The organism is Streptomyces sp. CA-106110 (assembly GCF_050936285.1).
Taxonomy (GTDB): Bacteria; Actinomycetota; Actinomycetes; order Streptomycetales; family Streptomycetaceae; genus Streptomyces.
This window is the reverse complement of record NZ_JBNJNB010000001.1, coordinates 1,937,096-2,049,967: the sequence shown is the minus strand read 5'-3', so window position 1 is coordinate 2,049,967 and position 112,872 is coordinate 1,937,096. Positions and strand designations below refer to the sequence as shown.

Sequence of the window (112,872 nt, the reverse complement as noted above, 5' to 3'; positions counted from 1 at the left end):
CATGCTCGGACTGCCGTCCGAGGAGTTCCCCGTGGACTGGGCCCGGATCGTCACCTCCATGATCACCATCAAGGGGATCTACGGCCGTGAGATGTTCGAGACCTGGTACGCGATGTCGGTGCTGCTTGAGGGCGGACTCGACCTCGCCCCGGTGATCACCGGCCGGTACGACTACCGCGACCACGAGGCCGCGTTCGCCGACGCGGCGAGCGGCAAGGGCGGCAAGGTCATCCTGGACTGGGCTGCGTAACTCTCTTCCGGCGTAAGCACTTTAGGAGCTTTCTGATGTTCGACTCCGTGCGCGACGACCTGCGCGCCACCCTCGAGGAGATCCGTGCCGCCGGGCTGCACAAGCCCGAGCGTGTGATCGGCACCCCGCAGTCCGCGACCGTGCAGGTCACCGCGGGCGGCCGCCCCGGCGAGGTGCTCAACTTCTGCGCCAACAACTACCTCGGCCTCGCCGACCACCCCGACGTGATCGCCGCCGCCCACGAGGCGCTGGACCGCTGGGGCTACGGCATGGCGTCCGTGCGCTTCATCTGCGGCACGCAGGAGGTCCACAAGGAGCTGGAGGCGCGGCTGTCGGCGTTCCTCGGCCAGGAGGACACGATCCTGTACTCCTCCTGCTTCGACGCCAACGGCGGCGTCTTCGAGACCCTCCTTGAGGCCGAGGACGCGGTCATCTCCGACGCCCTCAACCACGCCTCGATCATCGACGGCATCCGCCTGTCCAAGGCCCGCCGCTTCCGCTACGCCAACCGCGACATGGCGGACCTCGAGCGGCAGCTGAAGGAGGCGTCCCAAGGCGGTGCGCGCCGCAAGCTGATCGTCACCGACGGCGTCTTCTCGATGGACGGTTACGTGGCCCCGCTGCGCGAGATCTGCGACCTCGCCGACCGCTACGACGCCATGGTGATGGTCGACGACTCGCACGCCGTCGGCTTCGTCGGCCCCGGCGGCCGCGGCACCCCCGAGCTGCACGGCGTCATGGACCGCGTCGACATCATCACGGGCACCCTGGGCAAGGCGCTCGGCGGCGCCTCCGGCGGTTACGTCGCCGCCCGGGCGGAGATCGTCGCCCTGCTGCGCCAGCGCTCCCGGCCGTACCTCTTCTCGAACACGCTCGCCCCGGTGATCGCGGCGGCCTCGCTCAAGGTGCTCGACCTCCTGGAGTCGGCGGGCGACCTGCGCGAGACGCTGGCCGAGAACACCGCGCTCTTCCGGCGCCGTATGACCGAGGAGGGCTTCGACATCCTGCCCGGCGAGCACGCCATCGCCCCGGTCATGATCGGCGACGCGGCGAAGGCCGGACGCATGGCCGAGCTGCTCCTCGAGCGCGGCGTGTACGTCATCGGCTTCTCCTACCCGGTGGTGCCGCAGGGCAAGGCGCGTATCCGGGTGCAGCTGTCCGCCGCGCACTCGACGGACGACGTCAACCGCGCGGTCGACGCGTTCGTGGCCGCGCGTGCGGAGCTGGAGGGCTGAAAGCCCCGAGGTTCTTGCGATAATCGTCCGCATGATCGAAGCGCGGCGGCTGCACATCCTCCGTGCGGTGGCCGACCACCGCACGGTGACGGCCGCCGCCGCCGCGCTCTACCTCACCCCGTCCGCGGTGTCCCAGCAGCTCGCCGCGCTGGAGCAGGAGACCGGTCACCGGCTGGTCGAGCGCGGCGCCAGGGGCGTCCGGCTCACCCCGGCGGGTGAGATCCTGCTCAGCCACACGAACGCGGTCCTCGCCCAGCTCGAGCGCGCCGAGGCCGAGCTGGCGGCCTACGGCGCCGGTTCGGCGGGGACGGTCACACTCGCCTCCTTCGCCACCGGCATCGGCCTGGTCGTCGCCCCCGCGCTGGCCCGCCTCGCCCGCACGGCGCCCGGCATCCGGGTGCGTGTCCAGGACGCCGAGGGCGATGCGAGCCTGCCGATGGTCCTGGACCGGCAGGTCGATGTCGCGGTCGCCGTCGAGTACCGGGGCGCCCCGGACGCGGACGACCCGAGGCTCACGCACATCCCGCTGTACGCCGAGCCCTTCGATGCCGTGGTGCCGGTCGGCCACCGTCTCGCCGACGCGAGCGAGGTCCCGCTCGCCGAGCTGGCCAAGGACTCCTGGATCGGCCCCTACCCCGGCAACCCCTGCCACGAGGTGGTCGTCCTCGCCTGTGAGCACGCCGGATTCCAGCCCCGCCTCGAACACTCCTCGGACGACTTCCGCGCGGTGGTCGCCCTTGCCTCCGCCGCCGCGGGCGTCGCCCTGGTGCCCCGCTCCGCCCTGCGGGGCATGGACCTGACCGGCGTGGTCGTCCGCCCGGTCGACGGGGTCGCGCCCACCCGCCGGGTCTTCGCCGCCGTGCGCCGGGGCGCGGAGGAGCACCCTTTGATCCGGCCGGTGCTGGACGCGCTCGCGGAGGCCGCGACCGGCGACTGACGGCCGCCCTTTTTCGTTTCCGGGAAATCTCTCTCACATCCGGGACACGACGTCCCAGATATGGGATACTGTCTCGGGCATGAGAAGTGAGATGGCGGATGCCGTCGACGCCCGGCTCGCCGCGCGCCTCGCCGAACTGCGGGCCGAACGCGGCTGGTCCCTGGGCGACCTGGCCGACCGCAGCGGGGTGAGCCGCTCCACCCTCTCCCGGGCGGAACGGGCCGAGATCAGCCCCACAGCCTCGATGCTGAACCGGCTTTGCGGCGTCTACGGCCGCACGATGTCCCAGCTCCTCAGCGAGGTCGAGGCAGAGCCGGCGCAGGTGGTGCGTACCGCCGACCAGACCGTGTGGGAGGACGCGGACTCCGGCTTCGTACGCCGGTCCGTGTCCCCTCCGCACTCCGGACTGCGCGGCGAACTGGTCGAGGGACGGCTCGCGCCAGGCGCTGACATCGCCTACGACCGCCCGCCCGTGCCCGGACTCGAACAGCACATCTGGATCCTCGAGGGCGCACTGGAGGTGACCGCACAGGATGTGCGACACCGGCTCGCCACCGGTGACTGCCTGCGGCTTCGCGTCTGGGGACCGACGCGCTTCCGGTGCCCCGGGCCCGACGCCGCGCGGTACGCGCTGGTGGTGGTGCTGCCGTGACCGTGATCGTCAGACTGGGCGCGACCGACGTGCTCGCCCGGGCAGAGACGCTGGCGGAGCTGCTGACCGACACCGTGAACGGCGGAGCCTCGATCGGATTCCTCGCGCCGCTCGACCGGGCGGAGGCTCTCGCCTGGTGGAGGGCGCGGGCCGCCGTGGTCGACGCGGGCGCCTGCGCGGTGTGGGTGGCGCGGGCCGGGGAGGGGGTGACGGGCACGGTGAGCCTCGCCTTCCCGGACAAGGCGAACAGCCGTCACCGGGCCGAGCTGGTCAAACTCATGGTGCACCGGGCCGCGCGCGGCCGGGGTCTTGGGCGAGAACTGCTGGCCACCGCCGAACGGGCGGCCGCCGAGGCCGGCATCACCCTGCTCCACCTGGACACGGAGACCGGCAGCCCGGCCGAGACGCTCTACCGCTCCGCGGGCTGGACGCGGGTCGGCGCGATACCGGACTACGCGGCGACACCGGCCGGCGATCTGCACCCCACGACCATCTACTACAAGCGCGTGGGAGTTCTCACTCGCTGAGCGGGCGGCGGCTGTCAGTGGCATTGGCTACGGTGCGGACATGCCGGACGCCGAAGACGTACGCCGTATCGCCCTGTCCCTGCCGGACACCACGGAGAAGACCGCCTGGAGCATGCCCACGTTCCGGGTGGCGGGCAAGATGTTCGCCACGCTGCCCGAGGACGAGACGTCCATGGCGGTGCGCTGCCCCAAGGAGGAGCGGGACGAGCTGGTCCTCGCCGAACCGGGCAAGTTCTGGGTCGCCGCCCACGAGGCGCAGTTCGCCTGGATCCGGGTCCGCCTCACCGCTCTGGAGGACGAGGGCGAACTGCACGACATCCTTGCCGACTCCTGGCGCCAGGCGGCCCCGACCCGCCTCCTGGACCACCACCCTGAGCTGGGACTCGTGACCGGCGACTGACGAGACGGGCGAACGGCACGTTAACGGGTGCGCGACCACCGTCCCGAGTGCGGTATTGTTTCTGTGCACGTTCGGCCGGGGGAAACCCCAGGTCAGGCGGGCAACGGGACGTGGCGCAGCTTGGTAGCGCACTTGACTGGGGGTCAAGGGGTCGCAGGTTCAAATCCTGTCGTCCCGACCAGCTTCACGCAGGTCGGAGGCCGTTTTCTCAGGAATGGGAAAGCGGCCTTTCTCGTGTCCGCGAGCCGGCCCTGGGGGCTTTCGGATTGATCGCATTGTCAGTCCCCACTGCCATCATCCCGCCATGCTCTACGACGCCTTGGTGGCCGCATCCCGTAGGAACGACGCGCTCGACGACGTCAGGACCGCCGCGCTCGACCGCGCCCGCTGGCTCGTCGACCTCCTGGAACGTCAGCGGACGGAGACCCGGTCGGGCGCCACCATGTGGCGGGGGCCCGAGGAGTACGAGCGATACGAGGCGATGCGCGCGGCGACCCGGGCCGAGATCGGCGGGCGGCTGACGGCCTGCGCGGACGAGGAGGGCAGGGCCGCGGTCCTGAGCCTCCTGCTGGCCGCCTGCTTCGACGACACCGGCTTGTGGCAGTACGACGCCGAGATGAAGCCCCTGATCTCGCGCGTGCACGGCTGGACGCCCGACGAGGTCGCGGTGATGCTGCTGCGCGTCACCGAGTACGACATGGGCTATTGGTTCGCCGATTCACTGGCGGTGGTGCTGGGCGCCGCCGAGCGGCTCGGTGCCGACGGCCTCCGCGCGGTCGCGCCGCAGCTGCGATACGTCCACGCGGAGCTGATGGACACCGAGGTCGAGGCACGCCGGCGCGCATCGCTCGCCAAGCGCCTCCGTGCCCTGCTCGCCGGTGTGGACGAGGCGCACATCCCCGAGGGCCTGATCCCCGCCTACGCCCCCTGGGCCGCCGCCCTGCGCGACCGAGCGAACACATCGCCGACGCCGGAACTGGCCCACTTCGTCCGGCACCTGACGAGCCTGTCGGGGCCGCGTCCGGCCCAGCGGTGGCGCCGGACCTGCATCGAGCTCGCCGACGCGGCGACCGCGCGCGAGCTCATGGCCTCCGTCCTGCGGGAACTGGCCGAGGGCGATCCGCACTGCAGCAGAAGACACGGTTCGGGCATCAGCTGGATCCAGAGCGACGCGTACCACCACCACTACGTGGTTCACCAGAACGACGGTGACCTGGCGCGCGGCGCCGTCTGGGCGGCCGCGCTGGCCGAGGGTCCGGCCGCGGTGCCGCACCTCGCCGCGCTCGCCCTGCGCACCGGCGGCCCCGGGACCGGCGTGATGGAGGACCTCAAGCTCGCGGGTGCGGCGATCAACGCGCTGGCCGAGATCGGTGATCCAGCCGCCCTGGAGGCCCTGTGGCGTCTGCAGTCCCAGGTCAAACACCGGGGACTGCGCAAGCAGCTGGACACCGCGCTGGTGACGGCCGCAGGGAAACAGGGCATCACGGCGGGGCAGCTCATCGAGCGCAGCGTGCCCGCCCATGGCCTGACACCGGACGCCTCGCTCGAACGCGACCTGGGCGGATACCGGGCGCGGGTGGCGATCGAGGACGCGGCGACGGTGCGGCTCACCTTCACCGGCCCCGACGGACGGACGTCCCGTACTGCCCCGGCGGCGGTGAAGGACGGCTTCGCGGGCGAGCTCAAGGAGCTGAAAGCGCTGGCCAAGGAGGTGCGCGGCACCTTGTCGGGCGAGCGGGCCCGTATCGAGGCGCTGATGTCGGCCGGGCGCAGCTGGCCCTACGACGAATGGCGCCGGTATTACCGCGACCATCCGCTCACCGGCGTCCTCGTCCGTGGCCTGATCTGGGAGTTCCAGGGCGCGGACGGTCTGTGGCACGCGGTGGCGCCGATGAGCGAACCGCCCGGCGAGCCCGAGCGCGTCCGGCTGTGGCATCCGATCCGGGCGTCGGCGGACGAGATCAGGGAGTGGCGGGCGCGGATCGTCGCCGAGCGGCTGCGGCAGCCGTTCAAGCAGGCGTTCAGGGAGATCTACCTGCTCACACCGGCGGAGGAGGAGACCGGCGTCTACTCCAACCGGTTCGCGGCCCATGTCGTCCACTACCGGCGGCTCTACGCGCTGTTCAAGGAACGCGGATGGCAGGCCAACTTCCTCGGCCGGTACGACGGAGGCTACGAGGGACAGGCACGGGCCGAGTTCGGCGACGGCGAGTGGCGCGCGTGCTTCTACCACGAGCCCGCAACGGAGGACTACGGCGACTATGCGCCCGACCACGCCGCGACGGACCAGGTCCGCTTCGAGCGGCGGGACGACCGACGCTGGCAGGAGATACCGCTCGTCGAGGTACCGCCGTTGGTGTTCAGTGAGGCGATGCGGGATGTGGATCTCTTTGTCGGGGTCACTTCGATCGCGGCGGATCCGGACTGGAGCGATCGGGGTGAGGATCGTTATGCCGCGTACTGGCGGACGGCGACGTTCGGTGAGTTGACGGCCAGTGCGGAGGCGCGGCGTGACGCCCTGGAGCGGATTCTGCCGCGTCTGAGGATCGCGGACCGGTGCTCGCTGGACGGCCGGTATCTGCAGGTCCGGGGTGACCTGGGCAGCTACCGGATCCATCTGGGGTCGTCCAACATCTTGATGGAGCCGGACGACGCCTACCTGTGTATCGTCCCGTCGCGCCGTTCGGCCGGTGACGGAAAGGTGTTCCTGCCGTTCGAGGACGAGCGGCTCTCGCTGATCCTGAGCAAGGCGTTCCTTCTCGCAGCCGACACGAAGATCACCGACGAGACCATCCTCCACCAGATCAAGCGAGGTGCCTGATGGACCTCGCCGCCCGACTGCTGTGCGCGCTGACCGACCCCGCCTTCCGGCTCGAGACCTGGCGCCCGGATCTGTCGCAGATCTCCGACGAGGAACTCGGCGGGCTTCTCCCGGCGGCATACGGTGTGGGACGTTCGGCAACGCCCGAGATGACGTCGGTCCGCTTCGCGGTCGAGGACGCAGGCAGGGGACGGCAGCCGCGCTACACACCCGACGCATGCCGCCGGATGTTCGAGGCGCTCGTCGCGGGCACGGAGGCTCGCAACTGGGCGGACCTCACGCTGGGGGTGGGCGCGCTGGCGCGCTGCACGGGCCCGTGGCCCGATCTCTCCGAACACTCGTACACGCTGGCCGAGTTCCTCCTTGAGCAGGACGACGTGCGCCAGCCCTACGCACTTCTCGTCGTGGCGGGGCTGGTGGGCAGCAGGACGCTGCGCGCGGCCGTGGAGCGCCTCGGCCGGAACGAAGGACCCATCGCTGTGGAAGAAATCGACGTCATCAACAGCCTGGCCCCCATCGAACGGGCGCTGCTGTCCGAGACCGCCCGGGACTACTCGTTCGGCTCTCCACCGCTCCTCCCGGACGCGTGGCGGAGACTGGCGGACAGCCCTGGCTACACCGAGTTCGCCCGTCGCGCCCTGGAAACGGCGGCCGACCGGGCCGACGCCATCCAGGCAGGCACGATCCCGTACCAGGCGGACCGGGCGTTCACGGCCCGCGAGATCGTCGCGCTCGGGCACGCGGCGCGGGTGGCGCTGTTGCGTGACGAGCCGTGGCTGCCGAAGTTGATCGACCGGCTGCTGCTCGGCATCGCCGTCGCCCCGACGACCGCCAATACCCTGCCGTCACAGGCGCTGCTGTACGAGATGGTCCGCGCCGGGCAGGACTTCCCGACTCCCGAGCTCGTGACCACGATACGAACGGTGCGGACGACCGTCCGCCACGCGGGAGTGCCCAAGCAACTCGACAAGATGCTCAAGAAGGTCGACGCGGCCCTGGCCGAGCGGACCGATGTGGCACTGCGTCTACCGAGGCTCGGATTCGCCGACGACGGCGTCCTGCGCAGGCAGGCGGGTGACTACGCGGCCGTCGTCACGGTCACCGAGTCGGCAGGTCTCACCTGGGAGAAGGACGGCCGCCCCTTGCGCAGCGTGCCCGCGCCCGTGCGCCGCGACCACGGCGACCTGGTCAAGGAGCTGCGCGCGCTGGTGAAACGGGTGGACATGCAGCTCGGCACCCTCGCCCGGGCGTTGGAGGGCGGCTTCACCGTCGACGCCGTCCACGCGTACGGATGGTGGCGCGCCGAGCTGGCCGGCCATCCGCTCGGCCGGGCCGTCGTGCGGCGGCTGATCTGGGAGATCGAGGTCACGCCCGGCGCGTGGAAGGCCGTGCTGCCCGCGGCCGAGGAACTTCCCGACGCACCCGACGACGCCTGCGTACGGCTCTGGCATCCCATTCGCTCCGACGCCGGCACCGTAAGGGCCTGGCGGGACCTGCTCACCGAACGGCGGATCCGGCAGCCGTTCAAGCAGGCGTTCAGGGAGATCTACCTGCTCACACCGGCGGAGGAGGAGACCGGCGTCTACTCCAACCGGTTCGCGGCCCATGTCGTCCACTACCGCCGGATGTTCGCGCTGTTCCGGGCCCGGGGGTGGGCGAGCAGCCTGCTCGGCCCCTGGGACGGCGGAGACGAGGACCAGGCCGTGCGGACCCTGGCGGCGGGGGAGTGGCAGGCCCGCTTCTTCCACGCCCTGGCGGACTGGGCTGGCGACCACGAGTTGGCCGCCACCGATCAGGTGCGCTTCGCCCGCCGGGTGGAGGGCGCATGGCGAGAGGTCCCCCTCGTCGTGGTACCGCCGTTGGTGTTCAGTGAGGCGATGCGGGATGTGGATCTCTTTGTCGGGGTCACTTCGATCGCGGCGGATCCGGACTGGAGCGATCGGGGTGAGGATCGTTATGCCGCGTACTGGCGGACGGCGACGTTCGGTGAGTTGACGGCCAGTGCGGAGGCGCGGCGTGACGCCCTGGAGCGGATTCTGCCGCGTCTGAGGATCGCGGACCGGTGCTCGCTGGACGGCCGGTATCTGCAGGTCCGGGGTGACCTGGGCAGCTACCGGATCCATCTGGGGTCGTCCAACATCTTGATGGAGCCGGACGACGCCTACCTGTGTATCGTCCCGTCGCGCCGTTCGGCCGGTGACGGAAAGGTGTTCCTGCCGTTCGAGGACGAGCGGCTCTCGCTGATCCTGAGCAAGGCGTTCCTTCTCGCAGCCGACACGAAGATCACCGACGAGACCATCCTCCACCAGATCAAGCGAGGTGCCTGATGGCCAGCGTGACATTCCGGGACGAGACCGCAACGGGCAAGCCGGTCGCCGAGTTCGAGGTCGCCGGGCTCCCGGAACGGATGACCGTACGGGAGCTGATCAGGCTCCGGGTCCGCGAGGAGGTCGCCCGGTACAACGCCCGCCCGAGTGACCGCTTCCACGGTCTCGTCCGTCCCGACGACGCCGAGACGGAGCTGAACGGCTACCGGCTCCGCGAGCCTCGCCGCATCGACTGGGAGCACCAGGCAGAGATCGCCGAGCGCGCCTTCCTGTCCAACGGCTTCTTCGTGCTGGCCGGGGACCGCCAGGTCGAGGACCTCGACGACGTCGTGGATCTCACCGTCGATCCCGGCCTGGTCTTCATCAAGCTCGTCGCCCTCGTCGGAGGCTGAGAGACGGCGCGGCGGGACCACCCGTGCGGCCAGGGTCGTACCTGTGTGCGACGTGTCGTGGCTGAGAAAAACGCTTGGACTCCATGGGGGCCGTCGCGGGACAATTCGACCTCTGACCTGCCCGTACTGGCACGTCGGCGTCACCGCGAGCTGCGCGGGACGCCGTCGGCGTGCCCCGTCTGTCGGAGGACGGCCCGAACGCGGGCGCTCCCTCGAACCGAAGCTCCACACGCCATGGACGCAACGGCATCTTCCCGCAGAAGCACGTGGCGACTGCCACACGACACCACAGGGTTGAGATGGGTACGCCTGAATCGCGCGAGGTTCCGCCGCGCAGGGGCTCGGTGCTCCTCGCACTCCGTTACTACGCACGGGAGTTAGCCCGCTTACGGCGCCTCACGGTGCCCGCGATGCTGCTGCCGGCGCTGGGCAACATCGGTATCAACTACATCGCGCCGCTGGTCGTCGCGAAGCTCGTCGGCCGCATCGCCGACGGCGCGGGTACCACCATCGGCTCGACGCTGCCCTACGTCCTCGGCTTCGCCTGCGCCCTGCTGCTCGCGGAGGTCCTGTGGCGTATCGGCCTGCACTGCCTGAACCGCCTCGACGCCCGCGGCATCGAGCACCTGTATGTGATCGGCCTGGACGAGCTGTTCGCCAAGGACGCCGCGTTCTTCCACGACAACTTCGCGGGATCGCTGACCAAACGGGTCCTCAGCTTCGCCTCCCGCTTCGAGGAGTTCGTCGACACGCTGACCTTCCAGGTGGCGGGCAGCTTCGTGCCGCTGCTGTTCGGCTCGGTGGTGCTGTGGCGCTACGAACCGCTGCTCGTCGTGGGGCTCTTGGCGATGATCGCACTGACGGCACTGTGCGTGGTGCCCCTCATCCGCCGCCGCCAGAAGCTCGTCGACCAGCGTGAGGAGGCGATCGCCCGGGTGTCGGGGCACGTGGCCGACGTCCTGATGAACATGGACACGGTCCGGGCGTTCGCCGCCGAGGACCGCGAGGCGGCCGAGCACCGGTCCCGCGTCGCGGCTTCGCGTCGGCTCACGCTGAGGTCGTGGGACTACGGCAACCTGCGCATCGACACCCTGGTCGCGCCGATGTCCGTGCTGACCAACGCGCTGGGCCTGCTGCTCGCGGTCGCGCTCGGCGGCGGGCACGGTGTGGAGGCGGTCGTGGTGGCCTTCACGTACTACAGCAACGCGACGCGCATCATGTTCGAGTTCAACCAGATCTACCGCCGTCTGGAGAGCTCGATGACGGAGGCGGCGCAGTTCACCGAACTGCTGCTGAAGCCGCCGACCGTGCTGGACCCGGCGTCGCCGGAGCCGCTGCTGCCCGGGGACGCCGACGTCCGCTTCGAGCAGGTCACCTTCGCCCATACGGCCGGGAAGCCGCTCTTCGAGGGGCTTGAGCTGGCTGTGCCGAGCGGGACGAAGATCGGTCTCGTCGGCCGGTCCGGCGGGGGCAAGACCACCCTCACGCGGCTGCTGCTGCGGATGACGGACATCGACGCCGGCCGGATCCTGATCGGGGGTCAGGACATCAGCAGGCTGCGTCAGGCCGACCTGCGCAGCCTGATCGCCTATGTGCCGCAGGATCCGGCGATGTTCCACCGCACGCTGCGGGACAACATCGCGTTCGCCCGGCCGGAGGCCACCGACGCCGAGATCCGCCGTGCGGCCGAGGCGGCGCACGTCGCGGAGTTCGCCGACGCGTTGCCGCACGGCTTCGACACCATGGTGGGCGAGCGCGGTGTCAAGTTGTCCGGTGGACAGCGGCAGCGGGTCGCTCTTGCCAGAGCCATCCTCCGTGACGCGCCGATCCTGCTGCTCGACGAGGCGACCAGCGCCCTGGACTCCGAGAGCGAGATCCTGGTCCAGGAGGCGCTGTGGCGGCTCATGCAGGGGCGGACGGCGCTCGTGGTGGCGCACCGGCTGAGCACGGTCGCCACCATGGACCAGCTCGTCGTCCTCGACCGCGGGCGGATCGTCGAGCAGGGCACGCACCAGGAGCTGCTCGCGTCGGAGGGTGCCTACGCGAAGCTGTGGCAGCACCAGTCGGGCGGCTTCCTCGACGACAGCCCGGCACGGGCCGAACTGCACTGAATCCGCGCACGGGTGGCGTGGTCCCGCGCCACCCGCGCGCGGGTCTCGACGACATCACCACCCGGAAGACGCCCGCCCCGAAACAAGGACCCGTACCGATAACCCATCCGTCCGAGCAGTCGCTGTCCGCCGGCCGAGCCTGTGAACGTGGCCGGCGGCAGCAGCCTTCGACGTGCCCGGGGTCAGCCCATGATGTTCACCGCACGTGCCACGACCAGTACCACCGTCATGATGGAGACGGCCGACTGCATGAGCATCAGCAGCTTGGCCCACCGCGACAGAGGCATCGTGTCGGTGGGACTGAAGGCGGTCGCGTTGGTGTAGGAGACGTACAGGTAGTCGAAGAAGGCCGGTTCCCAGTCCCCGCTGACCAGCTCCTGCGCCTGCATCTGGGGGAAGAGGAAGTCGGGATGGACGTGGTGGGCGTGGGCCCGCGCCACGGGTCCGCCGCGGTCGAACTCCCAGTACCACAGGGCGAAGACCACGACGTTGGTGCCCCAGATGCCGGCCGCGACGAGGAGCAGCGGGCCTGCGGCGCTCCGTTCGTGTCCCCCGAGCAGAGAGGCGACGAGCAGGGCCAGCGACCAGGCGTTGGCCAGGCTGGCGACCGCCGCGAGGAACAGGGACGCGGCACGGAGCGCGACGGACTCCCGGTTGATCCTGCCCGGGTTGCTGAACAGCAGGACCGCGAGGAAGGCGCCCTCCACGGCGGGCAGCAGCCAGTGAGGTCGGAGCGTGAACCGGCTGGGCTCCGCGAGCTGCGCGGCGATGATGAGCACGATGACCGCGGCGACCTGCCCGCGGTGCTCACCGTCGGTCGGCCGCCGCCATGCGGGGAGCTGTGGCGAGTCAGTCATGGGGGTAAGTGTTTCTCGCCACCAACGCCGGACGAACGCCACCTCCCCCATCGAGCGGGTCCGCGCACCCACCGACCGCCGTACCGGCGGCAGCGCCGCCACGCCGGGCTCCCACAGCAGGAGCCCGGCGCGGGCACTCAGGCCTCGGTCTCGACGAGGTCGGCCGTGCCCCAGAGCGTGTGGAAGCTGCCGTCCCGGTCGACGCGGCGATAGGTGTGCGCGCCGAAGTAGTCGCGCTGACCCTGGGTGAGCGCGGCCGGCAGACGATCGGCGCGCAGGGAGTCGTAGTACGACAGCGCGGCGGAGAACGCGGGCACCGGCACGCCCCGGCGGGCCGCGATGGCGATCACCTCGCGCCACGGCACCTGGGCGTCCGTGATCTCCCCCGCGAAGCCCGCGTCGGACAGCAGGCTGACCAGGCCCGGATCCGTGGCGTAGGCGGCCCGGATCCGGTCGAGGAAGGCCGCCCGGATGATGCACCCGCCACGCCAGATCTTCGCGACCGCCCCGAGATCGATCTTCCAGGCGAACTCGTCGGCGGCGTCCAGAATCATCTTCCAGCCCTGGTCGTAGGCGATCACCTTCGACGCGTACAGGGCCTGCTCCACCTGCACGGTGAACCGCTCCGCCTCGTACGGGGTCAGGTCCGTGCCGGAGCCGCCGGGAAGGCCGCGGTAGGCGGCGCGCAGCGCGGACTGGCCCGAGGCGGCACGGGCGAACGTGGCCTGGGCGATGGCGGTCACCGGGGAGCCGAGCTCCAGTGCGGTCTGCACGGTCCAGCGCCCGGTGCCCTTCTGCCCCGCGGCGTCGGCCACGACGTCCACGAACGGCTCACCGGTCGCGGCGTCCACATGCGACAGCACCTCGGCCGTGATCTCGATCAGATACGAGTCGAGGCGCCCCTTGTTCCACTCGCGGAAGATCTCGGCGATCGCCGCGGGGGAGAACCCGGCCACCTGGCGCAGCAGGTCGTACGCCTCACCGATCAGCTGCATGTCGGCGTACTCGATGCCGTTGTGGACCATCTTCACGAAGTGCCCGGCGCCGTCGGTGCCGATGTGCGTGGTGCAGGGCTCGCCGTCGACCTTCGCGCTGATCTTCTCGAACATCGGGCCGAGTGAGGCGTACGACTCGGCCGAACCGCCGGGCATGATGCTGGGGCCGTGCAGCGCGCCCTCCTCGCCGCCGGAGACGCCCGCGCCGACGAAGTGGATACCGCGCTCGCGCAGCGACCGCTCACGGCGGCGGGTGTCGGCGAAGTGCGCGTTGCCGCCGTCGATGATCATGTCGCCGGGCTCCAGGAGCGGGGCGAACTCCTCGATCACGGCGTCCGTCGCGGCGCCCGCCTGCACCATGATCATCAGACGGCGGGGCCGCTCCAGCGCCGCCACGAACTCCTCGGCCGTCCCGGCGGCCACGAACGCGCCCTCGTGCCCGAACTCCTCGACCAGTGCCTTGGTTCTGGCCGGGGTGCGGTTGTGCACGGCGACGGTGTACCCGTGCCGCGCGAAGTTCCGGGCCAGGTTGCGGCCCATCACCGCGAGCCCGGTGACGCCGATCTGCGCGGTCGCCTGCATGCTGTGCTCCTTGGGTCCTGATCCACTGCGCCCGGGTGTCCGCCGGGCGAAGCGGATGTCGCTCGGTGCGTCTCGTACCGCTGTCCCGCTCAGGTACGGACGGCGGGGCGGGAGTTGCTCAGCGCGCGGCCGCGTTCCGTGCCGTTCGCGGGGCCCGGTCCGCCAGGCGCCATGAGCGGCTCAGGCGCCGATGACGTGGAGGGAGACCCACAGCGCCGCCACAGCGCCCAGCAGAGCGGTGGGTACGGCGATCGCCCCGAGCCGGGTGAACTCCTTGAGGTCGACCGTGTGCTCGTGCTGGTGGACGATGCGGCGCCACAGCAGGGTGGCCAGGGAGCCGGCATAGGTGAGATTGGGCCCGATGTTCACGCCGAGCAGCACGGCGAGCACCGCGCCGGGGCCCGACGGGACGGCCAGCGGCAGCAGAACCAGGACCGCGGGCAGGTTGTTGATCAGGTTGGCCAGCAGGGCCGCCAGAGCCGCCACGCCCAGCAGCGCCGGCAGACCGGTCCCGTCCGGGATGACCCGCCCGAGGGCGTCCGCGAGCCCGTTGTCGACCACCGCCCGCACCACGACGCCCAGCGCCAGGACGAACGCAAGGAAGGACGGCGCCGCCGCGCGCACCACCGTGAGCGGGGTGGCGCGGCGCCTGACGAGCGCACGCCCGGCCAGGACCAGCGCCCCGGCCAGCGCCGACCATGCGGGGTCGACGCCGAAGGCGGAAGCGATCACGAACCCGGCGAGCGTGCAGGCCACCGTCACCAGGGCGAACAGTGGCAGCCGCGGCGGCTCCCCCCGGTCCTGGGCCGTGGCTCCGGCGTCCAGGTCGCGGCGGAAGAAGCGCCGGAAGACGACGTACTCGGCGGTGACGGCCACCAGCCAGGGCAGGGCCATCAGGGCGGCGAAGCGCGTGAAGCTCAGCCCGGCCGCGCCGAAGGCGAGCAGATTGGTGAGATTGGAGACCGGCAGCAGCAGTGAGGCCGTGTTCGACAGATGCGTGCACGCGTAGAGGTGGGGTCTGGGTCGGGCCCCCATCCGGGCCGCCGTCGCGAACACCACGGGCGTCAGCAGTACGACCGTGGCGTCCAGGCTGAGCACGGCGGTGATCACCGAGGCGAGGGCGAACACCGCGGTCAGCAGCCGCCCGGGACGTCCCGCGGCCCAGCGCGCCATCCACGCGCCGCACGCGCGGAAGAGCCCCTCCAGGTCGCAGAAGTGCGCGAGCACCAGGACGGCCGCGAGGAAACCGACCACCGGACCGAGACGCTCCGCCTCGGCCTGGGCGTGGGCGGGGGTGATGGCACCGGTCGCGATCGCGATCCCGGCCGCGGGAACCGCGACGACCGCCTCCGGCAGCCCGAAGGGACGCACCACCGCGCCGGCCAGTACGGCGGCGAGGAGGACGACGGAGAGGACCTCGGCGAGCGCGGTGTTCAGGGATCGATCCTTCCGGAAGGGGCTCGGCGCAGCCCTTCCATCACATCAGGCCGGTCCGTAATACCTCGAATCGGTGCGTGCCGGACGGGACGCGGGAGCGCGGTCAGACCCGCCCCTTCAGGTGTTCCCGCGCAGCATCCATCCGTGGTCCACCGGCCCGATGCCGGAGCCCAGTGCGAAGCCCTGGGCGATCGCCTCCGTGACGTAGTCCTTGGCCTGCCGCACCGCCTCCGGCACCGCGAGGCCCTGGGCGAGCCCCACCGCGACCGCCGAGGCGAGCGTGCAGCCCGTGCCATGGGTGTGGCGGTTGTCGTGGCGCGGGGCGCGCAGCCAGTGCTCCTCGTGGCCGTCGGTCAGCAGATCCACCGCCTCACCCTCCAGGTGCCCGCCCTTCACGAGCACCCACCGGGTCCCGTACGACAGCAGGCGCCGGGCCGCCTCACGCATGCCCGGCTCGTCCTTCACCGTGACGCCGGTCAGCTCGGCCACCTCGTCCAGGTTCGGCGTGGTCACCGTCGCACACGGCAGCAGCCGGGTCCGTACGGCGTCCAGCGCGTCGTCGGCGAGCAGCCGGTCGCCGTGCTTGGAGACGCTCACCGGGTCCACCACGACCGGGGCCGCCTGGTCCGCGAGCAGTTCGGCCACCGTGGTGACCAGCGCGGGCGAGGCGAGCATGCCGGTCTTGACCGCCTGGACGCCGATGTCGTCGACGACGCTGCGGTACTGGGCCCGCACCGCTTCCACGGGAAGCTCCCAGGCTCCCTGCACACCGACGGAGTTCTGCGCCGTGACCGCCGTGACCACGCTCATCCCATGGGCGCCGAGCGCCAGCATGGTCTTCAGGTCGGCCTGGATGCCGGCGCCGCCCCCCGAGTCGGACCCGGCGATCGTCAGAACACGCGGCGGCGTCATGCGCGCCCCTCCTCACGGACGCGTAGCGGGGCGTACACGGCGAGAGCCACCAGGAACGCCACGTAGTACGAGATGTCTGCGCCGTGCAACGCGTCGGCGACGGGGCCCACGTACAGGCCGGTGTCCATGAACGGCACCGCCGCGGCGAACGCACCGGCGAAGGCCAGCAGCGGCGGCCACATGGACCGCGGCCGGGCCGACTCGGCGACGAGATCGGTGACCGAACCGCGCCGTACCAGCCAGTCGACGACCACGATCGCCACGAATCCCGGGATCCAGTACCCGACGAACAGCAGCACGTTCTGGAACCGTGCGGTGGTGTCGGCCGCGTGCATCCACAGCACCAGCGGGAAGCCGAGCGCCGCGGCGAGCGCGGCCGCCACGGGACGCGGCACGCGCACACCCACGGTCTGCAGCGCCAGGGAACCGCTGTAGTCGTTCATGGCGTTGCTGCACAGTGCGGCCAGTCCCACGGCCAGCAGCCCGAACGCGCCCGGTGCGCCCCCGCCCAGCAGCTTGTCCACCCCGGCGGCCGTCTGGTCGGTCAGCGCCGAGGCGCCCCACAGGCCGAGGACCTGCACGGCCAGGAAGGACACCACGAGGCCGAGCAGCGTGCACCAGAACATCCGGGACCGGGAGGTGGTGCTCGGCAGATAGCGGCTGAAGTCGCTGGCGTAGGGGGCCCAGGACAGGGTCAGGCTGAGCGCGATGGTGCTGGTCAGCACGAAGGCGCCCGCCCGGTCGGCACCGTGCGCGCTGCCGCTCGTGGCGAGGTGGACGCCGGCCGGCATGCGCACGGCGATCAGGGCGAAGGCGGCCGCGAGCACAAAGGTCATGACGATCTGGAGCCGGTGGATCGCCTCGTAGCCAAGGACCCCGAGCGCTCCCTGCCCCAGCATCATGACCAGGACGCCGAGCCAGAACGGCCAGCCGCACAGCCGTGCCAGCGCGTCTCCGCCGAACAGCCCGATCAGCGCGTCCCAGGCGACCGACGACAGCCACTGCAGCACCCCGGGCAGGACGACCGCACGCCCGAAGGCCAGCCGGGCCAGGGGGAGCTGGGCGGCGCCGGTGCGGCTGCCCCAGGTGCCGAGGTAGGCGGTGGGCACCGCGCCGAGCACGGTGCCGAGGACGACGGCGGCGAGCGCGGTGGTGAAGTCGAGCCCGAGGGTGATGCCGATGGTCCCGGTGAACACACCGGTCATCGTCAGATTGGGGGCGAACCACACGGTGAACAGCCGCCCCGCGCCGCCGTAGCGGTTGCTCTCGGGGACAGGCTCGATGCCGTGGCCCTCGACCCTGAGGTCGCCGGGAGCGGTGGGCATCCGCCCGTCGAAGACGGCCCGTCGGCCGTCGGCGGGCAGCCCGCCGGAAACATGCGCCAATGGCATGAAAGACATCCCTCCGCCAGTACGAACTGGTTCAGGTTCAACGGGTGTGATCTCAGCCCGCAGATGGGGCACCCCGTGTCCGGTACGGCGGCAAGAGTAACCCGAGGCTTGCGATGTGCCATACGGAAGGGCCGCCGTTCGCTGCGCGGCGGCCCTTCCGAAGGGGTACGTCAGTGGCTGCGGCGGAGCCCGACGGCTCCGGTGAACGCAAGCGGGGCCAGGCCACGGGCCCGCCGCGCGGATGGCTGGCTGCCGCTACCCGGCGTGCCGCTGGACTTCCTGTGCCATCTCCTTGTCGAGTGCCGCGCGCACCAACGCGGCGGCCAGCACGGCCGGTTCGGTGTCCTCGGCGAGCGCCGCCAGCTTCTCCGGGTCCTTGGGCAGTCCGAGGCGCTCCGCTCCGGACAGGGCCTTGTCGTCCAGGTAGGGAGCCACCTCCGGCCAGACCCGTTGTACTTCGCGCAGGAAGATGTCCGCGCCGGCCGGACCGATCCCCGGTATCTCCTGCAGCAGCCGGCGCAGGGCGGAGACGTCGCCGTCGGCCTCCTCCCGCAGGTGCCGCAGATCGCCTCCCCAACGCTCCAGCAGCAGTTCCGCCCCGTCGCCCAGCTGGGTCGCCGTCCGCTCGTCGTAGCGCCGGTAGCCGCCTCGTCCCAGCGCGTCGACCCGCTCCTGCCAGTCGGCCCCGGCCATGCGCCGCGGATCCCGCAGGCCCGCCTCGTGCAGCGCCCGCACCGTGGCCAGTGCGATCGACCCACGGATGCGGGCGCTCAGAAGGACGGCCATGAGCAGCAGCCGGTAGAGCGGCTGAGGGGCGTCCTTGAGCTGGATGCCCGCCTCTTCGGCGTAGGTGCGGCCGTGTTCCGAGATGAGTTCCCCCATGACGTGGGCCGCGTTGTCGCCCCGGTTCACGGCGGCCTCACCCCGACGGTTTGAGCGGGTCGTGGCCGATGGCCATCAGGCGATGACGGCGGTCGCCCTCCATGGCCTCCGGCTCGTCGTACCGGTCCTGCTCTGCGGTCACCGTGTCCACGACCTCGTACATCACCCTGACGTCGTCGTCGGTGAGATCCATGCGCCGCTTCTGCAGGATGGCCAGGACATGCTGCCCGGTGGGGTCTCCCGCCTGGTCGGGTAGCGGTTCCGTGTCCTCGCCGGCGTCCTGGACCCGCAGCCAGGCCGCGAGTTCCTGGGACGTCATGTTCACCACGCTGTGGAACTCGTCCCACAGCGCGTCCAGTTCCAGGGCGTCGGTCATGGCGTACTCCTCTCGCCCCCGGCGGTTCCGTCTGCTCTCCGCATGCCGCGGTCCTGGCGCGCCTCAGTCCTCGCGCGGCCAGTTCTCGGCCTCGAACATCCAGCGCTGCTTCTCCAGTTCGGCCGTGAGCCCGATCAGCAGGTCCTGAGTGACCGGATCCGCCTTCTCGGTGGCCTCGATCCGCTCGCGCAGCCGCCCGATCGCGGCTTCCAGCGACTCCACCATCAGCCCCACGACCTCGGTGTCCCGCAGCCAGCCCGCCTTCGTCACGGGCAGGCCGAAGGCGGAGGCGACGGTCTCCGGGCGGCCGTCCGGAGTGACCCCGAGCGCGGCCGCTCGCTCGGCCACGGTGTCCGCATACGAGCGGGCCGTGTCGACCACCTCGTCGAGCTGGAGGTGGATCGACCGGAACCTCGGCCCGACGATGTTCCAGTGGGCCTGCTTCCCGACGAGGGAGGGCCCGAGCAGGATCCACCAGGGTGTCCTGCAGCGCCTGGCCGGTGACGCGCCGGGCGGGCTCGGGCAGAGTGCTGTGCACCACGGTCATCGTGTGCTTCTCCTTGTCGTCGATCGGTGCTTCGTGGTCCGCAGCAGCCGGGCACGTTCCTTCTCGTCGGTGCCGCCCCACACGCCCGCCGTCTGCCCGGTGCGCAGCGCCCAGTCCAGACACTCGGCCATCACCGGACAGCGGCGGCACACTCGTTTGGCGGCGGCGGTCTCCACCAGATACGGGCCCGTCGATCCGACGGGGAAGAACAACTCGGGGTCCTCACCCACGCACGCCGCGTGCCGCAACCACTCCATGGGCGCCCGGGTGCCCGGGACGGATGGGGCGAAACCCGGCTGCGGCAGCTCCTGCGCAGGATGGCCGGGATCTTCCCAGTGAGCGGTCGGCGGTCTATTATCAAAAACTAGCAGTGCTAATTAACCGTCGAGGGCAGCCGGGAGTTCCGTCGTGCGTACCGTCCACTTCGCGGCAGCCCGCCGCACCCCCATCGGCAAGCTGCGCGGCGCCCTGTCCTCCGTACGGCCCGACGACCTGGCCGCGACGGTGATCCGGGGCCTGGTCGCCGATGCGCCCGCGCTCGACCCGGCCCGCGTCGACGACGTCTACTGGGGCGCCGCCAATCAGGCCGGCGAGGACAACCGCAACGTCGCCCGGATGGCTGTCCTCCTCGCCGGCCTGCCCGAGTCCGTGCCCGGTGCCACGGTCAACCGGCTGTGCGCCTCCGGCCTGGAAGCGGTCACCATGGCCGCCCGTACCATCGCCGCGGGCGAGGCCGACATCGTGATCGCGGGCGGCTCCGAGTCCATGAGTCGCGCGCCCTTCGTGCTGCCCCGGCCGGACGAGGCCCTCCCGAACCGCATCGAGACGGCCGACACCCGGCTCGGCTGGCGCCTGGTGAACCCGGCGATGAAGGACCTCCACGGACTGCTGTCCATGGGCGAGACCGCCGAGGAGGTCGCCGAGCGGTACGGCGTTCCCCGCGAACGCCAGGACGACTTCGCGCTGCGCAGCCACCGGCGGGCCGCCGACGCCCGCAAGAACGGCTTCTTCGACGCCGAACTGCTGCCCGTGACCAGGCCGGACGGTGTCGTCGTCACCGCCGACGAGTGCGTGCGCGAGGACACGTCGTACGAGAAGCTCGCCCGGCTCAAGCCCGTCTTCCGCCAGGGCGGCACCGTCACCGCGGGCAACGCCTCGCCCATGAACGACGGCGCGGCCGCACTTCTGCTCGTCAGCGAGGAGGCCCTGGACGAGCTGGGCCTCGAGTCCCTCGGCCGGTACGTCGCCGGCGCCTCGGCCGGCGTCCACCCGGACATCATGGGCATCGGCCCGGTCCCCGCCACCGAGAAGGCTCTCGCCCGTGTCGGCTGGACGATCGGCGACATCCAGGAGGCCGAGTTCAACGAGGCGTTCGCGGCCCAGGCCCTCGCCTGCGTCGACCGCCTCGGCATCGACCCTGATCTCGTCAACCCGACCGGGGGCGCCATCGCCCTCGGCCACCCGCTCGGCTGTTCCGGCGCCCGTATCCTCACCACCCTCCTGCACCGCATGCGCCGCACGGGCACCGCCCGCGGGCTGGCCACGATGTGCGTGGGCGTGGGGCAGGGGAGCGCGGTGCTGGTCGAGAGGCACTGATTCGTACCTCAACGGGGGCTCCCCGCAAGGCAATTCGACAAAGCAGCGCCGCAAGGAAACGGAGCACCACCTCCATGGCCACCCTGTCCCTCGCCACGATCCTCGCCGAGAACGCCCGGCGCCGCCCCGACCGGACCGCCCTTGTCGAGGGCGACCTGCGCCTGACCTTCGCCCAGGTGTGGCAGCGGGCCCGCGCGCAGGCCGGGGCGCTGGTCGGGCTCGGTGTCCGGCCGGGGGACCGGGTCGCCCTGATGGCGCCGAACACCGCCGATTTCCCGCATGCGTACTACGCGATCGCGGCTGCCGGAGGAGTCATCGTCCCGGTCCACCTGCTGCTGTCGGCGGAGGAGGTCCAGCACGTCCTGAAGGACAGCGGCGCCACGCTCCTGCTGTGCCACCCGGCGCAGGCGGAGACGGGAACGGCCGCCGCACAGGCCGTCGGAGTCCAGGTGGTCACCCTGGGCGCCGAGTTGGAGAAGCTGGCGGCGGACGCCCAACCGCTGCCGTCGTACGTCACCTGCGCCGCCGACGACCCCGCCGTCGTCTTCTACACCAGCGGCACCACCGGCGTGCCCAAGGGCGCCGTGCTCAGCCACTTCAACCTGGTGATGAACGCGACCGTCAACGCCTTCGACGCCAACGACATCCACGCCGACGACATCGCACTGGGCGCGCTGCCGCTCTTCCACGCCTTCGGGCAGACCGTGTCGATGAACTCCACCTGGCGGGCCGGGGCCACGCTCGTCCTGCTGCCGCGCTTCGACGCGGCGCGGGCCATCGAGCTGATGGTCAAGGAGGGCGTCAACACCTTCCACGGCGTGCCGACCATGTTCGTGTCCCTGGCGGCCGCCGCGGCCGACGCCGACGTCCTGCCCGAGCTGCGCGTGTGCATCTCCGGCGGCGCCTCGCTGCCCGGCGCGGTGCTGGAACGCTTCGAGGAGGCGTACGGCGCGAGGATCTACGAGGGGTACGGGCTGTCGGAGACCTCGCCGACCGCGACCGTGAACCAGCCGTGGTTCGGCACCAAGCCGGGCACGATCGGCCATCCGCTGTGGGGCGTCGACGTGGAGATCGCCCGTGCGGAGGTCGAGGGCCGCATCGAACTCCTGCCGGCCGGTGAACTGGGCGAGGTCGTCATCCGCGGGCACAACGTCTTCTCCGGCTACCTCGGCCGCCCCGAGGCCACCGCGGAGGCACTCGTCGACGGCTGGCTGCGCACCGGCGACCTCGGCATCAAGGACGACGAGGGCTTCCTCAGGATCGTCGACCGCAAGAAGGACGTCATCATCCGCGGCGGATACAACGTGTACCCGCGTGAGGTCGAGGAGGTGCTCCTGCGCTGCCCCGGCATCGCCCAGGTCGCCGTCATCGGCCTGCCGGACGAACTCCACGGGGAGGAGGTCTGCGCCGTCGTGGTCCCCGCGCCCGGCGCGGCACTCGACGCGGCCGCCGTCACCGAGTGGTCCAAGGAGCACCTGGGGCGGCACAAGTATCCGCGCCGTGTGGAGTTCACGGACGCGCTGCCCCTGGGACCGAGCATGAAGGTCCTCAAGCGGGAACTGCGGGTGCGGTACACGCGCTAGCCACGCGCGTGCAGGGGCCACCAGGCGAGACGGTCCTTACGCCCGTCACTTGTCCGGACATAGCATCGGTCCCCGCATGAATACGATCACGCTCTGGGACATATCCCTGTGGGGCTTCGCCGCGCTGGCCACCGCAGCACTCCTCGTCGGCTTCTCCAAGACCGCCGTGAGCGGCGCCAACACGGTCAGCCTCGCCATCTTCGCCGCGGTGCTGCCGGCCCGCGCCTCGACCGGCGTTCTGCTGCCCATCCTGATCGTCGGCGATGTGCTCGCCGTCCTCACCTACCGAAGACACGCCCACTGGCCGACCCTGTGGCGTCTGTTCCCGGCGGTCGCCGCGGGTGTCGTCCTCGGCACGCTCTTCCTGGTGTGGGCCGACGACGGCATCGTGCGGACGTCGATCGGCGCCATCCTGCTGCTGATGGCGGCGATCACGGTGTGGCGGCGCCGCAGTGCCCGACGGGACGAGGAACCCGACGAGGTGACCACAGGCACCGGCCGGGTCAAGGCCCGTTCCTACGGCGTCCTCGGTGGTTTCACCACGATGGTGGCGAACGCGGGCGGCCCGGTCATGTCGATGTATCTCCTTTCCGCTGGATTCCGCAAACTCGGCTTCCTCGGCACCTCGGCCTTCTTCTTCCTGATCGTCAACGTCTCCAAGCTGCCCTTCAGCGCGGGACTCGGTCTGATCGACGGCCGCTCGCTGCTGCTGGACGCGGCCCTCGCCGTGTTTGTGGTGCCGGGCGCGCTCCTCGGCAAGTGGGCGGTGAACCGCATCGATCAGCGGCTGTTCGAACAGCTGGTGATCGCGGCGACGGTGCTGGGCGCCGTTCAGCTGCTGCTGCGCTGAGCGCGGCCGCCGGACCGCCCAAGCAGCGCGGGAAGGTCGGCGAAGGAGTCGATGACGTGGTCCGGCTCGCCGCTCGCGGCCCGAAGCGTCTGCGGCAGATACTTGCCCGTCCTGACGAGGACCCCGGTGATTCCGGCGCGCTGGGCCGCGAGGACATCGTTCTCGACGTCGTCGCCGACCATCAGCGCCCGGTCGGCGCCGACCCCTACGTGCGCCAGTGCCGCCTCGAAGAACGCGGGCGACGGCTTGCCGGTCACCTCGGCCTCCGTCCCCGCGGCCTTCTCCAGGCCCAGCAGGAACGCACCCGAGTCGAGCTGCAGACCACGCTCGGTGCGCCAGTACAGGTTGCGGTGCATCGCGACCAGCCGCGCACCCCGCTGCAGGTGGCCGAAGGCGCGGTTGAGCGCCGCGTAGTCGAACCCGGGACCCGCACCGCCGACGACCACCGCATCCGCGACCGCGTCCGGGCCCTCGACGTTCTCGTCGCCCTGGTCGTCCCCGTCGTCCTCGACGAAGCGGACACCGGCGAGGTCCTCCCGGATGTCGCCGCTGTTGAGCAGCGAGCAGCGGGCCCCGGGGCAGTGCTCGGCGAGATACGCGGCGGTGGCGGCGGGCGCGGTCAGGATGTCGTCGGCCGTCATGGGGAAGCCGGCCTCGGAAAGGGTCCCGGCGATCGACGCACGGGTGCGGGACGTGGTGTTGGTGAGCAAAGCGACGGCCAGACCCGAGTCGCGGATGTGCCGCAGCGCCTCGACCGCGCCCGGCAGCGGCCGCCACGAGACGGTGAGGACGCCGTCGATGTCGATGAGGACGGCACGCACTGCATCCATGACAGGACGATAACGAGACCATGGCCGGACCGCCGTACGCCGTGCGCGACACGGCACGGCCGGACCGCCTACGGCGGGGACCCGCTGGAGGGGCTCCGGCCTGCCCGTAACCTCGGACCCATGTCCACCCACGTGCTGATCCTCGGCGGTACCACCGAGGCGCGCGAACTCGCCGCCTCGCTCGCCGCCCGGCCCGGAGTCCGGGTCACCACGTCCCTGGCCGGCCGGGTGTCCCGGCCGGGCCCGCTCGACGGCGACGTACGGATCGGAGGCTTCGGCGGCGCGGACGGGCTGGCCGCCTGGCTCCGCGAACACCGGGTGGACGCGCTCGTCGACGCCACACACCCGTTCGCCGCCCGTATCACGGCGAACGCGGCTCGGGCCGCCGCGGCCACCGGTGTGCCCGCGGTGGTGCTGCGCCGGCCCGGCTGGAGCCCGGTCCCCGGCGAGCGCCGGCACGAGGTCGCCTCACTCGCGGACGCGGCGGCCCTGCTCACCACGCTCGGCCCGCGAGTGTTCCTCACCACCGGCCGGCTGGGTCTCGCGGCCTTCGCGCACCTGACGGACATGCACTTCGTCGTACGGTCGGTGGAGCCGCCCGAGCCTCCCCTGCCGCCGCACACGGTCGTGCTGCCGGCCCGAGGGCCGTTCACGGTCGAGGACGAAACCGCGTTGCTGCGCGAGCACCGCATCGATGTGCTTGTGACGAAGGACAGCGGGGCAGCGGCGACGGCGGCCAAACTCACGGCCGCGCGGGACCTCGGGCTCCCCGTGGTGCTCGTCCGCCGTCCACCCCTGCCGGACGGCGTGATCGCGGTCCCGGACGTGCCAGGAGTTCTCGCCCGGCTGGGGTTCGGCCCGTGAGGACGGACGCGGGGTGACGGCCGCCGGGTCCGGCACCCGTTTCTCGCGCGAGGACGCGCCCGCGCCGGCTAAGAGATATCCCGTAGTACGCTTCGGCGCGTGCCTCACCGGCCCAGCGGCGTCAGTTACCCGATGTCGAGCGTCAGGTTGTGGAGCGCCGCGACGCCGGCGACGGCATGGTTGACTGCCTCGCCGCGGCGACGGCACTGCCGGAGGATTGCTGGTCTTTGAGGCGGCCGTGATGTGTTCGGCTACGGCTCGCCGTTTCCGGAACCGTGTGTCGTTCCGGTCCTTGATGGTGCGGCCGTGGGTCCCTGGCGCGGTGTTCGGATCTGGTCGCAGCCGCGGTAGGCGCCGTCGCCGGAGACGCGTGGGTGAGCTGGAAGGGTCCGGCCGAGAGTTTCCCGGAAGACGACCACGTCATTACGGTTGCCGGGCCACGCTTCACCGACGGCGACGACGCGTCTGTCACGGGCCCGGCAGACCACTTGCACGTTGACGCTGCGCCGGTAGTTCTTGCTTTTCGCGGTGCGGGTGTGGTCGTGGACGGGGATGAGGGTGCCGTCGACGACCCACGACTCCCGCCTGTCCGTCGGCGGTGGCCCCAGAAGTTCCGCGAGGTGTGGTGCGGGGCGGGAAATCACCCGGTGCACGGTGAGTCGGTGGTTGCGAACAGTGACGCCAGCTGCTGCATGGTGAGGTTGGTCCGGTAGGCGAGGACAACAACGAGGTGACCCATCTGCGATCCGGTGAGCCTGGTCCAGGCACGAAGTTCAACGCTCGTGCGGCGGGCCAGACTCAGGCGCATGCGGGCATCGTAGAACGCAGACGCGGCCTTCCGTTGCCCGGGCGTTGTCAGTGGGCGCAGGTAGCTTTGGCCTTGCTTGGCGAAGCCGCCAAGTTCCGGACTGAATCTCGTCGTTGCCGTGGACAAAAGGAGGTGGGATGCCGTGGGTACCGACCTGCTTGCTGCGGTACCTGCCCCTGACGCGTCTTCCCGCAGATTTCGTGGGAAGAACAAGGGCAAGAGGTGGACGCGTGGCGTCGACACCGAGCTCGCGGTGATCCGGCTGCCGCTCGATGTGAGCCGGCTCGACAGTCAGTTGCGAGTAGAGCGGCTGTTCTCGGCGATGTGGTCGGTGAAGCGTGCGCTTCAGCGCGATGCCCGGGACGTGGTCGACGCGTACTGGGCCGGCGATGTCCGCCGCGAGGACGACGCGAATGCGTGGCGGGTCGAGTTGGGCCTGTCCCGTGCGGGCATGGAACGCCGCGGATACCGTCATATGGAACGCTCTCGGCACCTCGGCCAGCACGTCACCAAAGCTCTGGTGATGCACCAGGCCGACGAGGTGTGGGAAGGAGTGAGCCGTCATCTGTTCCCGGATGCGTCCGGGCGCCGGTTCGGACGGCCGAAGCCGGGCACCTGGTGGGACTACACCCGCATCCCGGGTAGGGCTCGTTCCCACACCACCGCCCGTAAGTGGGAGACGTTTCGGCTGCACGGCACTCTTGCCGGGCACCTGGACGCCTACCGGCACTGGGACCTCGACCCGGCCGCGGCCTTGCCTGAGCAGGCGGCCGGGCTGCCGCCGCAGACGAGTGTTCTCGCGCAGCTGCGGCGCATGCCTGTGCCCGTGCGGCCCCGCCGCGTCGAAACCGGCGAGGTCACCGCGAAGGGACAGCCGAAGACACGTGCCGCGAATTGGTGGGACCACACCGGACCCCTGGTCGTGGTGTTCACCGGAGGTGTCGACTCCCGGCGCGGCGACCTCGTCCTCCCGGTCCGGCTGCCTTCCGGGGTCGGCCGCTGGCCGCGGCTGGTCCACTTCCTGAACAACCCGCAGACGTGGCACAAGGTCGACCTCGTCCGCCGCCGTGATGCCAGTGCGCCCGGTGGGTGGACGTACGAAGCGCACCTGATGGTCCTCACTGGCGGATACGCGTCTCCGGTAACGAAGGCCCGGCGGGCTGCCGCCGCCAAACTGGACAGAGTCGGTGGGATCGACGGCAACGTCTCCAACCTGTGCGTCGTCTCCGTCCCGGACACCTTCGACCCCGCCGATGGCCCTGTTGGCGCTACCCGGGTCGAGCTCACCGCCGCCGAGCTGGCCGCACTGGAAAAGTCCCGCCGCAAGGAGCGCGGCCGCAAACGTGCCCTCGACCGTTCCCGCCGCTCCACCAACCCCGCCCAGTACACGCCGTCAAAACGCCAGCAGGACCGCGCAGCCCGACGTGAAGCCGCCGACCTGCCCGAACGGCAGGTCCAGACCCCCGGCGGTGCGCGGGCGGCGAACAAGGCCGGAGTACCGAAACAGGCATACCGCCGGGACACCCTCTCGGCCGGCTACCGCTTCAACCGCGCCCGAATTGCCGAGGCCGCAGCCACCGCGGCCGCCGCGAAAGACCACCGGGCCCGGCGGATAGCCGAACGGATCGTCGCCGAACACGGCGCCAACCTGGTCGTCGAGGACTGCGATATCCGCACCTGGTTCCGGCTGTGGGGCAAGACTCTGCAGGCCACCACACCAGGGCGGCTCATCGCCGCGATCGGCACGGAGTGCGAGAAGACCGACGGCCGCCTGCTGCGCGCGTCGACCGTCAACACGAAGCTGTCGCAGACCTGCCTGTGCGGCGCTGAAGTGCGGAAAACCCTCGCCGACCGGGTCCACCGATGCACCTCCTGCGGCCTGATCGCCGACCGCGACATGGTCTCCGCCGCACTCGCCGCGCACGTCCGACTTGAAAACCCGGACAATCCCAGCACGGCGGGCCTGGACACCGTCCAAGCCCGCACCACACAGATCTTGTTCTCACCAGGGCTGCAAGAAGTCCTGTCGAGTCAACCGCAGCGAGGTGCCCGCCCCAGCAGGGACCGCACCCACGCGGCAGCCCACGGTCCGGGAATCCCCGGCCAGCAGGCCTCTGCTCGACGAAACACCCCCGACCGGTACCGGCCTACCCCGAATGAGACCCGACCCGCCCATCAGCGGCACAAGGACCACGTCGGAACAGCCGCCCACGCAGGAAACGCCGCAGCCCGCGGCGAAATCCCCACGCGGGAACTGATCGGGTGGCATCCCAATACGGGATGACTCTTAGTCCCGCCGGTGCCTGCGCCGCAGCAGATAGGTGTCCATGATCCAGCCCTTGCGCTCGCGGGCCTCAGCGCGCAGGCGCTCGATGCGGTCGGCCGCCTCCGCGAGGGGACCCGAGACGAGGATCTCGTCCGGGGTGCCGATATAGGCGCCCCAGTAGATGTCGATGTCCTGGTCCGCGTACTGCCGGAAGCCCTGGTGCGCGTCGAGCATCACGACGACGTCGTCGACGCCCTCCGGGAAGCCCTCCGCGAGGCGCCGTCCCGTGGTGATCTGGACGGGCCGGGCCACCCGGTTGAGCCCTGTGCGATGCCTCGCGACGAGCGCCGAGACGCTGCTGATGCCCGGTACGACGTCGTGCGAGAACGTCACCGCACCCCGGTCCAGCACCTCCTGCAGAATGCCGAGCGTGCTGTCGTAGAGCGCGGGGTCGCCCCACACCAGAAACGCACCGCTCTCGTCCTCGCCGAGTTCCTCCATGATGAGCCGCTCGTAGATCCCGGCCCGTGCCGACCGCCAGTCGCCGACGGCGGGGGAGTAGGCGGCGCCGCCCGCGGACCGGTCGCGCTCCGGGTCGCGCGCCTCGATCATGCGGTACGTCCCTTGCGGAACGTGTGCCTCGAGAATGTCTCGGCGCAGCTGGACCAGGTCTGACTTCATCTCGCCCTTGTCGAGGATGAAGAACACGTCGGTGGCCTTGAGCGCCTTGACCGCCTGGAGAGTCAGCTGGTCGGGGTCGCCCGCTCCGATGCCGATGACATGAATCTTTCGCACGCCCCGAGTCTGCCGTACGCGCTCGGCAGCCCGCGCACGCCCCTGTCGCAGGCCGGTCTAGGACCAATGCCGTGTAGATAGGCGGCTGGGCTGGGTGTCAAGGTCCTGGTGCGGTCAGGATGTCGATGCTGATGGTGGCCTTGTAGCTGGTCCGGTCGATGGTGCCTTTGGCGTTGTACTTGGAGATCGCGCGTTTGACGACGCGGGGCCGGGTGCGGATGCGTCGGTCGGGCATGAGGTCGGCCAGGACGCGGCGGCCGATGGCCCCGACGAGGTCGACGACCGTGTCGGCGATGACGCCCGCGGCCTGGATGACCAGGTCGCGGGCGGTGTTCAGGGCGGTGGTGAAGCTGGCCCGGTCGGGGTCGATGCCGGGCCGGGCGGCGGTGGCGTCGGCCATGGCCAGGCGCAGGGCCTGGTAGGTGACCAGCAGGGCGTAGAGCTCTTGGGAGACACCGTCCGGGGTGCGGGCGCGCAGGACACGGCCGCCCAGGGTGGTGGACTTGATCTCCAGATACGCGGTCTCGATCTCCCAGCGCTGGTGGTACAGGGTGATCAGTTCGGCGGCGGGGTGGGTCCTGTGGTCGGTCAGTGTGGTGACGAGGCGGTAGAGGCCGGTGCTGCGTCCCGTGGCCGTGGTGATGGTGATCTCGCAGTCGATGACCCGCACGGGGACGGCGCCGATTGCCGAAAGGTAGGAGCCGTCACCGCAGCGGCCCAGGACGGGCAGCCGACGGCCGTTCTTCACACGGGTCAGCACGTGCGCGCCGGTCCTGGCCATGGCGGTCACCAGCGCTTGGGCGGCGAAGTTCCGGTCCAGCAGCACGATCATGCCCTTGCGCAGGCTGCGGAGCAGGCGCGGCGCGTACGTCGTCTCGCCGTCAGTGGTTGGTCCGAACACCGCGTCGATGACCGTGCGGGTGCCGCAGGACACCAGCACCAGGAGTCGCAACGCTGGATATCCCGCACCACCGTTGTTGCAGCGGTGTTTGGTGTATTCGGTCAGATTCGCCGGGCTGTCGGGCACCGCCATGGTGGTGCCGTCGATCGCGCAGACCAGCAGCCCGCGCCACCACACGCCGGTGGTGGCGATGCCGGCGGCCGGTCCACGCAGCAGGTCGAACAGCCATCGCAGCGGCTCGGCCCCCACCCGCCTGCGGGCCTGTGCCAGCGCACCACCGGTCGGGTCCGCGACCGTCAGCCCTTCCAGTCCCGCCGTCAACCGCTGCCACACCTGCCGCCAGCCCAGCCCGGGGAACAGACACCCTGCCAGCAGCAGATACACCACCACCCGGGACGGCAGGTCCCGCACCCGCTCCTGCACCCTGCCCGTCTGCGTCAACGCCTCGTCGACCATCTCGAACGGGATGATCCGGGTCAACTCGCCCAGATGGCCGGGCGCGAACGCCCCGGCGGCAACAACAACTTCACGAGAAATGACAGACTGGGTACCCAACGGAGCTCCCGCCGAACAGTGATCTTGGTCGACACGGTTCTAGCAGGAGCTCCGTCCCGTTTCAGGCCACTTGGCACACAGGCCCCACGCGCTATCTACACGGGATTGGGTCTAGGACTGCTCGCCGCGCAGCCGTGGAGCCCATGCCCGGGCGTCGACCGGGGCCGCCTCCTGCTCCGCCATCGTGGCCAACTCCTCTGCCCAGACGAGCAGTTCTGCCACCGCCAGGCCATACGGCCGGTCCTGTCCGGTCTCCGCCGCCCACGCGTGGACGGCCCCGGCGCCGCGCCGCAGCAGCCGGGCGCCGCCGGTCGTATTGCCGCGGGCCGCGTGGGTGAGGCCGACCGCCAGCTGGGCCAGCCCCCGCCACAACGCGCGCTCCTCGTCGGGACCCGACTTCCAGGCGTCCTCGAAGACCTCGTGCGCGTGGAACGGCTTCCCTTCGTCCAGCAGGGCCTGGGCCTCCGCGACGCTGTCAAGGGGGGTGCGTACGACTCCCTCCGGCTGGCGCGCCACACCTTGCGCGCCGTACGGCAGGGGCCGCCCGAGACCGTCCCGCGGCCGCGCGTTGCGGGCCCGGCCCTCCGTGTCCCGGTCACGTCCCCGGTTTGCCCGAACTCCTGATGCCTCGCCCATACCCCGATTGTCCCGCGCCTCCGGCTCTTCGCGGGGCAGTCCCTGCCGTGGGGTAAGGTGTTGTTGCGCGATCACGCGGATCACCGCGGGAGCGCACCGGGACGTGGCGCAGCTTGGTAGCGCACTTGACTGGGGGTCAAGGGGTCGCAGGTTCAAATCCTGTCGTCCCGACGGTGCGGAGGGTCTTCGCAGGTGAGAGCCTGCGGGGGCCCTTTTTCGCGGATGGTGGCCCCCACAGCTCCCGCCGGCGGTCGCTCAGCCCGCGCTGAGCGGCTCGAAGGTCACCTCAGCCGTGTCCACGGTCTCGCCGCGGCGCCCCGGTGCGCTCTGCCACGTCCAGTAGAGATTGGTGTGCGCGATCACCTGTTCCGGGGACGGCGCGCCGTACTCGGTGAGGTCCTCCGTCGTGTGCGCGTCGCCGACCAGTGTCGCGTCGTACCCGCGGACCAGGGCGCCGTGGAGGGTGGAACGGATGCACATGTCGGTCTGGGCGCCTGTGACGACGACCCGGCCCACACGGTGCTCGGCGAGCACCGCCTCCAGCTCGGTGTCCTCGAACGAGTCGCCGTAGAGCTTGTGCACGAGGGGTTCCTCGTCTCGGCGGAGCAGTTCGGGCACGTACTGCCAGCTCTCGCTGTCCCGCTTGAGCTGGTCGTCGGAGTGCTGCACCCAGACCACCGGCACGTCCTGCGCGCGCGCCTTGTCGAGCAGGGAGTTGATGTTCGCGATCATGGTGTCGCAGTTGTGGGTGCCCGCCACCACCCCGTTCTGGACGTCGATGATGAGCAGGGCGGTGTGCGGCCGGTCGGGGAGGGTCGTCATGGGAACTCCGTTGTGGTCGCGGATTCTGTGCGCACCCCACAGTAGGCCGCACCACTGACAACGCGGCGGGTTCGTGCGGCCGTCAGCGCAGTAGCTCCGCAAGGCGCCGCCAGGCGGCCCGGGGGAGCGAGTCAGGCGGCCCGTCCTCGACCACCTGAAGGGCCACGTGGTCCGCGCCCGCCCGGTGGAAGGCCCCGACATGTTCCCGGATCCGGTCGTCGTCCCCCCAGGCGAACAGTGCGTCGACCAGGCGGTCGCTGCCGCCGTTGTCGAAGTCGTCCTCGCTGAAGCCGAACTGGAGAAGGGAGTTCGTGTAGTTCGGCAGGCCCAGGTAGAAGTCGAGGACACCGCGGGCCGTCGTCCTCGCGCGGTCGGGATCCGTGTCCAGGACCACCTTCGTCTCCGGCGCGAGGAGCGGCGCGGTGCCGAGGATCTCGCGGGCCGTGGCGGTGTGTTCGGGCGGCATCAGGTACGGGTGGGAGCCGGCGGCGCGGTCGCGGGAGAGCTCCAGCATCTTCGGGCCGAGCGCGGCCAGGACGCGGCGCCCGGCGGGCACACCGGCGGTGTCGAGTGCGTCCAGGTACTCGACCATGGCCTTGTAGGGGCGGCGGTACTGGTCCGTCAGTTTGGGGTGGCTGACGCCGAGTCCGAGCAGGAAGCGCCCGGGCCGGGTCCGCTCCAGCTCCTGGAAGCGCGCCGCGGTCTCGGCCGCCTCGTACTGCCAGATGCTCTGGATACCGGTCGCCACGACGAGGCGTGAGGTCGCCTGGATCAGTGGGACGGCGTGCTGGATGCCGCTGCTGCCGCCCAGCCAGACTGCGCCGAAGCCGAGTTCCTCGAGTTCCGCGGCGGTTTCGGTCAGTTCGCCGTGCCGTGCCGGGTCCTCCGAACGCAGGCCCATGCTCCAGATGCCGTACCGCCCGACGGTCTCCTTCAGGGAGTTGCCGCCGTCCGCGTTCGTGACCTCGCCCATCGCTTGCGTTCCCTCCGTACCCGGTGTCGCACGCTGCTCGTGAACCACTCGGTCACAGCAGAGCCCAACGGGTACCCGATGCGCGGTATTCCACGCCGGACATGCCTCCGTTGAGGCGGGTGCATCGCCGCACCGGACCCTCGCGGCCGGCCGGTGGAAGGGACGGAGGCGCAAAGCCGTCGCAAGGGACTCATATAGGCTGCTCGCTCGGGTTCCCCACAGTCCGCGAGTGCCCGGGAGAGTTTCAGTGACCGTAGCGATCGACCCGTCCGGGGCGGCGGGTTCGCCCGACGACGAGAAGCCCGCGCAGGAGACGCCGCCTGCCGCCAGGGTGGCCTCCGGCGACGACGGCTTCTGGGTCGAACCGGGAGCGGACGGAGAAGCCGGGGCGCCTGCCCCGGCGGAGTCCGAGGTGGCCGAGACCGTGGTGCGCGACGCCCGTGAGTTCGGCGTGTACGCGCGGACCGGCGGCTGGGCGTTCGCCCTGAAGGTCGCGCGCAGCGTCCGGCCCGGCGGGCAGCCTGCGGGGCAGAGCCCGAAGATCTCCGCCAAGCGCTTCGCCGAGCTGGCCGGGTGCTCGCCGGAGCGGGTCATGCGCTACTACAAGGCCTGGGACAAGGCGGCCGACGACGGCCTGGTCCCGCACTTCGAGATCCTGGTCCCGGGCCAGGAGATCGAACTGCCGGACTCCGACGTGTGGCACGACTACTACACCTCCCGCTCCGGCGCCGCCTCCGAGCGCGGCACCGCCATCGCGGCGGCGGCCGAGGCCGAGGGCATCCGGCCGACCAAGGCGCTGGAGGTCGCCGAGAACCCCACCGCGCTGCGTGCGGCGATCCTCGCCGACCCCGCGACGGCCGGCACGGCGCGCGCCGCGCTCCTCGACCGGCTGAAGGAAGACCCCGTCCTGCAGACCGAGCTGGCCCGTGACATCGCCCGTACGGACGAGCTGAAGAAGGCGGTGGCCACCGAGAGCCGGGCCGCAGACCGTATCGGCTACGTACGGCAGATCGCCGAGAAGGGCCAGGTCAGGACCCCGGCCGGACAGACGATCGACGCACCTCCCGAGCTCCGAGCGGAGGCCGAGCGCCATCTGTCCCTCATCGACGAGCTGGACGACGGCGAAGAGGCCGGGACGTGGGCCACCGAGGCGTACGACTCGGTCAGGGAACTCGTCGTGCAGGCCGTCGAGGCCGACCCCGAGCTGCGGCTGAAGGAACGCCGTACGAAGTTCTACAGCGGCCTGCAACGGGCGACGAAGGTCTTCGAGGAGCTCACCCTGGACGACGTGGACGACCTGGACGACCTCTACGAGGACGACATGCTCCAGCGCCTCGAGGAGCTCCAGGCGGCCATCGGCACCTGCATCGCGACCCTCCGCAAGGCGGTCCCGGCGCAACCGTGACCGTACGGCGCCCTGGGCAAGGCGCTACGCCGACCGTTCGGCGTCCGGAGCCTGACGGCTCCGGACGGTGTTCATCCGGCTGGGCCGGCGGCGGTGCGCAGGCCTGCGTCACCCTTTGCATGGCGCTGTCACCCCACGAGCACCTCCGCCCATCGGCTGGTGCTCCCGGAGTGCACCGCCACGCCGCACCGCGCCGACAGCGCGGTGACGATGTACAGGCCCCGGCCGTGCTCGTCGGGATCGATCGTCGAAACCGGCGGTCCGGCGGAGGCCGCGGGCCCCATGTCGGTGACTTCGACCCGGATGGCCCTGTGCCCGTCCACCAGGACCCTGGACAGCCGCAGCGTGGCGGGTGGCAGGGCGTGGACGACCGCATTGGTGAGCAGCTCCTGGATCACCAGGAGCGCGTTTTCGGCCGCGTCCGCGGACAGGTTCCAGTGGGTGAGGATCGCGTCCGCACGGTGGCGCACGGCCGAGACGGCCTTGGAGGCATGCGGGAGCGGAAGGACGTACTCCACTCCCTCGCCAGGCGCTGCATTGAGCTGCGCTACTGTCATGTGCCCTCCTCTTCCGGGCCGCGAAGCCGGTCGGATGCCGGGCGCTATGGCACGCTAAGGAGGGAAACGGGCCGGGTCAATGAACATGGGTCGGCATTACCGAATGCCGTCCTGAAGCGGAGCCCGATCCGCATTATGATCGCTTTATGGCCGGCCCGGTCCAGTCCATAGAGAGGGCGGCGGCGATCCTTCGTCTGCTCGCCGGCGGTCCGCGTCGGCTGGGCCTCGGCGAGGTGGCGTCGTCCCTGGGTCTGGCCAAGGGCACCGCGCACGGCATTCTGCGCACCCTGCAGCACGTGGACTTCGTGGAGCAGGACGCGACGACGGGGAAATACCAGCTGGGAGCCGCACTGCTGCATCTGGGCACCAGCTATCTGGACGTCAACGAGCTGCGGTCGCGCTCCATCAACTGGGCCGACGCCCTGGCCGCCCGGAGCGGGGAGGCCGTACGGCTGGGGACGCCGCTCGAGGGCCGGGTGCTCGTGGTGCACCACGTCTTCCGGCCGGACGACACCCTCCAGACCCTGGACGTGGGCACGCTGCTGCCGCTGCACGCCTCCTCGCTGGGCAAGGTCCTGCTCGCCTTCGGGGCCGAGCCCGTCGAGCCGCTGCTGGAGGCCGGACTGGAGGCCTACACCCGGCAGACCGTTGTGCTCCCGGAGGAGCTCAACCGGGCGCTCGCGGAGATCCGGGAGCTGGGCTGGGCCGCCGAGGTGCAGGAAATGACCATGGGTGAGGCCGGAGTCGCCGCGCCGATCCGCGGGCACGGCGGTCTCGTGGTGGGCGCGCTCGGCGTGTCCGGCCCGGTCGAGCGGATCTGCGACAGCCAGGGCCGGCCGCAACCGCCCCTGATCACCTTGCTGCGGGAGGCGGCGCGGGCGATCTCCAGAGACCTGGGCGCGGCTCGCTGGTAGGTCCCGGCGCCGCCGCGACGCATCGGAAGGCAGACCCGATCATGGTTGAACGGTATGTGATGTCCATCGACCAGGGGACCACCTCCACGCGATGCATCCTGTTCGACCATCGCGGCCGACTTGTGTCGGTGGTCCAGCGAGAGCATCAGCAGTACTTCCCCCGGCCCGGCTGGGTCGAGCACGATGCCCTGGAGATCTGGCGCAATCTGGAGCGCATCGTGCCGGAGACGGTGTCCAACGTCGGCGTTGACGTCGGGCAGATCGCCGCCATCGGCATCGCCAACCAGCGCGAGACGGCCGTGCTCTGGGACCGGCGGACCGGCGTCCCGCTCGGCAAGGCCGTCGTCTGGCAGGACATCCGCACGGCCCAGCTCATCGAGGAGCTGAGACACGAGCCGGGGGACGACTTCTTCCTCGAACGCTGCTGCCTTCCGCCTTCGACCTACTTCTCCGCGCCCCGCATCCGCTGGCTGTTCGACCACGTGGAAGGGCTGGAGCAGCGTGCCCATGACGGGGAGGTGCTGTTCGGCACCGTGGAGAGCTGGCTGATCTGGAACCTGACGGGCGGTCCGGAAGGGGGTCTGCACATCACCGACGCCACCAACGCGAGCCGCACCATGCTCATGAACATCCGCACCCTGGAGTGGGACGAGGAGCTGATGGAGTTCTTCGGGATCCCACGTGTGATGCTCCCGGAGATCCGGCCCTCGCTGGAGACCTACGGCGAGGCCCGTTCGGTGCTTCCGGGCGTCGGCATCACCGCGGCCCTCGGCGATCAGCAGGCCGCGCTGTTCGGACAGACCTGCTTCTCGCCCGGCGAGGCGAAGTGCACCTACGGGACCGGCAGCTTCCTGGTGATGAACACCGGCACCGATCTCGTACGGTCCCGGCACGGGCTGCTCACCACCGTCGCGTACAAGATCGCGAACCAGCCCACCGTGTACGCCCTGGAAGGCCCGATCGCCGTCACCGGCGCACTGGTCCAGTGGTTCCGTGACCGCCTTGGCCTGATCAGCAGCGCGCCCGAGATCGAGACCCTGGCGCGCACCGTGGAGGACAACGGCGGCTGCTACGTCGTGCCCGCGTTCTCCGGTCTGTTCGCACCCCACTGGCGCAGCGACGCACGCGGCGTCATCGTCGGGCTCACCTCGTACATCACCAAGGGCCACCTCGCCCGGGCCGTTCTCGAGGCCACCGGCTGGCAGACACGCGAGGTCGTCGACGCCATGAACGCCGACTCCGCGCTCGCGCTGAAGGAGCTCAAGGTGGACGGGGGCATGACGTCCGACAACCTGCTCATGCAGTTCCTCGCCGATGTGCTCGACGTCCCCGTGGTGCGGCCCCTGGTCGCCGAGACGGTCTCGCTCGGCGCGGGCTACGCCGCCGGCCTCGCGGCCGGGTACTGGCCGGACCTCGAGGTCCTGCGCGGCAACTGGCACCGGGCCGCGCAGTGGATACCGGACATGGACCCCGAGCGGCGGGAGTGGGAGTACGAATCCTGGAAGCGGGCCGTCGAGCGGTCCCTGGGGTGGGTCAGGCCTTCGAAGCGATCATGATGTCCGGCGCGTCCAGGACGCCGGCGTGCGTCACTCGAGGCGGGCCGGCGTTGGAGCCGCTTGCCGGGCGGTGGACTTCGATGCTGCCCGCCGTGTTGCCCGGAGTGGGCGGTTCAGCGCGGGTCCGCCCGGTCCAGGTCGGCCAGCAGCCTCTCCACGTCGGTCATCAGTGACCCGTAGACGTGCCATGCGCCCGGCTTGGTCAGGGTGCCCCGGCCGATCAGATCGGTCATGGTGTCGTGCCAGGCCAGCGCCCCGTCGATCGCTCCCCGCAGCCGCTCCCTGGGTGCCGTCTCGGGTGAGCCCGGCGCCGCGGCCGGTGCGACGAACCCCTGGACAGCCTTTCCCGCCAGTTGCAGGGTTTCGGCGTACCGGTCGAGGAACTGGTGCCCCAGGTGGTGGCCGGCGTGGTGGTCGTGCGCGTTGTCGGCCAGAGTGCGTGCGATGCCGCGCACCTGGAGCGACACTCCGCGCAAGGCGCTGAAGGCCTCGCTGTGGGTCGCATCCCGGCGGCGGGACTGGGCGGCGCAGCGTGTGTTCCAGCGCAGGCTCTCGTCGGCCTGCCGCACCCGTTCCTCCGCGTGGCTGAGGCGCTTGTCCAGGCTGCGCGCCCGGTGCAGCCACGTGTGGGCCTTGGTGGTGAGCTGCCGCCGGGCCAGGCCGGTTCCCATGTCGTGCAGCAGCGCCCCCATCGCGTGCGCGAGGTCGCGGACCGCGGAATCGGACTCGTCCAGGTACAGCGGCGGCAGGACGAGCGCGTTCACGGCGAGGCCGACGGCGGCGCCGGCGAGTGTCTGGAGCGCAGGCGAAAGCAGACTGCCCACGGGATCGGCCGCCGTGGCGGCCAGCGCGATCACCGCGGTGGAGGCGATCTGCAGCCGGTCGTCGGAGGTGCGGCGGGGGCCCGCCAGTACGGCGATGACGACGATGACGGCGACAGCGGCCGCGGTGGCTCCGAGCAGCCGGGCGGTCGCAAGGGCGAGGATCAGCCCGGCGACCCTGGCGACCACGCTCTGGACCGCCTTCGTCACGGATTGGTACACGGTGGAGGCGTTGACCAGGAGCAGCGCGGTGGCGACGGCCAGGTAAGGGCGCCCGCCCGGGGCCCAGGGTGCGACGACGCCCCAGGCGAGCAGCACGGCGATCAGGGTCTTGAGGCCGTGCACCACTTGGCCGGGCCGCCTCCCGCGAAGCCGGTCCCCGAGGCGCCGGCCCGCGCTCGTCGGCACCGTGGCGGTGGGCCGCCTACCCCGACGAATGGTTGAAACTTGCACGACATCGATAGTGGCGTCTTTTGCCGCGTTTATGACGTGACGTCCGTCACGACCTGGATGGGTGGAAGTGTTGGGGCATGGCCCTCGGTCGCCATTTCGGCGGTTGCTCCCGATTGTCATGTGATGCGCTTCACGGTGTTAGTTCATTGTTCAACTAAAGCTGAGCTCGTAATTTGGCTGATGCCGGAACAGAACGGCGAACACCACCGTTCGCACTCACCGAACGATGGGCTGTGCAAGGAGGAAAGACCATGAACAAGCTGGTGCGGCGTCTCACGACCGCGGGCGTCTCGGTTGTCGTCGGGAGCGCTCTCTTCGCCACCGGCGGCTCCGCGTTCGCAGCCACCCCTCAGACAGCCGGGCACACCCCCGCCCGCGTCACTGTCGTCGAGCACCCGACGGTCGCGACCGTCGACGCCCAACGCCCCACAGACCCCTGGATCGCGGACCAGCTGGCGATGGTCGACCCCTGGGTCGTGGACCAGCTGGAGCACTTCGTCCCCTCGGGCAGCGACGGTCACCAGTACGGCGTGAACGACTGGCACCGCAGCATCGACACCTACGTGGCCCACGTGGCCGACGGCCACCGCTCCTGATCCACTGATCGACCACTCCATCCGTGCCGACGCGGCGGCCGGTTGCCACGAGCAGACCTCCTGACACCGGCTCACCACGCAGGCGCTCCCGGCGAGTTGATGCCCGCCCTCCCGGCCCCTACGCGATGCGAGTGGCGGGTTGAGGCCGGACCATGGATGTGCATCCGCCCTCGGGGGCAGGTGCAGACGCCGCCGGAAACGCAACAGGAGCACGCGGTCGTGGACATGAGGCCGGAGTGGTCGTCGCGCCGGTCGCCGACGTCGACAGGACCAAGAGCTTCTACGAGGGCCTGGGATGGCGGCTGGACGCCGACTTCGCCCTCAGTGAGGACCTCCGTGTGGTCCAGCTGACCCCGCCCGTTCCCCCTGCTCGATCATCTCCGGCACCGGTGTCGGCGCGGCAGCGCCAGGCTCCGTCCAGGGCCTGGACCTCGTCGTGACGGACATCGAACGGGCCCGAGCCGAGCTCAGCGACCGCGGCGTCAGCGAGGTGTTCCATGACGAGGGCGGGGTGTTTCACCGTGCCGGGACCGACGGGCGGGTGACCGGTCCGGACCCCTGAACGAGGCAGCTACGCCTCCTTCGTCTCCTTCAGCGACCACGACGGCAACGGCTGGGTGCTGCAGGAGGTCACCACACGGCTATCGAGCCGCTGACCGCGGACCGGCCGCTCTACGTCGCCACCGGCCCGGGCAGGGTGAGCTTCTCCCGCAGTTGGCCCCGGGAGGTGATGCCCAGCTTCGGATAGATGCGGTACAGGTGGGCTCCGATGGTGCGCGGCGAGAGGTAGAGCTGCCGCCCTATCTCCCTGTTCGAGAGCCCGGACGCGGCCAGTTGCGCGATCTGCAGTTCCTGCGGGGTGAGCAGGTCCCAACTCGAGGGACTGCTCGGGGCACTTCCCTCGCCGGCGGAACGGAGCTCCTGGCACGCGCGCTCGTACCAGGGCTCGGCCCCCAGGGACGCGAAGGAGTCCTTGGCCATCCGCAAAGGCGTACGGGACTCCATCACCCGGCGCTTGCGCCGCAACCACGCGCCGTGGGCGAACAGCAGCCGGGCCCGCGTGATGGGATTCTGGGACAGATCCGGATCGTAGGCCGCCCGGAACCGCTCCTCTGCCTCCTCGTCGTCCGCCAGGAGTGCATGGGCGAAGGCCAGGTTGGTCCGCACCAGGCAGGTTCCGGTGGACGGTTGAAGTTGACCGGGTTGCCGAGCACCGCACGCGCCGCGCTCAGTGAGGAGATCGGCAGCGGGAGCACGCCCTGGAAGGGGGCCGGGGCGATCGCGACCGACGCCGCGGACATGCCGCGGCCGGCGAGGATCTGGGTGATCAGACCGCCGAAGGAGTGGCCGATCACGGCCGGCTTGCGCTCCAGCTTGCCGATGAGGTCGGCGAAGTGGTCGGCGACTTCTCCGACGCTCTTGCCGGCGAAGACCTCGGGGTGCGCGTTGGCCTCCTCCACGGTCTCCGGGTCGTCGGGCCAGCCGCGGTATAGCCGGCCTCCTCGAACACGGTGGCCCACCGGTCCCAGCTGCTCGGCAGCAGCCACAGTCCATGGACGAAGACGACGGGTGGACGACCCGAGGCGTTGGCCCGCTCGATGCGTTCGAGGTCGGTGGCAGCAGACACGGTGATTGCCCCTCTCTACGGTGACTCCGGTCCTCAGAATCGCAACGGACCCGGGCGGGGAGGAGCACAGTCGCGCAGATGTGCGGTGTGGGAACAGCGCGGGGCACCACCGGAGAGGAAGTAGCCCGGCAACGGCCCCGAGGACCGGTCCGGCTTGCGTCAACGGACCCTGGGCGTGGGCTCGGTGAGGTGGCCTCCGGGCAGCTGTGCCGGAGGGCGCTGTGCTTGTACTGAGCCGTCCGCCGGCTACTCCCCGCCCTCGGCCCCACGCGGGCGGCACTCCGGACGTAAACCCGTCCTGTCATGTGCGAGGCGGGGTTGCCGTGTTGGGCGAACCGCTCAGTGGCAGTCGTACGTGAACTGGACGCTTGCGGTGCGGCGCGTGGGGGACAGCACACGGAGTTCCGCCGTGGCCGCGTAGTGGCCCCGGCCTTGGAAGGTCCACAGCAGGTGGACCCGTGCCTGGTCGTGGCCGCGGGCGACGGCCGCGTGCAGTACGGCCGAGGCTGTGCCGTCGTTGCGCACCCAGCGGTAGGAGAGCGTGCCCTTCCGGCTGTTCGTCCGGAGGACTCCGACGAGATCCGCGGTCCCGTCGCATCCCACGGTCTGCTGCGCGGCCGTCACGGTGACCTCGCGTACGGCGACGGGCGCCGAGAAGTGCTCCTGCCAGAGCAGGAACACGACGACGGCGATCAGCACGAGCGCAGGCAGCGCGTGTCGGCGGAGGCGGCCGCGTGGACGCGCCGTCGGCGCCGCCGCCTGGGGAAGTGTGGCGTGCATGCGGTGCGCGAGAGCGGCCGTGACTCCGGGGCCGAAGCGCAGAACGGTGCCGTCGACGCGGTCGGGCGACGCCGCGACCGCCGGGACGTCCACCACGGTGGCGTCGCCGTGCGGCCGTTGGATCCAGTGGCTGGACAGCACGGTGGCGCTGTATTCGTCGCTGTCCCCAGGTGCGTCCTGCGTAGACGGGTACTGCGCCTTGGGCAGGTGCCTTGTCGTCGAGTCCGGCGCGGGCAGGCGGTCGTCGGGCGCAGTCATCGGATCTCACACTGCCGGGTCAGGAGTTGCTGCGAGGCGGCGCCACTGCCGGGGGCCGGGTTGGTCGTGGCCTGCACCGTCCAGTAGCAGCCGGTTCCCTGGAAGGTGTGGTCGATGGTGAGCGTGTACTGCGTCGCGCCGCTTCGCTGAGAGGAGGTGGGCTCACCGTCCGCGGAGCCCGGTTGCCCGCTGGCGTTGCCCGTGAACCAGCCGACGCTGATCGAGACCGGTCCGGTGCCGTCCGTGGTGACCGTGATCGTCGCGGTCGCCGTGGCCGGGCCCGTCTGCTGGAAGTTGGCCACCGCTACCTCCTTGACCGCCGCCGGAGCGGGCGCTGACGGGGAAGTGACTGCCGTCGGGCTGGTAGAGCCCGGCGGGGTGGGGGGCGCGGTCGTCCCCCCGGCGCCGGCCGTGGCCCCCGGCGGTGCGGCGGAGGCGGTGACCGGGGCCGACGGCGGACCGGTGTCGCCGGGGCCCGGTCCGGACGGCGAGGCAGCGGGGGCCGTGGTGGTCGGCGGCGCTTGCGTCTCTGCGGTGGGAGCGACCGGGTCGGCGCCGGAAGCGGGCGTGGCGCTCGTGGTGGCCAGGGCCTGCGCCGCCTGCCCGGCGACCCCGACCCCGGGATCGTCGCCCTGCGCCAGAAGGATCGCGAGGAGCAGAGCGACCGCCGACACGGCGATGCCCCCCCACGTGGGCCGCCAGGCGTGGAGGCGTCCCCCGCGAGGACCCGAGGCCAGCACCGTGCGGGCTGTGTCCGTGGGCGCGTGGGACGTCTCCCGGACGGAAGGCCGCAGAAACAGCAGCAGAGCCACCAGCGAGGCGAGCCCGCCACGGCCGCGCTCCTCCCAGTTGCCCCCGTAGGAGACGACGGCGGTCTCCTCCAGATCGGCGACGAACGCCGCCGCGTCCGCCGGACGCCCCGCCGCCGACTTGGCCAGTCCCCGGCAGACCAGCGAACGCACCGCCTCGGGCACGTCCTCCACGGGTACGGGCGCCTCCACGTGCTGGAGCGCCAACTCGGCCAGGTTGTCGCCCGAGTAGGGCTTGCGGCCCGTCAGGCATTCGAAGAACGTGGCGGTGGCCGCGTACACGTCGCCGGCGGGGGAGGCGGGTGCGCCCGTCCATTGCTCCGGGGCCATATAGGCCGGGGTTCCGGCGATGCCTGCCCTGACGCCGGAGTCCACCGCGATGCCGAAGTCGACGAGCTTGGACACACCCTCCGGCGTGACCAGGACGTTCTCCGGCTTGTAGTCCCGGTGGACCACACCGACCCGGTGCGCGTCGGCCAGGCCGAGCAGGGAGCCTTTGAGCACGACCAGCGCGGACTCGGGGGAGAGGGGGCCCTGCCTGGACAGCAGGGTCCGCAAGGAGACGCTGTCCACCAGTTCCATCACGATGGCGGCGCCCTGCGTCGCCTCCACGTACTCGTAGAGTCCGGCGACGTACGGGCTCTCCAGGCCGCCGAGCAGTTGCGCCTCGGCGCGGAATCCGTGCACGAAGTCCGGGCGTGTCCGCAGCGAATCGCTGAGGTACTTCACGGCGACCGGCACACCGGTCTGCTCGTGCACGGCCTGTACTACGCGCCCACTTGCCCCTGAACCGAGCTCGACCGACTCGGAATACCCCGGTACCGCCCACGCCGTCATCGCAGTCCCCCCTGCCGCGGCTTCCAAAGGCTCCTTGCCCGCAGGAGCTTCGGACCACGCGGACAGAGACACGTTTTCGGCGGGTTCGGTTGCAGGCGTCCGGACCGGCCCACCCGTGGGCCCGGGCGTGACCGGGGACCACATGGCACCGGATGTACCGGGCCGACACCACCGGCGGGCCACCTCCCCGACAGCCGCGGTGAAGTCGGTCCGCGGACCGGCCGGCGCGCCGAGGACGGGATCGCCGAGTGGGCACTGACGTACCGCTCAAGCGGACCCGTCTCCGGCGCCGCCGCGCCGCTGCCCCACTACACCGCGGTGAATCCGCCGTCGACGGTGAGGGTGGCGCCATGGACCTGGGACGCCTCGTCGCTCGCGAGGAACACCACGGCGGCGGCCACCTCCTCCGGGGTGCCGGCGCGGCGGGAGGGCATGCGCGCGATGATCGGGGTCAGGTGCTCCCCCATCGCCGCCACCTTCTCCGTCAGAGTGGGGCCGGGCGCGACGGTGTTGACCCGGACTCCCTGCGGCCCGTACTCCGCGGCCCACGACGTGGTGAGCGAGTGCACAGCCGCCTTGGTCATGCTGTAGAGCGCCGACTGCGCCGTCCCCCGCATACCGCTGATGGACCCCAGATTGACCACGGCGCCGTGGCCGCGCTCGGCCATGGACGGTGCCAGCAGGCCGGTGAGGAGGAACATCGACCGCACGCTCACGGCCAGCGCCTCGTCGATGGTCTCCTGTGCCACCTCTGCGGTGGGGGTGGGCGTGAGCAGGAGTGCCGCATTGTTCACGAGCACATCGATCCGTCCGCCGGCCGCGGCGACCGCGTCGGTGGCGAAGCGCCCGATCACATCGGCGCCCGAGGACAGATCCGCCTTGACGAAGGCCGCCGCACCGCCGTCCTTCTCGATGCGCGCCACCACGTCAGCTCCGCGACGCTCGTCGCGTCCGCTGACGACGACGAAGGCGCCCTCGGCGGCCAGGGCCTCCGCGATGGCGGCGCCGAGGCCCGTGGTGGAACCGGTGACCAGGGCCGTCCGCCCGGTGAGTCGCTGAGTCATGATGCCGTGCCTTTCTGCGCTGAATCGCCTGGGAACGGCAAACCTGCCACCCAGAAAATGGACCTGCAAGTCCAGAAAATGGCAGGATGGTGGCATGGCATCACGACTGACCGCCAAGGGCGCGGCCACCAGGCAACGCATCATCGAAGGAGCCGCGGAGGAGATCCGCGAGCGCGGCGTGACCGAGACGACCCTGGACGACATCCGCTCCCGCACGGCCACCAGCAAGAGCCAGCTCTTCCACTACTTCCCCAGCGGCAAGGAGGAGCTCCTGCTCGCCGTGGCCCGGCACGAGGCCGGCCGCGTCCTGTCCGACCAGCAGCCCTACCTCGGCGAGCTCACCTCCTGGGGGGCCTGGCGCAACTGGCGGGACGCGGTCGTCGACCGCTACCGCCGGCAGGGCCAGCGGTGCCCGCTCGGCATGCTGACCTCCCAGCTGACCCAGGCCACGCCCGGCGCGCAGGCCGTCACCACGGAACTGCTCGCCTCGTGGCAGGCCCAGATCGCCGCCGGAATCCGGGCCATGCAGGACCGGCGCGAGATCTCAGCCGGCCTCGACGCCGACCGTGCCGCAGCCGCCCTGCTCGCGGGCATCCAGGGCGGCGTCTCGATCCTCATGGCCACCGGCTCTCTCGCGCACCTCGAAGCAGCCCTCGACCTGGGCATCGACCGGCTCCTCGGCGCTCCCGCACCGGAGCCCGGGGCGCCGGCGGGCTGACAGACCCGGCGGGAACGGCAAAGGGGCGCCTGCCGGGCATTTGCCCACCCATGAGGGCCGGGCTTGTCAAGCGTAGAAGTGCCCCCGACCTGCGGCTTTTTGTTGTTCGCCGAGGTGCTTTCCTTTGCGGGTCTTCCTCGTGCTCGTCTGGCAGGGCTGCCGTGCAGGGCCCTGGACCGGGAGCGAGGAAGCGTCACCAATGTTCAGGGGTTTGGTCGTTGACGTCCCCGATGTGCTGATGGTCTGGCGGAGTGAGCTCACATCCACCCATTCGGCGTCTGGCCGTGCGGGCCGGCGCCATGACCGTGGTTCGGGGGATCCGGGCTGCTCAGTCAGGTCATCGAGCACGGGCGACAGCCCGTCTCATGGGCAAATGCGAGCTCACCCGGGGTCTGCGACCGCCCCTGGCGGTTGTCGTCGGCTGGTGTCATCGAGTCCTCTGCCGGTCGGGTGGGGCCTGGACTGCGCGCAGCAGATGGTAGGCGCGGGCCAACAGGCGGCGGGCGATCGCGGTGGTGGCGATCTTCTTGCCCCGGCGCCGGGCGAGGCGCTGGTAGGAGGCGGCGAACTCCGGCGACCGCTTGGCGGTCTGGGCGGCTTCACACAAGATCCACCGTAGCCAGTCCGAACCTTGTTTGGAGATGTGGCCGTGCCGGACAGTCATGTCCGAGCCGCGGACCGTCGGGGTGAGCCCCGCCCACGCGGTGAGCTTGCGGGCGGAGGGGAAACGGCTGATGTCACCGATCTCGGCAACGATGATCAGGGCGGTGAGCGTACCCACCCCCGGCAGCTGGGTGAGGGATTTGACCCGCGGATCACCACGGGCGTGCGCGACTAGCTGCTGGTCCAGGGCGTCGATCGGCTCTTTGAGCGCGTCCATCAGGACCAGAAGATCGTCGACCACGCGGTGCGAGGCGTCCGGCAGGTCCAAGCCGTCGAGCCAGACCCGTCCCGGAGCGGTGAAGTAGCCGCCCGGCCGGTCGCAGCCGTAGTCCGCCAGGACGGCATGGACACGGTTGCGTAGCAGCGTGCGCAGACGCACTAGCTGGCAGCGGTGACGCAGCAGAGCCCGTTGCTGGCGCACATCCAGCGGGGCGATCCACGCCTCCGGCAGCAGATCCGCACGGAGCAGTTGGGCAAGGGTCGCCGCGTCGACCTTGTCGTTCTTCAGCCGCGCGGAGGCGATGGCCTTGCACCGCAGCGGGTGCACCAGGTGCGGCTCGAAGCCGTAGTCCTCCAGCAGTTCCACCAGCCATCCCCAGCCGTAGGCGGCCTCGAAGGCCACCGGGGCTCCGATCGGAAGATCACCGATCACCGAGAGCACCGTCTCGACCCCGTTGGGCACGTTCCGATTCACCTGCACCGCGCCATCGTGATCAACGACCGCGATCTGTGAGCGCTTGCGGTGCACGTCGATGCCGACGTAGACCGACATTGAGGGCCTCCTTCCCGAGCACGTATGGGACCCGGAACCAGAATCCACCGGGCTGTGCAGGGAAAGGGGCCCGGCCCTCATAGAGTCAGATCAGGCGCCCCTTTTCCGGCTCTCCTGCCGTATGCGTGGGTGCTGTGGCCTGGGCTGATACGTGAAACACGCCGCTTCCTGTGATCCTTGAGGTGTCTAGGCTCAAGTTTGATCAAGCAGAGAAACGGCGTGTCTGTCTTCAGCATATGGAAGCGGTCCCTGACGGCGGAAAACACCGTGGTCGAGGGCGTCCGGATCGATGAGAACGAACAATGTGTGGTCGTGTCGGTACGGCCCGATGCCCGCCGTCGGCAGCGGTGCGGCCGGTGCGGACGGCCGGCGCCCTGGTTCGACGCGGGGCGGGGCCGGCGTCGGTGGCGAGACCTCGACCACGGCGTGATGCGGGTCTTCCTGGAGGCCGACGCGCCGCGGGTGGACTGCCGCCGACACGGGGTGACGGTGACGGCGGTGCCCTGGGCCCGTCACGGTGCCAGACACACCTACGCCTTCGATCAGCAGGCCGCCTGGATGGCCTCGGAGTGCTCCAAGAGCGCGACCGCACAGTTGATGCGGACTTCCTGGCGCACGGTCGGGTCGATCGTGGAGCGGGTGGTCGCCGACCGTGACCGGGCCGTCGACCGGCTGGCGGGGCTGACCCGGATCGGCATCGACGAGATCAGCCACCGCAAGGGGCAGAAGTACATGACCGTCGTGGTGGACCACGAGACCGCGAAGGTGGTGTGGATGGCCGACGGACACGGCAAGGACGTCCTCGACCGCTTCTTCGACGCCCTCGGCAAGCAGCGCACCGCCAAACTCACGCACATCAGCGCCGACGGCGCCGCCTGGATCGCCCAGGTCCTGGCCGACCGGGTCGCCTCGGCGGTGCGCGTGATGGATCCCTTTCACGTGATCGCGTGGGCCACCGACGCCCTGGATGTCGAACGCCGTGCCTCGTGGAACCGCGCCCGCCACCAGGCCACCGACCCGGACACCGCCCGGGCGCTGAAAGACTCCCGCTTCGCGCTGTGGAAGAACGAGGCAGACCTCACCGATCGGCAGGCCGCGAAACTCACCTGGATCGCCGCCACCGATCCCCGCCTGCACCGCGCCTGGCGCCTGAAGGAAGCCCTCCGCGCGGTATTCACCCTGGCCAAGACCCGGCCTACCGCCGCCCTGTCCGCTCTGGACCGCTGGATCGGCTGGGCCCGCCGCTGCCGCATCGACAGCTTCATCGACCTCCAGCGCCGCATCCGCCGCCACCATCAGGCGATCCGCGCCGCCTTGACCACCGGCATGAGCAACGGACTGATCGAGAGCACGAACACCAAGACCCGCCTGATCATCCGACGCGGCTTCGGCTTCCACACCGCCGACGCCATCATCGCCCTCGTCATGCTCACCCTCGCCGGCGACCGCCCCACCCTCCCCGGCCGCCAACCCACCACAGAATGACCCACACATACGGCAGGAGAGCCCCTTTTCCGGTGTCTAGAAGAAGCCCAGCTTCTTCGGCGAGTACGACACCAGGAGGTTCTCCGTCACTGTCCGAACAGGGCATCACTCTGCTGCGACACCGCCTCGGGGAGCCCGGCATGACCGCGCAGACCACGGACGTCCTGGTGATCGGCGGGCAGCGTCGTCTACTTCGCCGCCTCGCTGCGCACGTCGTCCTTCGTCTTCGAACGCCACGGCAGCATCGGCCGTCGGCTGTGGCCGGCCACCCTGACCCGGGCGCCCTCGACCCCTGGTACGACCGCGTCGAGGAGGCACTGCCGGTCACCCGCACCGACTGGCCGGACGTGTCCTACGCGGGCGGGGTGCTGGTCGCCGCCTGCCAGCGGGCCGGACACACCTGCAACCCCGTCCCGGTGGCCGTCGACACCGACACCGACACCTGCACCAACTGCAACTGGATGCTCTCCGGCTGCCGGTTCGACGCCAAACGCTCCCTGGTGCTCAACTACCTGCCCGCCGCGGAGGCCCACGGCGCGGACATCCGCCCGCTGCACGAGGTGCAGACCGTCACCCCCTCGCCCCTGTCCGGCTACCGCTACACCGTCCTCGACAGCTACGGCTGCACCGCGCAGGCCGGGATCATCCACGCCAAGGTCGTGGTGCTGACCGCCGGAGCCGTGGGCACACCCGTGATCCTCCAGCGCTCCGCACTGCTCCTCGGAGGCGTCCCGGCCGCCGTGGGACGCTACTTCTCCGGCAACGGCAACGGCAACGGCAACGGCAACGGCAACGGCAACGGCAACGGCAACGGCAACGGCAACGGCAACGGCAACGGCGACCGCGTCGGCGTCGCCGACGTGGACGAGGGCAAGGCGCGCTCACTGCTGGGACTGTCACGCCCCGACGGCTCCGCCTACCAGCGGCTGCCCATCACCGCCGCCAGCTACGACCACCTCGACCCCACCGCCCCGGAGTACTGCCGCTTCACCGTCGAGCAGATCTACTCCCCCCGCCGACCAACCTGCTGGCCCAATTGGCGGGATCGCCCACCTGGTTCGGCACCGAGAAACGGAACGTGCGGGCCCGGTGGCGCTCCTGGTTCACCCTGCTGGCCATGACCGAGGACGACGACGAGGGCACCTTCGGGATCGTCCCGCTCACCGGCAGCTTCACCCGGCTGGCACCCGGGCTCGGACAGCGCAGCATGACCTACCACCCCGCATCCCGTACCCGCACGGCGTGGGACCGGGCCGACACCGCACTGCGGGCGATCCTGGAGAAGGACGGCCTCTCCCGGGTCCGTCCGTGGAGCGAGTACGTCGCCGGCACCGTCACGGCCCATCCGCTCGGCTCGGCCCGCATCGGCGACGACCCCGCCACCAGCGCGCTCACCGACGGCCACGAACTGCGCGGCCACAGTGGGCTGTTCGTCACCGACGGCGCCGCCGCCCCGACCTCCCTCACCGTCAACCCCTCACTGACCATCGCGGCCCTCGCCGAGCGCGCCGTCGCCGCGATCGCCACCCGCGCCGCCGAGGCCGGGGTCCCGGTCCGCCGCGACATCCCGCTGCCCGGCCGCTGACGGTCCTGTGGAACGAGGCGGAACGGAATGGAACGTCGGAAGAAGGAGATGAGTTCGACCTTTCCTGGGAGACATGGCGTGGGTATCTCGCGAAGAAGGCTACTGACGACGACCGGAGCGGGTGTGGTGGCGGCGGCCATCGACGCGAGCGGTTTCCGCGCCGCTGCCGAAGCCGCCACCTCTATCGGCGCCGGAAAGGCGGCGGCCGCCTCCGCGGCGGACGCACGGGTGCTCACCACGTGGGACCAGACGGTGCAGCGGGCGAGCTACGCCCAGGGCGTGGGCTACCAGCGGCTCGTCGCTGGGCCGGGGGAGCCGCACACCATCCGCACCGACCTCTGGAACCGCTTCGGCCCCCCGACGATGGCGCTGGCCGCCTTCGCACAGATGACCGACCTGCACATCGTGGACGACCAGTCGCCCGCCCGCCTCGAGTTCATGGACCGCTACGCCGACGCCGGCGCCCCGCACTACGCCTCGTACCCCACCGATTCGGCCTACCGGGGCCACGAGTTCCTGTCGACGCAAGTCGTCGACGCGATGTGCCAGGCCATCGCCGGGATCGGCAAGGGTCCGCGGAGCAAGAAGCCGCTCCAATTCACCATCGTCACCGGCGACGCGATCGACAACTGCCAGCACAACGAGAACCGCTGGTACATCGACCTGCTCGACGGCGGCCAGACCATCGTCCCGGACTCCGGCCGTATTGGCCTGGACCAGAGCTTCTCCAGCGGCGCCCTGACCGGCGGCGGCACCAAGGACAACCACTACTACTACCCCTCGGTGCCCCCGCAGCAGTTGCCGGGCAACCAGTACACCGGCACGTCGGGACTCGGATTCCCCTACGTCCCGGGCCTGCTGGACGCGAGCGGCGTGGTGGGCGCGGCCCGCCGGCCGTTCGTCTCGCACGGCCTCGGCATGTCCTGGTACGCGGCGTACGGCAACCACGACGGCCTGTGGCAGGGCAACGAGCCCATCGACAACAACCTCGTCGACGTGCAGGGCATGACGGTCGGCTCGACCAAGACCACCGGCACCTCGGCCGACCTGCCGGACAACTACAGCGACCTCGGCACCTTCGGCAAGCTGATGGTCGCCTGGGACCTGGAGGGCACCCGGGTCGTCGCGGACCCCAACCGGCGGCTGCTCAGCCGCAAGGCGTTCATCCAGGACCACTTCAACACCGCCGGTCTGCCGGTCGGTCACGGATTCCAGGGCGTCGGGATCGACAAGGCGTACTACGCGATCCCGTCCGGCTCCGGCGACCTGATCCGCTGCATCACCCTCGACTCCACCAACACCAACACCGACGGCTTCGGCTCCGGCGCCGCGGGCGGCTCGATCGACACCGACCAGCTCAACTGGCTGGAACAGCAGCTCAGGGCCAACAGCTCACGCTACATCGACACCAACAACCACATCGTCACGCAGAGCGGTGTGCAGGACAAGATGTTCGTCCTCTTCTGCCACCACACGCTCAACACCATGGACAACCTCGACGACGGCATCTTCGGCGGCATCTTCGGGGACCGGCACACCGGCGACGAACTCAAGGCGCTGCTGCTGCGCTACCCGAACGTGATCGCCATGGTCAACGGACACACGCACGCCAACAAGATCGTCCCCCATCCGACGCCCGCGGGCAGCCCGATCTACGGCGGCTTCTGGGAGATCTCCACGGCCTCGCACATCGACTGGCCCATCCAGAGCCGCATCATCGAGATCATGGCGAGCCCCGACGCGCAGAACGCGGGCGAGTTCGGCTCCGCCGCTGGGCCCGCCACCATCTCCATCTTCACCACCATGGTCGACCCCGCCGCGCCCCTGTCCTTCGGCGGCGACACCAGCACCCCCGCTCAACTGGCCTCCCTGGCACGGGAGCTGGCGACCAATGACCCGCAGGAGGTGAACCGCGGCATCACCAACCGCATGGGTGTCATCCAGGACCGCAACACCCAGCTGCTGCTGCCGGCCCCCTTCCCGCTGCGCGCCCCGCACCCGCTCGGTTCCCCGATCGCCGCGGGCCGCAACAAGGACGGACGGCTGGAGCTGTTCGGCACGGACGCGCAGGGCAACCTGTGGAACACCAGCCAGCAGACCGTCGGCGGCGCCCTCCAGCCCTGGACCAAGCTCGCCACCGGACCGGGCTGGCAGTCCGTCACCGCCGGCAGCCACCAGGACGGCCGGGTCGAGCTGTTCGCCATCGACCAGAACGGCTCCGTGACCCGCCGCGCGCAGACCAGCGCGGGCAGCAGCACCTACACGGCACCCCAGCAGTTCGACTCCGCCTTCACCTCGGCCACCGTGGTCCAGGACCAGTGGGGCGGCATGCAGGTCTACGCGACCCGCACCGACAACACCATCCGCCACCGCTGGCAGGACTTCCTCAACGACGACACCGCCTCGAACGGCTGGTTCACCCCCTGGACCCAGCTCGGCGGCACCGCGATCCAGCTCGCCGTCGAGACCGGCTCCGACGGCCGCGCGGTGCTGGTCGCCATCAAGGAGGACGGGCTCCTCATCCAGCGCAAGATGAACGTCGCCAACGCGCAGACGGAGAGCGAGTGGGGCGGGGTACTGCCGGTCGACGGCATCCTGGACTCCATCGACATGGCCCGCAACCTCGACGGACGCCTGGCGATCTTCGGCACCAACCCGGATGGGATGCTCTGGCGCCGCTTCGAGACCGCCCCCGCCGCAGGCACCTGGCAGTCCTGGGCGCAGATGCCGACGCAGTACGGCACCACCACGCTGCGGATGCGCCACGTCGCCGCCGAGCGCAACGGGGCCGGGACGATCGAGCTGTTCGCCGTCGACGACACGGGCACGCTCTACCACTGCACGCAGACCGCCCCCAGCAGCGCCACCTGGTCGGCCTGGGAGTCTTACCAGATCCAGCTGCGTCCCACGCACACCTCCGCCGGGCTGTGACAGCCCCGGCGACACCCGATCCGTCCCGCTGTTCCACCTGAACACAGGTGCCGGACCCGCCGCCCAGCGGCGGGGCCGGCACCTGCGCGGGTTCCCGCCTCCCGCCGCAGCCGTCCCGTCACGGGCCCTCAAGACCCACCGACCCCTTCGCCCTGGCCGCCGGCCGGGGCACGCCGCTTCCGGGCACCGGTCGGCCGATGATTCAGCAGGGGGCGAGCGGAGGGCGGGTCAGGACCGCGCAGTACCTGCTCAACACCAGGGGAGCCGCGCTGAGGGTGGACGGCGTCTTCGGCTCGTCCACCGGCGGGCGCGGTGCAGTCCTTCCAGCCGAGCCGTGGTCTGGCCGCTGACGGGATCGTCGGATCCGCGACCTGGAGGGCACTCGCCGTCGCCGTGCAGCAGGGGAGCGCCGGACCCGCGGTGACGGCGTTGCAGCGCCAGCTCAACGCCCACGGGGCCGCGCTGAGCGTGGACGGCGTCTTCGGCTCGTCCACCGGCGGCGCGGTGCGGACCTTCCAGTCCGCCCACGGCCTGCCGTCCGACGGGGTCGCCGCGGCCACGACCTGGCAGACGCTGATCGCGTGTGAGGCACACGGCGGTGTGAGGTCCATCGCGCTGAGAGCCTGGCCGCGCTGTGAGGCCGGGCGCGCCGCGACGCTGATCGTGCTGTGACGTGATCGCACTGCGCGACGCCGACCGGCCGGACGACCAGGCTCCCCACCCGGGACCCGGCCGGCCGGTCGGCTCCCCGCACGAGTGGGCCGAAGGGGCCGAGCGGGCCGAGCGGGCCGAGCGGGCCCTGAGCGTGCGCACATGACGGTGCCGGACGTGCGTCACGTGGGCCAGTAGGAGCACCGCACCCCGGTGTGCACGGTGTGGCGCAGGTGTTCGCCGATCAACGGGTCGGCATCCGTGATCCGTTGCAGCGCGCGGCGGATCGCCTTGCCCACGGCGATCCGCGCCCGTTCGTCGCCCTCGGCGAAGCGGCGCAGGCGTCCGCCCAGCCCCGCCGCACCGGTCAGCTGCGTCACCAGCCAGTCGTGTTCGCGGCGGGCCCCGGCAGCGTCCTCGTGTTCGTCCCGCGACTCCAGGTCGTCGATCTCGGCACGCAGACCCGCCACACGGTGCCGGTACTCGTCCACCGCCGCGGGGTCCAGGGTCGGTTGCTGGGACAGAGCGCCTGTGCCGACGGCACCTTCGAGCGCGGTGAGCCCGGCCACGAGGTCGACAGCCCGGATCTCCTGGCGCGGGTTGGCGATGAGCACCGTGAGATGGAACATCCCGATGCTGTGCTCGACCAGCGTGCTGCGCCGGCCCAGGCCGATCCGCCATTTGCGGCCCTGGCGGGCACATGTCGCCTCCGTGCCCGGCGACTCCTCCTCCGGATCGCCGGGCCGTCCCGCCGCTTCCGGCGTCGTGGCCGCCAGCGCCTCCTCCGCGGCGGCGGCCAGCTCACCGCGCGCGGCCGCGTCGTCCTCCGGCCCGGCCCGGCGGGCGAGGGCCTGCGCCAGCCTGCGCCGGGAGGCGATGACTGCGGGCCAGTGCGCCAGCGCGAGGTTGTGCCGTACCGCGGAGTAGAAGTGCTCCACGGCCCTGTCGAGATCTCCGGTCGTCGACGACGCGACCCCGAGAGCGTGCTGCACCGAGCCGAAACAGGCGACGGCGAGGCTGCCCGTCATCGGCAGGTGGCCGAACGGGCTCAGCAGCTCGTACGCCCGGGCCGACGTCTCGACGTCGCCGAGCAGGTGCGCGGCCTCCACGATGCCGTTCATCGTCACCAGCCAGCTGCTCGACCGCGGTAGATCGGCGAGGTCGCGGCCGCACAGCGTGGCCAGCGCACCGACTGCCTTGCGCCGGTCCCCGGCCACCGCCGCGGCCACCGCCAGTGCGGCCAGGCCGTGGTTGTCCACGGGGCTGAGCTTGGGCGAGTGCACCAGGTCCCCGAGCGACGGCAGCAGTTCGTCCACGCGTCCCTGGTACCACCGGATCGTGAGCAACTGCCCTTCCAGCCAGACCGTGGCGTCGACGTCACCGGCGGCTGCTCCGCGCTCGGCGCAGGCACGTGCCAGTGCCTCGGCCTGGTCGAGGCGACCCGCCCGGATGGCGAGCATCACCTCGATCGCGCTCACCACGAAACCCACTGCGAGGTGATCCTGCTGGGCCAGCAGGTCCCGCAGCTCGGCCAGGCAGCGCTCGGCATGCGGATCGCCGTCGAGGAACAGATCGACCGTCTGCCACAGGAGACCCATCAGCAGGTCGCTGCGCCGTGCGGTGCGGAAGCTCTCCGCCACGAGATCGACCGACAGTTTCCGGCGTGCGGCGCCGTGGTCCGGGCCGAGCACGCAGTGGTGGGCGAGACTCAGCGCCTCGGCCCGCGCCACCCGGTCGGCCGTCGGCCCCAGCTCCTCGAGCGTGGCGAGAATCGTGGCATGCTCGCCGGCACCGTAGTCGGTCTCGCCGGCGAGCCTGATCCGCAGCCGTACGGTGAGCGGTGAGTCGTGGGGGAGCAGTGACAGCGCGTGGCGCAGCCGTGAGCGCAGCAGCGTGGAACCCGCGACGGTGCGGTGCTCGTGGACCCACAGACCGCCGAAGCCGAGTGCGGCGACGGCCATCGCCGGTGCGTCCCCCGTCCGTTCGGCGATCCGGTAGGCCGCGTCGAACAGCCGCCGACCGGTCTGGAGGTCACCCTCGACGTCCAGCGCCCGGGTGGCTGACGTGAGCAGCGTCTCCAGGTCGGTCGCCGGCTCGGCGCCGGGTCTGGTCGGACCTGGGTCACCCTTCGCCGGTGCGTCCATCCCCTCCATGGCTCCACTTCGCTTCCCGGACGACCGCCTTATCGAGCCGCCCTCTTCGCCGGCTTCCGGCATCGACCAATACCACGACACCGCCGCCGCCGGGACCACGCCTTCCGAGCGGGAGGGCCCGCTCCAGGGCCGTTGCACCGAAGAATGACTGATCAGGCGGTCGATGCCCGGCCGCGGCAGCGGCAGGTCGGCCGCAGGGGAGGTGGCAGAAGAGGCGGCAAGAAAGACCCGGGCGAGATGGAGAAGCTGGGCTCAGACCGTGGCATCGACGCGGACCGAGGTGGTCGGGCCGCTGACCACGGCGGGCACCACGAACAGGGTGGTGCCGACGAGCGTCTGGACCGTGGTGACGTGCAGAGGCCGCACCGCGCGGTCGCTGGTGAGCTGGCCCACCAGCGCCACGTGCGCCCCGCGGACCAGCGCGGCGCCGAGCATCAGGAGGTCACCGGCGCGGGGGTGTGGAAGCCGCTGCCGGACACGAGCAATACGACGGCCAGCAGGCACACGCTGGTGGCCGCGTAGAAGCGCGGGGGCAGCCCGGCGGTGCCCGCCGTGCGGTCCATCAGCGGGGTGAGCACGATGGTGCGGCTGATGATCAGGCCGGCGTTGGCCGCGCTGGTGTGCGCGACACGGTAGGTCTCCAGTACCAGGACGGCCGCCTGGGTGAGCCCGAGCAATGTGCCGACCCGGGCCTCGTCGCGTGTGCAGTTCCGGTGCCGGCGATGGGCGGCGACCAGGGCGAGGCAGGCGATCGCGGAGATCAGATAGTGCGCGAACAGCACCATCAGGACCGGGAGGGCGGAGGTCGCCGTCTTCGCGACGAGGTAGCTGGAACCTCAGTCGACGGCGACCAGGAGAAGCACTGCGTCAGCGCGGCGGCGATCTCGCAGCAGTTGCGCCTGCTGCAACGATCCATCGCCGTCTTGCTCGCCGAACGCGACGGGTGATGGCCGACGCTGGCCAGGCCCTGGCTCGGGTGGCGATCAAGATGGAGACCGTGCTGGCCAAGGCCCGGCACATCGTCGACGACTTCGTCGACAGGCCAGAGGCCGACGTGTCGGTGGCGGCCTTCCGCAGCACGGCCTCGGCCTTCTTCCCGCTCCTCCTGCGCCGGGCCGCCCCCGGACACCCTCCGCTCTCGCTCGCCGACGAGGATGCGCGCGGGACGTGTTTCCCCGCTTGACCCGGGACTACGACCTCGTGCGCGCCCATCACCTCGACCACGAGCCCCCGTGGCCGGCCGTCACCGTCGTCACCCTGCTGCGTGAACCGCTCGACATCGCCATGCCGGCCGACCACCCGCTAGCTGCGAAGCAGCGCGTCGCTCCCCGTGACGTCGCGGACCAGCCCTGGATCACGGTGCACGACGGCTTTCCGCTCATCTCCACCATCGACGGCATCGCCGTCGCCGCGAACCTACGGCTCGACATCGTGCACCGCATCAACGAGTTCGCGGTGGTCGCCGAGACCGTCGCGGCCGGGGGGAGGGCTGGCTCTGATGCCCCGCTGGACGACCCGTCCGCATCCCGCCCTGGTCCTCAGACCGCTCGGCGGCGTGCACGCCCGGCGCCACATTGACGCACTGCACCGCCCGGTACGCGTGGCACGACGAGCCGTACGGACGGTACTCGCCGAACTGCACCGAGCGGCGGCCACGATCCAGTGCCGGGACATGGACACCGGCAAGGGCACGGGGGCCGTGCCCCCGACTGGGGCCGTGACCGGAACCGCGTTATTCCGGCCAGTAGGAACACCGCACCCCGGTGTGAACCGCATGCCGCAGGTGCTCGCCGATCACCGGATCGGCCGCCGTGATGCGGTCTAGCGCCCGCCGGACGGCCTTGCTCACCGCGACCCGGGAGCGTTCCTCCCCCTCGGGGAAGCGACGGGGCCGGCCGCCCAGGCCGGTGGCGCCTGCCAACTGGCCTATCAGCCAGTCGTGTTCGACCTGGGCCGCGGCGGCGCGCTCCTGGTCGTCGGCCGCCTTGAAAGCCTCGAGTTCGGTGCGCAGTCTGGCCAGACGGTTGCGGTACTCCTGGGTCGCCACCCGGTCCAGCACCGGCTGCCCGGACAGGGCCGTGTGCTCGGCGGCCCCGTTGAGCGCCGTCAGCCCCGCCGCGAGGTCGACGGCCCGGATCTCCTGGCGCGGGTTGGCGATCAGCACCACCAGGTGGAGCATCCCCACGCTGTGCTCCACCAGGACGCTGCGACCGCCGAATCCGATCCGCCACTTGCGGCCCAGCCGGGTGCAGAACGCCGCGTGCTGCCCCTGTCCGTTCGGGCCCCGTGACGCGCTGCCGCCCGGTCCCTCGGTCGTGGCGGGCGCCGGGGCCTCGTCGGCGGCCACGGCCATCTCCTCCCGGACGGCGTCGGCCTCGGCCTGCCGCCCCGCCCGTACGAGCGCCTGCGCGAGCCGGTCCCGGGAGGCCGTGACCGCGGGCCAGTGCGCGAGGGCGAGGTTCTGCCGTACCGCGTCCCGGAGGTGGGTCACGGCCCGGTCGACGTCGCCCATGGTCAGCGCGGCCACCCCCAGCGCGTGCTGGGCCGAGCCGAAGCAGGCGACGGCGAGACTGCCTACCATCGGCAGGTGACCGTACGGGCTCAGCAGTTCGTAGGCCCGTGTCGCCGTCGCGGTGTCGTTGAGGAGATAGGCGGCCTCCGCGACACCGTGCATGGTCACCATCCAGCTGCTCGATCGCGGCAGGTCGCCGAGATCGCGGCCGCACAGCGTGGCCAGCGCGCTGGCCGCCTTGCGCCGGTCCCCGGCCGTCACCGCGGCCACCGCCAGCGCGGCCAGGGCATGGTCGTCCACCGCGCTCAGCGTCGGGGAGTTGACCACTTCGCTGAGCAGCGGCACGAGCTCGACCACCCGGCCCTGGTACCAGCGGATAGTCACCAGTTGCGCGGCCTGCCAGACCGTGGCGTTGACGTCTCCGGCGGCGATCCCGCGCTCGGTGCAGGCACTGGCCAGGCGTTCGGCCTCGTCGAGGCGGCCCGCGCGGACGGCCAGCATCACCTCCATCGCGCTCACCACGAAGCCGACTGCCAGATGGTCCTGCTCGGCCAGCAGGCCGCGCAGTTCGGACAGGCAGCGCTCCGCGTGCGGGTCGCCGTCCAGGAACATGTCGACCGTCTGCCACAGCAGGCCCATCAGCAGATCGCTGCGGCGCGAGGTCCTGAAGCTTTCCGCGACCAGCTCGGCGGCCAGTTCCCGGCGCAGCGCGCCGTGCTCCGGGCCGACCAGGCAATGGTGGGCCAGGCTTAGCGCCTCCGCGCGCGCCATGGGATTCCGCCGCGACCTCGCCAGCTGGAGCAGCGTCAGGACCGCCGTGTTGTCGCTGCTGCGGTAGTCGCCCTCCCCGGCCAGCCGGATCCGCAGGCGCAGCGCCAGCGAGGACTGCGGTTCGAGCAACTCCAGCGCCCTGCGTATCTGCGATTCCAGGAGTACGGACCGGGCGACCGTGCGATGCTCGTGCACCCACAGGCCGCCGAAGCCGAGGGCGGCCACCGCCATCGCCCGTTCGTCGCCGGCCGACTCGGCTATGCGGTAGGCGCGTTCGAAGCGGTCCCGGCCGGTGCGCAGATCACCGTCGTCGACGACGGCACGGGTGCCCTCGTCGAGCAGGGTCCGGAGTTCACCGGTCCGCGGGGCGTTGTGCCCGGCCGGGCCGGGAGCGTCCCGCACGGGCGCATCGACATTGTTCACGGCTGTATTTCTCTCCTGGGTGCACTCGACAGCGCCAGGGGAAGCCGGCCGGACCGCCGTGTCGGTCGTGATCGGTGGCCTTGCCACAGGCGGGGGACGGCGAGTGAGCTTATCGCAGCGCCCGCGACGGGGGAACAGCCGCAAGTTGTACGGAAGTTGGACACCGCATGATGCCCAGCGGGCGGCGCCCGCGACGGACGGCCCGGGGAACGCGATGGCACGGGACGGCACGGCTTGGAACGCTCACCTGGCAGTGGCACATCCAATCGTCCACTCTTTCGAAGGGGACTCAGTCGTGGGCTTTTTCGGGCATCGGCGCTCGGCCCTGGGTGGCGTGTTGACGCTGGCCTTCGGGCTTCTGCTGGGTGGAGGTCCGGCGGCGTCCGCCGCCCCCGCCGCGGCGCCGGCCTTCTACATCACCTCCAACAGCCAGCAGGACCTGTTCGCGCAGGCGATCGACACACCGGACGCGGTGGTCCGGATCGCCGGGAACGTGGACCTGGACCTGACTGGGCGGGAGTCCCTGCCGGTTGCCCCGGGCGTGCAGATCCTGGGCGACCGGACGCTGCGCGCGCGGGGTCCGCGGCTGTTCACGACGTCGTTCCCGCACATCCTCTTCAGGGTCGGGAACGACGGGGACGGCACGCACAGCGACAATGTGCGCTTCAGTGGGCTCCGGGTACAGGGCGCGGAGAGCGACGATCCCTACTCGGCGGTCGACACCAGCGACTCCGACGGGATCCGGGTGGACTCCAGCGTGAACGTGGAGATCGACCACAGCGAGATCGACCACTGGCGCGGCTCGGCGGTGAACATCCAGGACGGCCAGAACCGGATCAGCCTCCAGAACGCCTCCACCGTGTGGGTGCACGACAACTACATCCACCACAACCAGCACCCCACCGGCACCATCTGCTGCGGCCACGGCGCGGGCTACGGCGTAGTGATGGGGCACGGCGCCTACTCCCTGGTCGAACGCAACGTGTTCGACTTCAACCGGCACGCCATCACCGGCGACGGCTCGGCGGGGGACGGCTACCTGGCGTACCGCAACCTGATCTGGGGCGGCGGCGGGGACAACTCCCACGTCTGGCACACCCATGAGATCGACATGCACGGCAACGACTCGTCGTGCAGCTACGAGTGCGGCTCAGCGGGCGAGTACATGGACGTGGAATACAACACGGTCTGGTACACCAACGGCACGGGCGTCAAACTCCGCGGCACGCCAAGTGTCGGCATGACCGTGTCGCACAACGTCTTCCAGCACTCGAACCTGTGGGTGGGCTCGATCCTGCCCATCCACGCCGCGCTGGACCAGACCGAGACCGGGCTGCACCAGTCCGCCAACACCCTCGACTCGTACACCGGCGGCCAGCGCAAGTACTGCGACTTCGACGGCGACGGCGTGAGCGACGCCTTCATCGCCACCGGCGTCACCTGGTGGTACCAGTCCAGCTCGCTCGGCGGGCGCTGGAGCTACCTCAACCAGTCGACCACGCGGATCGCGGACGTCTCGCTCGGTGACGTCGACAACGACGGCCTGTGCGACGTCGGTTACCCCGGCGGGGCGTTTGTCAACCCGGGCCAGGACGCCTCCTCGACCACCGCGACCGCGACGGTCAGCGCCAGCGACTTCAACGGCGACGGCCGCACTGACATGGCGCTCGGCGGCTCGGACGGGTGGCAGGGCCTGCCCGTCAACTCCTCCCAGGGCGACGGCCGTTTCTCGCCGGAAATCAACGTGGCGGGGGACTTCCCCCGGCTGGCCGCCACTCCGGGTGCCCGGACCTACAGCGGTGACTTCGACGGCGACGGCCATACCGACCTCGTTGCGACGGGCGCCGCCGGATGGGACACCCTGCCGGTGGCCTTCTCGGCCGGCAACGGGACCTTTCGCGCCACTGACGCCGGCGTGGGCGACTTCGCCGTATGGGCGTCCCTGCCCGGAGTGAAGTCGCAGGTTGGTGACTTCGACGGGGACGGCCGTGCGGACATCGCGCTGGTCGGCGGGCCCGGCTGGTGGTCGGTGCCGGTGGCGTTCTCCAACGGCGACGGCACATTCCGCATCACCAACGCGTCGGTGGACGGCTTTGCCGGCTGGGCGCAGATGCCTGGGGCGCAGGTCGTCACCGGTGACTTCAACCATGACGGCCGCGCGGATGTCGCGCTGGTCGGCGGGCCCGGCTGGAGTTCGGTGCCGGTGGCGTTTTCCAACGGTGACGGCACCTTCCGCATCACCAACGCGACCTCCTCCGACTTCGCCGGATGGGCGTCGGTGGCCGGGGCGAAGACGAGGCTCGGTGACTTCAACGGGGACGGCCGCACGGACATCGCCCTCGTGCCGGGCCCCGGCACCCCCTGGTGGTACACGCTGCCGGTGGCGTTCTCCAACGGTGACGGCACCTTCCGCATCACGAACACCCCGCTCTCCGACTTCGCGGGGTGGGCGCAGGTGTCGGGAGTGCAGGTGGTCAGCGGTGACTTCAACCATGACGGCCGTGTGGATGTCGCGCTGGTCGGCGGTAGCGGCTGGGGTTCGGTGCCGGTGGCGTTCTCCAACGGTGACGGCACCTTCCGCGTCACCAACGGGTCCTCCGTCGACTTCGCGGGCTGGGCGTCCGTACCCGGCGTGAAGGCACAGGTGGGCGACTACAATGGCGACGGCCGCACGGATGTCGCCCTGATCAGAGGCCCGCACACCCCCTGGTGGTACACGCTGCCGGTGGCGTTCTCCAACGGCGACGGCACCTTCCAGATCACCAACACGCCCGCCGACCGCTTCGACCGCTGGGCGTCGACCCCGGCCCACACCCCGGATCCACTGAGTCCGGACGCACAGGCCGTGACCGGGGTGTAGCCGCAGGTTCGGCGCCGGGGCGTGGCGCCCGGTTGCGGCGCCGGGTTGCGGCGAACGCGCCAGGGCCGGCCGGACACCGACCGGCCCATCGCGACACGCCCGGCGCCGCCCTCGGATCCGGGACACACCGGGAAGAGGGTGTTCCCCGGAGTGGCTGAGGCATCAGCGGATGGCCGCATCGCAGAGGCCGCGCTGAGGTCGAGCCGCGCAGTCCGTTCGGAAGGCGCTCTTCGCCGTCATCGCCTGAGCCTGTTCAAGCAGGAATCCAGCCTGCGGGAGCCTCCCCTGTGAACGCTGGTTCAGGATTCACCGCTCACGACGAGACGGCCGCGTCGGCCGACCGGCCATCGCGCATCCACAACGGTGGCGAGCGATCGGACGTCGCGCGGACCGTCGCCCTCAACGGAGACCATGAGTGTCCATGACCGATCAGCTTCACCTGCTCGACGTCGACGCCACACAGCGTCAGCGCAGTCACGACGGCGTGCTCGACCGTGAGGCCGGCGGACTCGTTCAACGCGACACACCACCGGTCCGCAGCGGCTATATAGGATGGACGAAGTACCTCCCCGGACTCCATGACGATGGCGGTCGCGAGACAATGTTCGCGGGTTACCCACGATCCGCCTTCCGGCTTTGTCGGACTCATGCCGAGGCCACGGGCCAGCTCGCTCCCACATTGGTTGCACGGCACGCGGATGATGATCGCGGTTCTTCCAACGTCGTACGTGGCGACGTTGGTGGACGGAACCGACTGGCCGCATGACCAAAGCTGGATGACCACCGTCAGGACCGCCCTTTCCCCGAAGAACAGCACGCAGATCCAGAGGACGTGAAGGAGTTGACGGTGGGTGAAAGTCAAGAGGCACTACCCCTCTCCTTCGAACGCGCCTTCCGACCATGGCTGTACGAGGTGTCCCACCGCAGACTCGTCCTGAGGAGCCGGGCCGGCGGCGGGTTCGACGAGACGCTGGACGTCATGTTCCTGGACGTAGTGGGAATGAAGATCCGGAGCAATTACGCCGGACTGTCGATCGCCGACGCCGACGCCGACGCCGACGCCGACGCCGACGCCGACGCCGACGCCGACGCCGACGCCGACGGCGGCAGCCGCGCCGAGATCGAGAGTTTCGTGGATGTCCCGGAGCGTCACAGCTCCCGCTACACCAGGCTTCTGGTCTCGGACGGTGCGCACGAGGGGTTCGTGGTGTGCGGCTCATTCCGCGTCGTCGTCGCTGAATGAGCGCGTGGCGCGCTTGAAGCACACGAAAGGGCGCCTGCCCCGGAGAAATCCCGGGCAGGCGCCCTTTGCCGTTGTCTAGAAGAAGCCCAGCTTCTTCGGCGAGTACGAAACCAGGAGGTTCTTCGTCTGCTGGTAGTGCTCCAGCATCATCTTGTGGGTCTCCCGGCCGATGCCCGAGCCCTTGTAGCCGCCGAACGCCGCGTGCGCCGGGTAGGCGTGGTAGCAGTTCGTCCAGACACGGCCCGCCTGGATCGCACGGCCCGCGCGGTACGCGGTGTTGACGTCCCGCGTCCACACGCCTGCCCCGAGCCCGTACAGGGTGTCATTGGCGATCTTGATGGCGTCGTCGAAGTCGTGGAACGACGTCACCGACACCACCGGTCCGAAGATCTCCTCCTGGAAGATCCGCATCCGGTTGTCGCCCTCGAAGATCGTCGGCTGGACGTAGTAACCGCCCTTCAACTCGCCGTCATGCTCAAGACGTTCGCCACCCGTGAGGACCTTCGCGCCTTCCTGCCGGCCGATGTCCAGGTAGGAAAGGATCTTCTCCAGCTGGTCGTTCGACGCCTGCGCGCCGATCATCGTGTCGGTGTCCAGCGGGTGCCCGCTCACGATCTTCTCGGTGCGGGCCACAGCAGCCTCCATGAACTCCGCGTAGTGGCCGCGCTGCACCAGCGCCCGCGACGGGCAGGTGCACACCTCGCCCTGGTTCAGCGCGAACATCGTGAAGCCTTCCAGCGCCTTGTCGCGGAAGTCGTCGTTCGCCGACCAGACGTCCTCGAAGAAGATGTTCGGGGACTTTCCGCCGAGTTCCAGCGTCACCGGAGTGATGTTCTCGGACGCGTACTGCATGATCAGCCGGCCCGTGGTGGTCTCACCCGTGAACGCGACCTTCGCCACGCGGGGGCTGGAGGCCAGCGGCTTGCCCGCCTCCACGCCGAACCCGTTGACGATGTTCACCACACCCGGCGGCAGCAGGTCCGCGACCAGGCTCAGCCAGACATGGATGGACGCCGGGGTCTGCTCGGCCGGCTTCAGCACGACCGCGTTGCCCGCCGCCAGAGCCGGCGCGAGCTTCCATGTGGCCATGAGGATGGGGAAGTTCCAGGGGATGATCTGCGCGACCACACCGAGCGGCTCGTGGAAGTGGTACGCCACCGTGTCGTCGTCGACCTCGCCGAGCGAACCCTCCTGCGCCCGGATCGCGCCCGCGAAGTAGCGGAAGTGGTCGATGGCGAGCGGAATGTCCGCGGCCAGGGTCTCCCGGACGGGCTTGCCGTTCTCCCAGCTCTCCGCCACCGCCAGCTGCTCCAGGTTGGCCTCCATCCGGTCGGCGATCTTCCGGAGGATGTCGGAGCGCTCGGTCACGGACGTACGGCCCCAGGCAGGCGCGGCGGCGTGCGCCGCGTCCAGGGCGCGCTCCACGTCCTCAGCCGTACCCCGCGCGATCTCCGTGAACGGCTGACCGTTCACCGGAGTCGGATTCTCGAAGTACTGACCGCGGGCCGGCGGCACGTACTCGCCGCCGATGAAGTGGTCGTAGCGCGCCTGGTAGGAGACGATCGCGCCCTCGGTGCCGGGCGCTGCGTAACGGGTCATACGAGTCTGCCTCCCGGGAAAGCGCTGCCCGCCGTTGGGCAGCTCTCGGCCGGGAGGCTAGGGCGGAGGACGTTGCGAGTACGTTGCGACGGGGTCGGGTGGAAGGGAGGGGTGGGGCCTGCCTCCTGGCTGTGTCGGGTCGCGAGCCGTGTGCAGTGGCGAGCCGCGTGTCAGGGCGGTGGTGGACCGTGCCCATCCCGGCGGTTGTTGAGAGGCGGTCTTGCCGAACGGGTGGGGCGGAGAGCGGCCCCAAGCGGCATCGCGCCGCGAGCAGTGTGCCGTGGCCAGCCGCGTATCAGCGCGGTGCCGGACGCGCCCACCCCGGCGGAGCCGCCAGTTCCGACTCCAGCCACTCGAGGCGCGTGCGTACCGCCGCTGTCGGCTGCACCACGGCGAGGGCCCGCCAGATGTCGACGTCGTCCTCGCCCCACGGCGCGTGCGCCCAAGCCGCCAGCAGGTCGGGGTCGCGGCGGGCGATGAGCGCCGACCGCAGTCCGTCGCCGAGCGTGCGGCGCAGCCGTGCCACTGCCGGTGCCTGCGAACCTGGTAGTACGGGGCCCCGGTAGGCGGCCGCGGCCTCTGCCACCGCTCCCGCCGCCAACCGCCTTTCCACGATGGCGACATCGGATTCGACCGCGGTCGTGAGCCGGTAGGGCCGCGAGGCCAGCAGGCCGGGACCGAGGATCCGGCGCAGCCGCGCCAGTTCGGCCCGCAGCGTCACCGGCGTCACCGACTCGTCCTCGTACAACGCACACAGCAGTTCGTCGCCGGTGAGTCCCTCCGGATGACGGGCCAGCAGCACCAGGATCTCGCTGTGCCGACGGCTGAGTCTGATCTTCCTTCCACCGGCGAGGAGTTGTGCCTCGTCGCGGCCCAGCGCGGCCAGTTCCCAGGTGTCCGCGGCGGCCTTGGCCGGGGCCAGCAGCGCCAGCTGGGACTCGGCGGCGCGTGCCACCGCCTGCACGAACCCCAGGCTGTGCGGGTGTGCGAGTCTGTCCCCGCCGGTGATGTCCAGCGCCCCGAGCAGCCGCCCGGTACGCGGATCGTGTACCGGCGCCGCGGCGCACGTCCAGGGCTGGACCCGCCAGGCGAAGTGCTCGGCCGCGAACACCTGCACCGCCCGGTCCACGGCGACGGCTGTCCCCGGCGCGTTGGTCCCCATCGCCGACTCCGCCCAGCGCGCACCGGGCACGAAGTTCATGCTGTCCGCCCGCCGCCGTGTCGCCGGATGCCCCTCGACCCACAGCAGCCTGCCCTGTGCGTCGCACACCGCCAGCAGATGTTCGCCGTCCGCCGCGAACGGGCCCATCAGCTCACGGACCAGCGGCATCACCCGAGCCAGCGGATGCTCCGCGCGGTAGGCACCGAGGTCGCCGTCCGTCAGCTCAACCCGTGCCGTGCCGTCCGGTCCCACACCCGCCCGAGCGGAGCGCCGCCACGAGTCGGCCACCACCGGACGCACCCTCTGGGCCACCGTGCCCACCGCCGTGAACGTCTCGTGGGCGCGACGCAGCTCCCGCACCCGTGCGGCAGGATCGGCCCCTGGTTCCAGGGCCACCCACGGATCGGTCAACTCGGCCTCCCGGGACGGTGGTGCGCTGGGGACATCGTCACTCTCGGGGTGGCCGCCGACAACCGTTTCGACCGTCATCGCCCCGAACGAGACCACCGGAAGGTTCGGTCCCGAGCAGACCCCCGGAGCGCCCGTTCGTGCCGGGCCGCCTCGCCCTTGCCGGGGCGACCACCGTCGTCCTCAGTTCAGGCGAAGTTGACCAGCCTCATGTAGCGGGTCCAGTCCCAGTTCGGGCCTGGATCGGTGTGGTCCGTGCCCGGGACTTCGTAGTGGCCGATGATGTGCGCCCGGTCCTTCGGGATGCCGTGTCTGGTGCAGATCGCCGCCGTGAGCCGGGCCGACTCCTCGTAGAGGGCGTTCGTGAAGTATCCGGGCCGGTCCACCCACCCTTCGTGCTCGATACCGATGCTGCCTGTGTTGTAGGGCCAGTTGCCCGCGTGCCAGGCGATGTCGTGTTCACGGACGCATTGGGCGATGTGCCCGTCAACCGACCGGACGACATAGTGCGCGGGCACGTGCTTGCTCGGATTCTGGAAGATCCCCAGCGTGTTCGGATAGGTCGCCTGTGTCACATGGATGACCACCAGGTCGAGCGGGTGGCTCACCGGCCGGTCGGAGGCCGTGAAGTTGGAGGGGTTCGCCCCCAACCAGTCGGCCGAGGGTGGGGAACTGTTCGTTTTCGGATGTGTAGGAGCGTGCGTGGGTGTGCAGGAGCATGCACTGGTCGTGGTGATGTAGCGCACTCACCTCGTATGGCGGGCATTGATGTCAGTGCCCGCCCGTACTGTTCTTCCTGTTGCTGCTCAAGCGTGGTGGAGGGGAGTACATCGATGCCTGACGAGGCGCTGCGCACGATCGCTGCTCCCTTCGTGGCCGTCGGCCCGTCCGGCGTGGCGATCCGCACCCGTCTGGGCCACTTGAGTGCCGCCGACGAGGAGGTGTTGCGTCTGGTGGGCGCGCATCTGGGTTCGCTGGCCTCGAAGGATCTCAAACGCCGGTGCGCTGAGGGCTTGGAGCACTCGTCGGATTCGTGGGCGGAGCGTAAGCGGGCCCTGACGCAGGAGACTTCGTCGCGCTGGGCCGGGAGCATCACCAAGGGCACGCATGATCAGTGGGCGCTTGCGCGGCGTGCCCAACTCGCGCACATTCAAAGCCTTCAGGTGGGCGTGCGGACGATCGCGCACCGCCTGTCCCTGCCGGTCGGGGAGAAGGGAAACAGGCGGGCGTCGGGCGGCTACCGCAGCGCACGGGAGTGGTTCGCTAAGTCCCGGCGCCTGCAGGTCCTGCAAGACCGGCTGCATGCCGAGCAGGCCGACCACGCCGTGGGCCGGGTCCGGGTGGTGCGCGGCGGGAAGCGGCTCGCGCGCAACCGGCACCACCTCAAGGCCGCCCAGCTCACGCAGGCCCAGTGGCGGCAACGCTGGGAAGCATCACGCTGGTTCCTGCAGGCGGACGGGGAATCGGGCAAGCGGTTCGGCAATGAGACGATCCGCGTCACGCCCGAGGGCGAAGTGTCACTGAAACTGCCTGCGCCGCTCGCCCACCTGGCCAACGCCCCGCATGGCCGGTATACGCTCACCGGCGCTGCCCTCTTCCACCACCGCAGCGACGAGTGGGCCGACCACATCACCACGAACCGGTCCGTGGCCTACCGCATCCACTACGACGTGCAGCGCGGGCGCTGGTACCTCACCGCCTCCTGGACCATCCCACCAGTCAAGACCGTCCCCCTATCCCACGCCCGCACAGGCGGTCTGATCGGTGTCGATACGAACGCTGACCATCTGGCTGCGTGGCGGCTCGATGCCCACGGCAATCCCTGCGGCGAACCGCGCCGGTTCTTCTACGACCTGGCCGGCACGGCGAACCATCGTGACGCCCAGGTACGGCATGCACTGATCCGGCTCCTGCACTGGGCCCAACGCCACGGCCTGTCGATCGCGATCGAAGACCTCGACTTCACCGCGGAGAAAACCCGGGAGAAACACGGCCGCAGGAAGCGGTTCCGGCAGGTGATCTCCGGCATGCCCGTCTCCAAACTGCGGGCCCGGCTCGTCAGCATGGCGGCCGCACTCGGCATCACCATCATCGCCGTCGACCCGACCTACACCAGCAGGTGGGGCGCCCAGCACTGGCAGAAACCCCTCACCCACACGACCAGGAAAACCACCCGTCACGATGCCGCAAGCATCGCGACCGGACGACGCGCCCTGGGGCACCGCATCTGGCGACGGACGGCACCGCCCCCACACGACCAGAGTGATCGTGTGGGGCATCGGACCGCCCAGGCCGGACACGGCACCCCAGGGCGTGAGGGAACCCGCCCCCGCATCCCCGGACCACGGACACGATCCGTGTCGCCGGACGCGGCGCGAACGCGGGCGACCAGTGCATCCACCACCGTTCGGGATGCGCCAGTTGACCAGGATTGGGTACAAGACTCACTCCTGCTCACTGATTAGGAACGGTTGGTCCGCGACCTTGGGACGGGCACCGGCCGGTACCGCGGGAAACAGCGCGTAGGGTACCGCCGCCAGGGCCGCGCCCTTCAGCAACCGCCGCCTGCTCGTAGGGCGTCCCGCTCCGTGCGATGCGGATCGTTCCATGGACGGAATGCCTTCCGCGTGTGCTGCTTTGAGCTGTGCCGATCTTGACTCCGGTGTACTCAACGCCTCAGTGCGTCTGCCGTTTCGCGTAGTTGCGTATGCATTCCGCGATGTGTCTCCCGCGCGGGCAGCCAGTCCTTGCGGAGCTTGGCCACGCATGTGTAGTTGGTGTCGCAGACGTTCGCGAGCGGCGACTCGACCGTCTGGGTGGCGAACTGGTAGGCGTCCAGTTCGCTGAACCCGTAGTCGCGCACCAGCCACTGCACCAGATCGAGTTGGGATATCCGGAACGCGTCCTCCAACGGGCGGGCCGAGCCCGTCGAGATGATGTGAGTATCGGACTCGATGCGCGGCCAGGGAGTGGCGATCCCCTTCAGCAGTTCGACGATCACCACGGTGTTCATCGCGCACTCGACGGCCACACCGCAGGTCTCGCCCTCGCCCTGCCGGGCATGCCCGTCGCCCAGACTGACCAGGCCACCCTCGACGTTCACGCCCAGGTAGCACGTGACGCCTGCCCGCATCTCCGGCGTGTCCATGTTCCCGCCGTGCGCATCCGGCACCAGCGCGGAACGCACCTCCAGGTTGGCAGGCGCCACACCCACCGTGCCGTGCATCGGGTCCATGGGCAGCTCGGTGCGGATGTCACTGTCGCGCGCGGTGAACAGAGCGGTGCGCCGGTCCCGGTCGAGCTGCCAGATCCACACCGTCTCGGGCAGCGGGGGCTGGAGCGTCGCCGTGGTGTGCGTCGAGGTCAGTGCGCCGAACAGCGGGACCGTGGTCGAGGCCGCCCAGTCCCGGGCCGGTTCGATCGAGACGAAGTGGACCGCGAGTGTGTCGCCCGGCTCGGCGCCCTCGACATGGAAAGGACCGGTCTGCGGATTGAGGAACGGGAACTCGCACACCTCGGACACCAGGTCCTTCTCGGACCGTACCCGTCCGGCGAAACAGTCCTCGGTGTACAGGTCCAGGACGGTGCCCGGCGCGATCCGTGCGACGGGCGGCGCCCCGCCGAACGTCCAGGCGTACTCGCCGGATGCGGGTCGCACGGTCAGGACTTGCGGGTCGCTCATGATTGCACGGCTCCGTTCTGCCGAAGGTCGGGCGCGGGGGACTCGTCGAGATGGACGCGGGCGGTCTCGGCTATGCGTCCGGGATGCCGACGCAGCTGGACCAGCAGCACCACGACCCCGGCGGCCATCCAGACACCGACGACGGGCCCCGCGTAGGACACGGGCGCGGACAGCGCGGACACGAAGTCGAACACCGGCAGACCTGCTGCCGTCAGCAGAGCGGGCACGAAGGCGGCGACGCCCAGCAGCGGGAACAGAAGATGCCGCGCCGGGCTGAACAACTCACGCCTGCGGCGCAGGAAGTAGCCGGCGCACGCGAAGTTCACCACGATGTACACACCGATGACGACCGTCACGATGACTGTGGCCAGCAGAAGGAACGCCGTGACGGGGTCGTAGTACAGGCCGAGGCCCAGCATGACCACCACGGCCAGTGCCGCCTGGACGGCGACACCGGCGACCGGGGAGCGGTACCGGGGGTGCAGGCGCGCGAAGAGGGACGGGAAGACCCTGATCCGCGCCATCGCGAAGGCTGTGCGGGTCGAGACATTGGCGCACGCGTTCGCGTTGGCGATGGTGGAGTTGACGACGGCAAGGAATACGAGGATCCAGAAGAGCCCGAAGGACGCACGGGCCACGCCCTCCCAGGACGCCGCTCCCGAGGCACCGAAGCCGGCGAAGCGGTCCGGGCCGACGAACACCGTCATCGCATAGGTCGTCACCACATAGAAGAGGCCTATCGCCAGCGCCGCCCCGAGGACCGCACGATGCATCGTCCGCCGCGGATTCTTGGTCTCCTCCGCGAGCGGCGCCGCCGCCTCGAATCCGGCGAAGGCGAGCACCGTGTACACCGATCCGGCGAATACCCCGCCGATGCCGTCATACCCCTTGGCGGTGTGCGAGGTCCCGAACACCGACAGGGTGTTGCCGCCGCCCGCTTTGACGATGAGCCAGACGGAGAAGACCAGGAAGACCAGTACTTCGAAGGCACCGAGGACCGTGCCGAAGCGGGCTGAGGCGCGCACCCCGAAGTAGCCTGCCGCCGCGATGACCACGGCGCCGGCGAGGGACCACGGCCACCACAGGTCGGCGGGGTACGAGGTCCACTCCTCGTGCAGCGTGCCCGCCGTCGTGAAGCCCAGTTGGAGGAGCAGCAGGGGCGGCACCAGCGCCTCCACGAACACATAGCCCCAGCCGACGAGGAAGCCGATGGCCGGATGCAGCCCTTGCGCCGCATAGGTCGCCACCGAGCCCGCGGCGGGTAGCTGCCGTGCCAGTTCGGCCACGCAGGATGCGGTGAAAAGGCAGGCCACCAGGGCCACGAGGACCGACAGCGGCAGGCTGCCGCCCGCGAAGGCCGCGCCCGACGGAATGGAGGCCGCGACCGCTGCCGCTGGTGCCATCGCCGTGATGCTCTGGAAGAGGACCTCGCGTAGGCCGATCGCCTCACGCCGCAGTCCCAAAGCCGTTTCCCCTGCCATGTGAACCCCCCGATTCGGCTGATGGCCGGCCGCCGTCCGACGGCTGCGGCTCGCGTGAATCACCGTACGGCGGTGGGCGGTTGGGTAGGAAGAGGGCGGTGTCATCGGTGAAAAAACCCGGGACTGTGGAAAACTCCGGCACCCGTTCGGGGGAGGATCTCCGGCTGTCGGAGATCAGGTGGCAACGGCCCGCTGGCCGCGGCTGCCGGAGATCAGCCTGCACCAGCCAGCCAGTTGGCCAGCCACCCAGCCGGCCCCGACCGCCGCATGTCAGCCTCTACAGCCGCCCGCCCACGGCCGCCGGATCGTCGAGTACCGCACGCACCACCGAGTGCGCGGCACCGAGCAGTGGCCCCTCGGACCCCAGCTGTGAGACGGACACGGCGCAGGAAGGCCCTGCCGTCCGCCGTGCGAGTTCCTGCTCCAGGGCCGGCAGCAGCCAGGGTGCGAGAGCCGCCAGCGCTCCGCCGAGCACGACCGCCTCCGGGTCCAGCAGATTGACTGCGCCCGTCAGCGCGATACCGAGTGCGGTTCCGGCGCCCCGCAGGGCCCGGCGCACGTCCTTGTCGCCCTGCGCGGCACGCTCGGTGAGCAGTTCGACGTGGTCCTCGCCCGGAGTCAGCCCGGCCGCCCGCAGCACGGCCTCCTCGCCGGCGTACTGCTCAAGACAGCCGCGTCCGCCGCACGCGCACTCCGGCCCCTCCGGGCGCACCGGCACATGTCCCAGTTCGCCCGCGAAACCGCGCGTCCCGCGCAGCAGCCGCCCGTCCACGACCACCGCACCGCCGATGCCGATCTCCGCCGAGACGTGCAGGAAGTCACGGGGCGTGTCGTCGCCGAGCCAGAGTTCCGCCAGGGAGCCGAAGTTGGCCTCGTTGTCCACGGTCAGCGGCAGCCCGGCCGGCAGCAGCGGAGCCAGGTCGACTTCATGCCAGTCGAGGTTGGGGGCGCGGACCACGGTCCGGGCGTCGCGCGCGACCAGACCGGGCACGGCGACGGCGAGACCGGCCGGCCACAGCCCCTCCCGCTCCGCGTCCGCGGCGACCTGACCCACCAGGGCGGACAGTTCGTCGAGCACGGGCTGCGGTGTGCGACCGCGGTTCGTGCCGTGCCGCTCCGCCCGGGCGCGGACGACGCCGCGCAGGTCGACCGCGCACACGGTGAGGTGGTCGACACCGATCTCGGCGCCGATGCCGGCGGGCCCGCGGCCGCTGACGGCGAGGGCTGACCCGGGCCGCCCGACCCGGCCGGGGCGCTCCGGTCCGAGCTCCTCCAGCAGTCCCGCCCGGATCAGCTCGTCGACGAGTGTGGAGACCGCCGCCCTGGTCAGCCCGATCCGTGAGGCGACGGCGGCACGCGACAGCGGTCCCTCGGCGCTCACGGTGTGTATGACCCGCGCCAGATTGCGGCGCCGCATGCCCTGCTGCGTGTCGGGCAGCCGGCGACCGGGGCCGGAGGGCTGGACTTCGTGTAGTGGTGCGGTCATGCCTCCCTCTGATCTCGTCAGGGCTGGTCCGGCGCCCGCTCCAGCAGCGGCGCCGCGTCGGAGAGTACCCCGGCGATCCTCGCCAGGGTGGCGTCGTCCCGCTCCACGGCCTCCAGCACCGGCCCGCGGGCGGTGTCCCAGCGGCGGGCGACGGCGGCCGGGTCCTCGCCGGTCAGCAGTCCGGCTGCCTGAGCCGCGGCGCCCAGCGCGACCAGTTCCTTCGCCTCCGGCACCTGGACGGGACGTCCCGAGAGCCGTCGCACGGTGTCCTGCCAGGCGGTGCCCCGGGCGCCACCGCCGATCAGGAGCAGTGGAGCCGTGCGGTCCGCATCCGCGTCGAGCACCAGGTCGAGGGCGCCCAGCAGCGAGTGCACCGCACCGTCGTACGCGGCCTGGAGCAGCTGGCCGGGTGCCGTGTCGTGCCGCAGGCCGTGCAGCAGGCCCGAGGCGTGCGGGAGAGCCGGAGTGCGCTCACCGTCGAGATAGGGGAGCAGCGTCACGCCCCGGCTCGGCTCGACGGCCTCGCGGTCCAGGCCCAGCAAGGTGGCGATCCGGTCGATGGCCAGCGTGCAGTTCAGCGTGCAGGCCAGCGGCAGCCAGTCGCCGTGCGCGTCCGCGAAGCCCGCCACGGTGCCGGTCGGGTCGGTGGGGCGTCGCTTCGTGACCGCGTAGACGGTTCCCGAGGTGCCGAGGCTCAGTACCGGAACGCCGGGGCGCAGGCCGAGGCCCAGTGCGGCGGCCGCGTTGTCGCCGGTGCCGGGTGCGACCAGGGTGCCCTTGGAGAACGGCAGGTCATGGGCGTCGCGCACCGTCCCGGCGACCTCGCCGGGCTGTACCACCCGCGGCAGCAGGGCGGGGTCGAGGCCCACATGTGCGAGGACCTCCTCGTCGTACGACTCCGTGGCGGACGCCCACCAGCCGGTGCCGGAGGCATCGCCCCGGTCGGTCGTGCCCTGTCCCGTCAGGAGTTCGGTCAGATAGTCGTGGGGCAGTCGTACGGCCGCGGTGGCGCGGACGGCCTCCGGCTCGTGCTCCGCCAGCCAGGCCCACTTGGTGACCGTGAAGGACGGCCCAGGCACGCTTCCCGTGCGGTCCGCCCAGGCCTTGGGGCCGCCCAGTTCCTCCACCAGACGGTGGGCCTGCGGCGCCGACCGCACGTCGTTCCACAGCAGGGCCGGACGCACGGGGTCGCCGTGCGCGTCCAGAGTCACCAGGCCGTGCTGCTGGCCCCCGATCGACACCGCGGCGGCCTCGTGGGCCGGCTCGCCGCACTGGTGCAGGGCCTCGCACAGGGCGTCCCACCACTGCCGCGGATCGCTCTCGCGGCCCGCGCCCGTCGAGACGGTGTGGGGCGCCTGACCGCTCGCCACCACCTGTCCGGTCGATGCGTCGACGACCAGGGCCTTGGTGGACTGGGTGGACGAGTCCACCCCGACGACGAGCGGACCCTCGGCTGCTGACATCGGGCTCTCCCTCTTCCGCGGCTCGCGGGATCTGGTCTGTGGGCGTGTCGCTGACCGGCTGGGCCCGGCGTACACGCATCGTCACCGTACGAAGTCCCCTCGAGGGGAACACTTCGTCTCTTCCCAGAGTTGCCTCCGCATACTAATTTGTTAAGCGCCATGACGAAATAGTCTTCAGCGAACAAGGAGCCGCGGCATGAACTACCAGCCCACCCCCGAGGACAGGTTCACCTTCGGCCTGTGGACCGTCGGCTGGCAGGGACGGGACCCCTTCGGTGACGCCACTCGGCGTGCCCTGGACCCGGCGGAGACGGTGCAGCGCCTCGCCGAGCTCGGGGCCTACGGCGTGACCTTCCACGACGACGACCTAATCCCCTTCGGGTCCTCGGACACCGAGCGCGAGGCTCACATCAAGCGCTTCCGGCAGGCGCTCGACGCCACCGGGATGACCGTGCCGATGGCCACCACCAACCTGTTCACGCACCCCGTCTTCAAGGACGGCGCGTTCACCGCCAATGACCGGGACGTACGTCGCTACGCGCTGCGCAAGACCATCCGCAACATCGACCTGGCGGTGGAGCTGGGCGCGAAGACGTATGTCGCCTGGGGCGGCCGCGAGGGTGCCGAGTCGGGCGCCGCCAAGGACGTGCGCGCGGCGCTCGACCGCATGAAGGAGGCCTTCGACCTCCTTGGTGAGTACGTCACCGCTCAGGGCTACGACCTGCGCTTCGCCATCGAGCCCAAGCCGAACGAGCCGCGCGGTGACATCCTGCTGCCGACGGTCGGCCATGCCCTCGCGTTCATCGAGCGGCTCGAGCGCCCGGAGCTCTACGGTGTCAACCCCGAGGTGGGCCACGAGCAGATGGCCGGCCTCAACTTCTCGCACGGCATCGCCCAGGCCCTGTGGGCGGGCAAGCTCTTCCACATCGACCTCAACGGCCAGTCCGGCATCAAGTACGACCAGGACCTGCGTTTCGGCGCGGGTGACCTGAGGTCGGCGTTCTGGCTGGTCGACCTGCTGGAGACCGCCGGTTACAGCGGGCCGCGCCACTTCGACTTCAAGCCGCCGCGGACCGAGGACCTCGACGGCGTCTGGGCTTCGGCCGCGGGCTGCATGCGCAACTACCTCATCCTCAAGGAGCGCTCCGCCGCCTTCCGTTCGGACCCGGAGGTCCAGGAGGCGCTGCGCGCGTCCCGTCTGGACGAGCTGGCGCAGCCGACCGCTGGTGACGGACTCGAGGCCCTGCTCGCGGACCGCGGTGCCTTCGAGGAGTTCGACGTGGAAGCGGCCGCCGCACGCGGCATGGCCTTCGAGCGCCTGGACCAGCTGGCCATGGACCACCTGCTGGGTGCGCGCGGCTGATCGTCGTGTGACGCCGCCCGGCTGGCCCTCGCGCGGAATGCTCCGGAATCATGCGATCCATGACATAAGTCCGTATCAACTGTCGCGCGGGGGCTGGGGGCTGTTCGTTTTCGGATGTGCAGGAGCGTGTGTGAGTGTGCACGAACATGTACTGGTTCGTGGTGTTGCTGCGCGCACGCGTCGCGTGGCGGGCACTGTCAGTGTCGGCCGGTACCGTTCTTCCTGTTGCCGATCAAGCGTTGGGGAGGGAGTACATCGATGCGTGATGAGTCGCTGCGCACGATCGCTGCCCCCTTCGTGGCCGTCGGCCCGTCCGGCGTGGCGATCCGCACCCGCCTCAAGCACCTGAGCGCCGACGACGAGCAGGTGCTGCGCCTGGTGGGCACGCATCTGGGCTCGCTGGCCTCGAAGGACCTCAAACGCCGGTGCGCCGACGGTCTGGAGCACTCCACTCATACGTGGGCGGGGCGCAAGCGAGCCCTCACGGAGGAGTCTTCGTCGCGCTGGGCCGGGAGCATCACCAAGGCCACCCACGATCAGTGGGTGCTGTCCAGACGTGCTCAACTCGCGCACATCCAAAGCCTTCAGGCGGGCGTGCGGACGATCGCGCACCGCCTGTCCCTCCCGATCGAGGAGAAGGGAAGCAGGCGGGCACCGGGCGGCTACCGCAGCGCACAAGAGTGGTTCGCCAAGACCCGACGCCTGCAGGTCCTGCACGACCGGCTCAGTGCCGAGCAGGCCGACCGCGCTGTGGGCCGGGTCCGGGTGGTGCGCGGCGGGAAGCGGCTCGCGCGCAACCGGCACCACCTGCACGCCGCCCAGCTCACGCAGGCCCAGTGGCGGCAACACTGGGAAGCATCACGCTGGTTCCTGCAGGCGGACGGGGAATCGGGCAAGCGGTACGGGGAACGAGACCATCCGCGTCACACCCGAGGGTGAAGTGTCCCTGAAACTGCCGGCGCCGCTCGCCCACCTGGCCAACGCCCAGCACGGCCGGTACACGCTCACCGGCGCTGCCCTCTTCCACCACCGGCGCGAGGAATGGGACGACCGCATCACCACGAACCGGTCCGTGGCCTACCGCATCCACTACGACACAGACCGCGCCCGCTGGTACCTCACCGCCTCCTGGACCATCCCACCGGTCAAGACCGTCCCCCTCGACGTAGCCCGCGCCCGCGGACTGATCGGCGTGGACACCAACGCAGACCATCTGGCTGCCTGGCGCCTCGATCAGCACGGCAACCCGTGCGGCGAGCCGCGCCGGTTCGTCTACGACCTGTCCGGCACCGCGATGCATCGTGATGCCCAGGTACGGCATGCACTGGTCCGGCTCCTGCACTGGGCCCAACGCCACGGCCTGTCGATCGCGATCGAAGACCTCGACTTCAGCGCGGAGAAGACCCGGGAGAAGCACGGGCGCCAGAAGCGGTTCAGGCGGTTGATCTCCGGCATGCCCGTATCCAAGCTGCGGGCCCGGCTCGTCAGCATGGCGGCCGAACTTGGCATCACCATCATCGCCGTGGACCCGGCCTACACCAGCAAGTGGGGCGCCCAGCACTGGCAGAAACCCCCCACCGGCAAGAACCGCAAGACCACCCGTCACGATGCCGCGAGCATCGCGATCGGACGACGCGCCCTCGGGCACCGCATCCGGCGACGGACGGCACCGCCTCCTGCCCACCAGAGCGATGGACAGCAGCATCGGACCGTCCAGGCCGCAAGCGGCACCCCAGGGCGTGAGGGAACCCGCCCCCGCATCCCCGGACCACGGACACGATCCACTGGGACCAGACGCGGCGCGAACGCGGGAGACCAGGACGCCCAACACCGTTCGGAGCGTCCGACTGAGCCTGTGCAACCCATGCTCAGTCCCTAGGAACGGTCGTGCCCTGAACGGTTGGCGGCGACTCTGGTCGCTATGGCCACGCCGCCCATGCCACCCCAGCCGCCGGGAGACACGCCGCCGTGGGACCACGGTGGGTTCGGTCCTCCGCCCGGAGGGCACCACGGAACGCCCGCCCGCGGCCATCCGCCGGGCGGTTATGGTCCGCCTCCGGGTGGCGGACACTGGTCGTCGGGCGGCGGCAGCGGCCTTCCTCCGCAGCCGCCACCGGCACCTCCCGGCGGGCCCGGTCCGCGCCGCAACACCTTGTTCCTCGCGATCGCCGTGGTCGTGGCCGTGTTCCTGGCGGTGAGCGGTGATGGCGACTCCTCGCAGCGCAAGTCGCCCGCCGAGAGCAGTGCCGGCGTGAGCCGCCCGTCGGCCCCGTCCGTCGGCATTCCTTCCCGGCTGCCCTCCGAGCTCCCCTCGAGCCTGCCGAGCAAGCTGCCGTCATGGCTCCCCAGCGAGCTTCCGAGTGACGTTCCGAGCGAGCTGCCGAGCAGCATCGAGTCGCTCTTCGCCACACCCGCGGCATCACCCTGAGACCGGCCCGCGAGCGCTGGAGAACCGGCGTGCCGTGATCCACGCGCGCGTGGTGTGCGCCCGCTCGATGCCGTTCGTCGTCCTGGGTACGCCATCCAGTACGCCCAGGACGACGACCAGCCGCTTGCGCGGCCCCGAACAAGCGCGGGTCGGGTTCGCCGAACGCGCACATACTTGAACCAGCCGCAGTCGCCGAAGGCTTCTGCGGGGCGGCTGAGGGTCGCGGCTCAGGGTTGTATCAGGGTCACCGCCTGGAACCGCACGCAGCACGCTCCCGTTCTCAGAACAGAGAGCGGAGCCGCCGAGGCCCGCGAGCGGCCGTGGCCGCGAAGGAGGCGACATATGTCGAGAAACGCGAAGATCGCCGCAGGGGGTGTGCTGGTCGGGCTCATCCTGTTGATCTGGTTGCCCTGGTGGGCCGCCCTCCTGATCGTGCTGGGGGTTCCTGCGGCGGCGTACCTGACCCTGGACCCCTCCCAGCGGCGCCGGCTGCGCCGGGTCGCACGCAAGGAACTGGGCCGCTGAAGGGCTAGTCTCCCGCCAGCGTGCAGGAGCCGGTCACGTCACCGCCCGCGGGCCTGCCCACGGCATGGTCCGCGGGCGGCCGCACACCCCGCTCCACCCAGGCGGTGAGCGCGTCGAAGGCGGCCCGGTAGCACGGCAGGATCGGCCGCAGCCGGTCGGGATAGGCGTCGTAGAGGCCGTCCACGTGCGTGCCGCCCTCGATGGTGTAGTAGCGGTGCAGCGGCCCGCGCCCGCTCCGGGTCACCATGCCCGCGTAGACGTCCGAGTCCGTGGCCTTGGGCAGCAGGGCGTCCAGGTCGCCCTGCAGAGTGATCAGCGGCCTGCCGATCCGCCCGGTGAGGGCGACCCGGGCCACCGCGCGGTGCACGGACGCCGGGCGTGCCGCATAGTCGTACGCCGCGTCCGAGGGGCAGGGTGCCAGGATCTCCTCCACCGTCGACCCGGCGGACGCGCCTGGGCAGGCTGCGTCGTACGACGGGTCGAACTCGGCCCGGTAGATCTTCTGGGTGACGCCCCAGTAAGCCTTCTCGTGGTACGGCCACAGGAACTCCGACCCGGGCGCGAACCCGGCCGCGTACAGGTCCTCGTCCCGTGCCGAGCCGAACATCCGGGCAACGGCGACGGGCAGCGACGTCAGGAGGTTCGGGCCGTCCGCCGTCCAGAGGGTGCCCTCCCAGTCCACGCCGCCGTCGTACAGCTCCGGATGGTGCTCCAGTTGCCAGCGCGTCAGGTAGCCGCCGTTGGAGATCCCGGTCATGTAGGTGCGACGGGGCGCGTGCCCGTAGCGTTGGGCCACCGCGCGCTTGGCGGCGAGCGTGAGCTGCGTCGTACGCCGGTTCCACTCGGCGACCGCGTCACCCGGGTGGGTCCCGTCGCGGTAGAAATCCGACCCGCTGTTGCCCTTGTCGGTCGCCGCGTAGGCGTAGCCCTGCGCCAGCACCCGGTCGGAGATGGCCGTGTCGGTCGCGTACTGCTTGCGCGTACCGGGAGCACCCGTGACCACGAGGCCGCCGTTCCACCGGTCGGGCAGCCGGATGACGAACTGCGCGTCGTGCTGCCAGCCGTGCGTGTTGTTGAAGTGCGAGTCGTCCGGGAAGTACCCGTCGATCTGCAGTCCCGGCACGCCGGACGGATTGCGGGTGGCCTTGGCGGTCAGTCCCGCCTGGTCGGCCATGTCCGTGTACGGGGTTCCGGCGAGCCCGGCCGTCGTCAGATCATCGAGGCAGGCGCTCTGCTGAAGCTCCGCACCGGGTATCCGCACCCGCTCCTGTCGTTCGCAATGGCCACCGCCGACCGCTGCCGCGGGGCCCGTGAGGGCCGAGGTCAGCAGGGCGGCGGCGAACAACACGACGCTTCGGGACAGGCGCATGGCGGGGCCTCCGGGTAGGACGGGAGCGCGGGGTTGCCCCATGCTGCGGCCAGGCGAGCGCACCGAGTATGGGTGCGCGCCACAGTGGTGCCGTAGCCGGTATGGGGATCCACAACGCAGCCCCTGCCCCAGGGGCCCCGCACTTCGTCTTCCGATTCAGATGGCCCGCTGGCTCAGAGGGGGCGCACCGCCAGCTTGTCGAGCGCCTCGAGAAGGCCCGGCAGCTCCGGCCCGCGGCCCACCGGGACCACCTGGCCGGGCTGCTCGTCGAGGAGGACGAACGCGATGTCGTCGGTCCTGGCGACGATGGACCAGCCCGGGCCGTCGGCACGCAGAGTGCGTGCGTCACCCGGTGCGAACGAGGAACGGACACGCCCGAGAGGCGGAGGAGTGTCCACGTAGCCGCGTGCCTCGTCGAGGACGCGGCGAACAGGGCTGCGGGGATTGCTCAGTGTGCTGCCTTCGGCCGGTTCGGCCGGTTCGGCCTGCTCGCCGTCCGCTGACGGGGCTGCTGCGGGTTTGAAGACGGCATCAGCGAGCTGATCGCGCCATATGGCCCACCGGAGCGCGATCTCGTCGGCGCCCAGCCGCCGTTGTGCGGGACCCCAGATGTCGGTGTCCGGCGGGGAGAGCGGTTTGCGGTCGATGATTTCCGGTGCCGGATCGTGCGGCGCGGGCACGCCGGGCGCCGCGACGGCCACGTCCAGCGGCCAGCCCGGCAGGGCGGCGACAACCGTTCGCTCGTCGGGCGACAGGTCGTACTCCATGCCGCAGTCCCAGGAAGCGATCGCCACAGCCACCAGTGAGACATCGTCGATGACCACGGTCCAGCGCGCACCGTCGCTGTCCTGGCCGAGCACGAGTCCGTATCCGTCCACCCCAGGTGGCAGGTCGAGGGCCGCGCAGGCCTCCGGATAGTCGTCACCGAGCACACTCGGGAACTGCGCGGGCGTCAACAGAACCGCCGTCAGCACGTACAGCGCGTCGTCCTCGGCTGCGACGGCCTCCTCGTCCGTCCCGACCATGCCATCCTCCCCATCGTTCGTCCGTCGGCGCACCCTATTGCGCCCGCGAGCCAGTTGTCACGACTGCGAATCCCACGAGGAGCTGCACTTGTCCGGCGGACCGGGCGAAACGGCCGGACGAAGTCATGAACACGTCGCCCGGGATCCCGGAAACGGGAGACCAAGGCTTCCCGAACGACCGTCGCCTCGGCGATCTGAGCACACCCCCGGTCGGCGCCATGAAAACCTGCACCGTCCGGTGAAGGGCCCAGCCCATCTCTTCCTCAAGTCAGCGTCGGGCCTAGCCCCCTGTTTCCTCAAGCGAGTCGAGCGTCGTGCGCAGCCACGTCAGCTCGGCCCGGCTGGTGGCCCGCGCGATGGTGAGGATGCCGCGCCGGAAGGGGTCGTCCAGCTCCTCGGCACGCAGCGGGCGGTCGCCCTCGTAGAAGAAGCTCGTGGGCTGCTGGAGGAAGGCGAGCCTGCGCCGCAGCACGGCTGCCTGTGCCGCCGGGTCCTGCAGGTGCCTGAGGAAGGCCAGCACCGTGAACCAGCGGTTCTCGTCGGTGATGTCGCGTTGCGCGGGTTCCGCGAGCCTGCGGCGCAGTTCCTCCCGGCCCTCGTCGGTGAGGGTCAGTACATGCCGCGGAGCCGCCACCGAGCCGGGCTGGGTGGTCCGTGCCAGCAGTCCCGCCTTCTCCAGCCGCTTGAGCGCGGGGTACAGCGTGCTCTCCGCGACGGGACGCACATGCCCGGTCAACGCGGTGATGCGCTTGCGCAGCTCATAGCCGTGCAGCGGAGCGTCGTGGAGAAAGCCGAGGATGGCGAGATCCAGCATGCGTGCATTCTGTCCTACGGGCGTGGTACATCGGCTTCGTAATACATCGAATCCGAGGTATCTTCCTGGGCAAGAGGACGGCGGCGAGAGCGCGAAGGAGAGGCCGATGAGGCAGGCGGAGTTCGACGGCAGCGGAAGCGTGATCCGCTGGACGGAGGCGCCCGGGGCCGAACCCGCGCGTGTCTACGTGCACGGACTGGGTGCGTCCTCGGCGGTCTACAACGCACACATAGCGGCACGGCTCGAACTCGCGGGTCGCCGCACTCTCTTCGTCGACCTGCCCGGGCACGGCATCAGTGACCGCCCCGCGGCCTTCGGCTACACGCAGGAGGACCATGCCGACGCACTGGCCGCCGCACTGGACGCGGCGGCGGTGACCGGGGCCGAAGTCGTCGCGCACAGCATGGGTGGCTCCGTGGCCATCGTGCTGGGCCACCGGCGACCCGACCTCGTCTCACGGTTGGTACTCGTCGAGGCCAACCTCGATCCCGACCCGCCGGTCGGCTCCGGCAGCAGCGGTATCGCCACATACACGGAGGAGGAGTACGTGGAAAACGGTGGCCACGCGCACGTGCTCGAGAAGGTCGGTCCCGACTGGGCCGCCACCATGCGACTCGCCGACCCGCGCGCCCTCCACCGCACGGCGACACACCTCGTGCGGGGCACGAACCCCACGATGCGCCGCCTGCTCGAGGCGATCACGGTCGACCGGGTCTATCTCCAGGGCGAGCTGAGCGGTGAACTGGAGGGCAGAGAAGGCCTGGAGGCCGCGGGCGTGCGCGTGGTGACCGTGCCGGGCGCGGGCCATAACGTCATGTTCGACAACCCGGACGCGTTCGCGGCCGAAGTCTCTGGAGGTGAGACTCAGACCTCGCGGACGGCCAAGGCGAGGAAACGCGCGTCCTCGTCGGCGTAGGACGTCATCCGCCAGCCGGAACCGGCCAGCAGCGGGCCGAGATTGGACTCGGCGCGCAGATCGCCGGGGGTGATCTGCCGGCCCTGCCGGGCCGCGAGGGCGGCCCGGCCGATGGGATGGAACAGCGCGAGAAGTCCGCCGGGCCGCACCACGCGCGCCAACTCCCGCAGGTTCTCGGCAGGGTGGGGGAGATGTGCGATCAGGCCCGCTGCGAAGACCGCGTCGAGGGACTCCGTGCGCAGGGGCAGCGCCGCCACGTCCGCGAGCAGCAACACGCCGTCACGGTTCCTTCCCGCCCGCACAGCGGCCTCGAGCATCGCCGGAGTCAGATCGGCCCCCAGGACCACTCCGGAGCGCCCCACGGCCGCACGCAGCGGCGTGAGGGCCCGCCCCGTTCCGCAGCCCGCGTCGAGCACGTGGTCGCCCTCGCGCAGCCCGAGAGCGTCCACAGCGGCGGCGTATGCCGGGCCGTCGTCGGGAAACCGGGTGTCCCAGTCGGCTGCGCGCGCCCCGAAGAACTCCTGAACACGCGTGTGGTCATCGCTCATGCTTCGCATGATCCCTCACCTCCACGAACGACGCCGCAGTGCACATGTTCGAGCGTGACGTGATCCTTCCTAGTTCTTTCTGTGTCAGATTCCAACAGCTTTCGAACTGCGCGTCCGTCGCGCGCCCCCGTCACGACTAGCGTCCGGGAGCCATGGGACACCTGGACCACGCCGCATTCGGCTGGCTTACCCCCGTGCTGTCGTACGTGATGGCGTGCATAGGCGCCGCCCTCGGGCTGCGCTGTACGGTCCGCGCGCTGGGCACCACGGGCAGATCGCGTCGCAACTGGCTCATCACCGGGGCCTCGGCGATCGGCACCGGTATCTGGACCATGCACTTCGTTGCCATGCTCGGCTTCGGCGTCTCCGGAACCGAGATCCGCTACGACGTGCCACTGACCATCCTGAGCCTGCTGGTCGCCATGGTCATGGTCGGCGCCGGCGTCTTCGCCGTCGGCTACGGCAAGGGCCGCGCCAGGGCGCTCGTCCTCGGCGGGCTGACGACCGGTCTCGGCGTCGCGAGCATGCACTACCTCGGCATGGCGGCACTGCGGCTGCACGGGACGGTGCGCTACGACCCTATGTTCGTCGGGGTCTCCGTCCTGATCGCCGTGGTCGCGGCGACGGCGGCCCTGTGGGCGGGACTGAACATCAAGTCGCCCGTCGCGGTCACCGTCGCCTCGCTTGTCATGGGCGCGGCGGTCAGCAGCATGCACTACACCGGGATGTTCGCGGTGAGCGTTCACGTCGCGCCGTCCGGCGCGGCCCTGCCCGGGGCCACGGCGATGCAGTTCATCTTCCCCCTCGCCGTCGGCCTCGGGTCCTACCTGTTCCTGACCTCGGCATTCGTCGCGCTGTCGCCGACCGCCGGCGAACGGGAGGCGTCTGCTTCGGCCCAGCGACCCGTCGAGAGTGTGGCTCGCTGACCGCGGGCCCGGACGTCACGACCCGACATCTTCCGAGCGAGGAGTCCATGCGAACACCCCGTAGGACCCCCGGGGCCGGCGCCGAGTCGCCGTCCAGGCCGCAGGTCCGCGGTCGCCGGGCGCACGCCGCCCGCCCGGCCGACGAGCGAACCGATGCCGACGAGATCGGTGGCACCGAGTCCGCCCCACCCGTGCGGTCGGGAGGGTGGCGCCTACGCCCGCGCACCGTCAGGGCCAAGGTCGTCTGCCTTCTGATGGTGCCCGTGGTCTCCCTGCTCGCCCTCTGGGCGTACGCCACCGTCAGCATGGCTCAGGACATCGATGGGCTGCGTCAGTTGCAGCGGGTGGAGTCCACCGTGCGTGCCCCGGTCGCCGACGCCGTGGCCGCCCTCCAGACCGAACGCGCGGCCGCTGTGCGCTATGCGACCGACCCGGGGGCCGAGCAGCCGGACGACTTGAGGACACTGGCCGGACGCACCGACCGGGCCGTGTCCAAGCTGCGGCTGGGCGATCATCACACCGTCGCCGACGGCACCGATCTGCCCGGCAACGTCCCCGGCCGCCTCGAAGCATTCGTCACTGGAGCCGAAGGCCTGCGGTCACTGCGCGACGACGTGCTCGCCCGCCGGGTCGGTTGGGACGAGACGTACGCCCAGTACACCAGGGCGATCGCCGCGGCGTTCGTAGTGGACGGCGCGCTGTCCGGGGTGCAGGACGCCGTCCTCGGCTCTGACGCGCGCGTGCTGGTCGAGTTCTCACGCGCGGGAGAGTCGCTCGCCCAGGAGGACACGGTCCTTTCCAGCGCCCGCCTCGCAGGCAGCCTCGACGGCGAGCGCCTGAGACTGTTCACCGGCGCCGTCGACACTCGCCGCGCCCTGACCGCGTCCGCTGTGGCCGATCTGCGCGGTTCCCAACAGGCCGCCTGGCAGCGGCTCGCGAAGGACACCGCGTATGCCGACATCGGCGCCGTCGAGGACAGGGTGCTGGGCGGCCGGCCCGGTGCTCAGGCCGTCCGCTCCGCCCCGGCCGCCACCTGGAACCCGGCACACGCGCGTGTGCAGGACGGTATGCGGGCCATCGAGGCGGACGCCGGCCGTGGCGTCGCGCACCGGGCCGATGCCTTCACCCGCGTCGTGCTCACCCCCGCCGGCGCCGCGGTCCTCCTGGGCCTCGCCGCCGTCGCCGCATCCCTCGTCATCTCCGTGCGCATCGGACGCGGACTGGTCGTCGAACTGGTCAGCCTGCGCAACAGCGCCCTGGAGATCGCCCGTCACAAACTCCCGCAGGCCATGCGAAAGCTGCGTGCCGGGGAGGAGATCGACGTCGACGCCGAGGCACCTCTCGGGCCGCCGGCCGAGGACGAGGCCGGACAGGTCGCCGAGGCTCTGAGCACGGTGCATCAGGCCGCCCTGCACGCCGCTGTCGAACGTGCGGAACTGGCCAGCGGAATCTCCGGGGTGTTCGTCAATCTGGCCCGGCGCAGCCAGGTCCTGGTACACCGGCAGCTCAACCTGCTCGACAGCATGGAGCGCCGTTCCGACGACCCGAACGAGCTGAGCGACCTCTTCCGGCTCGACCACCTCACCACGCGCATGCGCCGCCACGCGGAGAGCCTCATCATCCTCTCCGGAGCCGCACCCGGCCGTGCCTGGCGCACGCCCGTGTCGCTGACCAACGTCGTACGCGCAGCGGTCTCCGAGGTCGAGGACTACGCGCGCGTGGAGGTACGGCAGCTCCCCGAGGCCTTGGTGATCGGCGCCGCGGTCGCCGACCTCACCCACCTCCTCGCCGAACTCATCGAGAACGCCGCGCAGTTCTCGCCGCCGCACACGCGCGTGCGTGTCAGCGGAGAACCGGTCGGCAACGGCTATGCCGTGGAGGTCGAGGATCGTGGCCTCGGCATGGGCAGGGAGACCCTCGCCGACGCCAACCGGCGCATCGAGCAGTCCGAGGTACTCGACCTGTGCGACAGCGACCGGCTCGGCCTCTTCGTGGTCAGCAGGCTCGCCTCCAGGCACGGCGTCAAGGTGCACCTGCAGACCTCCCCTTACGGCGGCACGACCGCGGTCGTCCTCCTGCCGACGGCTCTGTTGCACACCAGCGCGGAGGAACGTCCACCCCGGACGGCGGAGGCCGAACGGCACGAAACCCACGAGTACGCGCGCGTGGCCGCGGCCGCGGAAGGCAAGGAGCCCGTGGCGCAGATCGCGGAACGGCACGCGCCTGCCGGGCCGGTTCCCGCCGGGGCTCATGCGTCCGCCGACGCCTCGGCAGAGGGCCCGCCGCCGGTGGTCACCACGCTGAGGCTGCACCGCCCAGCGGACGACTCGGAGGGATCCGAGAGTCTGCCCCGGCGCGTACGGCAGGCGAACCTGGCCCCCCAACTGCGGGCTGAGCGCCCGCAGGAGCCTGCGACGGGCACCCCGGGCCCGGCGCGCGACGACAAGCGTACCCCCGAACTGGTGAGGGACCGTATGGCGGCATACCGCGACGGCTGGACCCGTGGTGGTGGCCGCGCCCCTGGCAGCGCGACGGGACCAGTCGGCGACAGCAGCGAAGAAGGAGACCTCGCATGATCCAGGACCTGAGCATGAGGACCGCCCAGCGGTCGGGGGAACTCGACTGGTTGCTGGACGACTTGGTGGTACGCGTGAGCGAAGTGCGACACGCCGTGGTGCTGTCCAACGACGGCCTGGCCGTGGGCGCGTCGACCGACATCAGCCGAGAGGACGCCGAGCACCTGGCGGCGGTCGCCTCCGGCTTCCACAGTCTCGCCAAGGGCGTGGGCCGCCACTTCGGTGCCGGTGGGGTGCGACAGACGATGGTCGAGATGGACGACGCCTTCCTGTTCGTGGCGGCCGCCGGCGACGGGTCCTGCCTCGCACTCCTCACGGCTGTCACGGCCGACATCGGCCTGGTGGCCTACGAGATGGCCCGCTTGGTGAAGCGTGTGGGTGAGCACCTCTACACCCCGCCCCGTGTGGGCGCGCGTCCGCCGGCCGCCGGTTGAGAGCCGGAGGCGGTCGCGGATGACCGAGGAACCGACAGGCGCGCCGTACTTGCCGGGCGGCCGGTGGTACGACCAGGAGGCGGGACCGCTGGTCCGCCCCTATGCGATGACGGGTGGCCGCACCAGACCGGGCCCCAGCGGGGTCCGGTTCGACCTCATCGCGCTCGTCTCGCTCCACACCGGCGCGCCGAACGCGGACGACGACACCTCCCTGGGCCCGGAACACCTCGCTCTCATCGACCTGTGCCGTATCGAGACGCAGTCCGTCGCCGAACTCTCCGCAGGCGCCGACCTGCCCGTCGGCGTCGTCCGCGTGCTTCTGGGCGATCTGCTGGAACTGGGCTGTGTGACGGTCAGCCGCCCCGTGCCCCCGGCTCAACTGCCCGACGAACGGATTCTGCGCGAAGTCATCGAGGGACTGAGAGCGCTTTAGGCGATGGACCGGAACCAACGTCAGCCGGACTCGCGCCAAGTTGTGCGCCCGTTCAGGCATCGAACGGGCGAGAGGTGCTCAGATCGGGCAACTAACGATCCAACTTCGTGGAGAGGGACGAAGTTGCCATGATCCTGACTCCGCACGGATGTACCGATGTCGACCGTTGCCGGCACTCCCGAGAGAAGTGATCGATGGTCTCCGAGCACTCCGACGCCTCCGCGGACGAGACGACCGCTCTGGCGTTGAAGATACTTGTCGCCGGCGGATTCGGCGTGGGCAAGACCACCTTGGTGGGCGCGGTCAGTGAGATCAGGCCGCTGCGCACCGAGGAACTGCTCAGCGAAGCGGGCCAGTCCGTGGACGACATCGACGGCGTGGACCAGAAGGTCACGACGACCGTCGCCATGGACTTCGGGCGTATCACCATTCGGTCCGGTCTCTCGCTCTACCTCTTCGGCACGCCCGGCCAGGACCGCTTCTGGTTCCTGTGGGACGAGCTCGCGCAGGGCGCCCTCGGCGCGGTCGTCCTGGCGGACACCCGACGGCTCGAGGACTGCTTCCCTGCCGTGGACTACTTCGAGCACCGGCACATCCCGTTCGTGGTGGCCGTCAACTGCTTCGCGGGCGCCCGCACCTACGGCGCCCACGATGTGTCGCGTGCCCTCGACCTCGACCAGGGCACACCTGTGGTGCTGTGCGACGCGAGGGACCGCGACTCCGGCAAGGAGGTGCTGATCCGTCTGGTCGAGTACGCCGGGCGCATGCACACCGCCCGGCTGCTCGACTCCGTGAGCTGACGCGCTACTCGGCGACGGACGAGAAGGCCAGCACCGTCTCGATCCGCACCCGGACGAGGAGTTCCCCCGGAACGCCGTTGCGGGCGCCGAACTCCTCGGCCCGCTCCTCGCCCATGTACCGGGCGCCGATCCGGGCAGCCCAGAGCCGCAGCTCGTCGAGGTCCTCCGACAGCTCCGCCCGTCCTTGCAGCACGACGAAGTCGAACGGAGGCCGGTCGTCGTCCACGCACAGGGCGACGCGGCCGTCCCTGGCCAGATTCCGGCCCTTCACGGTCTCCTTCCCGGTGTTGAAGACCAGGTCGCCCCTGTCCAGCAGGAACCAGATCGGCGCCACGTGCGGACTGCCGTCGGCCCGGACGGTGGAGAGCTTCGCGGTGCGGGTGCCGTGCGAGACGAAGGCTCGCCATTCCTCGTCGGTCATCTTGTGTGCCATGCCTCCATCCTGCTTGCCGGGAAGTCGGTAGTGGGGAAGGCTGGCTGATCGGATCCTCCGGCCAGGAGGAACGACGTCACGGGGAGAGAGGACCATGGCGCAGAACACCGAGCTCGGCTGGCTCCTGGACGATCTGACCGAGCGCGTGGACCACATACGGCACGCATTGGTGCTGTCCAACGACGGACTGGTGACCGGAGCGAGCACGGGGCTGCGGCGCGAGGACGCGGAGCACCTCGCGGCGGTCTCGTCCGGGCTACAGAGCCTGGCCAAGGGCTCGGGCCGCCACTTCGGCGCCGGCCAGGCGCGTCAGACGATGATCGAATTCGACGATGCGATCCTGTTCGTCACCGCGGCCGGTCCGGGCAGCTGCCTGTGCGTGCTCAGTGCCGCAGAGGCCGACATCGGCCAGATCGGGTACGAGATGACACTGCTCGTGAACCGGGTCGGGGAGCACCTCGCCGTGGAGTCGCGGGACCGGGAGCGCACGCCGACCGTGGACCTGTGACAGTGAGGCGCACCAGCCTCATGGATCTCCCGACGTGAGGCCCAGGCCCTCGCGAATGGTCCTCTGACCTGTGGCAACAGTGGTCGAGAGAGTTATCCACAGGCAGAAACCGGGATCCGGCGATCCGGCTACGGTTTTCCCGAGGCGGGCGTAGACCACGCTCGCAAGGGACTCCACGGGGGAGAACTGCCATGTCCGGGAAGACCATGACGTCAACCGTCGCCGACGCCACCGACAGCGCCGCAGCATCCGCGTCGCGGCGCAGGTCGCTCGCTCTGAGCGGTGCCGCACGAGAACTGGACCTGAGGCGCGGGGAGTTCGATCTCGCGGTACAACTCGGGTATGTGCGGACCGTCCCCGGGGAGCCGGGAGGGGGACGCCGTGTCAAGTGTGCGGAGATCGATCGCGTGCGGCGCGAGGCCGGTTTCCCCGAGGCGCTGCGGGAGCGGGTCAAGGTGCTGGGCACTCGGGACGGTGCGGCCTTGATGGGGGTGACACCGGCCAGGTTCACCCGGTTCGCACGTCTTGGCCTGGTGGTTCCCGTCAAGTGGTACCTGAACCGCTACCGCGCGGTGGTCTGGCTGTACTTGGCCGAGGAGCTCAAGCAGTTCGCATCGGGCGAGGCGAACGCGAACCTGCTCACCGGCCGGACGCCGGAAGGGCTGCGCGACCAGCTGGAGGCGGGCCTGGATCTGCGCCCCAGGAACTGGCGAGGGCGCCACCTCGGATTCCGGCTGCGTCAGTTGGAGGATCCATGGGCGAGGGCCGCGGTGGTGGCGTCCCTTCTCGATCCGGCACGGGTGGAGAAGGTCGTCCGTGATCCGTACGAGCGGGCCGAGCTGTATCGCCTCCGGTCCGCGCGACCCGTGCAGGGGCCGCCCGACTCGCCTGCGGTCCGGGTCATCGTGCGGATCATGACGGCAGAGGATCCCGATGAGATCGGATGGCTCCTGGCCGATTTGGGACTGGCCCTCATCGAGGCACGCGGGTACCGGCCCGCGCCGGGGCCGTTGTCGGTGGGCCCGGACGAAGGTCCGTCCGGGAGTCCGGCCGGCTCTCAGGAGCCGCAGCCTCAGCAGGAGCCGACACCGTCACAAGGCATGTTCGGGTGGCTGCGGCGCAGAAACCCGTGACCGCCGCGGCATTCGGGCGGTGACCCCGATGCCGGGCGCCCTGCGTCAGCGCTGGAGACTGCGGAACAGCCCCTCCTGGACGACCGAGACGAGCAGACGTCCCTCGATGTCGTAGATGCGGCCCCGGGCCAGACCGCGGCCACCCACCGCGATCGGCGACTCCTGGTCGTACAGGAACCACTCGTCCGCGCGGAACGGCCGGTGGAACCACATGGCGTGATCCAGCGACGCCATGTCGAAGCCGCGCGGTCCCCACAGCGGCTCCACGGGGATGCGGACGGCGTCCAGGAGCGTCATGTCGCTCGCGTAGGTGAGAGCGCAGGTGTGCACCAAGGGGTCGTCCCCCAGCGGGCCCACGGCGCGCATCCAGACGGCGCTGCGCGGCTCGGCGTCCTTGATCTCCTCGGCGCTCCAGCGCAGCCGGTCCACATAACGGATGTCGAAAGGCTGACGTCGCGCCATCCGCTCCAGTGTCTCGGGCAGTGCACCGAGGTGTTCCTCGACCTCCTGCGCCACCGTCGGCAGGGTTTCGGGGTTCGGAACCTTGCGGGCCGGAGGCAACTGGTGATCGAAGCTCCCCTCTTCAGGCTTGTGGAAGGAGGCGGTCAGATTGAAGATCGTGCGGCCCCGTTGTACGGCCGTGACCCGCCGGGTCGTGAAGGACCTTCCGTCACGCACCCGTTCGACCTGGTACACGATGGGCACTCCGGGGATGCCGGGGCGCAGGAAGTACGCGTGCAGCGAGTGCACCGGCCGTTCACCGTCCGTGGTCCGGCCGGCGGCGACCAGCGCCTGCCCGGCCACCTGGCCGCCGAAGACCCGCTGCAGGGACTCCTGCGGGCTGCGGCCACGGAAGATGTTGACCTCGATCTGCTCCAGGTCGAGCAGATCGACAAGCCTCTCGGCTGGGTTCGTCATGGAAGCGTTTCTCCTGTGCTCACAGCTGGCCGACGTCGGTGACCCGGACGACGGCGCGGCCCTCCGCATCGGAGGCCGCAAGGTCGATCTCGGCGCTGATGCCCCAGTCGTGGTCGCCGTTGGGGTCGGCGAAGGCCTGCCGGACGCGCCACAGCCCGTTCTGCGGCTCCTCCTCGATCATCAGCAGCTTCGGGCCGCGAGCGTCGGGGCCGGTGCCGAGCTCCTCGTATTCGTCCCAGTACTTGTCCATGGCGGTGCCCCACGCATCGGCGTCCCAACCGGCCTCGGCGTCCATCTCGCCCAGCTCCTCGACCTGGTCGAGAGCGGCGAGTTCCACCCGGCGGAACATCGCGTTACGGACCAGGACGCGGAAGGCGCGGGCGTTCGCGGTGACGGGCTTGACCTCGTCGGCCTTCTCCTGCGCCTCTTCGGCCGTCAGCTCCTCCGGGTTGGCCAGCTGCTCCCACTCGTCCAGCAGGCTGGAGTCGACCTGGCGCACCATCTCGCCGAGCCAGGCGATCAGGTCCTCCAGGTCTTCCGACTTCAGGTCGTCCGGGACCGTGTGATCGAGGGCCTTGTAGGCGCTGGCCAGGTAGCGCAGCACGATGCCCTCGGTGCGGGCGAGTTCGTAGTAGGAGACGAACTCCGTGAAGGAGAGCGCCCGTTCGTACATGTCACGGATGACCGCCTTCGGCGACAGCGGATGATCGCCCACCCACGGGTGGCTCTTGCGGTAGGTGTTGTACGCCTGGAAGAGCAACTCCTCGAGCGGCTTGGGGTACGTGACGTCCTGGAGCCGCTCCATGCGCTCCTCGTACTCGAGGCCGTCCGCCTTCATCGCCGCCACGGCCTCGCCGCGCGCCTTGTTCTGCTGGGCGGCCAGGATCTGGCGCGGGTCGTCCAGCGTGGACTCGACGACCGAGACCATGTCGAGGGCGTAGGAGGGGGACTCCGGGTCGAGGAGTTCGAATGCGGCCAGTGCGAACGTCGACAGCGGCTGGTTGAGCGCGAAGTCCTGCTGAAGATCGACGGTAAGGCGCACGATGCGGCCGGTGGGGTCCGGCTCCTCGAGCTTCTCGACGATCCCGCCGTCCAGCAGCGAGCGGTAGATCGCGATCGCGCGCCGGATGTGCCGCAACTGCTGCTTGCGCGGCTCGTGGTTGTCCTCCAGCAGATGACGCATCGCCTCGAAGGCGTTCCCCGGCCGGGCGATCACCGACAGCAGCATCGTGTGGGTGACCCGGAAGCGGGAGGTGAGAGGCTCGGGCTCGGCGGCGATCAGCTTCTCGAAGGTGTTCTCCGTCCAGCCGACGAAGCCCTCCGGTGCCTTCTTGCGCACCACCTTGCGGCGCTTCTTCGGGTCGTCGCCGGCCTTGGCGAGCGCCTTCTCGTTCTCGATGACGTGCTCGGGCGCCTGCGCCACGACCAGGCCCGCCGTGTCGAAACCCGCGCGTCCCGCGCGGCCCGCGATCTGATGGAACTCCCGGGCGCGCAGCGTGCGTACCCGGTTGCCGTCGTACTTGGTCAGCGCCGTGAACAGCACGGTGCGGATGGGAACGTTGACGCCGACGCCCAGTGTGTCCGTGCCGCAGATCACCTTCAGCAGACCGGCCTGGGCCAGCTTCTCCACCAGACGCCGGTACTTGGGGAGCATGCCGGCGTGATGGACGCCGATGCCGTGCCGCACGTAGCGGGAGAGGTTGCGGCCGAACTTGGTGGTGAAGCGGAAATTGCCGATCAGTGCGGCGATCTCGTCCTTCTCCTCGCGCGAGCACATGTTGATGCTCATCAGCGCCTGCGCCCGCTCCACGGCCTGGGCCTGCGTGAAGTGGACGATGTAGACCGGGGCCTGGCGGGAGTCCAGGAGGTCGGTGAGCGTATCGGTGAGGGGGGTGAACCGGTACTCGTAGGAGAGCGGTACCGGACGAGTCGCCGAGCGGACCACCGCGGTCGGTCGTCCGGTGCGGCGGGTCAGGTCCTTCTCGAACATCGAGACATCGCCGAGCGTCGCCGACATCAGGATGAACTGTGCCTGAGGCAGCTCCAGGATCGGGATCTGCCACGCCCAGCCGCGGTCGCCCTCGGCGTAGAAGTGGAACTCGTCCATGACGACCTGGCCGACATCGGCCTGCCGGCCGTCGCGCAGCGCGATGGACGCGAGGACCTCGGCTGTGCAGCAGATCACAGGGGCGTCCGCGTTGACGGAGGCGTCGCCGGTCAGCATGCCGACGTTCTCGGTGCCGAAGAGCTTGCACAGCTCGAAGAACTTCTCCGAGACCAGAGCCTTGATCGGCGCCGTGTAGAAGGTGACCTGGTCCCGGGCGAGCGCGGCGAAGTGCGCCCCCGCGGCGATCATGCTCTTGCCGGAGCCGGTGGGAGTCGACACGATCACGTTCGCTCCCGAGACGGCCTCGATCAGCGCCTCCTCCTGGTGGGGATAGAGGGTGAGGCCGCGATCCCCGACCCACGCCTCGAAGGCTTCGTAGAGGGCGTCGGGGTCTGCGGTCCTGGGGAGCTGATCGATGAGGGTCACGTCCCCATCTTGCCTGCCCCGCGACCGGATGGGGGAATCGGATACCGGTCCGAAGATCGTCAACGCTACGCTGTGGCGCCGACAACACGTCAGTGCACATCGACAACTGAGCAGCGCGACAAGAAGAATGGGGCGGGAAGCGGCGATGATGGGACCAGCACACTCACTGTCGGGGGCCGCGGCCTGGCTCGGGGTGGGGGCGGCCGCTGCCGCGGCGGGCCACCCGATGCCCTGGCCGGTGCTTCTGGTCGGTGCCCTGATCTGCGCGGGAGCCGCGCTGGCCCCGGATCTGGACCACAAGGCGGCCACCATCTCGCGGGCCTTCGGACCCATCTCCCGCGGGGTGTGCGAGATCGTCGACAAGCTCTCCTACGCCGTCTACAAGGCGACCCGGAAGCCGGGCGACGCCCGTCGCTCGGGCGGCCATCGCACGCTGACCCACACCTGGCTGTGGGCGGTGCTGATCGGTGCGGGCACCGCGGCCGCGGCCGTCGCGGGCGGCCGGTGGACGGTGCTGGCCATCCTGTTCGTCCACATGGTGCTCGCGATCGAGGGACTGCTGTGGCGGGCGGCCCGCGGTTCGAGCAGCGATGTGCTGGTGTGGCTGCTCGCCGGTACCAGTGCCTGGATTCTGGCGGGCGTGCTCGACAAACCCGGCAATGGTTCGGACTGGCTGTTCACCGCGCCGGGACAGCAGTACCTGTGGCTCGGCCTGCCGATCATCCTGGGTGCTCTGGTGCACGACATCGGGGACGCGCTGACCGTGTCGGGCTGCCCGATCCTGTGGCCCATACCGCTGGGCCGCAGGCGCTGGTACCCGGTCGGCCCGCCCAAGGTGATGCGGTTCCGGGCGGGCAGCTGGGTGGAGCTGAAGGTGCTGATGCCCGTGTTCATGCTGCTCGGCGGCGTGGGCTGTGCCGCGGCGCTCAACTTGATCTGAGCGCGGCCCCGGGCGCCGGCCTACTGATCTCCCTCAGTGCCAGCCGTCTGCCCCGCCCCGCCGTACCGGCGCTCGAACTGGGCTATGCGCCCCTCCGAGTCCACCGTCCGTGCCTTGCCGGTGTAGAAGGGGTGGCTCTCGGACGAGATCTCCACGTCCACGACCGGATACGTCTCGCCGTCGTCCCAGTCGATGGTCTGATCGCTGGTCGCGGTGGACCGGGTCAGGAAGGCGTAGCCGGCGGCGCGGTCGCGGAAGACGACGGCGTGGTAGCCGGGGTGCTTGTCCTGCTGCATGACTGCTCCTGGCAGGGGTGCGGGGACCAGCGGCATCAGCCGGACGAGGACTCCTCGTCGACGATGTGCACGGCGGCTTCCTCGGCCGAGGCCGCCGCGCCGTCGATGCCGACGTCGCTGGCGATCAGCCCGCTCTCCTCGTCCTCGTGCGCTCCTTCGCCGGGCGCGACAAGGCGGCCGGAGCGGACGTCGCCCACCTCGTTGTCCAGGGGCTCCCCCTCGCCGTCCGGCCAGTCCCCGATGTCGTCGCCGTCCGGGGTCGCGATGTCCGGGAGTTCCTCGGAGAGGCGTTCGTCCAGGGTCTCGCCGTGGTGTCGTTCGGACGCGGTCACGCCCACGTGCTCTACCGCCCAGGGCCGCTCCGGCGGTGACCAGCCGCGGTCGAGAGGGTCGCCGACCCCGTCGGAGAGCAGGGTGTCCTCGGCGTCGAGCAGCCCCGCGTCGTCCTGCACCTCGGATCCGTCGGGCTGGTAGACGTCGTCTCCCCAACCGTCGGTGCTGTCCACGGGTACCTCCAGGTGATGGGCGGAACCGGGCGCCGCCGAACACGACGCCGGACGCGGGGGTCGCCGGGCGTGGGCCACGCCCTTCCGACCGACGACTGTGGCACATCCCCCGCGCTGTTCCACCTCCAGACTTTCACTTTGCGATGCCCCCGCGCAACGGCAGCCGTGGTGGCGCCGCGGCACGGGGGCATCGTGCGTGGAAGGGGTCATGGGCAGGCCGCCGACTGCCCGGTCGCGGACCTGCCCCCGGCCCGGCGCCGCGTCAGCCGTGCCAGGACCGCCACAGCGCGGCGTACGCCCCGTCCGCGGCGACCAGCTCGTCATGGCTGCCCAGCTCGCTGATCCGCCCGTTCTCGACGACGGCGATGACATCGGCGTCGTGCGCGGTGTGCAGCCGGTGCGCGATGGCGACGACCGTGCGCCCGTCCAGCACACGGGAGAGCGAGCGCTCCAGATGACGGGCCGCACGCGGGTCCAGGAGCGAGGTGGCCTCGTCCAGGACCAGCGTGTGCGGGTCGGCGAGCACCAGCCGGGCCAGCGCGATCTGCTGCGCCTGTGCCGGAGTGAGCGCGAGCCCGCCTGAGCCCACCTCGGTGTCCAGGCCCTCGTCCAGGGCACGGGCCCAGCCGTCCGCGTCGACCGCGGCCAGCGCGGCCCACAACTGGGCGTCGACGGCGTCGGTGGAGTCTCCGCTGGAGGGGAGACGGGAGTGCGGGAGGGCCAGCAGGAGGTTGTCCCGCAGGGAGCCCACGAAGACATGGTGCTCCTGGTTGACCAGGGCAACGTGCGAGCGCACGCGCTCGGCGGGCATCTGCGACAGTTCCGCGCCGCCGAGGGTGATCCGGCCGTCCCGCGGTGCGTAGATCCCGGCGAGCAGCCGGCCGAGTGTGGACTTGCCCGCCCCGGAGGGACCCACCAGAGCGAGCCGGGTGCCGGGCGCCACCTTCAAGGAGATCCGGTGCAGTACATCGACTCCGGCACGGTAGCCGAAGCGCACCTCGTCGGCCTCCACGTCGAGCCCGTCGGGGCTCAGTGAGGTGTCGCCCGCGTCCGGTTCGATGTCCCGGACCCCGACCAGCCGGGCCAGCGACACCTGGGCCACCTGCAGCTCGTCGTACCACCGCAGGATCAGGCCCACGGGATCGACGAGCATCTGCGCGATCAGCGCGCTCGTGGTGAGCTGGCCGACCCCGATCCAGCCGTGCAGGACGAACACCCCGCCGATCATCAGCACCGAGGCCAGGACTGTGACGTGCGTGATGTTGATGAACGGGAAGAGCACCGAGCGCAGCCACAGCGTGTACCGCTCCCAGGCGGTCCACTCCTTGACCCGCCGGTCGGAGAGGGCGATGCGCCGGTCGCCGAGACGATGCGCCTCGATCGTGTGCCCCGCGTCGACGGTCTCGGCGAGGACGGCGGCCACCGCGGCATAGCCGGCGGCCTCGGAGCGGTAGGCCGAGGGAGCCCGCTTGAAGTACCAGCGGCATCCGATCACCAGCAGCGGTACGGCGAGCAGCACGGCCGGGGCGAGCTGCGGAGCCGTGACCGTCAGACCGCCGAGCAGCAACAGCACCCACACCACGCCGATCGCCAGCTGCGGCACGGCCTCCCGCATCGCGTTGGCGAGCCGGTCGATGTCAGTGGTGATCCGGGACAACAGATCACCGGTACCCGCCCGCTCCAGCACGCCCGGCGGCAGCCCCACCGCCCGTACCAGGAAGTCCTCCCGCAGGTCGGCGAGCATCCGCTCGCCGAGCACGGCACCGTTCAGCCGCACCAGTCGCACGAACACGGCCTGAACGGCGAGCGCGAGGACGAACAGGGCGGCGGTGCGTTCCAGGTGGAGCTCCCGCGTACCGTCCGACACGCGTTCCACGAGTCCGCCGAGCAGGTAGGGGCCCGTCATCGAGGCGATGACGGAGACCGTGTTCACGCCGATGAGCAGCAGGAAGGCCCGGCGGTGCCGCCGGAACAGTTCGGCCACGTAGGAGCGGACGGTCTCCGGGGCGCCGACGGGCAGCGTATGCGCCACCGTCGGGGCCGCCGGATCGTACACCGGTGGCGCCACGCCGGTCATGCGGTCTCCTCGATCTCTTCCAGTTCGGCGAGCATGTCTTGGGCCCGTGCCTCTTCGGTCCGTGCCCCTCCGATCCGTGCTTCGTCAGCCAGCACGTCATCGGCCAGTACGTCGACGGCCGGTTCTTCGTCGGCCGGTAGGGCGTTCCGTGCCGCGGTCTCTTCGTCGGTCTCGCGGGTCACCACCGCTCGGTACCGGGGGTCACCGTGCACCAGGTCGCGATGCAGGCCCACGGCCACGACCTCGCCCTCGTGCACCAGTACGACGCGGTCGGCACGGTCCAGGACCAGGGGCGACGAGGTGAACACCACCGTCGTGCGGCCCGCCCGCAGCTCCCGGAGCCCCTCGGCGATCCGGGCCTCGGTGTGCGAGTCGACCGCGGACGTCGGTTCGTCCAGGACCAGCACCTGGGGATCCGTGATCAGTGACCGGGCAAGGGCGAGCCGCTGGCGCTGGCCGCCGGACAGGGACCGGCCGCGCTCGGTGATCCGCGCGTCCATCGGGTCGGCAGCGGTCGGCGAGCCCTGCGTGAGCGCCTCCAGGACGTCGCCGCACTGCGCCGCAGTGAGCGCCTCCTCGGCGCCGACCTTGCCCGAGGCGGGCACATCGAGCAGTTCCCGCAGCGAGCCGGACAGCAGCACCGGATCCTTGTCCTGGACGAGGACGGCGGTCCGGGCCGAGTCGAGCGGGAGTTCGTCCAGCGGGACGCCGCCCAGAAGCACCGAGGCGCCCTCCTCGGCGGAGTGCCCGCCCAGCCGTTCGGCGAGCACGCCCGCCGCGTCCGGGTCGCCGCAGACCACGGCGGTCAGCTGCCCGGCGGGCGCGAGCAGCCCGGTGGCCGGGTCGTACAGATCCCCTGCCGGCTGGCACGCCTCGCGGGAGCCTGCCGAGTCCATGGCGCGTTCCAGTGAGAGCACCCGGGCCGCGCGCCGGGCCGACGGCCGTGAGAAGGAGTACGCCATGGCGATCTCCTGGAAGTGCTGCAGGGGATAGGCGAGCAGCATGACGGCGCTGTACACGGTGACCAGCTCGCCGACGGCGATCCGGCCCTCCTGCGCCAGGTGCACACCGCGCCAGACGACCGCGATCATCAGCAGCCCTGGCAGCAGCACCTGGACCGCCGCGATCAGCGACCACATCCGGGCGCTGCGCACCGCTGCGGTTCGCACGTCCTGTGAGGCCCTCCGGTAGCGGTTGAGGAAGAGTTCCTCGCCACCGATGCCACGCAGTACACGGAGGCCCGCGACGGTGTCCGAGGCCAGTTCGGTGGCGCGTCCCGCCTTCTCCCGCTGAGTGTCGGCACGCCGGGTCGCCCGGGGCAGCAGCGGCAGGACGGCCAGTGCCAGCGCGGGCACGCCCACCGCGACCACCACGCCGAGTGCGGGCTGGTAGACGACGAGCGCGACGCAGACCGCCACGACCGTGAGCGCGGCGGCACTGAAGCGCGAGACGGCCTCGACGAACCAGCCGATCTTCTCGACGTCCCCGGTGGACACCGCGACGACCTCGCCGGCCGCGACGCGGCGGGTCAGCGCGGAGCCGAGTTCCGCCGTCCTGCGGGCCAGGAGCTGCTGGACCCGTGCGGCCGCGGTGATCCAGTTGGTGACCGCGGTGCGGTGCAACATCAGGTCGCCCACCGCGATACCCACCCCGCACAACAGCAGCAGCCCGCCGGTCTGGACGAGCCGCGCGCCCGAGCGATCGACCACGGCCTGAACGGCAAGGCCGACGCAGAACGGCAGCCCGCACACGGACAGGAAGTGCAGCAGCCCCCACGCGAGGGACTTGAGCTGCCCGCCCAGTTGGTTGCGGCCGAGCCACCACAGGAACCGGGGACCCGAGCGTGCGTCCGGCACACCTGGGTCGGGATACGGAAGGTCTCGAATCTGCATGACATCCCAGTGGCTCGTGTCACGGATGGATCGGGCCAGAGTGCGGAGGCGGGGGCAGCGCCCACGAGCGTCCGCGAATGGCCGTACAAACCGTGAAAGGGTCGCCCGTGTTGCGGCCGGAGGCAAACGGTTTTCCGGCCCGACGGGTGAGTACCGGCCCACCCCGGGCGCGACACACGGGCGGGACAGCCCTTAGGTATACATGATTTGGCATCAAATAGTGTGACTATATTCCTTATGTGAAGGGATGGTGTGCACCGTGCGGGGCGCTCGCGAGTTGTGGGCGCGGCCTGTGGTGTGCTCCTCATGTCCCTGTCGGCGTGCGGAGGTTCGGGTGCGGAGGGGAACCGGCAGCACGGCGGACGACTGCCGAACAGGGCCGCGGGGCCGCCAGCCACGGCCGAACCGCCTGCTCCCACAGTCGACCGAGGACGCATCCCAGGAGTCGGCGACCACCTGTACCGGCGCATCCCGGACGGCAGCCGCCAGGCGCTGGTGGTCTACGGAGACGGCAGGGACTCGCCGGACTCCACGATCGTGTACTACGTGAAGGACGGTGACGCCTGGTCCAAGGCCGGTCGCTGGGCGGGGCACAACGGCAGGGAGGGGTGGACCACGGACCACTCTGAGGGCGACCTGCGCAGCCCCGTCGGTATGTTCACCCTCAGCGACGCCGGCGGCGTACGCGACGATCCCGGCGCAATGCTGCCGTACGACCAGAACTCGGTGTCCTACGCGGCTCCGGCAAACTGGGGCGAGGCGCACCGGAGCGACTTCGACTACGTCATCGCCATCGACTACAACCGGCGCCCGGGTGCCCCGCCGTCCGATCCGATCCGCCCCGGCGGATCCGACAAGGGCGGTGGCATCTGGCTCCATGTGGACCACGGCGACGGGACGGCGGCCTGTGTCACCCTGCCCGAGTCCGGTATGGAGTACCTGTTGCAGACGCTCGACCCGGACCAGCGTCCCGTGGTCGTGATGGGGGACAGGGCGAACCTGCGGGCCTAAGAGTCATCACGTGATGCTGTGATGCCCGTCCGGTGTCTGTGCTGACCTGGCGCGCCTGGGTGGCGCTTGTCCGTACAGCCGGCTGCTCCGACGTGGGCCTTGTTCCGTTCGTTCGCGGGTCGGGTCTCATTCGGGGTTTGTCCGGTACCGGGCGGTGATGTTTCGTCGAGCAGAGGCCCTCGGCCGGGAAGTCCCGATTCGGAGGCTGCCGCGTGGGTGCGGCCCCGTGCGGGGCGGGCACCGCGCTGTGGTTGACTCGACAGGGCCTCTTGCAGCCCTTCATGGAACAAGGTCTGTGTGGTGCGCGTCTGGGCGGTGTCCAGGCGGGCAGTGCTCGGATCGTCCGGATTCTCAAGCCGGACATGGGCGTTGAGTGCGGCGGAGACCATGTCCCGGTCACCGACCAGCCCACACGAAATGCAGTGGTGGATCCGGTGGGCGAGGGTTTTGGCGACGCGTTCTCCACAGAAGCAAGTCTGGGACAACTTTGTGGTGAAGGTGGAAGCCCGCAGCATCCGCCCGCCGCTCTTCTCGCACTCCCGGGCTATGGCGGTGATGAGTCGGCCGGGTGTGGAGGCTTGGAGGGCTTTGCCCCACCGGCGGTACCAGGTGCGGATGTCGCAGTCCTCGACGATCAGGTTCGCACCGTGGCCGGCGGTGATACTCCCGGCTATGCGCCTGGCGCGGTGGTCTTTCGCCGCGACCGCGGTCGCGGCCGTGTCGGCGAGCCGGGCACGGTTGAGCCGGTAGCCGACCGACAAGGTGTCGCGCCGAAACGCCTGCTTGGGCGCACCGGCCTTGTTCGCTGCCCGGGCACCGCGAGGCACTTCGACGCTTCGTGCAGGCAGGCCGGTGGCCTGGCGGCGTTCCGCACGGGCCTGCTGCCGTTTCGACGGACCGTACTGGGTAGGGTTCGATGCCCTGCGGGAACGGTCGAGCGCCCTCTTGCGTCCTCTCTCCTTCTGGCGGGCTTTCGCCAGGGCGGCGAGTTCGTCGGCAGACAGATCCACCCGGGTCGCCTCAACATCACCATGAGACGGGTCGAACGTGGCCGGGAACGAGACGACGGAGAGGTTGGAGACGTTGCCGTCGACCCCACCGACACGCTCGAGCGCGGCCGCCGCTGCACGCCGGGCCCGCGTGGCGGAGGACGTGTAGCCGCCGGCCAGGACCATCAGGTGGGCCTCGTACGCCCACCCGCCCGGTGCGGACGCGTCCCGGCGCCGCACGAGGTCGATCTTGTGCCACGTTTCCGGGTTGTTCAGGAAGTGCAGCAAGCGTGGCCACCGGCCAGAACCCGACGGCAGCCGGACGGGCAGGACCAGGTCGCCGCGGCTGCTGTCGGCGCCGCCGGTGAACACGACGGCCAGGGGTCCGGTGTGGTCCCACCACGTCGCGGTCCGCGTCTTCGGTTTGCCCTTCGCCGTGACCTCACGCGTCGGCACACGCCCCGACGGCCGAGCCGGTGTGGGCAGGTGGCGCGGCTGCTCGAGCACCTTTGCCCCCGGCGGGAGGGCTGCGGCCTGCTCCGGGGTGGTCACCGAACGGCCGAGGCCCCGGTGCCGGTAGGCAGCCACGTGCCCGGCGAGCGTTCCGTGCAGGCGGAACGTCTCCCATTTCCGGGCCGTGGTGTGCGACCGGGCGCGGCCGGGGATGCGGGTGTACTCCCACCACCGGCCGACCTTCGGCCTGCCGTGCCGGCGACCGGAAGCATCCGGGAACAGATGCCGACTCACGGATGTCTCAAAGACCTCGTCGGCCTGATGCATCACCAGAGCTTTGGTGACGTGATGACCCAGATGCTTCGACTTCTCCATGTGCCGGTACGCGCGCCGCTCCATCCCCGCCCGGGACAGGCCCAGTTCCAGACGCCACGCTTTCGCGTCCGTTTCACGGCGGACGTCACCGGCCCAATACGCGTCAACCGCATCCCGGGCGTCCCGCTGCAGCGCACGCTTGATGGACCACATGGCCGAGAACAACAACTGCTCAACCCGATGCCGGACGCCCGAATCGTGAACATCCAGCGGGAGACGGATCACCGCAAGTTCGGTGTCCTCGCCCCGCGTCCACCGTTTCCCTTTGTTCTTGCCCCGGAACCTGCGCGCAGGAACATCAAAGGAGGCCGCGACCTCGAGCAGCTCTGCACTCATCGATGACCCACCTCCCTTTCCGCTCGCGACAACACACCTGTCCGCAACCCGGGGCAGCGCGGCAACCACCGCCAAAGCTACAAGGCACCACTGACAGCGCCCCGTTGCAGCAGACGACTTGACGCCTTTCGCCGGGATTCTCGACGACGGCCGCCCGCACCGTATCGAGGTCTCCGTCGCCGGCGTGCCTTCGGGACAGAGGGGCTGGAGCACTCCCGTGAACGTGCTCGTCTGGCAGGACGCGAAGAGCGCCCAGGTCACCGGGAAAGCCACCGTCCATCGGGTGGGCGCTCGCGCCAACTCCTCCGTCCACACCCCCCGGGGCCGTCAACCGGCTGGACACCGAGGGTGGTCACCGGTTGGTAGTCGGCGGATACGTCGACACCTCGCACGGCCGCGCGGCGACCGTGGTCAGCAGAACGCTGGCGAACACGTCCGTGCACCGCTGGACCGTTGGAGAGACCATGGACGGACTCGAGGCGACCTGGACGGACGACGGGTCGATCGGCGTCGACGGGCGCGGCCCGGTCCGGACGACCCGCACCCCTCGCATCTACACGATGAACGGCACCACGACACCGGGCGCCGATGATCGGCTGCGCACCGTTCTGACGCTCGGTGACCTGGCAACGGTCGCCGAGACCCGCGGCAACGGGCGCACGGCGCGTCGCGGTTCGAGTACACCTACGCCGGGGACGCGATGTACACGGCCAACGTGCCGCGCGATCAGGGGCACGCGGTCCGTACGACGAGCGAGCGCCACCGGCTGTACGGCTCGGACGACTGCTGCCCCCGGAGACTGACGACCGTTCAGGGAGCGCTCACCGAGGACCGCGACGGCTGCTGAACCCTGCGTCCAGGCGCCCTGCGGGGCGTGGTGCAGATGAATGCTCTGCTGTCGACGGTGACCCCCTCGTCAGCAGGGCGGCTTCAGAGGGGACGCGGTCGGGGCGTCGCCGCCGTCGATCAGGGTGGTGAGCAGACCGCCGAGCACCTCACGCTGCTCCTCGGTCAGCGGAGCCAGGATCTCCTGAGCCGCGGACCTGCGCGCCCCGCGGAGTTCGCGCAGCGCCTGGCGGCCCGCGTCCGTGACCTCGATCCGGATCACCCGTCGATTGGAGGGGTCGGGCACCCGGCGCACCATGCCGTTCGCCTCCAGCCCGTCGACCAGCGAGGTCACCGCGCGGGGCACCACCTCGAGGCGCTCGGCGAGATCCGCCATGCGAGGCGGGGAGCCGAAGTGCGCCAGGGTGCGCAGAAGCCGGGACTGGGCCGGTGTGATGCCCAGGTCGCACTGCTCCAGATGACGTTTCTGGATCCGGTGCACCCGGCGGGTGAGCCGCAGCAGCTGCTCGGCGAGGAGGCCGTCGGGATCTGGGGTGGTCATGCGGGAACAATATCAGGGCGCCGCTCATTATGAGCATAGGTAACAATGAGCTAGGATCCGTAAGTCGCCGGTTCCTCCATGCTCTCCGGCAGCCCTCGCGTCCGCTTCCCGAGACGCCACCTCACCACCGTAGGAGCCCATGCATCCCGATCGACCCACCTGGACCCCGTCACCCGGCGGCCGGCCGGATCAGCCCCGGCAGGTTCGCCGCATCCTGAAGCTGTTCAAGCCGTACCGAGGCAGGCTCGCGATCGTCGGCCTGCTGGTCGGCGCCGCGTCGCTGGTCTCCGTCGCCACACCGTTCCTGTTGAAGGCGACCCTCGACACCGCCATCCCTCAGGGCCGCACCGGCCTGCTCAGCCTGCTCGCGCTCGGCATGATCGCGAGTGCCGTCGTCACCAGCGTCTTCGGTGTGCTGCAGACCCTGATCTCCACCACGGTCGGCCAGCGCGTCATGCACGACCTGCGCACCGCCGTCTACGGGCGACTGCAGCGCATGTCGCTGGCCTTCTTCACCCGCACCCGCACCGGGGAGGTCCAGTCCCGCATCGCCAACGACATCGGCGGCATGCAGGCGACCGTCACCTCCACCGCGACCTCCCTGGTTTCCAACCTCACCAGCGTGGTCGCCACGATCGTCGCGATGGTGGCCCTCGACTGGCGGCTCACCGTGGTGTCGCTGCTCCTGCTCCCGGTGTTCGTGTGGATCAGCCGCCGCGTCGGCAACGAACGCAAGAAGATCGCCACGCAGCGCCAGAAGCAGATGGCCGCCATGGCCGCCACTGTCACCGAGTCGCTCTCCGTCAGCGGCATTCTGCTCGGTCGCACCATGGGCCGGGCCGACTCGCTCACCAAGTCCTTCGAGGACGAGTCCGAGAGCCTCGTCGACCTCGAGGTGAAGTCGAGCATGGCGGGCCGGTGGCGTATGGCCGTCATCACCATCGTCATGGCCGCGATGCCCGCCGTCATCTACTGGACCGCGGGCATGGCGCTCCAACTCGGCGGCCCGTCCATCTCGATCGGTACGCTGGTCGCGTTCGTCTCGCTCCAGCAGGGGCTGTTCCGGCCGACCGTGAGCCTGCTGTCCACCGGCGTGCAGATCCAGACCTCGCTCGCGTTGTTCCAGCGCATCTTCGAGTACCTCGACCTGCCCATCGACATCAACGAACCGGCCGACCCCGTCCGTCTCGACCGGGTCAAGGGCGAGATCCGCTTCGAGGGAGTCGAGTTCCACTACGACGACAAGAGCGGTCCGATACTCGAGGACATCGACATCACCGTCCCGGCGGGCGGCAGTCTCGCCGTGGTCGGGCCCACCGGCTCCGGGAAGTCGACACTCAGCTATCTGGTGCCCCGGCTGTACGACGTGACGGGCGGACGGGTCACGCTCGACGGAGTCGACGTGCGGGACCTGGACTTCGACACGCTGGCCCGCGGGGTCGGCGTGGTCTCCCAGGAGACCTACCTCTTCCACGCCTCGGTCGCCGACAACCTGCGCTTCGCCAAGCCCGACGCCACCGACGAGGAGCTGTACGCGGCAGCGAAGGCGGCCCAGATCCACGACCACATCGCCGCTCTTCCCGACGGGTACGACACGGTCGTCGGCGAACGGGGCCACCGCTTCTCCGGCGGTGAGAAGCAGCGGCTCGCCATCGCCCGGACCATCCTGCGGGACCCGCCCGTCCTCATCCTGGACGAGGCGACCAGCGCGCTGGACACACGTACCGAGCACGCGGTGCAGGAGGCCATCGACGCGCTGTCGGCCGACCGGACGACCATCACCATCGCCCACCGGCTGTCCACCGTCCGGGGTGCCGACCAGATCGTCGTCCTCGACTCCGGGCGCACGGTCGAAAGGGGGACACACGAGGAGCTGCTGGAGCTGGACGGACGCTACGCGGCCCTGGTCCGCCGGGACGCCCAATTGGAGACGACAAGATGACGATATGTCGGGTTTGGGGCCTCTGTCGGGTTACCGTGCCCGCATGGACGCGAACACTCCGTCAGGGAAGCCGAACCGACTGAAGCGCCACCGCCTGGCCATCCTGGTCGCGAGCGCGGCCGTCCTCGTCGCGGCCGGCGTAGCGGTGCCGCTGCTGATTCTGCAGAGCGACGAGGAGAGCCGGAGCACCTCTCTCGTCATCCCGGAGGGCTGGCGTGCCGGCCAGGTCTTCCGAGCGGTGGACAAGGCTCTCGGGCTGCCTCCGGGCTCCACCCGGAAGTCCCTTGCCAAGGCCCACCTCAAGCTGCCGCAGGACGCGCAGGGCAACCCGGAGGGGTACCTCTTTCCGGCCACGTATCCGATCCACCGGAACGAGTCTCCCGAGTCCGTTCTGCAGTACATGGTCGACACCGCGAACAAGAGGTTCAGTGGCGGCACGATCGCCGCCGGTGCGCAGAGCAGCGGGATGACCTTCTACCGGACCGTCACCATCGCGAGCATCGTGCAGTCGGAGGCCGCGACTCCGCAGGACATGCGAAAGGTGGCCCGGGTCATCTTCAACCGCCTCGCGCGCGGCATGCCGCTGCAGATGGACTCCACCCTCAACTACGCGATGGACCGCTTCACGCTGAACACCACCACGGCCGACACGAAGATCAACAGTCCCTACAACTCGTACCGGCACATGGGCCTGCCGCCGACGCCGATCGCCAACCCTGGCTCGGAGGCGATCCGCGCGGCGCTCAACCCGACGCCGGGCGACTGGCTGTTCTTCGTCACAGTCAAACCGGGCGACACCCGGTTCACGGCGAGCTACGAGGAGCACCTGCGCAACGTCGAGGAGTTCAACCGTCTGCGCGCCGCGGGTTCCGGGTCGAACTGACGGTACGAAGCCGGGGAACCGCCGCCCGGGCGGTACGAGCGCGGCCCGCGACGGCCGCGGTGGTCACGCCACGCTCTCCCCGACCGGCTCGGACGCCAGAAGCCGCCTGATGTCCCGCACCGCCGCACGACCCGCACGGTTGGCGCCGATGGTGCTGGCCGAGGGGCCGTATCCGACGAGATGGATCCGCGCGTCGGAAGCCACCCGGGTGCCCTCCACCCGAATGCCGCCGCCCGGTCCGCGCAGCCGCAGCGGCGCGAGGTGGTCGATCGCCGCCCGGAAGCCGGTCGCCCACAGGATCACATCGGCGTCCACGTGCCGCCTGTTCTCCCACTCCACGCCGTCCGGTACGATCCGGTCGAACATCGGCTGCCGGTCCAGGACACCGTCGGCGATCGCCCGCCGGATAGCGTCGTTGAGCGGCAGACCGGTCACCGAGACCACACTCCTCGGCGGCAGCCCCTGCCGCACCCGCTCCTCCACGAGCGCCACGGCCGCCCGTCCAAGCTCCTCGTTGAACGGACCCTCGCGGAAAACGGGCGGACGCCGCGTCACCCACGTCGTCGCGGCGGCGTACGGGGCGATCTCCATCAGATGCTGGGTGCCGGACGCGCCGCCGCCGACGACGATCACCCGTTGACCGGCGAACTCCTCGGGCCCCGGGTACTGGGCGGTGTGCAGCTGCCGGCCCCGGAAGGTCTCCTGGCCCGGGTAGCGCGGCCAGAAGGGCCGGTCCCAGGTGCCCGTGGCGTTGATCAGCGCCCGTGTCGACCAGGTACCGGCCGAGGTCTCGACGAGCAGCCGCCCGTTCGTGCCCTCGCGCACGGCCCGGACGTCGACCGGCCGCCGCACCCGCAGGTCGAACGTGCGCTCATAGGTGTCGAAGTACTCGCCGATGACCTCGGAGGACGGCCGCGCCGGGTCGGCGTCCGTCAGCTCCATGCCGGGCAGCGCGTGCATCCCGTGCACCTTGCCGTAGGTCAGCGAGGGCCAGCGGAACTGCCAGGCACCGCCGGGAGCGGGGGAGTGGTCGAGGACCACGAAGTCACGGTCCGGCTCAAAACCCGTGCGCCGCAGGTGATAGGCGCTGGACAGTCCCGCCTGACCAGCGCCTATGACGACGACGTCCACGTCGCGTATCCCGGTGTCGTTCACGTTTCCACCAACCGTCCCGGGGCCGCGGATCTTCCCTGCGTTCCGTGGGCGCTCGCGGAGCCGTGGTGCAGGCCCGTCGGCGCCCACTGGTGAACGCGGGCGGCGCGTCGGCCGGGACCCTCCGTACCTCGGCGCGGACGCCCGGCACGGGTGTGAGCGAGTTCGGATGGGTCAGGATGGAGACATGTCCGATGCCTTCAGCACCCGTGTCCTGAACGTCGCCTCCGGTTCCTCGGAAACGGTCGTCGATCTCACCCGAGAGTGTGAGGCCTTCCTCCGCGACGCGGCCCGAGGCAGGGACGGCCTCCTGAACGTCTTCGTCCCGCACGCCACGGCCGGCGTGGCCGTCATCGAAACGGGTTCCGGCAGCGACGACGACCTCCTGGCAGCGCTGCACACCCTGCTCCCGGCCGACGACCGCTGGCAGCACCGTCACGGCAGCTCAGGCCACGGCCGGGACCACGTCGTCCCGGCACTCGTGCCGCCGCACGCGACCCTGCCGGTTATCGGCGGCCGACTGGAACTCGGGACCTGGCAGTCGGTCTGCCTGGTGGACACCAATAAAGACAATGCCAACCGTCAGGTGCGGCTGAGCTTCCTGGGCTGAGCAAGATCGTCCTGGGTGTGGCCGCCAAATCTCAGTACGCAACTGGGAGCGGCGTTCTCCGGCCTCGGTCGTGGCAGTGGTGACTGCGGCTCTGACGTCGCGATTGCCGTAGAGGAAGGTGCGGGAAACGTCCGCGCGGCGGCCGACGGCGGCGACGCTGACCTGGGCTTTCTCAGCTCAGCTCAGGACCGGCTCAGCCACTGGAGCCGTCCGTGCCGCCGGACCGTGGTCCCCGACCGGGAGTTCCGGTCCGGCGGCGGGCTCCGTTCAGTCCTCAGGCCGCTCGGACGCCAGCAGCTCCCGGAGTTCGTCCATCGCCTCCCGGAGCCGGTCGGCGAACGTCCGCATCTGCGCAGCGACCGCCATCGGCGTGCTCAGGTAGAGGTTGAACCGCTCGGGAAGCAGCACATAGGCGACACCGATGCACTGGCTGCTGGTGGACCCGAAGCCGAAGTACTGGATATTGACGGACGGCGCGGAGCTCGTGCTCAGGTAGTCGTCCCGCATGGTCAACCAGCCCGGCGTCCGGTACAGCGCGGGCTGCTCGGTCACCCCGAGCTCGGCCCCGCGCCGGCGCTGGATCAGCTCCAGCTCCCACAGGTGCTGCTCCGGCACCTGCCCGGCCTGGCACGCCTTCGCCCGCGCCACATGGGCCTCGGTGGCTGCCCGGAACGCGGCGCGCCGGGCGTCCGCGTCCGCTGCCGGGTCCTCCATCGCCGCCACGAAAGCCACCATCTCAGTGGTGACGACGCGCATCGCCTCGGTCCGCCCGTGCCGGTACTGCCGGGTGGCGATCGACTCGTACGTGGCACCCAGGTGCCCCTTGGCGCGCTGGTGGGCGAGCTGGTAGGCGGCTTGGACGAACGCGTCCGGCGAGACCCCCAACACCTTGGCCGCGCTGCTGCCGAAGTCCGCGAACGACAACGTGCTGGTCGCGGTGTTCTCCCCGTACGCCGCGAACGCGTCGGCGGCGGAGCGCGCATGGTCCCGCAGCGCGTCGTCCAGTTCGAACACGATCCGCTCCAGCGCCGGCAGCCCCTGGGAGCGGGCTCCGGACTGCCGGGACTGCTCCTCGGCCGGGGTGTTGAGCAGGGCGTCGGTGAAGGTGAGGATCGTGGTCCCGTCCAACTCGCAGTGCTCGACGTTGATGCCCGCCCGTCCGTCGGCGAAGACGACGAAGGACACGGCCTTGTCGAACCAGCGGTTGCCGCGGTCGCCGTACAGCAGCTGGTCACAGGCCTCCTGGACGTCCGCGGGGGCGAAGTCCTCCAGAGCGACGCAGAACAGCGCGCTCTCGACATCGTCAAGGGCGTCGGCGTTGCGGGGGTGGCAGGCGACAAGGGACTCCCGGGCGGCCGCCCACTCCGCGCGGGCCATGGTGGTGAGGTGGCCCACCGAGGTGTCCGCGCCGGCCGGGTCGGCGCCGGCCTTCATCACGGCGCGCAGTCCCGCCTCGATGTCATCCAGGCTGTGCGGGACACCGTCCGGACCCAGCACGTCCAGCCGGAACATGCCGCCCCGGAAGAACACCACGACATGCCGGGCCTCGGACGGGCCCGGCCACTCCTCGGTGTAGGGGGCGCGGACGGTGTCCTGCTGCACGCCGGGGATACGCGTGGTGGAGAACAGAAACTTGGTCTGCACCATCGACTGAGGTGCTCCGCGCTGCACCACCGGTGGAATCAGCCCCTGATCGAGTTGCCGCTTGTAGTTGAGGGCCCCGGCGACGAGCCCGGCCGCCCGCTCCACCTGCGCCTGGTCGGAGTCCCGGAACAGGAAGAAGAAGTTGGCGTTGAGCGCGATCCGGTCCCGGCGGCCCAGGTATCGGTACGGCCAGAAGATGTCGAGCCAGCTGTGCACGCCCTCCGTGGCGTCGTATTCCTCCAGCGCGGCATGCAGCACCCGGCCGGGGCCACCGGGTCGGAGAAAGGCGGCAACCTCCGCCTCGGTCGCCGACCGCTCGTCGGCGGTCAGCAGCGGCGTACACCAGGCGAGAAACCTCTCGCAGCTCGCATCCAGCGTAGGCAGCGGCACGCGCGGGAGGCTGTCCTCCTGGGCGAAGGTCGCGTTGCCTGACGCACCCTGACTGGTCTTCAACTCTGTTCTCGATTCGAATCGTCGGTACCTGTGATGTCGTACGGCCGGGAAAGGTAGAGCTGTGCGTACAGCCAGCCTTCCGCCTCCAGGCCCCGTGGATCCACCCCTGCGGCCGACATGCTGTCGAGCACGAGCGCCTGCTCCTGCGGGGAGGCGAACCGCCGCTGTCTGAACACCTCGTCGACGCGGACGGTCCGGTAGCCCAGACTCGCCAATGCGCGCTCGACGGGGTCGAACGGGAACATCCGCAGCACGAAATGCGCCATCCAGGGCCGGCGGATGCCCTGTGTTCGGACTACTCGCGTGAGCGTCCGCTCGGTGACGTAGCCGACGCAGCCCGTCGAGATCACCAGGTCCGTACCCGAGAGCTGGGCGCGCTGTCGCGGTGTGGGCTCGTGCTCCTCCAGGTCGGCTTGCACCGCGTCGTCGAGGAACCCGGCCTCAAGACCGTAGGACAGCGCGCTGCCGGAGGTGTCGAGGCCGACGAAGCGGATCGCTTGCGGGGGTTGGCGCGACCGAGCCAGCTCCCGGTCGCGGGCCAGCAAAGCCTCGCGGCTCTCACCCGCACGCTCCTCGTCGCCGTAGCGCGCGTACAGCTCGTCCATGGTCGCGTCGTACTTCAGCAGGGCGGCGTTGGTTCCGTACGAGCAGCCGATGTCCAGCACCTTCGGTACCGCGACGTGCCGGGACTCCCGGTACTCCGTGATGATCTTGGAGAAGTAGGGCTTGGCCTGCTGCGGAACGCAGTAGTCGAGCGGGCGCAGCACCCTGAAATAGGTTCGCGGATCGGGCTGGTCGTAGATGTGGTCGAGTGAGACTTTTCCGGTCACGTCGAAACGCACAGGGCTTACTCCTCCGTGGGATCGCGCAGGGGGAAACGGCCTACGGCGACTACGCGTTCTCGCCGCCCGCTAGTCCAGGAGCCGGTCGCCGCGGACCGCCCGGCCCTCGGCCGCCAGGTGCTCGGGCAGTACCCGGCCGAAGAGCTGCCGGGTCCGTTCCACGCTCCCGATGACGCCGGGGCGCTCGCTGTAGGCGAATATCGCGGAGTGGCGCGCGACCTCGCCGCGCACCGGGCTCACTCGGTGCAGCGAGTAGCGGCCTTTGAACAACTGAAGGTCACCAGGTTGCAAAGGGAGGCGCCGGGTCAACCGCTCGCCCCGGCCGTTCACTACGTCCCGGACGTCGTCGAAATTCTCGTCCTGCGCGGTCCGAATGTTCGGGCAGTACTCGAAGACGCCGCCGGCCTGCGCTTGCTGGGTGAGCATGCTCACGGTGAACTCGTTGGTGTCGAAGTGCCAGGGGTGCTCCATGCCCGGCGCGATGACGTTGAGAACCAGCCCGGAGAGCGGGTCCGCCAGTTCGTGCAGCTCCGGCAGTTCGAAGCAGCGGGCGATGAAGTGCAGGAA

Annotated in this window: 96 protein-coding genes, 2 tRNA genes, 7 pseudogenes and 1 riboswitch (2 of these 106 only partly in view); of the genes and pseudogenes, 51 read left to right on the top strand and 54 right to left on the bottom strand. The window is 70.5% G+C overall.

From position 1 onward, the window contains the following. The 11 genes from tdh to ACQEXA_RS09490 all read left to right on the top strand — a co-directional run. Positions 1-250: the 3' end of an L-threonine 3-dehydrogenase gene (gene tdh / locus ACQEXA_RS09540; protein WP_359397379.1), read on the top strand. Its footprint begins 779 nt before the window's first position; 250 of the gene's 1,029 nt are visible here — the last part of the coding sequence; its start codon lies beyond the left edge, outside the window; the stop codon is at positions 248-250. Between the two features lie 35 nt (positions 251-285). Beyond that, the gene (locus tag ACQEXA_RS09535; RefSeq protein WP_433129391.1) at positions 286-1,485 is read left to right on the top strand and encodes a glycine C-acetyltransferase; all 1,200 of its coding nucleotides are present in this window, start codon (positions 286-288) and stop codon (positions 1,483-1,485) included. Between the two features lie 31 nt (positions 1,486-1,516). Continuing rightward, on the top strand, positions 1,517-2,422 hold the full coding sequence (locus tag ACQEXA_RS09530; RefSeq protein ID WP_359397375.1) for a LysR family transcriptional regulator: 906 nt from the start codon (positions 1,517-1,519) through the stop codon (positions 2,420-2,422). A 79-nt stretch (positions 2,423-2,501) separates the two neighbouring features. Further along, positions 2,502-3,074 carry a helix-turn-helix domain-containing protein gene (locus ACQEXA_RS09525; RefSeq protein ID WP_432935278.1) on the top strand — a complete coding sequence of 191 codons (573 nt, stop codon included), beginning with the start codon at positions 2,502-2,504 and terminating at the stop codon, positions 3,072-3,074. 2 nt (positions 3,075-3,076) lie between these two features. Further along, positions 3,077-3,601, top strand: a complete 525-nt coding sequence (locus tag ACQEXA_RS09520) for a GNAT family N-acetyltransferase (RefSeq protein WP_433134499.1) — start codon at positions 3,077-3,079, stop codon at positions 3,599-3,601. Between the two features lie 40 nt (positions 3,602-3,641). After that, positions 3,642-4,001: an MmcQ/YjbR family DNA-binding protein gene (locus tag ACQEXA_RS09515; RefSeq protein ID WP_359397369.1), complete on the top strand. Its 360-nt coding sequence runs from the start codon at positions 3,642-3,644 to the stop codon at positions 3,999-4,001. Positions 4,002-4,105: 104 nt separating this feature from the next. Further along, positions 4,106-4,182, top strand: a tRNA-Pro gene (locus ACQEXA_RS09510). A gap of 123 nt (positions 4,183-4,305) precedes the next feature. Further along, entirely contained in the window at positions 4,306-6,822 is a 2,517-nt protein-coding gene (locus ACQEXA_RS09505) for a DUF4132 domain-containing protein (protein WP_433129389.1), read from the top strand. Further along, complete coding sequence (locus tag ACQEXA_RS09500) at positions 6,822-9,149, top strand: DUF4132 domain-containing protein (protein WP_433129387.1); 2,328 nt, start codon at positions 6,822-6,824, stop codon at positions 9,147-9,149. Before ACQEXA_RS09505 ends, ACQEXA_RS09500 begins: the two co-directional genes overlap by 1 nt. Then, a complete protein-coding gene (locus tag ACQEXA_RS09495) occupies positions 9,149-9,541 on the top strand; it encodes a hypothetical protein (protein ID WP_359397363.1) in 393 nt (130 codons plus the stop codon). Before ACQEXA_RS09500 ends, ACQEXA_RS09495 begins: the two co-directional genes overlap by 1 nt. Positions 9,542-9,840: 299 nt before the next feature. Continuing rightward, positions 9,841-11,652 carry an ABC transporter ATP-binding protein gene (locus ACQEXA_RS09490; protein WP_432935281.1) on the top strand — a complete coding sequence of 604 codons (1,812 nt, stop codon included), beginning with the start codon at positions 9,841-9,843 and terminating at the stop codon, positions 11,650-11,652. 182 nt (positions 11,653-11,834) lie between these two features. Here ACQEXA_RS09490 and ACQEXA_RS09485 read toward each other — a convergent pair whose 3' ends face one another. The 9 genes and pseudogenes from ACQEXA_RS09485 to ACQEXA_RS09445 all read right to left on the bottom strand — a co-directional run bounded on the left by ACQEXA_RS09485 (position 11,835) and on the right by ACQEXA_RS09445 (position 19,888). Beyond that, positions 11,835-12,509 carry a hypothetical protein gene (locus ACQEXA_RS09485; RefSeq protein ID WP_360998994.1) on the bottom strand — a complete coding sequence of 225 codons (675 nt, stop codon included), beginning with the start codon at positions 12,507-12,509 and terminating at the stop codon, positions 11,835-11,837. A 137-nt stretch (positions 12,510-12,646) separates the two neighbouring features. Beyond that, entirely contained in the window at positions 12,647-14,086 is a 1,440-nt protein-coding gene (gene gndA / locus ACQEXA_RS09480; RefSeq protein ID WP_433129385.1) for an NADP-dependent phosphogluconate dehydrogenase, read from the bottom strand. Positions 14,087-14,266: 180 nt separating this feature from the next. Beyond that, on the bottom strand, positions 14,267-15,523 hold the full coding sequence (locus ACQEXA_RS09475) for an arsenic transporter (protein WP_432939793.1): 1,257 nt from the start codon (positions 15,521-15,523) through the stop codon (positions 14,267-14,269). A gap of 117 nt (positions 15,524-15,640) precedes the next feature. Continuing rightward, the gene (gene thiD / locus ACQEXA_RS09470; RefSeq protein ID WP_433129383.1) at positions 15,641-16,435 is read right to left on the bottom strand and encodes a bifunctional hydroxymethylpyrimidine kinase/phosphomethylpyrimidine kinase; all 795 of its coding nucleotides are present in this window, start codon (positions 16,433-16,435) and stop codon (positions 15,641-15,643) included. Beyond that, entirely contained in the window at positions 16,432-17,826 is a 1,395-nt protein-coding gene (locus tag ACQEXA_RS09465; protein WP_433129381.1) for a purine-cytosine permease family protein, read from the bottom strand. The genes thiD and ACQEXA_RS09465 overlap by 4 nt, the downstream gene beginning before the upstream one ends. Next, positions 17,818-17,912, bottom strand: a riboswitch (TPP riboswitch). It overlaps the preceding gene by 9 nt. Positions 17,913-18,081: 169 nt before the next feature. Further along, positions 18,082-18,708 (bottom strand): endonuclease, encoded by a 627-nt coding sequence (locus ACQEXA_RS09460; protein ID WP_433134497.1) that lies wholly within the window; start codon positions 18,706-18,708, stop codon positions 18,082-18,084. A 37-nt stretch (positions 18,709-18,745) separates the two neighbouring features. Next, on the bottom strand, positions 18,746-19,084 hold the full coding sequence (locus ACQEXA_RS09455) for a DUF3140 domain-containing protein (protein WP_359397351.1): 339 nt from the start codon (positions 19,082-19,084) through the stop codon (positions 18,746-18,748). Between the two features lie 63 nt (positions 19,085-19,147). Continuing rightward, positions 19,148-19,631 (bottom strand): annotated as a pseudogene (locus ACQEXA_RS09450) (Dps family protein). Continuing rightward, entirely contained in the window at positions 19,628-19,888 is a 261-nt protein-coding gene (locus tag ACQEXA_RS09445) for a WhiB family transcriptional regulator (protein WP_359397347.1), read from the bottom strand. Before ACQEXA_RS09445 ends, ACQEXA_RS09450 begins: the two are co-directional and overlap by 4 nt. 151 nt (positions 19,889-20,039) lie before the next feature. Here ACQEXA_RS09445 and ACQEXA_RS09440 point away from each other — a divergent pair, with 151 nt between their 5' ends. The 3 genes from ACQEXA_RS09440 (at position 20,040) to ACQEXA_RS09430 (ending at position 23,660) form a co-directional block, all read left to right on the top strand. After that, positions 20,040-21,227 (top strand): thiolase family protein, encoded by a 1,188-nt coding sequence (locus ACQEXA_RS09440; protein WP_359397345.1) that lies wholly within the window; start codon positions 20,040-20,042, stop codon positions 21,225-21,227. A 74-nt stretch (positions 21,228-21,301) separates the two neighbouring features. Continuing rightward, positions 21,302-22,810: a long-chain-fatty-acid--CoA ligase gene (locus tag ACQEXA_RS09435; protein ID WP_433129379.1), complete on the top strand. Its 1,509-nt coding sequence runs from the start codon at positions 21,302-21,304 to the stop codon at positions 22,808-22,810. A gap of 76 nt (positions 22,811-22,886) precedes the next feature. Continuing rightward, the gene (locus tag ACQEXA_RS09430; protein ID WP_432935288.1) at positions 22,887-23,660 is read left to right on the top strand and encodes a sulfite exporter TauE/SafE family protein; all 774 of its coding nucleotides are present in this window, start codon (positions 22,887-22,889) and stop codon (positions 23,658-23,660) included. Here the strand turns inward: ACQEXA_RS09430 and ACQEXA_RS09425 are convergent. Then, positions 23,642-24,490: an HAD-IIA family hydrolase gene (locus ACQEXA_RS09425; protein WP_433129377.1), complete on the bottom strand. Its 849-nt coding sequence runs from the start codon at positions 24,488-24,490 to the stop codon at positions 23,642-23,644. The two genes, ACQEXA_RS09430 and ACQEXA_RS09425, sit on opposite strands and share 19 nt — an antisense overlap. A 120-nt stretch (positions 24,491-24,610) precedes the next feature. Between ACQEXA_RS09425 and ACQEXA_RS09420 the strand changes: the two genes are divergently transcribed. Then, positions 24,611-25,354 carry a cobalt-precorrin-6A reductase gene (locus ACQEXA_RS09420; protein WP_433129376.1) on the top strand — a complete coding sequence of 248 codons (744 nt, stop codon included), beginning with the start codon at positions 24,611-24,613 and terminating at the stop codon, positions 25,352-25,354. A 251-nt stretch (positions 25,355-25,605) separates the two neighbouring features. Here the strand turns inward: ACQEXA_RS09420 and ACQEXA_RS09415 are convergent, their stop codons facing one another. Continuing rightward, a complete protein-coding gene (locus ACQEXA_RS09415; protein WP_433129373.1) occupies positions 25,606-25,998 on the bottom strand; it encodes a transposase in 393 nt (130 codons plus the stop codon). Next, positions 25,995-26,162 (bottom strand): hypothetical protein, encoded by a 168-nt coding sequence (locus ACQEXA_RS09410; protein WP_433129371.1) that lies wholly within the window; start codon positions 26,160-26,162, stop codon positions 25,995-25,997. Before ACQEXA_RS09410 ends, ACQEXA_RS09415 begins: the two co-directional genes overlap by 4 nt. Before the next feature lie 142 nt (positions 26,163-26,304). On the opposite strand from ACQEXA_RS09410, the gene ACQEXA_RS09405 reads away from it, so the two are divergent. Beyond that, entirely contained in the window at positions 26,305-28,446 is a 2,142-nt protein-coding gene (locus ACQEXA_RS09405) for a zinc ribbon domain-containing protein (protein ID WP_433129369.1), read from the top strand. A gap of 3 nt (positions 28,447-28,449) precedes the next feature. Here ACQEXA_RS09405 and cobF read toward each other — a convergent pair whose 3' ends face one another. The 3 genes from cobF to ACQEXA_RS09390 all read right to left on the bottom strand — a co-directional run bounded on the left by cobF (position 28,450) and on the right by ACQEXA_RS09390 (position 31,315). After that, complete coding sequence (cobF, locus tag ACQEXA_RS09400; protein WP_433129367.1) at positions 28,450-29,223, bottom strand: precorrin-6A synthase (deacetylating); 774 nt, start codon at positions 29,221-29,223, stop codon at positions 28,450-28,452. Positions 29,224-29,320: 97 nt separating this feature from the next. Further along, complete coding sequence (locus tag ACQEXA_RS09395) at positions 29,321-30,679, bottom strand: IS4 family transposase (protein WP_432922857.1); 1,359 nt, start codon at positions 30,677-30,679, stop codon at positions 29,321-29,323. Positions 30,680-30,790: 111 nt separating this feature from the next. Continuing rightward, positions 30,791-31,315: a DUF309 domain-containing protein gene (locus tag ACQEXA_RS09390; protein ID WP_432935295.1), complete on the bottom strand. Its 525-nt coding sequence runs from the start codon at positions 31,313-31,315 to the stop codon at positions 30,791-30,793. A 97-nt stretch (positions 31,316-31,412) separates the two neighbouring features. On the opposite strand from ACQEXA_RS09390, the gene ACQEXA_RS09385 reads away from it, so the two are divergent. Continuing rightward, positions 31,413-31,486, top strand: a tRNA-Pro gene (locus ACQEXA_RS09385). A gap of 84 nt (positions 31,487-31,570) precedes the next feature. Here ACQEXA_RS09385 and ACQEXA_RS09380 read toward each other — a convergent pair. Then, on the bottom strand, positions 31,571-32,137 hold the full coding sequence (locus tag ACQEXA_RS09380) for a cysteine hydrolase family protein (RefSeq protein ID WP_433129365.1): 567 nt from the start codon (positions 32,135-32,137) through the stop codon (positions 31,571-31,573). Positions 32,138-32,219: 82 nt separating this feature from the next. Further along, positions 32,220-33,110: an LLM class F420-dependent oxidoreductase gene (locus ACQEXA_RS09375; protein ID WP_432935297.1), complete on the bottom strand. Its 891-nt coding sequence runs from the start codon at positions 33,108-33,110 to the stop codon at positions 32,220-32,222. A 247-nt stretch (positions 33,111-33,357) separates the two neighbouring features. Here ACQEXA_RS09375 and ACQEXA_RS09370 point away from each other — a divergent pair, with 247 nt between their 5' ends. Beyond that, positions 33,358-34,515, top strand: a complete 1,158-nt coding sequence (locus ACQEXA_RS09370) for a hypothetical protein (RefSeq protein WP_433129363.1) — start codon at positions 33,358-33,360, stop codon at positions 34,513-34,515. A 128-nt stretch (positions 34,516-34,643) separates the two neighbouring features. Here ACQEXA_RS09370 and ACQEXA_RS09365 read toward each other — a convergent pair whose 3' ends face one another. After that, positions 34,644-35,072, bottom strand: coding sequence for an ATP-binding protein (locus tag ACQEXA_RS09365; RefSeq protein WP_432935299.1), 429 nt, complete (start codon positions 35,070-35,072; stop codon positions 34,644-34,646). A gap of 146 nt (positions 35,073-35,218) precedes the next feature. On the opposite strand from ACQEXA_RS09365, the gene ACQEXA_RS09360 reads away from it, so the two are divergent. After that, positions 35,219-35,986 carry an IclR family transcriptional regulator gene (locus tag ACQEXA_RS09360; RefSeq protein ID WP_432935300.1) on the top strand — a complete coding sequence of 256 codons (768 nt, stop codon included), beginning with the start codon at positions 35,219-35,221 and terminating at the stop codon, positions 35,984-35,986. Positions 35,987-36,027: 41 nt separating this feature from the next. After that, complete coding sequence (gene glpK / locus ACQEXA_RS09355) at positions 36,028-37,542, top strand: glycerol kinase GlpK (protein WP_433129361.1); 1,515 nt, start codon at positions 36,028-36,030, stop codon at positions 37,540-37,542. A 113-nt stretch (positions 37,543-37,655) separates the two neighbouring features. On the opposite strand, the gene ACQEXA_RS09350 is transcribed toward glpK, so the two are convergent. Then, on the bottom strand, positions 37,656-38,711 hold the full coding sequence (locus tag ACQEXA_RS09350; RefSeq protein ID WP_432935302.1) for an aromatic acid exporter family protein: 1,056 nt from the start codon (positions 38,709-38,711) through the stop codon (positions 37,656-37,658). 356 nt (positions 38,712-39,067) lie between these two features. Here ACQEXA_RS09350 and ACQEXA_RS09345 point away from each other — a divergent pair, with 356 nt between their 5' ends. Both ACQEXA_RS09345 and ACQEXA_RS09340 read left to right on the top strand, forming a co-directional pair. Continuing rightward, entirely contained in the window at positions 39,068-39,412 is a 345-nt protein-coding gene (locus ACQEXA_RS09345; RefSeq protein WP_432935303.1) for a hypothetical protein, read from the top strand. Between the two features lie 236 nt (positions 39,413-39,648). Then, positions 39,649-40,068 (top strand): annotated as a pseudogene (locus tag ACQEXA_RS09340) (VOC family protein). A gap of 16 nt (positions 40,069-40,084) precedes the next feature. Here the strand turns inward: ACQEXA_RS09340 and ACQEXA_RS09335 are convergent. From ACQEXA_RS09335 to ACQEXA_RS09315, 5 genes and pseudogenes are all read right to left on the bottom strand, one after another. Then, positions 40,085-40,579, bottom strand: a complete 495-nt coding sequence (locus ACQEXA_RS09335) for a response regulator transcription factor (protein WP_432935304.1) — start codon at positions 40,577-40,579, stop codon at positions 40,085-40,087. A gap of 35 nt (positions 40,580-40,614) precedes the next feature. Next, positions 40,615-40,872: pseudogene (locus ACQEXA_RS09330) on the bottom strand (alpha/beta fold hydrolase); the annotation flags it as partial. 506 nt (positions 40,873-41,378) lie between these two features. Beyond that, positions 41,379-42,077 carry a hypothetical protein gene (locus ACQEXA_RS09325; RefSeq protein WP_432935305.1) on the bottom strand — a complete coding sequence of 233 codons (699 nt, stop codon included), beginning with the start codon at positions 42,075-42,077 and terminating at the stop codon, positions 41,379-41,381. Next, on the bottom strand, positions 42,074-43,645 hold the full coding sequence (locus ACQEXA_RS09320) for a serine/threonine-protein kinase (RefSeq protein ID WP_433129359.1): 1,572 nt from the start codon (positions 43,643-43,645) through the stop codon (positions 42,074-42,076). Before ACQEXA_RS09320 ends, ACQEXA_RS09325 begins: the two co-directional genes overlap by 4 nt. Before the next feature lie 386 nt (positions 43,646-44,031). Then, positions 44,032-44,787 (bottom strand): SDR family NAD(P)-dependent oxidoreductase, encoded by a 756-nt coding sequence (locus ACQEXA_RS09315; protein ID WP_433129357.1) that lies wholly within the window; start codon positions 44,785-44,787, stop codon positions 44,032-44,034. Between the two features lie 94 nt (positions 44,788-44,881). Between ACQEXA_RS09315 and ACQEXA_RS09310 the strand changes: the two genes are divergently transcribed. Continuing rightward, the gene (locus tag ACQEXA_RS09310) at positions 44,882-45,505 is read left to right on the top strand and encodes a TetR/AcrR family transcriptional regulator (protein ID WP_432935308.1); all 624 of its coding nucleotides are present in this window, start codon (positions 44,882-44,884) and stop codon (positions 45,503-45,505) included. A 427-nt stretch (positions 45,506-45,932) separates the two neighbouring features. Here the strand turns inward: ACQEXA_RS09310 and ACQEXA_RS09305 are convergent, their stop codons facing one another. Continuing rightward, the gene (locus ACQEXA_RS09305; protein ID WP_432933167.1) at positions 45,933-46,940 is read right to left on the bottom strand and encodes an IS110 family transposase; all 1,008 of its coding nucleotides are present in this window, start codon (positions 46,938-46,940) and stop codon (positions 45,933-45,935) included. Between the two features lie 219 nt (positions 46,941-47,159). Here ACQEXA_RS09305 and ACQEXA_RS09300 point away from each other — a divergent pair, with 219 nt between their 5' ends. The 6 genes from ACQEXA_RS09300 (at position 47,160) to ACQEXA_RS09275 (ending at position 53,758) form a co-directional block, all read left to right on the top strand. Next, on the top strand, positions 47,160-48,425 hold the full coding sequence (locus ACQEXA_RS09300; protein ID WP_433129355.1) for an ISL3 family transposase: 1,266 nt from the start codon (positions 47,160-47,162) through the stop codon (positions 48,423-48,425). A gap of 140 nt (positions 48,426-48,565) precedes the next feature. Then, positions 48,566-49,546 (top strand): GMC family oxidoreductase N-terminal domain-containing protein, encoded by a 981-nt coding sequence (locus ACQEXA_RS09295; RefSeq protein ID WP_433129353.1) that lies wholly within the window; start codon positions 48,566-48,568, stop codon positions 49,544-49,546. Next, the gene (locus ACQEXA_RS09290) at positions 49,543-50,010 is read left to right on the top strand and encodes a GMC oxidoreductase (protein ID WP_432935310.1); all 468 of its coding nucleotides are present in this window, start codon (positions 49,543-49,545) and stop codon (positions 50,008-50,010) included. Before ACQEXA_RS09295 ends, ACQEXA_RS09290 begins: the two co-directional genes overlap by 4 nt. A 78-nt stretch (positions 50,011-50,088) precedes the next feature. Then, positions 50,089-52,941: a TIGR03767 family metallophosphoesterase gene (locus ACQEXA_RS09285; RefSeq protein ID WP_433129351.1), complete on the top strand. Its 2,853-nt coding sequence runs from the start codon at positions 50,089-50,091 to the stop codon at positions 52,939-52,941. A gap of 312 nt (positions 52,942-53,253) precedes the next feature. Further along, the gene (locus ACQEXA_RS09280; protein ID WP_432935312.1) at positions 53,254-53,613 is read left to right on the top strand and encodes a peptidoglycan-binding protein; all 360 of its coding nucleotides are present in this window, start codon (positions 53,254-53,256) and stop codon (positions 53,611-53,613) included. 1 nt (position 53,614) lies between these two features. Further along, positions 53,615-53,758 carry a hypothetical protein gene (locus tag ACQEXA_RS09275; RefSeq protein WP_433129349.1) on the top strand — a complete coding sequence of 48 codons (144 nt, stop codon included), beginning with the start codon at positions 53,615-53,617 and terminating at the stop codon, positions 53,756-53,758. A gap of 16 nt (positions 53,759-53,774) precedes the next feature. Here the strand turns inward: ACQEXA_RS09275 and ACQEXA_RS09270 are convergent, their stop codons facing one another. The 3 genes from ACQEXA_RS09270 to ACQEXA_RS09260 all read right to left on the bottom strand — a co-directional run bounded on the left by ACQEXA_RS09270 (position 53,775) and on the right by ACQEXA_RS09260 (position 56,530). After that, entirely contained in the window at positions 53,775-55,736 is a 1,962-nt protein-coding gene (locus tag ACQEXA_RS09270; protein WP_433129347.1) for a hypothetical protein, read from the bottom strand. Positions 55,737-55,997: 261 nt separating this feature from the next. Next, the gene (locus tag ACQEXA_RS09265; RefSeq protein WP_432935315.1) at positions 55,998-56,180 is read right to left on the bottom strand and encodes a hypothetical protein; all 183 of its coding nucleotides are present in this window, start codon (positions 56,178-56,180) and stop codon (positions 55,998-56,000) included. Continuing rightward, the gene (locus tag ACQEXA_RS09260) at positions 56,180-56,530 is read right to left on the bottom strand and encodes a hypothetical protein (RefSeq protein ID WP_432935316.1); all 351 of its coding nucleotides are present in this window, start codon (positions 56,528-56,530) and stop codon (positions 56,180-56,182) included. The genes ACQEXA_RS09265 and ACQEXA_RS09260 overlap by 1 nt, the downstream gene beginning before the upstream one ends. Positions 56,531-56,581: 51 nt before the next feature. On the opposite strand from ACQEXA_RS09260, the pseudogene ACQEXA_RS09255 reads away from it, so the two are divergent. Next, positions 56,582-57,417, top strand: a pseudogene (locus tag ACQEXA_RS09255) (LysR substrate-binding domain-containing protein); the annotation flags it as partial. A gap of 60 nt (positions 57,418-57,477) precedes the next feature. On the opposite strand, the gene ACQEXA_RS09250 reads toward ACQEXA_RS09255, so the two are convergent. After that, on the bottom strand, positions 57,478-59,451 hold the full coding sequence (locus ACQEXA_RS09250) for a hypothetical protein (protein WP_433129345.1): 1,974 nt from the start codon (positions 59,449-59,451) through the stop codon (positions 57,478-57,480). 334 nt (positions 59,452-59,785) lie between these two features. On the opposite strand from ACQEXA_RS09250, the gene ACQEXA_RS09245 reads away from it, so the two are divergent. Continuing rightward, complete coding sequence (locus tag ACQEXA_RS09245; protein WP_433129343.1) at positions 59,786-62,311, top strand: FG-GAP-like repeat-containing protein; 2,526 nt, start codon at positions 59,786-59,788, stop codon at positions 62,309-62,311. Between the two features lie 313 nt (positions 62,312-62,624). On the opposite strand, the gene ACQEXA_RS09240 is transcribed toward ACQEXA_RS09245, so the two are convergent. Next, positions 62,625-63,173, bottom strand: a complete 549-nt coding sequence (locus tag ACQEXA_RS09240; protein WP_432935320.1) for a hypothetical protein — start codon at positions 63,171-63,173, stop codon at positions 62,625-62,627. On the opposite strand from ACQEXA_RS09240, the gene ACQEXA_RS09235 reads away from it, so the two are divergent. Further along, positions 63,144-63,554, top strand: a complete 411-nt coding sequence (locus tag ACQEXA_RS09235) for a hypothetical protein (protein ID WP_433129341.1) — start codon at positions 63,144-63,146, stop codon at positions 63,552-63,554. The genes ACQEXA_RS09240 and ACQEXA_RS09235 overlap by 30 nt on opposite strands. A gap of 75 nt (positions 63,555-63,629) precedes the next feature. On the opposite strand, the gene adh is transcribed toward ACQEXA_RS09235, so the two are convergent. From adh to ACQEXA_RS09220, 3 genes and pseudogenes are all read right to left on the bottom strand, one after another. After that, positions 63,630-65,153, bottom strand: coding sequence for an aldehyde dehydrogenase (adh, locus tag ACQEXA_RS09230; protein ID WP_432935322.1), 1,524 nt, complete (start codon positions 65,151-65,153; stop codon positions 63,630-63,632). A 295-nt stretch (positions 65,154-65,448) separates the two neighbouring features. Then, entirely contained in the window at positions 65,449-66,726 is a 1,278-nt protein-coding gene (locus ACQEXA_RS09225; protein WP_432939798.1) for a GAF domain-containing protein, read from the bottom strand. Between the two features lie 185 nt (positions 66,727-66,911). Beyond that, positions 66,912-67,370, bottom strand: a pseudogene (locus ACQEXA_RS09220) (N-acetylmuramoyl-L-alanine amidase); the annotation flags it as partial. 186 nt (positions 67,371-67,556) lie between these two features. Here ACQEXA_RS09220 and ACQEXA_RS09215 point away from each other — a divergent pair. After that, entirely contained in the window at positions 67,557-69,188 is a 1,632-nt protein-coding gene (locus tag ACQEXA_RS09215) for an IS200/IS605 family accessory protein TnpB-related protein (protein WP_433129339.1), read from the top strand. A gap of 203 nt (positions 69,189-69,391) precedes the next feature. On the opposite strand, the gene ACQEXA_RS09210 is transcribed toward ACQEXA_RS09215, so the two are convergent. The 4 genes from ACQEXA_RS09210 to xylB all read right to left on the bottom strand — a co-directional run bounded on the left by ACQEXA_RS09210 (position 69,392) and on the right by xylB (position 74,835). After that, positions 69,392-70,405: an acetamidase/formamidase family protein gene (locus tag ACQEXA_RS09210; protein WP_432935325.1), complete on the bottom strand. Its 1,014-nt coding sequence runs from the start codon at positions 70,403-70,405 to the stop codon at positions 69,392-69,394. Next, on the bottom strand, positions 70,402-71,886 hold the full coding sequence (locus tag ACQEXA_RS09205) for an APC family permease (RefSeq protein ID WP_433129337.1): 1,485 nt from the start codon (positions 71,884-71,886) through the stop codon (positions 70,402-70,404). Before ACQEXA_RS09205 ends, ACQEXA_RS09210 begins: the two co-directional genes overlap by 4 nt. A gap of 277 nt (positions 71,887-72,163) precedes the next feature. Beyond that, the gene (locus ACQEXA_RS09200) at positions 72,164-73,372 is read right to left on the bottom strand and encodes an ROK family protein (RefSeq protein WP_433129335.1); all 1,209 of its coding nucleotides are present in this window, start codon (positions 73,370-73,372) and stop codon (positions 72,164-72,166) included. 17 nt (positions 73,373-73,389) lie between these two features. Further along, complete coding sequence (xylB, locus tag ACQEXA_RS09195) at positions 73,390-74,835, bottom strand: xylulokinase (protein ID WP_432935328.1); 1,446 nt, start codon at positions 74,833-74,835, stop codon at positions 73,390-73,392. Between the two features lie 196 nt (positions 74,836-75,031). On the opposite strand from xylB, the gene xylA reads away from it, so the two are divergent. The 4 genes and pseudogenes from xylA to ACQEXA_RS09175 all read left to right on the top strand — a co-directional run bounded on the left by xylA (position 75,032) and on the right by ACQEXA_RS09175 (position 79,151). Further along, positions 75,032-76,198: a xylose isomerase gene (gene xylA / locus ACQEXA_RS09190; protein WP_432935329.1), complete on the top strand. Its 1,167-nt coding sequence runs from the start codon at positions 75,032-75,034 to the stop codon at positions 76,196-76,198. Between the two features lie 258 nt (positions 76,199-76,456). After that, positions 76,457-78,045, top strand: a pseudogene (locus tag ACQEXA_RS09185) (IS200/IS605 family accessory protein TnpB-related protein); the annotation flags it as partial. A 305-nt stretch (positions 78,046-78,350) separates the two neighbouring features. Then, positions 78,351-78,626: a hypothetical protein gene (locus tag ACQEXA_RS09180; RefSeq protein WP_433129333.1), complete on the top strand. Its 276-nt coding sequence runs from the start codon at positions 78,351-78,353 to the stop codon at positions 78,624-78,626. A gap of 342 nt (positions 78,627-78,968) precedes the next feature. Then, the gene (locus tag ACQEXA_RS09175) at positions 78,969-79,151 is read left to right on the top strand and encodes a hypothetical protein (RefSeq protein WP_359397282.1); all 183 of its coding nucleotides are present in this window, start codon (positions 78,969-78,971) and stop codon (positions 79,149-79,151) included. Positions 79,152-79,155: 4 nt separating this feature from the next. Here ACQEXA_RS09175 and ACQEXA_RS09170 read toward each other — a convergent pair whose 3' ends face one another. From ACQEXA_RS09170 to ACQEXA_RS09160, 3 genes are all read right to left on the bottom strand, one after another. Continuing rightward, positions 79,156-80,520 carry a tannase/feruloyl esterase family alpha/beta hydrolase gene (locus tag ACQEXA_RS09170; RefSeq protein WP_432935330.1) on the bottom strand — a complete coding sequence of 455 codons (1,365 nt, stop codon included), beginning with the start codon at positions 80,518-80,520 and terminating at the stop codon, positions 79,156-79,158. 173 nt (positions 80,521-80,693) lie between these two features. Further along, a complete protein-coding gene (locus tag ACQEXA_RS09165) occupies positions 80,694-81,545 on the bottom strand; it encodes a hypothetical protein (RefSeq protein ID WP_432935331.1) in 852 nt (283 codons plus the stop codon). Positions 81,546-81,825: 280 nt separating this feature from the next. Further along, the gene (locus ACQEXA_RS09160; protein ID WP_432935332.1) at positions 81,826-82,359 is read right to left on the bottom strand and encodes a PadR family transcriptional regulator; all 534 of its coding nucleotides are present in this window, start codon (positions 82,357-82,359) and stop codon (positions 81,826-81,828) included. 106 nt (positions 82,360-82,465) lie between these two features. Here ACQEXA_RS09160 and ACQEXA_RS09155 point away from each other — a divergent pair, with 106 nt between their 5' ends. Further along, positions 82,466-83,275, top strand: a complete 810-nt coding sequence (locus tag ACQEXA_RS09155; RefSeq protein ID WP_432935333.1) for an alpha/beta fold hydrolase — start codon at positions 82,466-82,468, stop codon at positions 83,273-83,275. On the opposite strand, the gene ACQEXA_RS09150 is transcribed toward ACQEXA_RS09155, so the two are convergent. After that, positions 83,224-83,823: a class I SAM-dependent methyltransferase gene (locus tag ACQEXA_RS09150; RefSeq protein ID WP_433129332.1), complete on the bottom strand. Its 600-nt coding sequence runs from the start codon at positions 83,821-83,823 to the stop codon at positions 83,224-83,226. The two genes, ACQEXA_RS09155 and ACQEXA_RS09150, sit on opposite strands and share 52 nt — an antisense overlap. Positions 83,824-83,975: 152 nt before the next feature. On the opposite strand from ACQEXA_RS09150, the gene ACQEXA_RS09145 reads away from it, so the two are divergent. The 5 genes from ACQEXA_RS09145 (at position 83,976) to ACQEXA_RS09125 (ending at position 88,992) form a co-directional block, all read left to right on the top strand. Continuing rightward, the gene (locus ACQEXA_RS09145; RefSeq protein WP_432935335.1) at positions 83,976-84,749 is read left to right on the top strand and encodes an MHYT domain-containing protein; all 774 of its coding nucleotides are present in this window, start codon (positions 83,976-83,978) and stop codon (positions 84,747-84,749) included. A 47-nt stretch (positions 84,750-84,796) separates the two neighbouring features. Continuing rightward, on the top strand, positions 84,797-87,325 hold the full coding sequence (locus ACQEXA_RS09140) for a sensor histidine kinase (RefSeq protein WP_433129330.1): 2,529 nt from the start codon (positions 84,797-84,799) through the stop codon (positions 87,323-87,325). Continuing rightward, on the top strand, positions 87,322-87,759 hold the full coding sequence (locus ACQEXA_RS09135; RefSeq protein ID WP_432935339.1) for a roadblock/LC7 domain-containing protein: 438 nt from the start codon (positions 87,322-87,324) through the stop codon (positions 87,757-87,759). The genes ACQEXA_RS09140 and ACQEXA_RS09135 overlap by 4 nt, the downstream gene beginning before the upstream one ends. A gap of 19 nt (positions 87,760-87,778) precedes the next feature. Next, positions 87,779-88,192: a DUF742 domain-containing protein gene (locus tag ACQEXA_RS09130; RefSeq protein ID WP_359397259.1), complete on the top strand. Its 414-nt coding sequence runs from the start codon at positions 87,779-87,781 to the stop codon at positions 88,190-88,192. A 194-nt stretch (positions 88,193-88,386) separates the two neighbouring features. Next, positions 88,387-88,992: a GTP-binding protein gene (locus ACQEXA_RS09125; protein WP_432935341.1), complete on the top strand. Its 606-nt coding sequence runs from the start codon at positions 88,387-88,389 to the stop codon at positions 88,990-88,992. A 4-nt stretch (positions 88,993-88,996) separates the two neighbouring features. Here the strand turns inward: ACQEXA_RS09125 and ACQEXA_RS09120 are convergent, their stop codons facing one another. Beyond that, positions 88,997-89,425: a PPOX class F420-dependent oxidoreductase gene (locus ACQEXA_RS09120; protein ID WP_359397254.1), complete on the bottom strand. Its 429-nt coding sequence runs from the start codon at positions 89,423-89,425 to the stop codon at positions 88,997-88,999. Between the two features lie 94 nt (positions 89,426-89,519). Here ACQEXA_RS09120 and ACQEXA_RS09115 point away from each other — a divergent pair, with 94 nt between their 5' ends. Both ACQEXA_RS09115 and ACQEXA_RS09110 read left to right on the top strand, forming a co-directional pair. Next, entirely contained in the window at positions 89,520-89,933 is a 414-nt protein-coding gene (locus ACQEXA_RS09115; RefSeq protein ID WP_432935344.1) for a roadblock/LC7 domain-containing protein, read from the top strand. A gap of 191 nt (positions 89,934-90,124) precedes the next feature. After that, positions 90,125-91,066: a DUF6397 family protein gene (locus ACQEXA_RS09110; RefSeq protein WP_432935346.1), complete on the top strand. Its 942-nt coding sequence runs from the start codon at positions 90,125-90,127 to the stop codon at positions 91,064-91,066. A 45-nt stretch (positions 91,067-91,111) separates the two neighbouring features. Here the strand turns inward: ACQEXA_RS09110 and ACQEXA_RS09105 are convergent, their stop codons facing one another. Then, positions 91,112-91,984 (bottom strand): acyl-CoA thioesterase, encoded by an 873-nt coding sequence (locus tag ACQEXA_RS09105; RefSeq protein WP_359402535.1) that lies wholly within the window; start codon positions 91,982-91,984, stop codon positions 91,112-91,114. Between the two features lie 19 nt (positions 91,985-92,003). Continuing rightward, positions 92,004-94,517, bottom strand: a complete 2,514-nt coding sequence (locus ACQEXA_RS09100) for a DUF3516 domain-containing protein (protein ID WP_432935348.1) — start codon at positions 94,515-94,517, stop codon at positions 92,004-92,006. A 145-nt stretch (positions 94,518-94,662) separates the two neighbouring features. Between ACQEXA_RS09100 and ACQEXA_RS09095 the strand changes: the two genes are divergently transcribed. Further along, positions 94,663-95,457, top strand: a complete 795-nt coding sequence (locus ACQEXA_RS09095; protein WP_432935350.1) for a metal-dependent hydrolase — start codon at positions 94,663-94,665, stop codon at positions 95,455-95,457. A 20-nt stretch (positions 95,458-95,477) separates the two neighbouring features. Here the strand turns inward: ACQEXA_RS09095 and ACQEXA_RS09090 are convergent, their stop codons facing one another. From ACQEXA_RS09090 to ACQEXA_RS09075, 4 genes are all read right to left on the bottom strand, one after another. Further along, positions 95,478-95,753, bottom strand: a complete 276-nt coding sequence (locus ACQEXA_RS09090; RefSeq protein ID WP_432935352.1) for a type B 50S ribosomal protein L31 — start codon at positions 95,751-95,753, stop codon at positions 95,478-95,480. Between the two features lie 35 nt (positions 95,754-95,788). Continuing rightward, on the bottom strand, positions 95,789-96,259 hold the full coding sequence (locus tag ACQEXA_RS09085; protein WP_433129328.1) for a DUF5709 domain-containing protein: 471 nt from the start codon (positions 96,257-96,259) through the stop codon (positions 95,789-95,791). A gap of 262 nt (positions 96,260-96,521) precedes the next feature. Next, entirely contained in the window at positions 96,522-98,336 is a 1,815-nt protein-coding gene (locus ACQEXA_RS09080) for an ABC transporter ATP-binding protein (protein WP_432935356.1), read from the bottom strand. After that, positions 98,333-100,228, bottom strand: a complete 1,896-nt coding sequence (locus ACQEXA_RS09075) for an ABC transporter transmembrane domain-containing protein (RefSeq protein ID WP_433129326.1) — start codon at positions 100,226-100,228, stop codon at positions 98,333-98,335. The genes ACQEXA_RS09080 and ACQEXA_RS09075 overlap by 4 nt, the downstream gene beginning before the upstream one ends. 306 nt (positions 100,229-100,534) lie before the next feature. On the opposite strand from ACQEXA_RS09075, the gene ACQEXA_RS09070 reads away from it, so the two are divergent. Continuing rightward, positions 100,535-101,239 (top strand): hypothetical protein, encoded by a 705-nt coding sequence (locus ACQEXA_RS09070; protein ID WP_433129324.1) that lies wholly within the window; start codon positions 100,535-100,537, stop codon positions 101,237-101,239. On the opposite strand, the gene ACQEXA_RS09065 is transcribed toward ACQEXA_RS09070, so the two are convergent. Further along, on the bottom strand, positions 101,236-103,392 hold the full coding sequence (locus ACQEXA_RS09065) for a zinc ribbon domain-containing protein (RefSeq protein WP_433129322.1): 2,157 nt from the start codon (positions 103,390-103,392) through the stop codon (positions 101,236-101,238). The genes ACQEXA_RS09070 and ACQEXA_RS09065 overlap by 4 nt on opposite strands. 115 nt (positions 103,393-103,507) lie before the next feature. Between ACQEXA_RS09065 and ACQEXA_RS09060 the strand changes: the two are divergent. Then, positions 103,508-104,239, top strand: a pseudogene (locus tag ACQEXA_RS09060) (peptide-N4-asparagine amidase); the annotation flags it as partial. Between the two features lie 69 nt (positions 104,240-104,308). Here ACQEXA_RS09060 and ACQEXA_RS09055 read toward each other — a convergent pair. Beyond that, positions 104,309-104,779 carry a MarR family winged helix-turn-helix transcriptional regulator gene (locus tag ACQEXA_RS09055; protein ID WP_432935364.1) on the bottom strand — a complete coding sequence of 157 codons (471 nt, stop codon included), beginning with the start codon at positions 104,777-104,779 and terminating at the stop codon, positions 104,309-104,311. Positions 104,780-104,918: 139 nt separating this feature from the next. Between ACQEXA_RS09055 and ACQEXA_RS09050 the strand changes: the two genes are divergently transcribed. Then, positions 104,919-106,721: an ABC transporter ATP-binding protein gene (locus ACQEXA_RS09050; RefSeq protein WP_432935366.1), complete on the top strand. Its 1,803-nt coding sequence runs from the start codon at positions 104,919-104,921 to the stop codon at positions 106,719-106,721. Between the two features lie 43 nt (positions 106,722-106,764). Next, complete coding sequence (mltG, locus tag ACQEXA_RS09045) at positions 106,765-107,604, top strand: endolytic transglycosylase MltG (protein ID WP_432935368.1); 840 nt, start codon at positions 106,765-106,767, stop codon at positions 107,602-107,604. Between the two features lie 63 nt (positions 107,605-107,667). Here the strand turns inward: mltG and ACQEXA_RS09040 are convergent, their stop codons facing one another. Then, positions 107,668-108,759 carry an NAD(P)-binding domain-containing protein gene (locus tag ACQEXA_RS09040; RefSeq protein WP_433129320.1) on the bottom strand — a complete coding sequence of 364 codons (1,092 nt, stop codon included), beginning with the start codon at positions 108,757-108,759 and terminating at the stop codon, positions 107,668-107,670. A gap of 184 nt (positions 108,760-108,943) precedes the next feature. On the opposite strand from ACQEXA_RS09040, the gene ACQEXA_RS09035 reads away from it, so the two are divergent. Beyond that, positions 108,944-109,366, top strand: coding sequence for a secondary thiamine-phosphate synthase enzyme YjbQ (locus tag ACQEXA_RS09035; protein ID WP_432935372.1), 423 nt, complete (start codon positions 108,944-108,946; stop codon positions 109,364-109,366). A gap of 267 nt (positions 109,367-109,633) precedes the next feature. Here ACQEXA_RS09035 and ACQEXA_RS09030 read toward each other — a convergent pair whose 3' ends face one another. The 3 genes from ACQEXA_RS09030 to ACQEXA_RS09020 form a co-directional block, all read right to left on the bottom strand. Next, a complete protein-coding gene (locus tag ACQEXA_RS09030) occupies positions 109,634-111,400 on the bottom strand; it encodes a choline/carnitine O-acyltransferase (protein ID WP_433129318.1) in 1,767 nt (588 codons plus the stop codon). A gap of 59 nt (positions 111,401-111,459) precedes the next feature. Beyond that, positions 111,460-112,305, bottom strand: a complete 846-nt coding sequence (locus tag ACQEXA_RS09025; RefSeq protein WP_432935376.1) for a class I SAM-dependent methyltransferase — start codon at positions 112,303-112,305, stop codon at positions 111,460-111,462. Positions 112,306-112,374: 69 nt separating this feature from the next. Beyond that, on the bottom strand, positions 112,375-112,872 hold the 3' portion of the coding sequence (locus tag ACQEXA_RS09020; RefSeq protein ID WP_432935378.1) for a HalD/BesD family halogenase. Its footprint extends 372 nt past the window's final position; only the last 498 of its 870 coding nucleotides appear in the window; the start codon falls outside the window, past its right edge; its stop codon occupies positions 112,375-112,377.

What these genes read in the sequence shown, in the direction of transcription:
- ACQEXA_RS09535 (WP_433129391.1), top strand. Translation starts at nt 286, where the DNA reads ATGTTCGACTCCGTGCGCGACGACCTGCGCGCCACCCTCGAGGAGATC.
- ACQEXA_RS09530 (WP_359397375.1), top strand. Translation starts at nt 1,517, where the DNA reads ATGATCGAAGCGCGGCGGCTGCACATCCTCCGTGCGGTGGCCGACCAC.
- ACQEXA_RS09525 (WP_432935278.1), top strand. Translation starts at nt 2,502, where the DNA reads ATGAGAAGTGAGATGGCGGATGCCGTCGACGCCCGGCTCGCCGCGCGC.
- ACQEXA_RS09515 (WP_359397369.1), top strand. Translation starts at nt 3,642, where the DNA reads ATGCCGGACGCCGAAGACGTACGCCGTATCGCCCTGTCCCTGCCGGAC.
- ACQEXA_RS09505 (WP_433129389.1), top strand. Translation starts at nt 4,306, where the DNA reads ATGCTCTACGACGCCTTGGTGGCCGCATCCCGTAGGAACGACGCGCTC.
- ACQEXA_RS09500 (WP_433129387.1), top strand. Translation starts at nt 6,822, where the DNA reads ATGGACCTCGCCGCCCGACTGCTGTGCGCGCTGACCGACCCCGCCTTC.
- ACQEXA_RS09495 (WP_359397363.1), top strand. Translation starts at nt 9,149, where the DNA reads ATGGCCAGCGTGACATTCCGGGACGAGACCGCAACGGGCAAGCCGGTC.
- ACQEXA_RS09490 (WP_432935281.1), top strand. Translation starts at nt 9,841, where the DNA reads ATGGGTACGCCTGAATCGCGCGAGGTTCCGCCGCGCAGGGGCTCGGTG.
- ACQEXA_RS09485 (WP_360998994.1), bottom strand. Translation starts at nt 12,509, where the DNA reads ATGACTGACTCGCCACAGCTCCCCGCATGGCGGCGGCCGACCGACGGT.
- gndA (WP_433129385.1), bottom strand. Translation starts at nt 14,086, where the DNA reads ATGCAGGCGACCGCGCAGATCGGCGTCACCGGGCTCGCGGTGATGGGC.
- thiD (WP_433129383.1), bottom strand. Translation starts at nt 16,435, where the DNA reads ATGACGCCGCCGCGTGTTCTGACGATCGCCGGGTCCGACTCGGGGGGC.
- ACQEXA_RS09465 (WP_433129381.1), bottom strand. Translation starts at nt 17,826, where the DNA reads ATGCCATTGGCGCATGTTTCCGGCGGGCTGCCCGCCGACGGCCGACGG.
- ACQEXA_RS09460 (WP_433134497.1), bottom strand. Translation starts at nt 18,708, where the DNA reads ATGGGGGAACTCATCTCGGAACACGGCCGCACCTACGCCGAAGAGGCG.
- ACQEXA_RS09455 (WP_359397351.1), bottom strand. Translation starts at nt 19,084, where the DNA reads ATGACCGACGCCCTGGAACTGGACGCGCTGTGGGACGAGTTCCACAGC.
- ACQEXA_RS09445 (WP_359397347.1), bottom strand. Translation starts at nt 19,888, where the DNA reads ATGGAGTGGTTGCGGCACGCGGCGTGCGTGGGTGAGGACCCCGAGTTG.
- ACQEXA_RS09435 (WP_433129379.1), top strand. Translation starts at nt 21,302, where the DNA reads ATGGCCACCCTGTCCCTCGCCACGATCCTCGCCGAGAACGCCCGGCGC.
- ACQEXA_RS09430 (WP_432935288.1), top strand. Translation starts at nt 22,887, where the DNA reads ATGAATACGATCACGCTCTGGGACATATCCCTGTGGGGCTTCGCCGCG.
- ACQEXA_RS09425 (WP_433129377.1), bottom strand. Translation starts at nt 24,490, where the DNA reads ATGGATGCAGTGCGTGCCGTCCTCATCGACATCGACGGCGTCCTCACC.
- ACQEXA_RS09420 (WP_433129376.1), top strand. Translation starts at nt 24,611, where the DNA reads ATGTCCACCCACGTGCTGATCCTCGGCGGTACCACCGAGGCGCGCGAA.
- ACQEXA_RS09410 (WP_433129371.1), bottom strand. Translation starts at nt 26,162, where the DNA reads ATGCGCCTGAGTCTGGCCCGCCGCACGAGCGTTGAACTTCGTGCCTGG.
- ACQEXA_RS09390 (WP_432935295.1), bottom strand. Translation starts at nt 31,315, where the DNA reads ATGGGCGAGGCATCAGGAGTTCGGGCAAACCGGGGACGTGACCGGGAC.
- ACQEXA_RS09380 (WP_433129365.1), bottom strand. Translation starts at nt 32,137, where the DNA reads ATGACGACCCTCCCCGACCGGCCGCACACCGCCCTGCTCATCATCGAC.
- ACQEXA_RS09375 (WP_432935297.1), bottom strand. Translation starts at nt 33,110, where the DNA reads ATGGGCGAGGTCACGAACGCGGACGGCGGCAACTCCCTGAAGGAGACC.
- ACQEXA_RS09365 (WP_432935299.1), bottom strand. Translation starts at nt 35,072, where the DNA reads ATGACAGTAGCGCAGCTCAATGCAGCGCCTGGCGAGGGAGTGGAGTAC.
- ACQEXA_RS09360 (WP_432935300.1), top strand. Translation starts at nt 35,219, where the DNA reads ATGGCCGGCCCGGTCCAGTCCATAGAGAGGGCGGCGGCGATCCTTCGT.
- glpK (WP_433129361.1), top strand. Translation starts at nt 36,028, where the DNA reads ATGGTTGAACGGTATGTGATGTCCATCGACCAGGGGACCACCTCCACG.
- ACQEXA_RS09345 (WP_432935303.1), top strand. Translation starts at nt 39,068, where the DNA reads ATGAACAAGCTGGTGCGGCGTCTCACGACCGCGGGCGTCTCGGTTGTC.
- ACQEXA_RS09325 (WP_432935305.1), bottom strand. Translation starts at nt 42,077, where the DNA reads ATGACTGCGCCCGACGACCGCCTGCCCGCGCCGGACTCGACGACAAGG.
- ACQEXA_RS09315 (WP_433129357.1), bottom strand. Translation starts at nt 44,787, where the DNA reads ATGACTCAGCGACTCACCGGGCGGACGGCCCTGGTCACCGGTTCCACC.
- ACQEXA_RS09310 (WP_432935308.1), top strand. Translation starts at nt 44,882, where the DNA reads ATGGCATCACGACTGACCGCCAAGGGCGCGGCCACCAGGCAACGCATC.
- ACQEXA_RS09305 (WP_432933167.1), bottom strand. Translation starts at nt 46,940, where the DNA reads ATGTCGGTCTACGTCGGCATCGACGTGCACCGCAAGCGCTCACAGATC.
- ACQEXA_RS09295 (WP_433129353.1), top strand. Translation starts at nt 48,566, where the DNA reads ATGACCGCGCAGACCACGGACGTCCTGGTGATCGGCGGGCAGCGTCGT.
- ACQEXA_RS09290 (WP_432935310.1), top strand. Translation starts at nt 49,543, where the DNA reads ATGACCGAGGACGACGACGAGGGCACCTTCGGGATCGTCCCGCTCACC.
- ACQEXA_RS09270 (WP_433129347.1), bottom strand. Translation starts at nt 55,736, where the DNA reads ATGGACGCACCGGCGAAGGGTGACCCAGGTCCGACCAGACCCGGCGCC.
- ACQEXA_RS09265 (WP_432935315.1), bottom strand. Translation starts at nt 56,180, where the DNA reads ATGCTCGGCGCCGCGCTGGTCCGCGGGGCGCACGTGGCGCTGGTGGGC.
- ACQEXA_RS09260 (WP_432935316.1), bottom strand. Translation starts at nt 56,530, where the DNA reads ATGGTGCTGTTCGCGCACTATCTGATCTCCGCGATCGCCTGCCTCGCC.
- adh (WP_432935322.1), bottom strand. Translation starts at nt 65,153, where the DNA reads ATGACCCGTTACGCAGCGCCCGGCACCGAGGGCGCGATCGTCTCCTAC.
- ACQEXA_RS09215 (WP_433129339.1), top strand. Translation starts at nt 67,557, where the DNA reads ATGCCTGACGAGGCGCTGCGCACGATCGCTGCTCCCTTCGTGGCCGTC.
- ACQEXA_RS09210 (WP_432935325.1), bottom strand. Translation starts at nt 70,405, where the DNA reads ATGAGCGACCCGCAAGTCCTGACCGTGCGACCCGCATCCGGCGAGTAC.
- ACQEXA_RS09205 (WP_433129337.1), bottom strand. Translation starts at nt 71,886, where the DNA reads ATGGCAGGGGAAACGGCTTTGGGACTGCGGCGTGAGGCGATCGGCCTA.
- ACQEXA_RS09200 (WP_433129335.1), bottom strand. Translation starts at nt 73,372, where the DNA reads ATGACCGCACCACTACACGAAGTCCAGCCCTCCGGCCCCGGTCGCCGG.
- xylB (WP_432935328.1), bottom strand. Translation starts at nt 74,835, where the DNA reads ATGTCAGCAGCCGAGGGTCCGCTCGTCGTCGGGGTGGACTCGTCCACC.
- xylA (WP_432935329.1), top strand. Translation starts at nt 75,032, where the DNA reads ATGAACTACCAGCCCACCCCCGAGGACAGGTTCACCTTCGGCCTGTGG.
- ACQEXA_RS09175 (WP_359397282.1), top strand. Translation starts at nt 78,969, where the DNA reads ATGTCGAGAAACGCGAAGATCGCCGCAGGGGGTGTGCTGGTCGGGCTC.
- ACQEXA_RS09170 (WP_432935330.1), bottom strand. Translation starts at nt 80,520, where the DNA reads ATGCGCCTGTCCCGAAGCGTCGTGTTGTTCGCCGCCGCCCTGCTGACC.
- ACQEXA_RS09165 (WP_432935331.1), bottom strand. Translation starts at nt 81,545, where the DNA reads ATGGTCGGGACGGACGAGGAGGCCGTCGCAGCCGAGGACGACGCGCTG.
- ACQEXA_RS09160 (WP_432935332.1), bottom strand. Translation starts at nt 82,359, where the DNA reads ATGCTGGATCTCGCCATCCTCGGCTTTCTCCACGACGCTCCGCTGCAC.
- ACQEXA_RS09155 (WP_432935333.1), top strand. Translation starts at nt 82,466, where the DNA reads ATGAGGCAGGCGGAGTTCGACGGCAGCGGAAGCGTGATCCGCTGGACG.
- ACQEXA_RS09150 (WP_433129332.1), bottom strand. Translation starts at nt 83,823, where the DNA reads ATGAGCGATGACCACACGCGTGTTCAGGAGTTCTTCGGGGCGCGCGCA.
- ACQEXA_RS09145 (WP_432935335.1), top strand. Translation starts at nt 83,976, where the DNA reads ATGGGACACCTGGACCACGCCGCATTCGGCTGGCTTACCCCCGTGCTG.
- ACQEXA_RS09140 (WP_433129330.1), top strand. Translation starts at nt 84,797, where the DNA reads ATGCGAACACCCCGTAGGACCCCCGGGGCCGGCGCCGAGTCGCCGTCC.
- ACQEXA_RS09135 (WP_432935339.1), top strand. Translation starts at nt 87,322, where the DNA reads ATGATCCAGGACCTGAGCATGAGGACCGCCCAGCGGTCGGGGGAACTC.
- ACQEXA_RS09130 (WP_359397259.1), top strand. Translation starts at nt 87,779, where the DNA reads ATGACCGAGGAACCGACAGGCGCGCCGTACTTGCCGGGCGGCCGGTGG.
- ACQEXA_RS09125 (WP_432935341.1), top strand. Translation starts at nt 88,387, where the DNA reads ATGGTCTCCGAGCACTCCGACGCCTCCGCGGACGAGACGACCGCTCTG.
- ACQEXA_RS09120 (WP_359397254.1), bottom strand. Translation starts at nt 89,425, where the DNA reads ATGGCACACAAGATGACCGACGAGGAATGGCGAGCCTTCGTCTCGCAC.
- ACQEXA_RS09115 (WP_432935344.1), top strand. Translation starts at nt 89,520, where the DNA reads ATGGCGCAGAACACCGAGCTCGGCTGGCTCCTGGACGATCTGACCGAG.
- ACQEXA_RS09110 (WP_432935346.1), top strand. Translation starts at nt 90,125, where the DNA reads ATGTCCGGGAAGACCATGACGTCAACCGTCGCCGACGCCACCGACAGC.
- ACQEXA_RS09105 (WP_359402535.1), bottom strand. Translation starts at nt 91,984, where the DNA reads ATGACGAACCCAGCCGAGAGGCTTGTCGATCTGCTCGACCTGGAGCAG.
- ACQEXA_RS09095 (WP_432935350.1), top strand. Translation starts at nt 94,663, where the DNA reads ATGATGGGACCAGCACACTCACTGTCGGGGGCCGCGGCCTGGCTCGGG.
- ACQEXA_RS09090 (WP_432935352.1), bottom strand. Translation starts at nt 95,753, where the DNA reads ATGCAGCAGGACAAGCACCCCGGCTACCACGCCGTCGTCTTCCGCGAC.
- ACQEXA_RS09080 (WP_432935356.1), bottom strand. Translation starts at nt 98,336, where the DNA reads ATGACCGGCGTGGCGCCACCGGTGTACGATCCGGCGGCCCCGACGGTG.
- ACQEXA_RS09075 (WP_433129326.1), bottom strand. Translation starts at nt 100,228, where the DNA reads ATGCAGATTCGAGACCTTCCGTATCCCGACCCAGGTGTGCCGGACGCA.
- ACQEXA_RS09070 (WP_433129324.1), top strand. Translation starts at nt 100,535, where the DNA reads ATGTCCCTGTCGGCGTGCGGAGGTTCGGGTGCGGAGGGGAACCGGCAG.
- ACQEXA_RS09065 (WP_433129322.1), bottom strand. Translation starts at nt 103,392, where the DNA reads ATGAGTGCAGAGCTGCTCGAGGTCGCGGCCTCCTTTGATGTTCCTGCG.
- ACQEXA_RS09055 (WP_432935364.1), bottom strand. Translation starts at nt 104,779, where the DNA reads ATGACCACCCCAGATCCCGACGGCCTCCTCGCCGAGCAGCTGCTGCGG.
- ACQEXA_RS09050 (WP_432935366.1), top strand. Translation starts at nt 104,919, where the DNA reads ATGCATCCCGATCGACCCACCTGGACCCCGTCACCCGGCGGCCGGCCG.
- mltG (WP_432935368.1), top strand. Translation starts at nt 106,765, where the DNA reads ATGGACGCGAACACTCCGTCAGGGAAGCCGAACCGACTGAAGCGCCAC.
- ACQEXA_RS09035 (WP_432935372.1), top strand. Translation starts at nt 108,944, where the DNA reads ATGTCCGATGCCTTCAGCACCCGTGTCCTGAACGTCGCCTCCGGTTCC.